110 protein-coding genes, 4 tRNA genes and 3 pseudogenes (2 of these 117 only partly in view) are annotated in these 111295 nt (G+C 61.0%); 73 read left to right on the forward strand and 44 right to left on the reverse strand.

Features of this window, described 5'->3' with window-relative positions; all coding sequences use genetic code 11:
• A protein-coding gene (locus B0D71_RS14190) for a patatin-like phospholipase domain-containing protein (protein WP_103395314.1) crosses the window boundary here: on the reverse strand, positions 1-968 show its 5' portion. The gene continues 112 nt to the left of window position 1, outside the view; 968 of the gene's 1080 nt are visible here — the first part of the coding sequence; its start codon is at positions 966-968; its stop codon lies beyond the left edge, outside the window.
• 151 nt (positions 969-1119) lie between these two features.
• On the opposite strand from B0D71_RS14190, the gene B0D71_RS14195 reads away from it, so the two are divergent.
• The 4 genes from B0D71_RS14195 to B0D71_RS14210 are packed head-to-tail and all read left to right on the forward strand — an operon-like array spanning position 1120 to position 3733.
• Entirely contained in the window at positions 1120-1428 is a 309-nt protein-coding gene (locus B0D71_RS14195; RefSeq protein WP_103395315.1) for a PepSY domain-containing protein, read from the forward strand.
• A complete protein-coding gene (locus B0D71_RS14200) occupies positions 1428-1748 on the forward strand; it encodes a PepSY domain-containing protein (RefSeq protein ID WP_103395316.1) in 321 nt (106 codons plus the stop codon). Before B0D71_RS14195 ends, B0D71_RS14200 begins: the two co-directional genes overlap by 1 nt.
• 3 nt (positions 1749-1751) lie before the next feature.
• Positions 1752-2420, forward strand: coding sequence for a response regulator transcription factor (locus B0D71_RS14205; protein WP_103395317.1), 669 nt, complete (start codon positions 1752-1754; stop codon positions 2418-2420).
• Entirely contained in the window at positions 2417-3733 is a 1317-nt protein-coding gene (locus B0D71_RS14210) for a sensor histidine kinase (protein ID WP_103395318.1), read from the forward strand. The genes B0D71_RS14205 and B0D71_RS14210 overlap by 4 nt, the downstream gene beginning before the upstream one ends.
• A gap of 139 nt (positions 3734-3872) precedes the next feature.
• Here the strand turns inward: B0D71_RS14210 and B0D71_RS14215 are convergent, their stop codons facing one another.
• The 3 genes and pseudogenes from B0D71_RS14215 to B0D71_RS32375 form a co-directional block, all read right to left on the reverse strand.
• Positions 3873-5549: an MFS transporter gene (locus B0D71_RS14215; RefSeq protein ID WP_103395319.1), complete on the reverse strand. Its 1677-nt coding sequence runs from the start codon at positions 5547-5549 to the stop codon at positions 3873-3875.
• A 315-nt stretch (positions 5550-5864) separates the two neighbouring features.
• On the reverse strand, positions 5865-6620 hold the full coding sequence (locus B0D71_RS32370) for a methyl-accepting chemotaxis protein (RefSeq protein WP_371917229.1): 756 nt from the start codon (positions 6618-6620) through the stop codon (positions 5865-5867).
• A 102-nt stretch (positions 6621-6722) separates the two neighbouring features.
• Positions 6723-8012: pseudogene (locus B0D71_RS32375) on the reverse strand (methyl-accepting chemotaxis protein); the annotation flags it as partial.
• Between the two features lie 380 nt (positions 8013-8392).
• On the opposite strand from B0D71_RS32375, the gene B0D71_RS14225 reads away from it, so the two are divergent.
• The 4 genes and pseudogenes from B0D71_RS14225 (at position 8393) to B0D71_RS14235 (ending at position 11896) form a co-directional block, all read left to right on the forward strand.
• Positions 8393-9709, forward strand: a complete 1317-nt coding sequence (locus B0D71_RS14225) for a Na+/H+ antiporter family protein (protein WP_103395321.1) — start codon at positions 8393-8395, stop codon at positions 9707-9709.
• A gap of 104 nt (positions 9710-9813) precedes the next feature.
• Positions 9814-10632 (forward strand): annotated as a pseudogene (locus tag B0D71_RS32380) (cache domain-containing protein); the annotation flags it as partial.
• A gap of 102 nt (positions 10633-10734) precedes the next feature.
• On the forward strand, positions 10735-11490 hold the full coding sequence (locus tag B0D71_RS32385; RefSeq protein ID WP_411741536.1) for a methyl-accepting chemotaxis protein: 756 nt from the start codon (positions 10735-10737) through the stop codon (positions 11488-11490).
• Between the two features lie 241 nt (positions 11491-11731).
• Positions 11732-11896, forward strand: coding sequence for a metallothionein (locus B0D71_RS14235; protein ID WP_103395323.1), 165 nt, complete (start codon positions 11732-11734; stop codon positions 11894-11896).
• A gap of 24 nt (positions 11897-11920) precedes the next feature.
• On the opposite strand, the gene B0D71_RS14240 is transcribed toward B0D71_RS14235, so the two are convergent.
• Entirely contained in the window at positions 11921-12199 is a 279-nt protein-coding gene (locus B0D71_RS14240) for a hypothetical protein (protein WP_103395324.1), read from the reverse strand.
• Positions 12200-12233: 34 nt separating this feature from the next.
• A complete protein-coding gene (locus B0D71_RS14245; RefSeq protein ID WP_056722497.1) occupies positions 12234-12461 on the reverse strand; it encodes a DUF6555 family protein in 228 nt (75 codons plus the stop codon).
• A 146-nt stretch (positions 12462-12607) separates the two neighbouring features.
• Between B0D71_RS14245 and B0D71_RS14250 the strand changes: the two genes are divergently transcribed.
• The 5 genes from B0D71_RS14250 to mnmH all read left to right on the forward strand — a co-directional run bounded on the left by B0D71_RS14250 (position 12608) and on the right by mnmH (position 16877).
• Entirely contained in the window at positions 12608-13387 is a 780-nt protein-coding gene (locus B0D71_RS14250) for an AraC family transcriptional regulator (RefSeq protein WP_103395325.1), read from the forward strand.
• 105 nt (positions 13388-13492) lie between these two features.
• Entirely contained in the window at positions 13493-13666 is a 174-nt protein-coding gene (locus tag B0D71_RS14255; protein ID WP_103395326.1) for a DUF1427 family protein, read from the forward strand.
• Positions 13667-13694: 28 nt separating this feature from the next.
• Positions 13695-14651, forward strand: coding sequence for a quinone oxidoreductase family protein (locus B0D71_RS14260; RefSeq protein ID WP_103395327.1), 957 nt, complete (start codon positions 13695-13697; stop codon positions 14649-14651).
• A gap of 88 nt (positions 14652-14739) precedes the next feature.
• Positions 14740-15774, forward strand: coding sequence for a selenide, water dikinase SelD (gene selD, locus B0D71_RS14265; protein ID WP_103395328.1), 1035 nt, complete (start codon positions 14740-14742; stop codon positions 15772-15774).
• Positions 15774-16877 carry a tRNA 2-selenouridine(34) synthase MnmH gene (gene mnmH / locus B0D71_RS14270; protein ID WP_103395329.1) on the forward strand — a complete coding sequence of 368 codons (1104 nt, stop codon included), beginning with the start codon at positions 15774-15776 and terminating at the stop codon, positions 16875-16877. The genes selD and mnmH overlap by 1 nt, the downstream gene beginning before the upstream one ends.
• 135 nt (positions 16878-17012) lie before the next feature.
• On the opposite strand, the gene B0D71_RS14275 is transcribed toward mnmH, so the two are convergent.
• Positions 17013-17684: a histidine phosphatase family protein gene (locus tag B0D71_RS14275; RefSeq protein WP_103395330.1), complete on the reverse strand. Its 672-nt coding sequence runs from the start codon at positions 17682-17684 to the stop codon at positions 17013-17015.
• A gap of 368 nt (positions 17685-18052) precedes the next feature.
• On the opposite strand from B0D71_RS14275, the gene B0D71_RS14280 reads away from it, so the two are divergent.
• Both B0D71_RS14280 and hemB read left to right on the forward strand, forming a co-directional pair.
• Positions 18053-18763 (forward strand): glutathione S-transferase family protein, encoded by a 711-nt coding sequence (locus tag B0D71_RS14280; protein WP_103395331.1) that lies wholly within the window; start codon positions 18053-18055, stop codon positions 18761-18763.
• 241 nt (positions 18764-19004) lie between these two features.
• Positions 19005-19979: a porphobilinogen synthase gene (hemB, locus tag B0D71_RS14285; RefSeq protein WP_103395332.1), complete on the forward strand. Its 975-nt coding sequence runs from the start codon at positions 19005-19007 to the stop codon at positions 19977-19979.
• 133 nt (positions 19980-20112) lie between these two features.
• On the opposite strand, the gene B0D71_RS14290 is transcribed toward hemB, so the two are convergent.
• Together B0D71_RS14290 and B0D71_RS14295 are read right to left on the reverse strand one after the other, a co-directional pair.
• Positions 20113-21648: an FAD-dependent oxidoreductase gene (locus B0D71_RS14290; protein WP_103395333.1), complete on the reverse strand. Its 1536-nt coding sequence runs from the start codon at positions 21646-21648 to the stop codon at positions 20113-20115.
• A 182-nt stretch (positions 21649-21830) separates the two neighbouring features.
• Positions 21831-24041 carry a TonB-dependent receptor gene (locus tag B0D71_RS14295; protein WP_103395334.1) on the reverse strand — a complete coding sequence of 737 codons (2211 nt, stop codon included), beginning with the start codon at positions 24039-24041 and terminating at the stop codon, positions 21831-21833.
• A 282-nt stretch (positions 24042-24323) separates the two neighbouring features.
• Here B0D71_RS14295 and B0D71_RS14300 point away from each other — a divergent pair, with 282 nt between their 5' ends.
• On the forward strand, positions 24324-25418 hold the full coding sequence (locus B0D71_RS14300; RefSeq protein WP_103395335.1) for a DUF1615 domain-containing protein: 1095 nt from the start codon (positions 24324-24326) through the stop codon (positions 25416-25418).
• A gap of 23 nt (positions 25419-25441) precedes the next feature.
• On the opposite strand, the gene B0D71_RS32100 is transcribed toward B0D71_RS14300, so the two are convergent.
• Both B0D71_RS32100 and B0D71_RS14305 read right to left on the reverse strand, forming a co-directional pair.
• Entirely contained in the window at positions 25442-25567 is a 126-nt protein-coding gene (locus tag B0D71_RS32100) for a hypothetical protein (protein ID WP_276310356.1), read from the reverse strand.
• Positions 25568-25836: 269 nt separating this feature from the next.
• Positions 25837-26277 carry a phage infection protein gene (locus tag B0D71_RS14305; protein WP_103395336.1) on the reverse strand — a complete coding sequence of 147 codons (441 nt, stop codon included), beginning with the start codon at positions 26275-26277 and terminating at the stop codon, positions 25837-25839.
• Positions 26278-26539: 262 nt separating this feature from the next.
• Here B0D71_RS14305 and B0D71_RS14310 point away from each other — a divergent pair, with 262 nt between their 5' ends.
• Positions 26540-27163 (forward strand): glutathione S-transferase, encoded by a 624-nt coding sequence (locus B0D71_RS14310; protein WP_103395337.1) that lies wholly within the window; start codon positions 26540-26542, stop codon positions 27161-27163.
• A 70-nt stretch (positions 27164-27233) separates the two neighbouring features.
• On the opposite strand, the gene B0D71_RS14315 is transcribed toward B0D71_RS14310, so the two are convergent.
• Positions 27234-27674 carry a CBS domain-containing protein gene (locus B0D71_RS14315; RefSeq protein WP_103395338.1) on the reverse strand — a complete coding sequence of 147 codons (441 nt, stop codon included), beginning with the start codon at positions 27672-27674 and terminating at the stop codon, positions 27234-27236.
• Between the two features lie 318 nt (positions 27675-27992).
• Here B0D71_RS14315 and B0D71_RS14325 point away from each other — a divergent pair, with 318 nt between their 5' ends.
• Positions 27993-30353: a DNA polymerase II gene (locus B0D71_RS14325; RefSeq protein WP_165798719.1), complete on the forward strand. Its 2361-nt coding sequence runs from the start codon at positions 27993-27995 to the stop codon at positions 30351-30353.
• Here B0D71_RS14325 and B0D71_RS14330 read toward each other — a convergent pair.
• Entirely contained in the window at positions 30318-30788 is a 471-nt protein-coding gene (locus B0D71_RS14330) for a DUF1810 domain-containing protein (RefSeq protein ID WP_103395341.1), read from the reverse strand. The genes B0D71_RS14325 and B0D71_RS14330 overlap by 36 nt on opposite strands.
• A 29-nt stretch (positions 30789-30817) precedes the next feature.
• Entirely contained in the window at positions 30818-31639 is an 822-nt protein-coding gene (locus B0D71_RS14335) for an aldo/keto reductase (protein ID WP_103395342.1), read from the reverse strand.
• Positions 31640-31858: 219 nt separating this feature from the next.
• Between B0D71_RS14335 and B0D71_RS14340 the strand changes: the two genes are divergently transcribed.
• Both B0D71_RS14340 and B0D71_RS14345 read left to right on the forward strand, forming a co-directional pair.
• Positions 31859-32608 carry a hypothetical protein gene (locus B0D71_RS14340; protein ID WP_103395343.1) on the forward strand — a complete coding sequence of 250 codons (750 nt, stop codon included), beginning with the start codon at positions 31859-31861 and terminating at the stop codon, positions 32606-32608.
• 199 nt (positions 32609-32807) lie between these two features.
• Complete coding sequence (locus B0D71_RS14345; protein ID WP_103395747.1) at positions 32808-33593, forward strand: sulfite exporter TauE/SafE family protein; 786 nt, start codon at positions 32808-32810, stop codon at positions 33591-33593.
• A gap of 20 nt (positions 33594-33613) precedes the next feature.
• Here the strand turns inward: B0D71_RS14345 and B0D71_RS14350 are convergent.
• Positions 33614-33721, reverse strand: a pseudogene (locus tag B0D71_RS14350) (VOC family protein); the annotation flags it as partial.
• Positions 33722-33892: 171 nt separating this feature from the next.
• Between B0D71_RS14350 and B0D71_RS14355 the strand changes: the two are divergent.
• Complete coding sequence (locus B0D71_RS14355) at positions 33893-34447, forward strand: DUF4174 domain-containing protein (protein ID WP_103395344.1); 555 nt, start codon at positions 33893-33895, stop codon at positions 34445-34447.
• Between the two features lie 68 nt (positions 34448-34515).
• On the opposite strand, the gene ampC is transcribed toward B0D71_RS14355, so the two are convergent.
• The 3 genes from ampC to B0D71_RS14370 all read right to left on the reverse strand — a co-directional run bounded on the left by ampC (position 34516) and on the right by B0D71_RS14370 (position 38501).
• Complete coding sequence (gene ampC / locus B0D71_RS14360; RefSeq protein ID WP_103395345.1) at positions 34516-35655, reverse strand: class C beta-lactamase; 1140 nt, start codon at positions 35653-35655, stop codon at positions 34516-34518.
• 130 nt (positions 35656-35785) lie between these two features.
• Positions 35786-37129 carry a glucarate dehydratase gene (gene gudD, locus B0D71_RS14365; RefSeq protein WP_103395346.1) on the reverse strand — a complete coding sequence of 448 codons (1344 nt, stop codon included), beginning with the start codon at positions 37127-37129 and terminating at the stop codon, positions 35786-35788.
• 25 nt (positions 37130-37154) lie between these two features.
• Positions 37155-38501, reverse strand: a complete 1347-nt coding sequence (locus B0D71_RS14370) for an MFS transporter (protein ID WP_103395347.1) — start codon at positions 38499-38501, stop codon at positions 37155-37157.
• A 280-nt stretch (positions 38502-38781) separates the two neighbouring features.
• Between B0D71_RS14370 and B0D71_RS14375 the strand changes: the two genes are divergently transcribed.
• Positions 38782-39492, forward strand: a complete 711-nt coding sequence (locus tag B0D71_RS14375) for a FadR/GntR family transcriptional regulator (RefSeq protein WP_103395348.1) — start codon at positions 38782-38784, stop codon at positions 39490-39492.
• A gap of 115 nt (positions 39493-39607) precedes the next feature.
• Here the strand turns inward: B0D71_RS14375 and B0D71_RS14380 are convergent, their stop codons facing one another.
• The gene (locus tag B0D71_RS14380; RefSeq protein ID WP_103395349.1) at positions 39608-40519 is read right to left on the reverse strand and encodes a DMT family transporter; all 912 of its coding nucleotides are present in this window, start codon (positions 40517-40519) and stop codon (positions 39608-39610) included.
• Between the two features lie 96 nt (positions 40520-40615).
• On the opposite strand from B0D71_RS14380, the gene B0D71_RS14385 reads away from it, so the two are divergent.
• Positions 40616-41479, forward strand: a complete 864-nt coding sequence (locus tag B0D71_RS14385) for a LysR family transcriptional regulator (protein ID WP_103395350.1) — start codon at positions 40616-40618, stop codon at positions 41477-41479.
• A 102-nt stretch (positions 41480-41581) separates the two neighbouring features.
• On the opposite strand, the gene trhP is transcribed toward B0D71_RS14385, so the two are convergent.
• On the reverse strand, positions 41582-42907 hold the full coding sequence (trhP, locus tag B0D71_RS14390; RefSeq protein WP_103395351.1) for a prephenate-dependent tRNA uridine(34) hydroxylase TrhP: 1326 nt from the start codon (positions 42905-42907) through the stop codon (positions 41582-41584).
• Between the two features lie 164 nt (positions 42908-43071).
• Between trhP and B0D71_RS14395 the strand changes: the two genes are divergently transcribed.
• Positions 43072-44133 carry an AI-2E family transporter gene (locus B0D71_RS14395; protein ID WP_103395352.1) on the forward strand — a complete coding sequence of 354 codons (1062 nt, stop codon included), beginning with the start codon at positions 43072-43074 and terminating at the stop codon, positions 44131-44133.
• Here the strand turns inward: B0D71_RS14395 and B0D71_RS14400 are convergent.
• The 3 genes from B0D71_RS14400 to B0D71_RS14410 form a co-directional block, all read right to left on the reverse strand.
• Positions 44130-44321: a hypothetical protein gene (locus B0D71_RS14400; RefSeq protein ID WP_103395353.1), complete on the reverse strand. Its 192-nt coding sequence runs from the start codon at positions 44319-44321 to the stop codon at positions 44130-44132. The two genes, B0D71_RS14395 and B0D71_RS14400, sit on opposite strands and share 4 nt — an antisense overlap.
• Before the next feature lie 115 nt (positions 44322-44436).
• Positions 44437-44631, reverse strand: a complete 195-nt coding sequence (locus B0D71_RS14405; protein ID WP_008052996.1) for a hypothetical protein — start codon at positions 44629-44631, stop codon at positions 44437-44439.
• 650 nt (positions 44632-45281) lie between these two features.
• The gene (locus tag B0D71_RS14410) at positions 45282-45647 is read right to left on the reverse strand and encodes a hypothetical protein (RefSeq protein ID WP_103395354.1); all 366 of its coding nucleotides are present in this window, start codon (positions 45645-45647) and stop codon (positions 45282-45284) included.
• A gap of 246 nt (positions 45648-45893) precedes the next feature.
• Here B0D71_RS14410 and B0D71_RS14415 point away from each other — a divergent pair, with 246 nt between their 5' ends.
• Positions 45894-46712 (forward strand): shikimate 5-dehydrogenase, encoded by an 819-nt coding sequence (locus B0D71_RS14415; protein ID WP_103395355.1) that lies wholly within the window; start codon positions 45894-45896, stop codon positions 46710-46712.
• A gap of 9 nt (positions 46713-46721) precedes the next feature.
• Positions 46722-47240 (forward strand): cupin domain-containing protein, encoded by a 519-nt coding sequence (locus B0D71_RS14420; protein WP_103395356.1) that lies wholly within the window; start codon positions 46722-46724, stop codon positions 47238-47240.
• Positions 47241-47397: 157 nt separating this feature from the next.
• Here the strand turns inward: B0D71_RS14420 and B0D71_RS14425 are convergent, their stop codons facing one another.
• Positions 47398-48042 carry a YceH family protein gene (locus tag B0D71_RS14425; RefSeq protein ID WP_103395357.1) on the reverse strand — a complete coding sequence of 215 codons (645 nt, stop codon included), beginning with the start codon at positions 48040-48042 and terminating at the stop codon, positions 47398-47400.
• A gap of 172 nt (positions 48043-48214) precedes the next feature.
• Between B0D71_RS14425 and B0D71_RS14430 the strand changes: the two genes are divergently transcribed.
• Genes B0D71_RS14430 through B0D71_RS14460 form a run of 7 tightly spaced genes read left to right on the forward strand, consistent with a single transcriptional unit; the run spans position 48215 to position 53889 of the window.
• A complete protein-coding gene (locus B0D71_RS14430) occupies positions 48215-49387 on the forward strand; it encodes an acyl-CoA dehydrogenase family protein (RefSeq protein ID WP_103395358.1) in 1173 nt (390 codons plus the stop codon).
• Positions 49384-50577: an acyl-CoA dehydrogenase family protein gene (locus B0D71_RS14435; RefSeq protein ID WP_103395359.1), complete on the forward strand. Its 1194-nt coding sequence runs from the start codon at positions 49384-49386 to the stop codon at positions 50575-50577. The genes B0D71_RS14430 and B0D71_RS14435 overlap by 4 nt, the downstream gene beginning before the upstream one ends.
• Positions 50578-50590: 13 nt before the next feature.
• On the forward strand, positions 50591-51373 hold the full coding sequence (locus B0D71_RS14440; RefSeq protein WP_103395360.1) for an SDR family oxidoreductase: 783 nt from the start codon (positions 50591-50593) through the stop codon (positions 51371-51373).
• 2 nt (positions 51374-51375) lie between these two features.
• Positions 51376-51834, forward strand: coding sequence for a MaoC family dehydratase (locus tag B0D71_RS14445; protein ID WP_103395361.1), 459 nt, complete (start codon positions 51376-51378; stop codon positions 51832-51834).
• Between the two features lie 31 nt (positions 51835-51865).
• Complete coding sequence (locus B0D71_RS14450; protein ID WP_103395362.1) at positions 51866-53068, forward strand: acetyl-CoA C-acyltransferase; 1203 nt, start codon at positions 51866-51868, stop codon at positions 53066-53068.
• Positions 53069-53458: a steroid Delta-isomerase gene (locus B0D71_RS14455; RefSeq protein WP_103395363.1), complete on the forward strand. Its 390-nt coding sequence runs from the start codon at positions 53069-53071 to the stop codon at positions 53456-53458.
• The gene (locus B0D71_RS14460; RefSeq protein ID WP_103395364.1) at positions 53455-53889 is read left to right on the forward strand and encodes a nuclear transport factor 2 family protein; all 435 of its coding nucleotides are present in this window, start codon (positions 53455-53457) and stop codon (positions 53887-53889) included. Before B0D71_RS14455 ends, B0D71_RS14460 begins: the two co-directional genes overlap by 4 nt.
• A gap of 49 nt (positions 53890-53938) precedes the next feature.
• Here the strand turns inward: B0D71_RS14460 and B0D71_RS14465 are convergent, their stop codons facing one another.
• Both B0D71_RS14465 and B0D71_RS14470 read right to left on the reverse strand, forming a co-directional pair.
• Positions 53939-54433 (reverse strand): SRPBCC family protein, encoded by a 495-nt coding sequence (locus B0D71_RS14465; RefSeq protein ID WP_103395365.1) that lies wholly within the window; start codon positions 54431-54433, stop codon positions 53939-53941.
• 13 nt (positions 54434-54446) lie between these two features.
• Positions 54447-55223 (reverse strand): SDR family oxidoreductase, encoded by a 777-nt coding sequence (locus tag B0D71_RS14470; protein WP_103395366.1) that lies wholly within the window; start codon positions 55221-55223, stop codon positions 54447-54449.
• A 274-nt stretch (positions 55224-55497) separates the two neighbouring features.
• On the opposite strand from B0D71_RS14470, the gene B0D71_RS14475 reads away from it, so the two are divergent.
• From B0D71_RS14475 to dmpG, 4 genes are read left to right on the forward strand one after another with little or no spacing between them, the layout of a single operon-like run.
• Complete coding sequence (locus B0D71_RS14475; protein ID WP_103395367.1) at positions 55498-56340, forward strand: alpha/beta fold hydrolase; 843 nt, start codon at positions 55498-55500, stop codon at positions 56338-56340.
• Complete coding sequence (locus tag B0D71_RS14480) at positions 56337-57128, forward strand: fumarylacetoacetate hydrolase family protein (RefSeq protein WP_103395368.1); 792 nt, start codon at positions 56337-56339, stop codon at positions 57126-57128. Before B0D71_RS14475 ends, B0D71_RS14480 begins: the two co-directional genes overlap by 4 nt.
• A gap of 18 nt (positions 57129-57146) precedes the next feature.
• On the forward strand, positions 57147-58055 hold the full coding sequence (locus B0D71_RS14485; RefSeq protein ID WP_056722416.1) for an acetaldehyde dehydrogenase (acetylating): 909 nt from the start codon (positions 57147-57149) through the stop codon (positions 58053-58055).
• A 13-nt stretch (positions 58056-58068) separates the two neighbouring features.
• Positions 58069-59103, forward strand: coding sequence for a 4-hydroxy-2-oxovalerate aldolase (gene dmpG / locus B0D71_RS14490; protein ID WP_103395369.1), 1035 nt, complete (start codon positions 58069-58071; stop codon positions 59101-59103).
• Between the two features lie 65 nt (positions 59104-59168).
• Here the strand turns inward: dmpG and B0D71_RS31465 are convergent, their stop codons facing one another.
• The 4 genes from B0D71_RS31465 to B0D71_RS14505 all read right to left on the reverse strand — a co-directional run bounded on the left by B0D71_RS31465 (position 59169) and on the right by B0D71_RS14505 (position 62611).
• Entirely contained in the window at positions 59169-59336 is a 168-nt protein-coding gene (locus tag B0D71_RS31465; RefSeq protein ID WP_165798720.1) for a hypothetical protein, read from the reverse strand.
• Positions 59337-59666: 330 nt separating this feature from the next.
• Positions 59667-60215, reverse strand: coding sequence for an ADP compounds hydrolase NudE (gene nudE / locus B0D71_RS14495; protein ID WP_103395370.1), 549 nt, complete (start codon positions 60213-60215; stop codon positions 59667-59669).
• Positions 60216-60302: 87 nt separating this feature from the next.
• Positions 60303-61433: a helix-turn-helix transcriptional regulator gene (locus tag B0D71_RS14500; protein ID WP_103395371.1), complete on the reverse strand. Its 1131-nt coding sequence runs from the start codon at positions 61431-61433 to the stop codon at positions 60303-60305.
• 134 nt (positions 61434-61567) lie between these two features.
• Positions 61568-62611: a 3-ketosteroid-9-alpha-monooxygenase, oxygenase component gene (locus B0D71_RS14505; protein ID WP_103395372.1), complete on the reverse strand. Its 1044-nt coding sequence runs from the start codon at positions 62609-62611 to the stop codon at positions 61568-61570.
• A 146-nt stretch (positions 62612-62757) separates the two neighbouring features.
• Between B0D71_RS14505 and B0D71_RS14510 the strand changes: the two genes are divergently transcribed.
• The 3 genes from B0D71_RS14510 to B0D71_RS14520 are packed head-to-tail and all read left to right on the forward strand — an operon-like array spanning position 62758 to position 65622.
• Positions 62758-63597, forward strand: a complete 840-nt coding sequence (locus tag B0D71_RS14510) for an SDR family NAD(P)-dependent oxidoreductase (protein ID WP_103395373.1) — start codon at positions 62758-62760, stop codon at positions 63595-63597.
• On the forward strand, positions 63584-64510 hold the full coding sequence (locus B0D71_RS14515) for an alpha/beta hydrolase (protein ID WP_103395374.1): 927 nt from the start codon (positions 63584-63586) through the stop codon (positions 64508-64510). The genes B0D71_RS14510 and B0D71_RS14515 overlap by 14 nt, the downstream gene beginning before the upstream one ends.
• Entirely contained in the window at positions 64507-65622 is a 1116-nt protein-coding gene (locus B0D71_RS14520) for a 3,4-dihydroxy-2-butanone-4-phosphate synthase (RefSeq protein ID WP_103395375.1), read from the forward strand. The genes B0D71_RS14515 and B0D71_RS14520 overlap by 4 nt, the downstream gene beginning before the upstream one ends.
• Positions 65623-65814: 192 nt before the next feature.
• Here B0D71_RS14520 and surE read toward each other — a convergent pair whose 3' ends face one another.
• From surE to B0D71_RS14535, 3 genes are all read right to left on the reverse strand, one after another.
• A complete protein-coding gene (gene surE, locus B0D71_RS14525) occupies positions 65815-66792 on the reverse strand; it encodes a 5'/3'-nucleotidase SurE (RefSeq protein WP_103395376.1) in 978 nt (325 codons plus the stop codon).
• Between the two features lie 79 nt (positions 66793-66871).
• Positions 66872-68251 carry a DUF1329 domain-containing protein gene (locus tag B0D71_RS14530; protein ID WP_103395377.1) on the reverse strand — a complete coding sequence of 460 codons (1380 nt, stop codon included), beginning with the start codon at positions 68249-68251 and terminating at the stop codon, positions 66872-66874.
• A gap of 23 nt (positions 68252-68274) precedes the next feature.
• Positions 68275-69852 (reverse strand): DUF1302 domain-containing protein, encoded by a 1578-nt coding sequence (locus B0D71_RS14535; protein ID WP_103395378.1) that lies wholly within the window; start codon positions 69850-69852, stop codon positions 68275-68277.
• 357 nt (positions 69853-70209) lie between these two features.
• Here B0D71_RS14535 and B0D71_RS14540 point away from each other — a divergent pair, with 357 nt between their 5' ends.
• Together B0D71_RS14540 and B0D71_RS14545 are read left to right on the forward strand one after the other, a co-directional pair.
• Positions 70210-71952: an FAD-dependent oxidoreductase gene (locus tag B0D71_RS14540; RefSeq protein ID WP_103395379.1), complete on the forward strand. Its 1743-nt coding sequence runs from the start codon at positions 70210-70212 to the stop codon at positions 71950-71952.
• Complete coding sequence (locus B0D71_RS14545) at positions 71949-72827, forward strand: SDR family NAD(P)-dependent oxidoreductase (protein ID WP_103395380.1); 879 nt, start codon at positions 71949-71951, stop codon at positions 72825-72827. The genes B0D71_RS14540 and B0D71_RS14545 overlap by 4 nt, the downstream gene beginning before the upstream one ends.
• A 205-nt stretch (positions 72828-73032) precedes the next feature.
• On the opposite strand, the gene B0D71_RS14550 is transcribed toward B0D71_RS14545, so the two are convergent.
• From B0D71_RS14550 to B0D71_RS14575, 6 genes are all read right to left on the reverse strand, one after another.
• A complete protein-coding gene (locus B0D71_RS14550; protein WP_103395381.1) occupies positions 73033-74613 on the reverse strand; it encodes a FadD3 family acyl-CoA ligase in 1581 nt (526 codons plus the stop codon).
• Positions 74614-74685: 72 nt separating this feature from the next.
• Complete coding sequence (locus tag B0D71_RS14555; RefSeq protein WP_103395382.1) at positions 74686-75432, reverse strand: SDR family NAD(P)-dependent oxidoreductase; 747 nt, start codon at positions 75430-75432, stop codon at positions 74686-74688.
• A gap of 165 nt (positions 75433-75597) precedes the next feature.
• Entirely contained in the window at positions 75598-76680 is a 1083-nt protein-coding gene (locus tag B0D71_RS14560) for a ferredoxin--NADP reductase (protein ID WP_103395383.1), read from the reverse strand.
• A 13-nt stretch (positions 76681-76693) separates the two neighbouring features.
• Positions 76694-77449, reverse strand: a complete 756-nt coding sequence (locus B0D71_RS14565; RefSeq protein WP_085725856.1) for a glucose 1-dehydrogenase — start codon at positions 77447-77449, stop codon at positions 76694-76696.
• Entirely contained in the window at positions 77437-79116 is a 1680-nt protein-coding gene (locus tag B0D71_RS14570; RefSeq protein WP_103395384.1) for an FAD-binding protein, read from the reverse strand. The genes B0D71_RS14565 and B0D71_RS14570 overlap by 13 nt, the downstream gene beginning before the upstream one ends.
• Positions 79117-79123: 7 nt before the next feature.
• Positions 79124-79639, reverse strand: coding sequence for a flavin reductase family protein (locus tag B0D71_RS14575; RefSeq protein ID WP_103395385.1), 516 nt, complete (start codon positions 79637-79639; stop codon positions 79124-79126).
• 343 nt (positions 79640-79982) lie between these two features.
• On the opposite strand from B0D71_RS14575, the gene B0D71_RS14580 reads away from it, so the two are divergent.
• The 15 genes from B0D71_RS14580 (at position 79983) to B0D71_RS14650 (ending at position 94724) form a co-directional block, all read left to right on the forward strand.
• Positions 79983-81167, forward strand: a complete 1185-nt coding sequence (locus B0D71_RS14580; RefSeq protein ID WP_103395386.1) for an acyl-CoA dehydrogenase family protein — start codon at positions 79983-79985, stop codon at positions 81165-81167.
• Positions 81168-81291: 124 nt separating this feature from the next.
• Positions 81292-82416: an LLM class flavin-dependent oxidoreductase gene (locus B0D71_RS14585; protein WP_103395387.1), complete on the forward strand. Its 1125-nt coding sequence runs from the start codon at positions 81292-81294 to the stop codon at positions 82414-82416.
• Positions 82417-82857: 441 nt separating this feature from the next.
• A complete protein-coding gene (locus B0D71_RS14590) occupies positions 82858-83358 on the forward strand; it encodes a DUF4822 domain-containing protein (protein ID WP_103395388.1) in 501 nt (166 codons plus the stop codon).
• Between the two features lie 107 nt (positions 83359-83465).
• Positions 83466-83906: a hypothetical protein gene (locus B0D71_RS14595; protein ID WP_103395389.1), complete on the forward strand. Its 441-nt coding sequence runs from the start codon at positions 83466-83468 to the stop codon at positions 83904-83906.
• 238 nt (positions 83907-84144) lie between these two features.
• Entirely contained in the window at positions 84145-85041 is an 897-nt protein-coding gene (locus B0D71_RS14600) for a VOC family protein (RefSeq protein ID WP_103395390.1), read from the forward strand.
• Positions 85042-85052: 11 nt separating this feature from the next.
• Positions 85053-85934 carry a CoA transferase subunit A gene (locus tag B0D71_RS14605; protein ID WP_103395391.1) on the forward strand — a complete coding sequence of 294 codons (882 nt, stop codon included), beginning with the start codon at positions 85053-85055 and terminating at the stop codon, positions 85932-85934.
• 11 nt (positions 85935-85945) lie between these two features.
• Positions 85946-86734 carry a CoA-transferase subunit beta gene (locus B0D71_RS14610; RefSeq protein ID WP_103395392.1) on the forward strand — a complete coding sequence of 263 codons (789 nt, stop codon included), beginning with the start codon at positions 85946-85948 and terminating at the stop codon, positions 86732-86734.
• Positions 86735-86757: 23 nt separating this feature from the next.
• On the forward strand, positions 86758-87630 hold the full coding sequence (locus tag B0D71_RS14615; RefSeq protein ID WP_103395393.1) for an enoyl-CoA hydratase: 873 nt from the start codon (positions 86758-86760) through the stop codon (positions 87628-87630).
• Positions 87631-87632: 2 nt separating this feature from the next.
• Complete coding sequence (locus B0D71_RS14620; protein ID WP_103395394.1) at positions 87633-88700, forward strand: NAD(P)H-dependent flavin oxidoreductase; 1068 nt, start codon at positions 87633-87635, stop codon at positions 88698-88700.
• Positions 88701-88729: 29 nt separating this feature from the next.
• Entirely contained in the window at positions 88730-89485 is a 756-nt protein-coding gene (locus B0D71_RS14625) for an enoyl-CoA hydratase family protein (protein WP_103395395.1), read from the forward strand.
• A 10-nt stretch (positions 89486-89495) separates the two neighbouring features.
• Complete coding sequence (locus B0D71_RS14630) at positions 89496-90662, forward strand: acyl-CoA dehydrogenase family protein (protein ID WP_103395396.1); 1167 nt, start codon at positions 89496-89498, stop codon at positions 90660-90662.
• Between the two features lie 10 nt (positions 90663-90672).
• Positions 90673-91728, forward strand: a complete 1056-nt coding sequence (locus B0D71_RS14635; RefSeq protein ID WP_103395397.1) for an acyl-CoA dehydrogenase family protein — start codon at positions 90673-90675, stop codon at positions 91726-91728.
• A 168-nt stretch (positions 91729-91896) separates the two neighbouring features.
• A complete protein-coding gene (locus tag B0D71_RS14640) occupies positions 91897-93045 on the forward strand; it encodes an acetyl-CoA C-acetyltransferase (protein ID WP_103395398.1) in 1149 nt (382 codons plus the stop codon).
• A gap of 161 nt (positions 93046-93206) precedes the next feature.
• A complete protein-coding gene (locus B0D71_RS14645; protein WP_103395399.1) occupies positions 93207-94082 on the forward strand; it encodes an SDR family oxidoreductase in 876 nt (291 codons plus the stop codon).
• A 132-nt stretch (positions 94083-94214) separates the two neighbouring features.
• Positions 94215-94724, forward strand: a complete 510-nt coding sequence (locus B0D71_RS14650) for a DUF1993 domain-containing protein (protein WP_103395400.1) — start codon at positions 94215-94217, stop codon at positions 94722-94724.
• 192 nt (positions 94725-94916) lie between these two features.
• On the opposite strand, the gene sstT is transcribed toward B0D71_RS14650, so the two are convergent.
• Positions 94917-96149, reverse strand: coding sequence for a serine/threonine transporter SstT (sstT, locus tag B0D71_RS14655; protein WP_103395401.1), 1233 nt, complete (start codon positions 96147-96149; stop codon positions 94917-94919).
• Positions 96150-96454: 305 nt separating this feature from the next.
• Between sstT and B0D71_RS14660 the strand changes: the two genes are divergently transcribed.
• A complete protein-coding gene (locus B0D71_RS14660) occupies positions 96455-97609 on the forward strand; it encodes an MFS transporter (protein ID WP_103395402.1) in 1155 nt (384 codons plus the stop codon).
• 4 nt (positions 97610-97613) lie between these two features.
• Here the strand turns inward: B0D71_RS14660 and nhaR are convergent, their stop codons facing one another.
• The gene (nhaR, locus tag B0D71_RS14665; protein WP_103395403.1) at positions 97614-98513 is read right to left on the reverse strand and encodes a transcriptional activator NhaR; all 900 of its coding nucleotides are present in this window, start codon (positions 98511-98513) and stop codon (positions 97614-97616) included.
• Between the two features lie 135 nt (positions 98514-98648).
• Here nhaR and B0D71_RS14670 point away from each other — a divergent pair, with 135 nt between their 5' ends.
• Positions 98649-98885, forward strand: coding sequence for a hypothetical protein (locus B0D71_RS14670; protein ID WP_103395404.1), 237 nt, complete (start codon positions 98649-98651; stop codon positions 98883-98885).
• A gap of 29 nt (positions 98886-98914) precedes the next feature.
• Positions 98915-99664: a TerC family protein gene (locus B0D71_RS14675; protein ID WP_103395405.1), complete on the forward strand. Its 750-nt coding sequence runs from the start codon at positions 98915-98917 to the stop codon at positions 99662-99664.
• Positions 99665-99743: 79 nt separating this feature from the next.
• Here the strand turns inward: B0D71_RS14675 and B0D71_RS31470 are convergent, their stop codons facing one another.
• Positions 99744-99911: a hypothetical protein gene (locus B0D71_RS31470; RefSeq protein WP_165798721.1), complete on the reverse strand. Its 168-nt coding sequence runs from the start codon at positions 99909-99911 to the stop codon at positions 99744-99746.
• Between the two features lie 179 nt (positions 99912-100090).
• On the opposite strand from B0D71_RS31470, the gene B0D71_RS14680 reads away from it, so the two are divergent.
• The 3 genes from B0D71_RS14680 (at position 100091) to B0D71_RS14690 (ending at position 101356) form a co-directional block, all read left to right on the forward strand.
• A complete protein-coding gene (locus B0D71_RS14680; protein ID WP_103395406.1) occupies positions 100091-100825 on the forward strand; it encodes a peptidase C39 family protein in 735 nt (244 codons plus the stop codon).
• A gap of 91 nt (positions 100826-100916) precedes the next feature.
• A complete protein-coding gene (locus tag B0D71_RS14685) occupies positions 100917-101123 on the forward strand; it encodes a DUF6021 family protein (protein ID WP_015094297.1) in 207 nt (68 codons plus the stop codon).
• A 17-nt stretch (positions 101124-101140) separates the two neighbouring features.
• Complete coding sequence (locus B0D71_RS14690; RefSeq protein WP_103395407.1) at positions 101141-101356, forward strand: hypothetical protein; 216 nt, start codon at positions 101141-101143, stop codon at positions 101354-101356.
• A 57-nt stretch (positions 101357-101413) separates the two neighbouring features.
• Here B0D71_RS14690 and pbpG read toward each other — a convergent pair whose 3' ends face one another.
• Positions 101414-102352, reverse strand: a complete 939-nt coding sequence (gene pbpG, locus B0D71_RS14695; protein WP_103395408.1) for a D-alanyl-D-alanine endopeptidase — start codon at positions 102350-102352, stop codon at positions 101414-101416.
• Positions 102353-102591: 239 nt separating this feature from the next.
• Positions 102592-103446, reverse strand: coding sequence for a bifunctional methylenetetrahydrofolate dehydrogenase/methenyltetrahydrofolate cyclohydrolase FolD (gene folD / locus B0D71_RS14700; protein WP_103395409.1), 855 nt, complete (start codon positions 103444-103446; stop codon positions 102592-102594).
• A 274-nt stretch (positions 103447-103720) separates the two neighbouring features.
• Here folD and B0D71_RS14705 point away from each other — a divergent pair.
• The 10 genes from B0D71_RS14705 to B0D71_RS14750 all read left to right on the forward strand — a co-directional run.
• Positions 103721-103797 (forward strand) — tRNA-Arg (locus B0D71_RS14705).
• 32 nt (positions 103798-103829) lie between these two features.
• A tRNA-His gene (locus tag B0D71_RS14710) sits at positions 103830-103905 on the forward strand.
• A 56-nt stretch (positions 103906-103961) separates the two neighbouring features.
• Positions 103962-104046 (forward strand) — tRNA-Leu (locus tag B0D71_RS14715).
• A gap of 77 nt (positions 104047-104123) precedes the next feature.
• Positions 104124-104199, forward strand: a tRNA-His gene (locus tag B0D71_RS14720).
• Between the two features lie 385 nt (positions 104200-104584).
• Positions 104585-105895 (forward strand): trigger factor, encoded by a 1311-nt coding sequence (gene tig / locus B0D71_RS14725; protein WP_103395410.1) that lies wholly within the window; start codon positions 104585-104587, stop codon positions 105893-105895.
• Between the two features lie 93 nt (positions 105896-105988).
• Positions 105989-106624 carry an ATP-dependent Clp endopeptidase proteolytic subunit ClpP gene (gene clpP / locus B0D71_RS14730; RefSeq protein ID WP_085725884.1) on the forward strand — a complete coding sequence of 212 codons (636 nt, stop codon included), beginning with the start codon at positions 105989-105991 and terminating at the stop codon, positions 106622-106624.
• A 112-nt stretch (positions 106625-106736) separates the two neighbouring features.
• Entirely contained in the window at positions 106737-108020 is a 1284-nt protein-coding gene (gene clpX / locus B0D71_RS14735) for an ATP-dependent Clp protease ATP-binding subunit ClpX (protein ID WP_007982210.1), read from the forward strand.
• Between the two features lie 161 nt (positions 108021-108181).
• A complete protein-coding gene (lon, locus tag B0D71_RS14740; protein ID WP_103395411.1) occupies positions 108182-110578 on the forward strand; it encodes an endopeptidase La in 2397 nt (798 codons plus the stop codon).
• A gap of 149 nt (positions 110579-110727) precedes the next feature.
• Entirely contained in the window at positions 110728-111000 is a 273-nt protein-coding gene (locus tag B0D71_RS14745; protein WP_002552737.1) for an HU family DNA-binding protein, read from the forward strand.
• Between the two features lie 233 nt (positions 111001-111233).
• Positions 111234-111295: the start of a SurA N-terminal domain-containing protein gene (locus B0D71_RS14750; protein ID WP_103395412.1), read on the forward strand. It continues 1810 nt past the right edge of the window; only the first 62 of its 1872 coding nucleotides appear in the window; the start codon lies at positions 111234-111236; the stop codon falls past the right edge of the window.

Below are 111295 nucleotides of genomic sequence, written 5' to 3' on the forward strand. Positions count from 1 at the left end.
GGGGCGTCGCCCATGAAGCGCTTGAAGTCGTTACGGTCAGGCAGTTTGCCGTAGGGCAGGCGCGCCAGATACTCCTTCGACGGCGCCAGCAGCAGCACGTTTTGCAGGCGTGCCGGGCAGGCGCGGCGCCACGGCAGGGTCTTGTCGAACCAGCCGGGAATCACCCGGTCGGTGAAATGCGGGTAAAGCACGATGTCGTTGCCGCTGTAAGGCAGGTCCAGGTGGTAATCCAGCAGGCCGCCGTCGCGGAAAGTGCCGGCGCCGGCACCCGGCAGGTCGCGCACGCCTTGCATCACCATCGGAATCGAGCCCGAAGCCAGCAGGGCCTGGCGCAAATTGCCGGCATTGAGGGCGACGAAGCGCGACGGGAAGTCGTTCAAGGCGTCGACCGGTGGCGCCAGGCGCGGGTCGTGGATGATCAGGCGTTCGAAGTGCCGGGCCAGCCGCGCCCGGCCGCGCAGGTTGTCGGCGATGACCGAGGACAGGCCCAACCCCAGGCGACCGCGATGATCGTCGGCGAGCAGGCCGTGGCTTTTGACCACCATGATGTTCAGGCGGTAATCGCTGTTGGCCAGGATCGAGGCATCGCGACCGTCGAGCAGGTCATTGAGCATGCGCTGGGAGCTCTGGCTGATCTGCGCCATGGTCACGCCCTTGGCGAAATTCTGCTCGGTGTACAGCTGCCCGAGACGCCGGATGCCCTCGGCGGCGTCCGGCAGGCAGGCGCTGGCGAAGCGCCAGGAACCCACCGATGCACCAATCAGCGAGCGTTCCCGCGGTGCGGCCGGCAGCCACTCGCCGAACAGTGCCAGGTCCAGACCTTGAATCCCCAGCGCCTTCGGTCCACCGGCAGCGCCGGGCAGGGTGCCGACCTCGGTGGCGTTCAGGCCATTGGCGCGGATGTGCGCAAAGGCACGCGGACCGGCCTTGAGGGTCAGGGAAGGGAGTTTGATGTGGATGGCGGTCATTGCGGTCTCGATGTGTGGCCAGCGGAGGAATTATACGCAACCCCTGTAGGAGCTGGCTTGGGGGTGGCAGTGATGGCCATTCAGTTTCAATTAAGTTCATCCGGTTAAGGTGTCGCTCACAGGCAAGACCTGAAGAAATACGGAGCCACCCATGAAAACCCTGACAGCCCTGTTCACCGCGTCCATCATCGGCATGATCGCGAGCTTCGCCCACGCCCGCGAACTTGGCCCGGATGAAGCGCTGAGATTGCGCGACGCTGGTACCATTGTGTCGTTCGAGACCCTCAACGCCAACGCATTGGCCAGGCATCCGGGTTCCACCGTCAATGAATCCGAGCTGGAACAGCATTACGGCAAGTACTTGTACAAGGTAGAGCTGCGCGATCCCCAGGGCATCGACTGGGATCTGGAATTAGACGCTGTCAGCGGGCAGGTTCTCAAGGATCATCAGGATTCGTAATGAAGGTGTTTTTATTCAATCGATGCACCGGCAGCCGGATGGCGCTGGTGCTCCTGGCATTTTGTTCGGTCGTGATGGCCCGCGACCTGGACCAGGATGAAGCGCTGCGCCTGCGTCAGCAGGGCGTGATCCTGCCGCTGGAGCAATTGCTGCAGCAGGCGATGGATCGTTACCCCGGCGCGAAACTGCTGGAAGCCGAGCTCGAAGAGAAGCATGACGTCTACATTTATGAAGTCGAGTTGCTGACCCCTGAAGGCGTGGTTCGCGAGCTGGACATCGACGCCACCACCGGCCGTTTACTCAAAGACAAGGAAGACTGATCCATGCGTTTGCTTCTGGTGGAAGACCATGTGCCCCTGGCCGACGAACTGCTGGCCGGCCTCAACCGCCAGGGTTATGCGGTGGACTGGCTGGCCGATGGTCGCGATGCGGTGCATCAGGGCAGTACCGAACCTTACGACCTGATCATCCTCGATCTCGGTTTGCCAGGCGTGCCGGGGCTTGAGGTGCTGGCGCAATGGCGTGCGGCGGGGCTGGTCACGCCGGTGTTGATCCTGACGGCCCGTGGTTCCTGGGCCGAGCGCATCGAAGGCCTCAAGGCCGGCGCCGACGATTACCTGACCAAACCCTTTCATCCCGAAGAGCTGTTCTTGCGCATCCAGGCGTTGTTGCGCCGCTCCCATGGCCAGGTCAACCAGCCGACGCTCCAGGCCGCCGGGTTGCATCTGGACGAAGGGCGCCAGTGCGTTGTTCGCGAGGGTGCGGACATTCAGCTGACCGCCGCGGAGTTTCGCCTGTTGCGGTATTTCATGCTGCACCCCGAGCAGATCCTCTCCAAAAGCCATCTCGCCGAACACCTCTACGACGGTGAAACCGAACGCGATTCCAATGTGCTGGAGGTCCACGTCAACCACTTGCGCCGCAAGCTTGGCAAAAGTGTGATTGAAACCCGTCGCGGCCAGGGCTACCTGTTCGGCGGGCAAGCCCGGTGAGATCGATCCAGCGTCGCTTGAGCCTGGGCCTGATCAGCGTGATGGTGGTCGTTGGCCTGGTGCTGGCGCAAACCAGCCTGTGGCTGTTCGAAATGGGTTTGCAGCGCTACCTCGAAGCCGGGCTGCGCAATGACAGCGAGAACCTGCTGGCGGCACTGGTGCGCGGGCCGCAGGGTTTGCAACTGGATGAGCGACGTCTGTCGCCAGCCTATCAGCGGCCGTTTTCCGGGCATTATTTTCGCATTGATTTCGCCGACGGCCATTGGCGTTCCCGTTCGTTATGGGATCAGGAACTGCCGGCGCTCGATCAACCCGGCCTGCAGGACAACCTGCAACTGGGGCCGGAAGGGCAACAGTTGCTGGTATTGCGTACGGACTATCGACGTCTGGGACTGCCGATTTCCATCAGCGTCGCCGAGGATTACACGCCAATACGCGAAAGCTTCAGGCGTATGCAGCAGATCGGCTTGGGCCTGGGTTTGACCGGGCTGCTGCTGATTCTATTGCTGCAACGGATCACCGTGCGCCGTGCCTTGCGCCCGCTGGAACAGGCCCGCGAGCAGATTGCGCAGTTGCAACAGGGCCAGCGCTCGCAACTCGATGACCGGGTGCCGGTGGAACTGGAACCCTTGGTGGCGCAGATCAACCATTTGCTGGCCCACACCGAAGACAGCCTCAAGCGCTCACGCAATGCCTTGGGCAACCTCGGTCACGCCTTGAAAACGCCGCTGGCGGTGCTGTTGAGCCTGGCTTCAAGCGAGCAACTGGACGCGCACCCGAAACTGCGCAAAGTCCTCAAGGAGCAACTGGAGCAAGTCCAGCAGCGACTCAATCGCGAACTCAATCGCGCACGGTTGTCCGGCGATGCGTTGCCCGGTGCGTTGTTCGATTGCGATGGCGAACTCCCCGGATTGCTGGCAACCCTGAACATGATCCATGGCGAACACCTGGCGCTGAGCTACCGCGCACCGACCGGCCTGCAATTGCCCTGGGATCGTGAGGACCTGCTGGAACTGTTGGGCAACCTGCTGGATAACGCCTGCAAATGGGCGGATGCCGAGGTTCGCGTGAGTGTGGTCGAAACGGCGGGCGGGTTTGAGCTCAGTGTCGAAGATGACGGCCCGGGCATCCCCGCAGAGCGTCGTGATCAGGTGTTCAGTCGAGGGACGCGGCTGGATGAGCAAACAGAGGGGCATGGCCTGGGGCTGGGGATCGTGCGCGACATCGTCGATAGCTGGGGCGGCAAACTGTCGTTGCTGGACAGCGAGTGGGGCGGGTTGAAGGTGGTCATCGAATTGCCCAAACACAGATAATCGCCGTCCTGTAGGAGCGAGCTTGCTCGCGATGATCGTTAACGATGACGCGCCCTTTCTGATTCACCGCGGCGCCCTTGCGTTCATCGTCGGAACGCCGCCCGGAGCAAGCTCGCTCCTACAGTGATTTGTGTCTACCTCAGGTGTGATGAATCTCCCGATCCTTGGTTTCCGGCATGAAGAAGATGCCCAGCACAGCCGTCATCACCGCGATGACGATCGGATACCACAGCCCGTAGTAGATGTCCCCCGTGGCCGCCACCATGGCGAACGCCACCGTCGGCAGGAAGCCACCGAACCAGCCATTGCCGATGTGATAGGGCAGTGACATCGAGGTGTAGCGGATACGCGCCGGGAACAATTCCACCAGCCAGGCGGCAATCGGGCCGTAGACCATGGTCACGTAGATCACCAGGATGGTCAGGAGCAGCAGCACCATCGGGTAGTTGGTCTTGGCCGGGTCGGCCTTCTCGGGGTAACCGGCGTCCTTGAGGGCGGTGGCGAGGGTGGCGGTAAAGGCGTCGTTTTTCGCCTTGAAGTCGGCGGCCGGGATGCCGGTGCCCTCGAAGCTCTCGATCACTTTCTCGCCAATGCGCACCTGCGCAACAGCGCCCGGCTCGGCGCTCACGTTCTTGTAGGGGATGGCCCTTTTGGCCAACACGGTCTTGGCCAGGTCACAGGAACTGGTGAATTTGGCCTTGCCCACCGGGTCGAACTGGAACGAACACTGGTCGGGATTGGCGATGACCGTGACCGGGTTCTTCTCCTGCGCAATGAACACGTCGGGGTTACCGTATTGGGTCAGCGCATGGAAGATCGGGAAATAGGTCGCGGCCGCTAGAATGCAGCCGGCCATGATGATGCCCTTGCGCCCGATGCGATCGGACAGGCTGCCAAAAATGACGAAGAACGGTGTACCGATCAGCAGCGAGCCGGCAATCAGCAAGTTGGCCGTCTGCGGGTCGATCTTCAGGGTCTGCAGCAGGAAGAACAGCGCATAGAACTGTCCGGTGTACCAGACCACGGCCTGGCCGGCGGTGCCGCCGAGCAGGGCCATGATCACGATCTTGAGGTTGTCCCAGCGAGCGAATGACTCGGTCAGAGGCGCCTTGGAGGCCTTGCCTTCGGCTTTCATTTTCAAGAACACCGGCGACTCGCTCAGTTGCAGGCGGATGTACACCGAGACGATCAGCAACAGGATCGACAGCAGGAACGGAATCCGCCAGCCCCAGGCCTCGAAGGCTTCGGTGCCGAGGACGGTGCGGCAGGTGAGGATCACCAGCAGCGACAGAAACAGGCCGAGTGTCGCAGTCGTCTGAATCCACGAAGTGAAGAAGCCGCGCTTGCCCTTCGGTGCATGTTCGGCCACGTAGGTCGCTGCTCCGCCGTACTCGCCGCCCAAGGCCAGGCCTTGCAGCAGGCGCAGGCTGATCAGGATGACCGGAGCGGCCACGCCGATGCTCGCATAGCCGGGCAGCAAGCCCACCACCGCCGTCGAGACACCCATGATCACGATGGTGATGAGGAACGTATGTTTGCGTCCGATCATGTCGCCCAGCCGACCGAACACGATGGCGCCGAAGGGCCGAACAGCGAAGCCGGCGGCGAAGGCGAGCAGGGCGAAGATGAAGGAAGTCGTCTCGTTGACGCCGGCGAAGAAGTGCTTGGCGATGATCGCCGCGAGGGAGCCGTACAGGTAGAAGTCATACCATTCGAACACGGTGCCCAGGGATGAGGCGAAGATAACCTTGCGTTCCTCCCTCGTGATGCCGCGGTTGGGCGTGCTGCCCGTGGTGGTGTTGTCGATGGCCGCCATGAGTGTTCTCCGTTGTTATTGTTGTAGGCCGGAGCACCTCTCAAATGTTGCCGCACCCTGGCCCTGGGGCTGAAGTCGTCGGACTACGCAAAGCTTGCTTTGAAGTTGACGTTGCTGATTGCTGCGAGGTTCCCTGAAGCATAATCAGGTTCTGCTAGATATCCACTCGCCATCATGCTGGAGGCACACAAACCTGTAGGAGCGAGCTCGCTCGCGAAAATCAACAACGATGACGCGGGGAATCTGATTCTCCGCGGCGCCCTCGGGTTTTTCGCGAGCAAGCTCGCTCCTACAGTTAAAGTTGCAGTTGCGGGTTTAAACGCGGAACTGGTCCATCAAACTCTGCTGCTGGTTCGCCAGGCTGTTGAGCGACTGGCTGACTCGCGCCGATTCATTGGCCTGGCCCGACAGCGACTCAGTCACGTCGCGGATGGTCGCGACGTTGTTGTTGATCTCCTCGGCCACCGCGCTTTGCTCTTCGGCGGCACTGGCGATCTGCATGTTCATGTCGTTGATCACGGTCACCGCGTCGCCGATCTGGCGCAGCGCCGTCACGGCCTGGCCAACCTGCTCGACGCTACCCTGGGCCTGACGATGGCTGTTGTTCATCGAACCCACCACCTCCTGCGTACCGTTTTGCAGTTGTTCGATCACCACACGGGTTTCTTCGACGGATTCCTGGGTGCGCCGCGCCAGGTTGCGCACTTCATCGGCCACCACGGCAAAGCCGCGCCCGGCCTCACCGGCACGGGCCGCTTCGATCGCGGCGTTGAGGGCCAGCAGGTTGGTTTGTTCGGCAATCGCGCGGATCACTTCCAGTACTGTGCCGATCTTCTCGCTGTTGGCTGCCAGGCCTTCGACTTGAACCATCGCCGCGCTCATGTCGGCGGCGAGGTTGTCGATGCTGGTGGTGGTGCGGTCGATCACGGTCAGGCCCTGACGGGTCGCCTGATCGGCATCCCGTGCGGCATGGGCCGCTTGCGCGGCGCTGCGGGCGACGTCCTGGGCGGTGGCGCTCATCTCGTGGGAGGCAGTGGCGACCTGATCCACCTGACGGTATTGCTGCTCCATGCCGGCGCTGGTCTGGGTGGCGATGGCGGACGACTGGTCCGCGGTGCTGCGGGCGTCCTGCACCGAGCGTTTCACTTCGGCAATGATCGGTTGCAGCTTGTCGAGGAAACGGTTGAACCAGCCGGCCAGCTGGCCCAGTTCGTCCTTCTTGTCGTAAGCCAGGCGGCGGGTCAGGTCACCTTCGCCGCTGGCGATGTCTTCGAGCATGTGTGCCACGCCGAGAATCGGTTTGGTCACGCTACGTGCCATCAGCCATACCAGCACCAAGCCCAGCAGCGCGGCGAGTACCCCCAGGCCGAGTTCGACCAGCGTGCCGGCGGTGTTGCTGTCATCGAGTTGCTTTTTCAGGGCTTCGGCGGGGCCGACCAGGACTTTCTCCGGCACGTCGAGCAGCACGCCCCAGGATTTGCCGCCGGGAATCGGCTGGAAGGGTGCCAGTACTTTCAGCTGTTGATTGCTGTGCAGGCTGGCGGTTTTGCTGCTGGCGCCGAGCATGCGCAGCAGTTCGGCACCGCTGGCCTTGTCCACGGCATCCAGGCGCTGGCTGAGTTTGCTGGCGTCCGGGCTGTAGCCGGCGAGCAAACCGGCCGGGCTGATAATGCTGACACTGGTCTGGCCGTCGTAGAGTTTCTTGCTTGCGCCCAGGCTGACCGCTTGCAGGCTGTTGAGGTTGATGTCCACCGACAGCGAGGCGATGACTTTGCCGTTGACCATCAGCGGGAAAACGATGCTGGTCATCAGCACGCTCTGGCCGTCGATCTCATAGAAGTAGGGCTCGATCACGCAGGGCTTGAGCGTGGTGCGCGGGCAGGTAAACCAGGCGTTGGCCGCTTCGCCGCTGGGGCCGGTGCTGGTGTCGGCCATGTCCTTTTCCGGTAGCGCCATCGAGGTCACCTTGCCCGGTGTCGGCTGCGACCAGTAGAGGGCGAAACGGCCCTTGTCGTTGCTGCCCAGTTCGGCCTGGCCGGCGAACAGTTCGTCCTTGCCGTCCAGCCCGTTGGGCTCGAACACCAGGGACAGGCCGAGCAGCTCCGGATTGGCCTGCAGGGCCGACTTGACCTGGCGGGTCAGGTCTTCGCGCAGGTCGAAGGCATCAAGAAAGCGCTTTTCGGCCTGGTCACGCAGGAACAGCACCTGCCGCGAGAAACCGTGGCCGTACTGATAGGCGTCCATGAACTGCTGGCGAATCCCCAGCGCCTGGTTTTCGCCCTGGGACTCGATCCGCGCCTCGGCCGCTTCGGTCAGCATCTCCATGCTCGAGGCTTTCACCAGCGCGGAACTGTGCTCCATGCGATACAGCGAAAGACCCACCAGCAGGGTCACGATGCCCGCCAGGCACAGCCCGGCCAGCAGGGTGATTTTCCATTGGATGGAAAGTTGTCTGAGCGACATGGAGGCGTCCTTATTCGATAAATATCTGAGACTTTGCCCTGTAACGGCCGCGATCGGGTTTTCTTTATTCAAACGTTCAAATAAGACTTGTTACCGCATTTGTGGCGAGGGAGCTTGCTCCCGTTGGGGCGCGAAGCGGCCCTGAAACCTGAGATTTCCGTTCTCCAGACCCACCTCTTGTCCCGGGTCTGCGACTGCTGCGCAGCCGAGCGGGAGCAAGCTCCCTCGCCACAGGGGGGGCAGTCTGAGCTCTACTGCTTTGACACCGCGCCCGGTCTACGGCAAAGTGCGCGCCCTCTAATAAGACCCATTCCTTTTATCCGCTGGCGGCTCACGCAGACTGCCGGACGGACTCTTTTCGCTTGCCCAGAGGTATGACAATGAATGCAGTAATTGCCGCGGTCGGCATCATGCTGGTACTCAGCCTGTCCCGTGTGCATGTGGTGATCGCCCTGATCGTCGGCGCGCTGGTCGGTGGTCTGACCGGCGGCCTGGGTATCGAGGCGACGCTCAAGGCTTTCAACAGCGGCCTCGGTGGCGGGGCGACGGTGGCGTTGTCCTACGCTTTGCTCGGCGCTTTCGCCGTGGCGATTGCCAAGTCCGGCATGGCCCATGCGCTGGCCGACAAGGCCCTGGCGATGGTCGATCGCCAGCACGCCAGCGGCGGTGGCCAGGTCAAATGGCTGCTGATTGGCCTGCTCTGGGTCGTGGCCATCGCCTCGCAGAACATCCTGCCGATCCATATCGCGTTCATTCCGTTGCTGGTGCCACCGCTTCTTTATGTGCTGACCAAGCTGCAATTGGACCGTCGCCTGATCGCCTGCGTCATGACCTTCGGCTTGATCACGCCCTACATGTTCCTGCCGGTGGGCTTCGGCAACATCTTCCTCAATGAGATCCTGCTGGCCAACGTCGCCCGCAGCGGTGTGGACATCAGCGGCATCAATGTGACCCACGCCATGGGCATTCCAGCCCTGGGCATGGTGGCGGGCCTGCTGATCGCGTTTGTCAGCTACCGCAAGAAGCGTGTCTACGACCTGGCAAAGATCGAACAAGTCGAGCAAGTGGCGGTGCAATACAACCCGCTGAGCCTGATGGTCGCCGGTGTGGCCATCGCGGCGGCGTTCATCATTCAGTTGCTGCTGGATTCGATGATTATCGGTGCACTGGTCGGCTTCCTGATTTTCTCGGTGTCGGGCATCGTCAAATGGCGCGACACCGATGACCTGTTCACCGAAGGCATGAAAATGATGGCGATGATCGGCTTCATCATGATCGCAGCCTCGGGGTTCGCCGAAGTGATGAAGGCCACCGGTGAAGTGCAGACGCTGGTCGAGTCGTCGGCGGCGTACATCGATCACAGCAAGGGCATCGGTGCCTTGCTGATGTTGTTGGTGGGGTTGCTGGTGACCATGGGCATCGGCTCGTCGTTCTCCACCGTGCCGATCCTGGCGGCGATCTTCGTGCCGCTGTGCGTGCAACTGGGCTTCAGCCCGTTGGCGATCGTGTGCATCGTCGGCACGGCCGGTGCCTTGGGCGACGCCGGCTCGCCGGCTTCGGACTCGACCCTGGGCCCCACCTCCGGCCTGAACATCGACGGCCAGCACCATCACATCTGGGACACCGTGGTCCCGACCTTCCTGCATTACAACCTGCCACTGCTGGCGTTCGGCTGGGTGGCCGCGATGGTTCTTTGACTTCACTTGTAGGAGCCGGCAAGCCGGCTCCTACAGTTTTGGTTTTTGGTGCCGTTAAAGCTTTTAACCACGCCAACAAAATCAAAAGAGTGAACGTCATGCGCATGAGCCTCAAGGCCAAAGTCCTGTCCCTTGCCGTCCTCCCGGTGCTGCTGTTTGCGCTGGTCATCAGCCTGACCACGCTGTTCATTCTTCAGGATCAGGCGCGCAAGGAAGTCGAGCAGACCCGCGAGCGCCTGCTCAGCGATGCCAAGGCGACCCTGCAAAGCTACGTGGCCGTGGCCATGACCACGATCAAACCGCTTTACGACGCCGCCGCCCCCGGCGATGAGGCGGCGCGGGCCCAGGTGATCAAGCTGCTGTCGAGCATCACCTATGGCAAGGACGGTTACTTCTTCGGCTACGACTCCAACACCGTGCGCCTGTTCAAGGCCAATAGCCCCGAGGGCGTGGGCCAGAGCTTCAAGGACAACCGCGACCCGAACGGTGTCTACGTCAACCGCGACCTGGTGAAGGTGGCGAAGGACGGTACGCACTACCTGCAATACAGCTCGCCCTTGCCCGGCAACACCCAGGTGCTGGTGCCCAAGCTCGGTTACACCGAATACCTGCCGAAATGGGACATGGCGTTCGGTACCTCGGTCAACCTCGATGGCATCGAAGCGCAAGTGGCGGTGGTCGAAACCAAGGTCCAGGAGCGCATGCAAGGCATGGTGCTGAGCATCGTCGGCGTGGCGCTCGTGGTGCTGCTGGTGATCGCCGCTGCCGGGATGTTGCTGGCCAACACCATTCTGCGTCCGCTGCATTTGATGAAAGCCAATCTCGACGACATCGCCGCGGGCGAGGGCGACCTGACCCGTCGCCTGACCATCACCAGCCAGGATGAACTCGGTGAACTGGCCGGCTCGTTCAACCGTTTCGTCGACAAGATCCACGGCCTGGTGCGGCAGATCACCGAAATGACTTCGCAACTGACCGGGCTGGTGAATCAGGTGTCCGACCAGGCCAATCGCTCGGATCAGGCCATGGAACGTCAGCGCCACGAAACCGATCAGGTGGCCACGGCCATCAATGAAATGTCGGCGGCGGCCCAGGAAGTGGCCAAGAGCGCGCAGAACGCCGCGGTGGCAGCCCAGCAGACCGATGAAGAAGGGCAGGCCGCCAAGCGTGTCGTGGCCGGCAGCATCGAGAAAATCCATGCCTTGGTGGACGACATCCGCAGCAGTGGCGTGTCCCTCGACAGCCTGCAAAAAGACGTGTCGTCGATTGTCAGCGTGCTTGGGGTGATCCGCTCGATTGCCGAGCAGACCAACCTGCTGGCGCTCAACGCTGCCATCGAAGCTGCCCGCGCCGGCGAGGCCGGGCGCGGCTTTGCGGTGGTGGCCGATGAAGTGCGGGCGCTGGCCAGCCGCACGCAAATCAGCACCCAGGAAATCCAGGGCATGATCGACCGCTTGCAGGCCGGCACCCAGTCGGCGGTGGAGGCGATGCGTCGTTCCAGCGAGGCCGGCGATGGCACCTCGGCCCAGGCCAACGAGGCGGGGGCTTCGCTGGACACCATGGCTCAGTTGATCGCCACCATCAATTCAATGAACGCGCAGATCGCCAGTGCCGCCGAAGAACAGACCGCCGTGGCCGAAGAGATCAACCGCAGCGTGCATCAGATTGCCGTGGCCGTGGATAACGTCGCCGACGAAACCCAACTCGGCGCACAGACTTCGCGCAGCCTGGCCGACCTCGGTCAGCGCCTGGGCAGTCTGGTGGGGCAGTTCCGTATCTGACAGAACAACTTTTTGTGGCGAGGGGGCTTGCCCCCGTTTGACTGCGCAGCAGTCACAAGCCCGGTCATTGCCATAAGTCAGGAACAACGCAGTTGCCAGGCTTTGGGGTCGCTGCGCAACCCAACGGGGCGGTGCGGCGGTCCGACAAGCTCCCTCGCCACAAAAGATCGCAGCCTGCGGCAGCTCCTACACTTACGGTGTGCATATAAGCACTGGCGACCACACAAGAGGAGTCAGCGCCATGATTGACCGCGAAAGTATCTGCGATTGTCCGAAATGTTCCTGCAAACTCGGTGAACATCCGATTGCTCGCCACGGCAAGCACTACTGCTGTGAAGCCTGCGCCAAGCACCATGAACACGGCGAGGAATGCACCCATAAAGGCTGCAAGTGTGCGCATGGCTGACCGTCGCGAATGAAACAGTGGAGCCTAATCCGGCTCTACTTCCAGCCTGAGGCTGTCATCTTCCAGGCGTTCGCAACGGCGAACGGTGCCCTGCAGGCGTCGCCCTTCGACCCGCACCACCAGGGTCTTGGTTTGCTCTAGATCTTCCGGCAGTGGCGGCGGCACGCGTATGGCGAAGCAAAATGGGTCATTTTCAACCGGCTCCAGTCCGATCCGGCACTCGGCGCTCCTGGTGATGCGGCCCGACAACGTGTTCAGACCGTAGTCCAGTTGTGCAGGGCTGGTGACGGGTGTCGCGGTCATTTTCCTTCCCCCCGAACCTGATGGTTGCCAGAGATTAGTTCGCTGGCCGCCACTTGACGTTTTCCACGCCGAATTTTTCCGCCATCGGCTTGCTGGTCTTTTGCACCTTCTCGCGTCCAAATCGGGGGATTCGCCCCACCCCCGCGTCACAGCTCGCCCAATGCCAGGCTTCTGCGTTATCCATTTTTTCCAATCGGATAATGAATGACTTCGCAGCGCCATGGAGGGTGTACTCGATGACGAATAATTTTGCACTGTTCATAAAGCCCCGGTTCCTCCCTGTTGTACATAGAAGGATCGCGCGCCATCAGGAAAATTCACTCTGATTTTCGTACGGCGGCGGTTGCTGGCGACAAGTCTGGCACCTAGTTACCATGCAGGCTTGCCAATCCCCAATGAACATTGACCATGGCCCTTGCCGCACCGCCTGACCTGAGTGACACCGATGTGCCCGTGCAACCACTGGCCCGCACCTATCCGCGCGGGTTGTACATCGAGCCCCATGAGCACGTCTGGGGCCAGTTGCTGTATGCAATGAGCGGGGTGATGTGGGTCGAGACGCCGCACGAGGCGCTGGTGGTGCCGCCGCAGCGGGCAGTGTGGTTACCACCTGGCGTGCCCCACGGGATTCGCGTGGTGTCTGACCTGCAGATGCGCAATATCTACCTGCGCCCGTCCCTGGCGGCGACTCTGGATGACAGTGTGCAAGTCATTGAGGTCGGTGGCTTGCTGCGCGAACTGATTGTCGGCCTGGTGGAGCAGGGCAACGACGGGCCGCCCGAGTATTACGACGCGCTGGTGGGCCTGGCGCTGCTGGAACTCAAGCGGGCCAGGCGTTCGCTGCTGAAAATCCCGCTGCCGGACGATTCCGACCGACGGCTGATGAACCTGTGCCAGGCGGTCATGTCCGCGCCCTCGCTGGATATTCCGTTCGAACAGCATGCAGAAACCGCCGGTGCCAGCGTGCGGACCCTGGCGCGGCTGTTCAAGGACGGTCTGGGCATGGGGTTCGCCGAGTGGCGGCGTCAGGTGCAACTGGCGACGGCGGTGGCCGAGCTGATCCAGGGCGTACCGGTCAGCGCGATTGCCCGGGACCTGGGCTATTCGCCGAGCAGCTTCAGTGACATGTTTCGTCGTGAACTGGGTGTTGCCCCCTCGCAGTTTCCCGCGGCACAACGCCAGGACTGAATTCGCCGGCACCCTGCTTTGGCCGAAATTCAGAAGTACTTGGCCGATGCTCAAAGGCGTCGCCCTCTAGACTCAGCGCATACCTCAATTGCCCCGGAGTCTGCGATGAACCTCCTCCTGTCACTGGTCATCGGTCTGGGCGTCGGACTGCTCTACGGCGCCCTGGATTTTCGTTCCCCCGCACCCCCGGCCATCGCGCTGGTGGGCCTGCTCGGCATGCTCGCCGGCGAAAAGCTCTGGCCGATGGGCCGAGCGCTGGTGGCTGGCTGGATCTCCTGAACCCTTTTTTGACTCGACGGATACGCCCATGAAAGCTCTGCAATTCGATAAAACCGGTGATCTCTCGGCCCTGCGCTACGTCGAGGTGCCTACGCCGGTGCCCGGCGCCGATGAAGTGTTGGTCGAGATCAAGGCCGCGGGCCTCAACCCCAGCGATGTGAAGAACGTGCTGGGACGCTTTCCCTACACCACCTTGCCGCGGATTCCCGGGCGTGATTTTGCCGGTGTGGTCGTCACCGGCCCGCAGGCGCTGATCGGCCAGGAGGTTTGGGGGACGGGGCGGGAACTGGGCTTTTTCGCCGACGGGTCCCACGCGCAGTTCGTCAAGCTGCCGGCCAATGGCGTAGCGCTCAAACCCACGCACCTGAGCTTCGCCCAGGCCGCCAGCCTCGGCGTGCCGTACACCACGGCGTGGGATGCGCTGGAGCGCAGCCTGGTGACGGCCGAAACCCGGTTGCTGGTCATCGGTGGCGGGGCGGTCGGCAGTGCCGCGCTGGCCCTGGCCAAGGTGCGCGGTGCCCGGGTGCTGGCGGCCGCGCGGCGTGCCGAGCAGGTCAAGGACTTGCAGGATCAGGGCTACCAGACCCTGCAACTGGATAAACCCGAAGACCTTGGGGCTCAGGTCAACGCCGTGTATGCCGGCGGTGCCGACGTGATTTTCGACACCACCGGGTTCTGGCTGCCGGCCTCCGTGCCTGCCCTGGCCGCGTTCGGCCGCATCGCGATCATTGCAGCGCCCGTGGACGGTCATGTGCAGTTACCGGCCCTGGCGTTGTATCGCAAGGGGGGCTCGGTGGTGGGCATCAACTCGTTGCTGTATGGAGTGCAGGCGTGTGCGGCGATGCTCGAGCAGTTCGGCCGGTACTTCGATCAGGACCTGTTGCCGTTGCCGCAGGGCTTGTTCGAGTCGCCATTGGCCCAAGGGCTGGAGCGTTACGCCGAAGTGAATCAGGGCAGTGGCGAGAAGGTGATTCTGCTGCCATAACTGCGATCAGCAGGCTCGCTCCCACAAGGTCCGTGGCACAGGCCTCGCTCTGCTAGAATCGGCCCCATTGACCCAATGAGGTGCCCCTATGAGCGAGCCGATTCGCCTGACCCAATACAGCCACGGCGCTGGATGCGGCTGCAAGATTTCCCCTCAGGTGCTGGAAGTGATCCTGGCTGGCAGCGGGGCGCAGAACCTTGACCCGAAACTCTGGGTCGGCAACGCCTCGCGTGACGACGCGGCGGTGTATGCCATCGACGAGGAACGTGGTGTGGTCTCGACCACGGACTTTTTCATGCCGATCGTCGACGATCCCTTCGATTTCGGCCGAATTGCCGCCACCAATGCCATCAGCGACATCTACGCCATGGGCGGCGATCCATTGATGGCGATTGCGATTCTGGGTTGGCCGGTGAACGTGCTGGCCCCGGAAATTGCCCGGGAAGTGATCCGCGGCGGCCGTTCGGTATGTGACGCGGCGGGCATCCCGCTGGCCGGTGGACACTCCATCGACGCGCCAGAGCCGATCTTTGGCCTGGCCGTCACCGGTCTGGTGGAGAAGCGCCACATGAAGCGCAACGATACCGCCACCGCCGGTTGCCTGCTCTATCTCACCAAGCCCTTGGGTATCGGCATCCTTACGACGGCCGAGAAAAAGGGCAAGTTGCGCAATGCCGACATCGGCCTGGCCCGGGACTGGATGTGCACCCTGAACAAACCCGGCAGTCGCTTCGGCAAGCTCGATGGCGTGACCGCGATGACCGACGTCACCGGTTTCGGCCTGCTCGGGCACCTGGTGGAAATGGCCGACGGCAGCCAGCTCACCGCACGTATCGAATATGACCGCGTCCCGCGCCTGCCGGGCGTCGAGTATTACCTGGAACAGGGCTGTGTACCGGGCGGGACGCTGCGCAATTTCGACAGCTACGCCAGCAAGCTCGGACGCCTTCAGGAGCTGCACAAACGCGTGCTCTGCGACCCGCAGACCAGCGGTGGCCTGCTGATTGCCGTGACGCCCGAGGGCAACGAGCAGTTTCTTGCCGTGGCCGCCGAACTGGGCCTGAGCCTGGAACCGATCGGTGAACTGGTTGAGCGACAGAGCAACGCGGTCGAGGTGTTTTGATGTCTGTCGATTACACCGATTACCGCGACATTTTTATCAACGACCGGCCGATGATGGACGCCCGCGCGCCGGTCGAATTCACCAAGGGCTCGTTCCCTGGCGTGATCAACCTGCCGTTGATGAATGACCATGAACGCCAGCGGGTCGGCACCTGCTACAAGCAGCACGGCCAGCAAGCGGCCATCGTGCTCGGGCATCAACTGGTGTCGGGCGCGGTCAAGGCCGAACGCATCCAGGCCTGGGCCGATTTCGCCCGGGCGCATCCCGATGGCTATCTGTATTGTTTTCGCGGCGGCCTGCGCTCGCAGATTGTCCAGCAATGGCTCAAGGACGAGGCTGGCATCGATTATCCGCGGGTGGGCGGTGGCTACAAGGCCATGCGTACCTTCCTGTTGGATACCCTCGATCAGGCGGTTGCCCAGTGCGATTTCGTCCTGTTGGGCGGGATGACCGGCACCGGCAAGACCGAGGTGCTCACGCAACTGAACAATGCCGTGGACCTTGAAGGTCATGCCAACCACCGCGGCTCCAGTTTCGGCAAGCGCGCCACGGGCCAACCCTCGAATATCGATTTCGAAAACCGCTTGGCGGTGGACGTGCTGAAAAAACGCGCCTGGGGCATCGAGCAGTTCGTACTGGAAGACGAAAGCCGCGCGGTGGGCAGTTGTGCGCTGCCGTTGCCGCTGTACCAGGGCATGCAGCAGTTTCCGATGGTCTGGCTGGAAGACAGCCTGGAAGGTCGGGTCGAGCGGATCCTGCGCGATTACGTGGTGGACCTGTGCGCCGAATTCATCGACGTGCATGGCGAGGAGGGCTTTGCGCTGTTTTCCGAGCGCTTGCTGGCGAGCCTGAACAATGTGCAGAAACGCCTGGGTGGCGAACGTCATCGGCGCATGTTGATGTTGATGGAGGAAGCGTTGGCGGAGCAGGCCCGCAGTGGCGCGGTGGATCTGCACCGGGGCTGGATCGATGGCTTGCTGCGCGAGTATTACGATCCGATGTACGCGTTCCAGCGGGAGAAGAAAGGCGCACGGATCGAGTTTGCGGGGGAGCGGGGGGCGGTTCTCGAGTATCTGCGTGAGCGAGTGAATCAACGTAAGTGATGTCGGTTTTACTGGCCCCATGGCGAGCAAGCTCGCACACATTGGATTTGCAGTGTGATCACGAACGCATGAGCACCACTGAACCCTGTGGGAGCGAGCTTGCTCGCGATGGGGCCTGATCAGACATGGCAGGTATCAGGTCGGGCAGGTTTCAGCGCCGTTATCCAGGCCCTGCTTGTACACATGGCTCTGCAAGCTGGCCTTGCCGTTGTGCCAGGTCAGGGTCAGTACATACAGCGAATCGTAGTCGCTGGACTCCCAGTCTTCGGTGATCTTCATTTTCTTGCCCGTGGCGTCGCCGGCGACCTTGTTGATCAGTTCTGGCAGGTAACCGTGGGACCAGGCGGTGTAGATGACCGAGTTGTGATACTTGTCGTGGAGCAGTTCATCGGCAAGGTCACTGGTGTCATTGGCGGAAAAATTGATGTTCACCGGCAGGCCGAGCTTGATGGCGCTGGGGCTGATGGTCATCAGGGGGCGGATGTAGCTGTAGGAATTGTCGAACTCGCCTTCCTCGACGTTACGGGTCGGGTTCGCCGCAAACACATAGTTGGCCTTGCCGAACTTTTCCGGCAGCAGCGTGGCCAGGTCGATGGCGCGGTTGAGTCCCTGGCAATTGAGCTGGCCCAGGCCACCGTCGGGTTTTTCCCCGTGGCGCAGGAACACCAGCGTCTGGGTGCCATCCATCGGTTGGGCGCGACTCAGGCCGGATTCCAGCAACAGGAACACCGCGCTGACCAGCAGCAAGGCGGGCAATAGCAGGTAAGTGCGATGTTTAAAACGTTTGGCAATGTTGAACAAGGTCATGAATAAAAGGTTCTTCAGCGCAATTCGGTTAAGGCTGACAAACCTTTACACCACGATTTTCCTGCATCGGGTGTTTTCCATGTCGTTGAAACCGGTCCGTTCTAAAAGCGGTGCTGCTCAGAGTCCTCTGAGCCCGTTTGGTTCGATTCCGGTCGAGAGCGCAGCAATGTACCGGTAACCTTCAACGGGTTGCAGTGAAGGTTATCGACAGGATGTTGCGGATTTATGGACAGGTTACACGTGATGGTGTTGAAACCGTCGCGATCTCTTTTGATCTCCTCTATCAGTGAGATTGATGGTTCCAAGGGGTCGCTGAGCCGATATCTCCATTATGATCGTCACTCTCAATGTCTTCGTGGATCCAGCCCATGACCGATCTGTCCGCATTCCCCATCACCCGCAAATGGCCTGCCCAATACCCTGAGTGGATTCAGCTGTACTCCTTGCCGACCCCCAACGGCGTCAAGGTCTCGATCATGCTCGAAGAGATCGGCCTGCCGTATGAACCGCACCGGGTTGGCTTCGACACCAACGACCAGATGTCCCCGGAATTTCTTTCCCTCAATCCCAACAACAAGATACCGGCGATCCTCGATCCCCACGGTCCGGACGACCAGCCGCTGGCGCTGTTCGAGTCGGGAGCGATCCTGATCTACCTGGCCGACAAGAGCGGGCAACTGCTGGCCCAGGAATCGGCGGCGCGCTACGAAACGATTCAGTGGCTGATGTTCCAGATGGGCGGTATCGGTCCGATGTTCGGCCAGCTCGGCTTCTTCAATAAGTTCGCTGGCAAGGACTACGAAGACAAGCGTCCCCGTGACCGCTACGTCGAGGAGAGCAAACGCCTGCTCAAGGTGCTCGACGGCCGGCTCGAAGGGCGGGACTGGATCATGGGCGAGCGCTACACCATCGCCGACATCGCCACTTTCCCGTGGGTGCGCAACCTGATCGGCTTCTATGAAGCTGGCGATCTGGTGGGCATCCAGAATTTCCCTAACGTCACGCGGGTGCTGGAACGCTTCCTGGCACGGCCGGCGGTGGTGCGCGGGTTGCAGATTCCGAGTGCGGTCACTGGCTGAAATCATCCCCTGTAGGAGCTGGCTTGCCAGCGAAAGCGGTGGGTCAGTCACTATAAATGCTGCCTGACACTACGCCATCGCTGGCAAGCCAGCTCCTACAGGGGGGGATGTTGTATGTAGGGATTGTTGCCCAGCCTGCAAGAGTTTGTTGATCACCCAGGGTTTGTACCCCGCGCCGCACAGGGCATAAGCTTCGCTTCCCTACGATTTTCGTCTTGTCCTCTGAATTTCAGGAATACCCATGTCCAGTCAGTTCCCCGAAGCACGCCCACGCCGTCTGCGCCGCAATGCGAGCCTGCGCAGCCTGTTCCAGGAGACCGAGTTCAGCCTGAACGACCTGGTGCTGCCGATTTTCGTCGAAGAAGAAATCGACGACTTCGTGCCGATCAAAAGCATGCCCGGCGTGATGCGCATTCCCGAGTCGAAGTTGGCCGGCGAGATCGAGCGCTATGCCCGTGCCGGGATCAAGTCGGTGATGACCTTCGGCGTGTCCCATCATCTGGACAGCAACGGCAGCGACACCTGGCGCGAGGACGGCCTGGTCTCGCGCATGTCGCGCATCGCCAAGGACGCAGTGCCAGAAATGATCGTGATGTCCGACACCTGTTTTTGCGAGTACACCGACCACGGCCATTGCGGCGTGCTGCACAACCATGAAGTCGACAACGACCAGACCCTGATCAACCTCGGCAGGCAAGCCGTCGCGGCGGCCCGTGCCGGAGCCGATGTGATCGCCCCGTCGGCGGCCATGGACGGGCAGGTCCAGGCGATTCGCCGGGCCCTCGATGACGCCGGGTTTACCCAGACGGCGATCATGGCCTATTCGACCAAATTCGCCTCGGCGCTCTATGGCCCGTTCCGCGAGGCGGGCGGCAGTGCGCTCAAGGGCGACCGTAAAAGCTACCAGATGAACCCGATGAACCGCCGCGAAGCCGTGCGCGAATCGTTGCTCGACGAACAGGAAGGCGCCGATGCGTTGATGGTCAAGCCGGCCGGTGCGTACCTGGACATCATCCGCGACATTCGCGAAGCCTCGCGCCTGCCGCTGTCGGCTTATCAGGTGAGCGGTGAGTACGCGATGATCAAGTTCGCCGCCCAGGCCGGGGCCATCGATGAAGACCGCGTGGTGCGCGAGAGCCTGGGGGCGATCAAGCGTGCCGGGGCAGACCTGATCTTTACCTATTTTGCGATGGATCTGGCACTGGCCGGGATCTGAGGACCACCGCATTACCCTGTAGGAGCGAGCCTGCTCGCGAAAAACGCAAGGGCAACGCGATTACTCAGACAATGCGCGTTATCGTTTACGACCATCGCGAGCAGGCTCGCTCCTACAGGGGATCTGTGTTGAGTCAGGACGCGCCAAAAAACGACCGGATCCCGTGATCGCGGAAGTACCGTTCAATCACTTTCGGGTCTGAGCACGTCTCGGCGATCGCTACATAGGTATCGGGGCGCAACAGATAAAAGCCATTGCGCCCCAGGCCCGCCACTTCGAACGCCGGTCGCCAGTCGAACACATGCAGCGGCAGATGGTGCTCCTGGCACCAGGCGATCATCTCGTCACTGGTGTCGCCATAGACATGCACCTGCCAGGTCAGGCATTTCAGCGATTCAAAGTTATCCCCCTCACCGTCATGGGCCCAGGGCAGGCGATCACCGCCATGCACATGCCCGGCAACGCCTGTGCTCAGCGGCATTCCACGATAATTCAGGGTGATCTGCGAGACCGTGCGAAACAGGAACTGGCGGGAGGTTTCGAACGAGGTCATTTTCGGTATCAAGAACGGGGCCAGGCGTGTACGCAGCAGATCGGCAATCGGCCCGTCGGCGGTGACGAAAGTGAAGACCCGGTCGGTGGTGGCCACCAGTTTGCGGGCGAAGGCGATGCGCTCGGTTTCATAGGTGTCGAGCAGTCCGCCCTCGGCAGCGCCACTCAATACGGCCGCGAGTTTCCAGGCCAGGTTGATGGCATCGCCAATCCCGGTGTTCATGCCCTGGCCGCCCGCCGGACTGTGGACGTGGGCAGCATCGCCCAGCAAAAACGCCCGGCCGTTGCGAAAGTGATCCGCCACCCGGTGATGCACGCGGTAAGTCGAAAACCAGTTCAGTTGCTCGATCTTCACGTTCATGTGCTCGATGGCCCGCCTGCTGACGTCCTCGAAGCGCAGGGTCTCGGCGTTTTCGGCGCGCTCGTCGCGCACGGTGCCGATCAAGCGCGCGCGACCGCTGCCGGCCAGCGGGAATACGGCGAGGAAATCCGCCTCGTCGAGATCCACATGCAGTTCGCCGTTGAAGGTCGGGCCGCTGCCCTGCACGTCGGCGACGTAGAAAATCTGCTGGTAAGTGCCGCCGGGAAATCCGGTATCCAGGGTCTTGCGTACAACCGACCGCGCTCCGTCGCACCCGGCCAGGTAACAGGCCTGACAGATTTCCTGCTGGCCGTCGGGCAGATGCAGCGTGGCCGTGATGCCGTCTGCGGTTTGCTCGAAGCCTGCCAGTTCGGTGTTGCGTTCCACCGAGATACCGAAGGCTTCCAGGCGCTCGATCAGCAGCCGTTCGTGTTCGTCCTGCGGGAAAATTTCGAGGAACGAGTAGGGTGTCAGCCCTTCGCCAACCTGGCTCAGTGGCAAGTGCGCCACAGGTTCGCCCTTGACCCAGAAGTTGGCGGCCGCCACCCGATGGCCGTTTTGCACAACCGCGTCGGCAAGCCCGAGCTGGCGATACAGCTCGAGCGTCCGCGCCTGGACGGCCAGCGCCCGGGACGTGGTGCCCGGAGCCGAGGCCTTGTCGACAATCCGCACGCGCACGCCCAGTTTGCTCAGCCACAACGCCAGAACCAGCCCGGTCGGGCCGGCGCCGATGATCAACACGTCGCTTCTGTGCATGATCCTGTCCTTCTCGCTGGGTAGAACAAGTATGGACGACTCGGCCCTGTAGGAGCGAGCTTGCTCGCGATGGACGAATGGGCGCCGCGTTAATCCTGAATGTACGCGTTATCGTTAACGTCCATCGCGAGCAAGCTCGCTCCTACAGGTACAGGTACAGGTACAGGGCAGGGGGATCTCAATCAGAAGTCGATGGTCCCTGACAACTTCGCCGTGCGCGGTTCGCCCTGGGTCAGGTAACCACCCTGGGCCGATTCCCAGTAACTCTTGTTGGCGACGTTTTCGACCCCGAAGCGCACGGTCACGTCCTTTTCCTGGACCTTGAATGCATAGCGAGCGCCAGCGTCGAAGCGGTTCCAGGCCGGCAGGCTGAGGTTGTTCGCTGCGTCGGCGTATTGGCCGCCGGTGCGCAACATCCGTCCGTTCAGGGCTACGCCAGGCAGGCCCGGTACGTCCCAATCCAGGCTGGCATTGAACTGGAAGCTCGGTACGCCGATGGCTCGATTGCCGTCGTTGAGGCCGCCCTGGGTTTTCTTCAGTTCGGTGTCCATCACGGTTACACCGCTGAGCAAGCGCAGGCCGTCGATGGGTTCGCCGAACACATTGAGTTCCACGCCTTTGTTGACCTGTTCACCGTCATGAATGAACACGGCGGTGGTGTCGTCGATGACTTGGGTGTAGCCGTCAGCCGGTTGTTCGATGCGATACACACCCAGGGTCGCACCATAGGTGCCCATGTCGACTTTGACACCGGCTTCGACCTGTTTGGAGCGCGCCGGTGCAAACACCTCATTGCCGTTGACCACGACCCGGTTGCCAGAGGTAGTCGGAGCCGTCGGCCCTTGGGCCAGACCCTCGATACGGTTGGCATAGAACGACACGTGGTCCCACGGCTTGAACACGATGCCGTACACCGGCGTCGTGATCGACTTGTCGTAGTTGGACGTGCGGTTCTGGGTGTTGTAGTCGTACCCTTGAACGACCAGCTGTTGACGGCGCACGCCCAGGGTGACCAGCAGGCGATCATCGATAAAGCCCAGGGTGTCGGACACGGCGGCGCTGCGCATGAAGGTTTTGCCGGTGATGCCCGGATCGCCCAGGTCGCCGCCGGAGAAGCCGCCCGCTGGCGCCGGAACGTCAATCGGGTGGTAGATGTTGTTCGGGTACTGGGTCAGATCGAAATCGAAGGCGTTGCGCTGTTGCGTCCAGATTCCAGCCAGGCCGACGTTGAGTTTATGGGTCACCGGGCCAGTGGTGAAGCGGCCATTGAGGCCGGTCATGGCACTGGTGTTGTCTTCATCGTGGGGAATGAACGAACCGCTGGTTACCGAGCTGCCATCGTTGCCTACCAGGGTGGTGGAATCGTAGTTGCCGACTTCGCGGGTGTGCTTGGCGCCTGCAGCGGCGTAGGCGGTCCAGCTGTCGTTCAGGTCGTATTCGGCGCGCAGCATGCCGAAGGTGTCTTCGATCTCGCTGAAGCCCCACTTCTGTGCGTAGTTGGTGTCGGCAGAGGGCGCATCCGGGATGTGCGTGGCGTCGCCAAGGTTGACCGAGCTGCGGCCACCGTTGACGCGTTCCTTCGAATAGACGAAATCGCCGGACAGGCGTAGCGCATCGCCGCGGTAATCGAGGCCAAGGGCGAACAGTTTGGAGCGCTGGTTCTCGTCGTCGATAGCGGTGTCGCCTTCGCGTTGGGACAGGTTAAGGCGAGCGCCGAAGCGGTTGTCCTCGCCAAAGCGCTGACCGATGTCCAGGTGTTCGCCGATGCGCCCGTCGTCGCTGATGTCGGTGGTGAACCGTCGCAGCGGCACGTCACCCGCGCGCTTGGGTTGCAGGTTGACGCCGCCGCCGATGCCGGAACCGGTCGGGGTTACACCGTTGATGAAGGCGTTCGGGCCTTTGAAGACTTCCACGCGCTCCAGGGCATCGGTGGAAATGATCTGCCGCGGCAGGATGCCGTACAGTCCGTTAAAGGAAATATCATCGCCGTTCAGGGGCAGGCCGCGAATCATGAAGGTCTGGGCCTGATTGGAAAAACCGGAAGCCTGACGCACCGATGAATCGTTGAGCAGCACATCGCCGACGGTTTCGGCTTGCTGGTCGCGGATCAACTCTTCGGTGTAGGACGTCATGGTGAACGGAACGTCCATGATGTCCTGGTTGCCCAGGATACCCAGTTGACCACCACGGGCGACCTGGCCGCCGGCGTATACCGGGGGCAGGTCGTAGGGCGTCGGGGCCTGAGCGTTGACATTGACATCGCCGAGCACCAGGGGTTTGCCCTGGCTCTCGGTTGTTTCGGGCGTTGCGGCATGGGCCGTCAAGGACAAGGCGCAAAACAGGGCGAGTAGCGTCGGACGAAAAGGCACACGGAGTCTGGCTGGAGTGGTCATGTTTCGTTCCTGGGCGGCACGCGGCCGATTGGGAAAAGGGGGCGGCGCGGGAACTCCTTGCGCAAATGCGACTCCAGGAGCAAATGGTAGTTGTTCTCAGTAACGTTTCGCAATGCGTTTTTGTGCAAGGTACGCAGGCATTTTCTGCACGTGCAGATGTCGGATAACGGGGCTTCAGGGCCGTTTCAGCGGCAAATAAAGGCAAGTGGTGGTTACGGTCATAGCCTGTGCCATGCCGTTGCTCGTATGGTTAAGCCGGACCAATGGACTAGATGGAACGACATGCAAGCCAATCGATTGATCTCAAGCATCGCCGCTTTGTTGGTACTGGCCGGTTGCGGCAGCCAACGGACCCAGGAACCGGCGGCGCGCAATCCGGCCCAAGTGAGGGCCGAGATTGTGCGTTTGCTGCCGGCGAAAGCGGCCGATCCCCAGGGTTGGGCCACGGATATCCAGGTGGCGTTCACCGCGCAAGATATCTCGCCGACCACGCAAAACCTCTGCTCGGTGCTGGCCGTGACCGAGCAGGAGTCGACCTTTCAGGTCGATCCGAGCGTACCGGGGCTGGGCAAGATCGCCCGCGACGAGATCGACCGTCGTGCCGCCAGGGCTCACATTCCCGGTCTGCTGGTCAGCGGTGCGCTAAAGCTCGATTCGCCCAACGGCAAAAGCTACAGCGACCGCCTGAATGCCGCGCGCAGTGAAAAGGAACTGAGCGCCATTTTCGACGACTTCATCGGCATGGTTCCGATGGGCAAGACCCTGTTCGGTGGCTTCAACCCGGTGCATACCGGCGGGCCGATGCAGGTCAGCATTGATTTTGCCGAGCAGCAGGCCAAGGGTTATCCGTACCCGGTGCAGGGTTCCATTCGACATGAGGTGTTCACCCGGCGCGGCGGCATGTATTTCGGCATTGCGCATCTGCTTGGGTATCCGGTGAGCTACCCGCAGCCGCTCTACCGTTTTGCGGACTTCAACGCGGGTTGGTACGCCAGTCGCAACGCCGCGTTTCAGAACGCGGTGAGCCGGGCTTCCGGTATCTCGTTGGCGCTGGATGGTGACCTGGTGCGCTACGGATCGATCATGCCCGGCAGCACGGAACTGGCCGTGCGTACCCTCGGCAAGCAACTGGACATGCGCAATCCGACGATCCGCGAGCAACTGGAAGAGGGCAATACCCTGGCGTTCGAAAACAGCAAACTCTATCGACGGGTTTTCGAACTGGCTGAAAAGGCCGAGGGCCGACCGTTACCCCGGGAGGTGTTGCCCGGGATCGTGCTGCAAAGTCCGAAAATCACCCGAAAACTCACCACCGCGTGGTTCGCCAAACGGGTCGATGAACGTTATCAACGCTGCATGGCCCGGGCAGGAAAGTAATCGCGGCGGGGAAAAAAGCTTCATCACGGATTGCCGGGAAAACTGTAGGAGCCGGCTTGCTGGCGATGGACTGTAGGAGCCAGCTTGCTGGCGATGGACTCAAGTGCGCCGTGTTTATCCAGTTCACGCGCGTTATCGTTAACGACCATCGCCAGCAAGCTGGCTCCTACAAGGGACCGCGACCTAATCGAAATGATGTGAACGCCAAACTGTAGGAGCCGGCTTGCTGGCGATGGACTCAAGTGCGCCGCGTTTATTCAGTTCACACGCGTTATCGTTAACGACCATCGCCAGCAAGCTGGCTCCTACAAGGGACCGTGCCCACGCTGAAAATAACCAGTGAAAGCCCCCAAAAAAGCATAAAAAACCCGGCGGGTGAGGCCGGGTTTTCATTGAGTCCTGCGGTCAAGCACTGCATTCAGACAGCGCGGCTTTCGATCAGACGATCCGAACCGCCTTCAGCGACGCGGTTTTGCAGGAGCTTGTCGGAGCCACCTTCAGCGACACGGTTTTGCAGGAGCTTGTCGGAACCGCCTTCAGCGACGCGGTTTTGCAGGAGCTTGTCGGAACCGCCTTCAGCGACGCGGTTTTGCAGGAGCTTGTCAGAACCGCCTTCAGCGACACGGTTTTGCAGGAGCTTGTCGGAGCCGCCTTCAGCGACGCGGTTTTGCAGGAGCTTGTCAGAACCACCTTCGGCAACACGTTTTTCCAGCAGGCGATCCGAACCACCTTCGGCCACACGACTTTCAATCAGACGATCCGAGCCGCCTTCAGCGACCACAGGTTGAGCAGAGGTAGCAGCGAAAGCGTTAACTGCGAAAACCGAGAAAGCGATGCTGAGGAGGGTTTGGCGTTTCATGATGGTGTGCTCCGGGGGTGTTTATTGGTTGGTATGGAGCAGATGTTACGCCGGGGATTTTTTATGAGAACTTCATTGCGGTGATGGTGAACATCGACGGCAGTGATAGGACCGATGCCATACCCCTTGTGAGCTTGATGGTGCGATCGTCGGATGGTCGCTGTGGGGCAGGTGGCGGCTTCTACACTGGATAGCTGGCGTGTTTCTCTGCCGAGGCGGTTGATGAGGCACTGCGGCGATCGCGGTGTGTAAGGAGACGATTATGTACCAGCTCTACGGCCATCAGAACTCCGGGGCCGCGGCCATCGAGGCCGCCCTTGAACTCTGTGATATTCCTTATCGCTTCATCGATGTCGAAACGTCCGCGGAGGCGGCCCTGGCACTGGAGAAGCTCAACCCGCTCAAACAGATTCCGACCCTGCAGCTGCCTGATGGTGGCGTCTTGACCGAGAGCGCGGCGATCCTGATTCACCTCGGGCTGAGCTTTCCCGCATCGGGATTGTTGCCGTCCGACCCGGCCGAGCGGGCCCAGGCCATTCGCGGCATGGCGTACATCGTCAGCAATTGCTATGCGGCCATCGGCATCATGGATTACCCCGAGCGCTGGCTGGCCGAGGCGGACGAGTCATCCAGGCAGAACCTCATGGATGGCGCCCGTCGGCGCCTGCACTGGAGTTGGGAGGTGTTTGCCGATCAATTCTCGGGCGAGCTCTATCTGGGCAGCGAAAAACCGGGGGCGCTGGACGTGCTGGCGGCGGTGATCTCGCGATGGGCGGGCAGTCGGGAGCATTTGCGCAATGCGCGGCCGGGTTTTTTCGCCTGGCTGGAACGCATCGACCGCCACCCGGCGCTGGCACCGGTGTTCGCCCGGCATTGGCCGGCCTGAAAACACAGCTTACCCTGTGGGAGCGAGCTTGCTCGCTCCCACAGGTTTTCGGGTGAATGTTGTGCCCGACTTACTCCCCGCGAATGTACTGCTCCAGCTGCTTGATCAGCTCCGCCTGTTCGGCAATGGCTTCCTTGACCAGGTCACCGATCGACAGCAGGCCGATCAGTTTGCCGCCTTCGACCACCGGCAAGTGGCGCAGGCGTCTATCGGACATGATGCCCAGGCAGGTATCCACGGTTTGATGGGTGTCGACGGTAATCACCGGCGACACCATGATGTCGCGCACCGGCGTGCCCACCGAAGAGCGGCCGTGCAGCACCAGTTTGCGTGCATAGTCCCGTTCGCTGATGATGCCCAGCACTTCATCATTGTCCACCACCAGCAAGGCGCCGACGTTTTTCTCGGCCATCTTCATCAGCGCTTCGAGCACCATGTGATCGGGTTTGATCTGGTGCACTTCCTGATTCTTCTGATCTTTGAGCTTGAGCAGTTGGGCGACGGTTTTCATGGTGGTTACTCGGGTGTTGTCGTTGTTCTTGAAGAATCGTAGACGCAAGCCTTCAGGGCAAGGGCGAAAGCGGCAGATAACACGCAAAAAACGTCATTCGGCGGTTTTTCTTTGGCAATCCCCACATTTCCGGCCAGGACCCTACCTGTGGGAGCGAGCCTGCTCGCGAAAGCGGACTGTCAGCCAACAAGGATGTTGAATGTGCTGGCCCCTTCGCGAGCAGGCTCGCTCCCACAAGGGGGGGCTGCCTGATAGGCCTGCTATCCCTGCTGATGACAGGTAGAATCCCCCTCTGAATAAACGTTGAGGTTTACAGTGGTGGATCTACAGCAGGGCTTCGTCCTGACCCGGCATTGGCGCGATACCCCGGCCGGTACGGAAGTCGAGTTCTGGCTGGCGACCGACAGCGGTCCCCGGCGTATCCGCCTGCCCCGCCAACCGTCGGTGGCGTTCATCCCTGCCGAGCAGCGTCAGGCGGCCGAAAGCGTTTTGCACGACGAGAAGAACGTCGAGCTCAGGCCCTTGGCCCTGCTGGATTTCGAACATCGCCCGGTCCTCGGTCTTTACTGCCAGCAACACGGCCAGTTGATGCGCCTGGAAACCGCGCTGCGCCGGGCCGGTGTCGAGGTGTTCGAAGCTGACGTGCGCCCACCGGAACGCTACATGATGGAGCGCTTCATCACCGCACCGGTGCGCTTCAGTGGCACCCAAAATGCCGAGGGCCTGCTGCTCGACGCGCAGATGAAAGCCGATCCCGACTACCGGCCGAGCCTGAAACTGGTGTCCCTGGACATCGAGACCACCGCCCAGGGCGAGTTGTATTCCATCGCCCTGGAAGGTTGCGGCGAGCGTCAGGTGTACATGCTCGGTCCGCCCAATGGCGACGATAGCCTGGTGGATTTTCAGCTCGAATACTGCGATTCGCGGACCCTGTTGCTGAAAAAACTCAATGACTGGTTTGCCCGGTTCGACCCCGACGCGATCATCGGCTGGAACGTCGTGCAGTTCGACTTGCGGGTGCTTCACGAACACGCCCGGCGCCTGGCGGTGCCGTTGAAACTGGGGCGTGGCGGCGAGGAAATGCAGTGGCGCGAACACGGCAGCGGCAACCATTACTTCGCGTCAGCCGCTGGTCGCCTGATCATCGACGGTATCGAGGCCCTGCGCTCGGCGACCTGGAGTTTCCCCTCGTTCAGCCTGGAAAACGTCGCGCAAACCCTGCTCGGCGAGGGCAAGTCGATCGACAACCCGTACCAGCGCATGGACGAAATCAACCGCATGTTCGCCGAGGACAAACCGGCGCTGGCCACATACAACCTCAAGGATTGCGAACTGGTCACGCGGATCTTCGCCAAAACGCAGTTGCTGACCTTCCTGCTGGAGCGGGCCAGCGTCACCGGTTTGCCGGCCGATCGCATGGGCGGTTCGGTGGCGGCCTTCACTCACTTGTACATGCCGCTGATGCACCGTCAGGGTTTCGTTGCGCCTAACCTCGGTGGCAAGCCGCCCCAGGCCAGCCCCGGCGGTTTTGTCATGGATTCGCAACCGGGACTGTACGAATCGGTGCTGGTGCTCGACTACAAAAGCCTCTATCCGTCGATCATCCGCACCTTCCTGATCGACCCCGTGGGGCTGATTGAAGGGCTCAAGCACCCGGACGACAGCGAGTCGGTGCCGGGTTTTCGCGGCGCGCGCTTTTCGCGCACCCGGCATTGCCTGCCCTCCATCGTCGCCCGGGTGGCCGAAGGCCGGGAAACCGCCAAGCGCGAACACAACGCGCCGCTGTCCCAGGCGCTGAAAATCATCATGAACGCGTTCTACGGCGTGCTCGGCTCCAGCGGATGTCGCTTCTTCGACACGCGCCTGGCTTCGTCCATCACCTTGCGCGGCCACGAAATCATGCTGCGCACCCGCCAGTTGATCGAGGCCCAGGGCCATGCGGTGATTTATGGCGACACCGATTCGACCTTCGTCTGGCTGCGTCGCGCCCATGGCCAGCAGGAGGCGGCGCAGATTGGTCACGCGCTGGTTGCGCACGTCAATCAGTGGTGGCGCGAGCACGTGCAGCAGGAGTACGGCTTGCAGAGCGTTCTCGAGTTGCAGTTCGAGACCCACTACAAGCGCTTTTTGATGCCGACCATTCGTGGTGCCGAAGAAGGCAGTAAAAAGCGTTATGCCGGGCTGGTCACCCGTGACGATGGCAGCGACGAGATGGTCTACAAAGGCCTGGAAACCGTACGCACCGACTGGTCGCTGCTGGCCCGGCAATTCCAGCAAGAGCTGTATTCTCGGATCTTCCTGCGCAAGCCCTATCAGGATTATGTGCGTGACTACGTGCGCAAAACCCTGGCCGGTGAGTTCGATGACCGGCTGATCTACCGCAAGCGCCTGCGCCGCACGCTCGATGACTATCAACGTAACGTGCCGCCCCATGTGCGCGCGGCGCGCCTGGCCGACGAGTACAACGACCGCCAGGGCCGCCCGCGGCAATACCAGAACGGCGGCTGGATCAGCTATGTGATCACCGTTGCTGGCCCTGAGCCGCTGGAAGTGCGCAGCGCGCCCATCGATTACGACCACTACATCACCCGGCAGCTGCAACCGGTGGCGGACGCGATACTGCCCTTTGTCGTCGACGACTTCTCAACCCTGATTGGTGGGCAACTGGGCCTGTTTTGAGTCCAGCAGCGACAAGGTCCAGTCATCCAGGATGCCATGGAAGTATTGGTTCAGGGCTTGCTGGAAAAGGCTGTCAGCGTCGGCGACCTGGGCAAACAGGGTCATCGAGGAATGAAACTTCAGGTCGTCGGGATGACCGAAAATCCCGGCCACCGAGCGCTCCCTGATGTTCAGCACTTCCTGGGTGCAGGTGCGTAGCCGGGCGCCCAGCAACGGGTGCTCAAGGTAGGCCAGGGCTTCCTCCCGCGAGCGGATGGCAAAGCGGCGCGACATCTCGCTGCCGCCAAGCCCGGAAAACTGCGGAAAAATGAACCACATCCAGTGACTGCGCTTGTGCCCGTTGTTCAGCTCGGTTTGAACCCGGTCGAACACCGGGTCCTGAGCCTCGAGAAAACGTTGCAGGTTGAACGGGTCCAGGTGGTCGGTGCTTCTCATGGCGAAGCTCTCTGACAGACTGCGGTGGTTCAGACCATGGCCAGCCGCTGCTTGCGTTGTGGCGCGTGAAACGCTTGGTCCAGCGCCTCCAGATCCCCGGCGTCGAGCTGCAATCGGGCAGCTTGGGCATTTAGCCGTATATGCTCGGGACGGACCGCCTTGGGGATAGCGATCACGCCGTCCTGACGCAGAATCCAAGCCAGCGCGACTTGTGCCGGCGTCATGTCGTGTCGGGCGGCCACCTGTTTGAGCGTGGCATTGGCGAGCATTTTTCCACCCTGGCCGATCGGGCAGTAAGCCATGACCGGTAGCCGCTGCTGTTGGCTCCAGGGCAATAAATCAAATTCTATGCCGCGCTGCTCCAGATTGTAGAGCACCTGATTGGTGGCGCAGGCGGGGGCATCCAGTTCCTGCAGGTCGTCGAGGTCGAAATTGGACACCCCCCAACGGCCAATCTTGCCGGCTTCGCGCAGGCGTTCGAAGGCGTCTACGGTTTCTTCCAGGGGGTACTGGCCGCGCCAATGCAGCAGATACAGATCGATGTAATCGGTGCCCAGCCTGCGCAGGCTTCGCTCGCACGCCTGGGCAATACCCTGGCGGCTGGCGTTGTGCGGGTACACCTTGCTGACCAGAAACACGCTGTCGCGCTGGCCGGCGATGGCATCGCGGACCACTTCCTCGGCACCGCCTTCGGCGTACATTTCAGCGGTGTCGATCAGGGTCATGCCCAGTTCGATGCCCAGGCGCAGTGCCGCGACTTCTTCGGTGTGCCGTGAGCGGTCTTCACCCATCTGCCAGGTCCCCTGGCCGATAACCGGGACCCGGGTGCCAGCCAATTCAAGCGTGCGCATGCAAACCTCCTTCATGAATGCCGATGGTTATTTCAGTGGGCAGCAGAATAGTCCATCGGTTCCCCCGCAGGGCTTGCCGCGGGCTGCGATCCTTAGGGCTGCACCTTGCCGGTGATCGATTGCTCTGCGCCGAGACTGCACTTTTTCGAAATGTCCGGCTCTATCCATGGCAGCCTGCGGCGATCCCCACCGTCGGCCCATGCCCAAGTCAAAGAACCCATGGCTCGAGTTTCACTTGCGATCAACACAATAATCCGTCGTCAATGCCTGCTGCTGGCCGGTCTGTCGATGTTTTTCGTCACCGGGTGCAGCCAGCAGCAGGGCGGCGACATCTTCACCCAGATGCGCGAAGGCAATCCTCGGGAGTTCCTGCAAACCAGTGTCGACCGTATGGCCACCCTGACCATGCGCGACAACCTCGACAGCCTTTACCTGCTGATGAGCAAGCTCTACCTGCGCAACCCCGACGAGCTGAAAAAATCCGGTTTCCTCGATGCTCGCACGGCCGGCAAGCAAGTGCGCATGGCCATCGAACAACAGCAGCCGTTACCGACCCTGGGTGGCAAAAAGGACCTGGCGGCCTTGCGATTCGCCATGAGCCCGGAATTTCTCGGTGATCGGGTCGGAGCGTTCATCTATGCCATCGGCAGCATGCTGGTGACCGCCCACGGCAACCGTACCGAGTTCTACATGACCGATGCGATCAACCCGGTATTCGTCAGCAACGCCGCGCGCAACATCGAGATCGCTACCTGGATCCTCGGCCAGCGGCAGAACAAAGAGGGCCAGCCCTTGTTGTTCTCCAACGAAATCTCGGAGGAGGGCAGCAACCTGAGTTTCGCCGTCGAGTTCGGCAAGATCGTCGCCCGGCTGGACCTGTTGACCCAGATGCTCGACGAACGCTACCGGCGCATCGGCCTGAATTATGCGCAGAGTTTGCTGTTCCTGAATTTCCTGCCGGTGCAGTGAATCCAGCAGATAACCCTGTAGGAGCGAGCTTGCTCGCGATAGCGGTTTATCAGCTGACATGGATGTCGACCGACACTCGGTCATCGCGAGTAAGCTCGCTCCTACAGGAATAAAGATAGATCGCATCGATATAACTGGTTATATGAAATATCGCTATGCTGCGGGCCAGATTTCCCCTGCGATCGTTGTGGACGTATTCATGGATTTAATGAACATCGGGTTGGTCGTGGCCGGGTTGGTGGTTGGCTTCATTGTCGGCATGACTGGCGTCGGTGGCGGGTCGCTCATGACCCCTATCCTGCTGTGGTTCGGCATCAATCCGGCGACGGCGGTCGGTACCGACCTGCTGTACGCCGCCATCACCAAATCCAGCGGTGTACTGGTGCACCGCAAGAACAACAACATCGACTGGGCGATTACCGGTTGGCTGACCCTTGGCAGCGTGCCGGCGGTGGCACTGACGTTGTGGTTCCTGAGCAGCTTGCACTCCAGCCCCGATGCGATGAACGCGATCATCAAGCAGGCCCTCGGCTTTGTGTTGTTTGCCACGGCGCTGGCGATTCTGTTCAAGAAACGTCTGCTGGATTTCGCCCACAAACGTGCCGGCGGCAACTACAACCCCAGCGGGTCGCGCCTCAATGTCCTGACGGTCATCACTGGCCTGGTCCTCGGCACCATGGTCGCGCTGACGTCCATCGGTGCCGGTGCACTGGGCACCGTGGCTCTGTTCATTCTCTATCCGATGCTGCCAACCCGCCGCCTGGTAGGCACCGAAATCGCCCACGCCGTGCCGCTGACCCTGGTCGCAGGTCTTGGCCATGCCAGCATGGGCAACATGGACTGGCATGTATTGGGTTACTTGCTGGTGGGCTCGTTGCCGGGGATTTACCTGGGCAGCCACCTGACCGGGCGCATCTCCGACGAAGTGCTGCGCCCTTGCCTGGCGACCATGCTGTTGTTGATCGGTTACAAGCTGGCGTTCTGATCCAGGCCGCCACGCCAGCTTCATTCGCGGGTGAATATTTCCAGCAGATGCCCGTCCGGGTCATCGAAATACACCCGCCGTCCTCCCGCGTAATCATTGACCTCCCTCGGACGCTGTTTGCCCGGGTCCTCACGACGGACCAAGCGGGTTGTCATGAGTCTTCAGATTAGCCCAGGCTGTTGCGCAATGACCGCCCTGACCTAAGCTTGGGACAAGGCGAGAAATATTTGCGGTACGTCACCCGGAACGATCGCCGCGATGCGCAATCATTAGAGCGTGGATATCAAAAGGAGATGCGCATGCTCATCAGGTCACTGACCCTGGCTACTTTGCTGGCGATTGCCGGCACCTCGTTCGCCGCTGATGGCGACTCACCGCTGGACATGGACAAGGGCAGGGCCCGACCTCTGATCGTCATCGCTCCGAGTACTGTTGATCCGGCTTGGGTCAGCCTGAAAAAGTCGCTGGATGAGCCAGCCAATCGCAAGGGTTTCACCGACCGCAACATGGTGCTCTACACCGTGCTCAGCCTGATGGGCCAGCGCGATGGCAAGGACCTCGGTCCACAAGACACAGCGGCACTGATCCGCTCGCTCAAGCTGGGTGCCGGCGCCAAGACCAAGGTGATTCTGGTCGGCAAGGACGGCGAGAAGAAGCTGGAGCAGTCGGACACTTTCAAGCTCGACGAGATTTTCAGCGCTGTCGATCAGCTGCCGGCGGCCGAGAAAGAATTCACCGCGACAGTGGCCGCTCCCGTTACGACTCAAGCCGAACCGGCTGCCAAAGGCACCAAGCCCGCAAAAAACAGCAAACCGGCCAAGCCCGCGAAGCCGCCTGAAATGCCGGATGATTGATCCTCAATCTTGTGGCGGTGGAAGGCTTTTCTGTGGGAGCAAGCTCGCTCCCACAGATGGATTAGCCATTATTGGGAAAGGGCGCTCAAAATCCGATGAGCAATCCTGACTCGCTGCGCATTCGGATAATTCTTGTTGGCCAGCATCACAATGCCGATGCCCTTCGATGGCACGTACGCCACATAAGCACCAAAGCCACCGGTTGAGCCTGTCTTGTTGATCAGTACGTTCTGCGGCTGCACTTGCGGCGGGTTCAGCCATTGGACCTTGTGCGCCTGCATGGCCATCGGCGTGGAGTTGCCGTCCAGCAAGCGATCCAGGGTGATCGGGTAGCGATACATCTCCCAGCCCAGGCCTTGGGTCATATCGCCAACGGTGTAGTAACCGCTATGAGTCAAGGCGATGGCTTGCTGCAAAGGCTTTTCCAGAGACGCCGGTTTCATGTTGGCTTCAACATAGCCCAACAAGTCCGCCGCGCTGGTTTTCACGCCGTACGCCTCGGAATCCAGCGCTCCCGGCCCGACCCGCACGGGTTTGTCATCCTTGTTGTAGCCCTGGGCGTACAGCGCCATCTGGTCCTGCGGCACATGCACGTAGGTGTGCTTGAGGCCCAGTTTTGGCAGCAGGGTTTTCTCCATCAGGTCATCAAACGGCTGGCCCAGGCTTTGAGCGGCGAGGTAGCCGAACAAGCCGAGGCTGGGGTTGGAATACAATCGGTGGCTGCCGGGGGCGTAGAGCGGTTTCCATTGTTTGTAGTAGCCGAGCATTTTGTCGGCCGAATCAGATTCAGCCGGGAATTGCAGGGGCAGGCCGCCAGCGCTGTAGGTGCCCAGTTGCAGCACGCTGATGTGGTCGAACGCACTGCCGCGCAAGGCCGGCAGGACCTGGCTGGCCTTGTCCGACAGTGACAGCTTGCCCGTGGCCTGGGCGTAGGCGGCGAGGGTGGCGGTGAAGGTTTTGCTGACGGAGCCGATCTCGAACAGGGTGTCTTGCGTGACAGGGCTGCCGGTTTCTGTCGAGGCGACGCCATAGTTGAAGTAATGCGCCTGGCCGTTGACGGTGACCGCCACGGCCATGCCGTGAATGCCCTCGGCTTGCATCACCGGTTGTACAGCGGCGTTCACCACTGTCTCGATTTGATCCTGTGCCACGCACTGGCCCGCGGCGAATATCGCTATGCAAGCGGCGATGGTTTTCAGCCTGTCCATGTTGGTTTCATCCGTCGTTGATTCAGTTGCGCGCCATTTTAGGGGGTTAAGCGCCATGCTCCGAGCGCTTTTTAGAATCGGCCGCCAACAGGCGGCCACGCGCAACCTTTGATTCAACGCACTTGCCGATTCAACGCACCAGGCACGGCCGCTTGTTATCGAACTTCCAGCCGGGAATCAGGAACTGCATCGCCACGCTGTCATCCCGCGCGCCCAAGCCCATGCCTTTGTATAGCTCGTGGGCCTTGGCGACTTGATCCATGTCCAGTTCGACCCCCAGCCCCGGTTTCTGCGGTACCTGCACGCAGCCGTCGACGATTTGCAGCGGGGCCTTGGTCAGGCGCTGGCCGTCCTGCCAGATCCAGTGGGTGTCGATGGCTGTGATCTCGCCCGGCGCGGCCGCCGCGACATGGGTAAACATGGCCAGGGAAATGTCGAAGTGGTTGTTGGAGTGCGAACCCCAGGTCAGGCCCCATTCGTGGCACATCTGCGCCACGCGCACCGAGCCTTGCAGGGTCCAGAAGTGTGGGTCGGCCAGGGGAATGTCGACCGATTGCAACTGGATCGCATGACCCATCTCGCGCCAGTCGGTGGCGATCATGTTGGTCGCGGTCTTCAGGCCCGTGGCCCGGCGGAATTCGGCCATGACTTCACGTCCCGAGTAACCGTTTTCCGCCCCGCACGGGTCTTCTGCATAGGCCAGGACGTGGTGCTGATCGCGGCACAGGCGGATGGCTTCTTTCAGTGACCAGGCACCGTTGGGATCAAGGGTGATGCGTGCATCGGGGAAGCGTTCGGCGAGGGCCGTGACCGCTTCGATTTCGGCATCGCCACTGAGCACGCCGCCCTTGAGTTTGAAATCCTTGAAACCGTAACGGGCATGGGCCGCCTCGGCCAGGCGCACCACACCTTCGGCGGTCATGGCTTGCTCATGCCGCACGCGGAACCAGTCGTTGTCGGCGTCGGGCTCGCTGCGGTAGGCGAGGCCGGTTTCGTTGCGATCACCGACATAAAACAGATAGCCGAGCATCTTCACTTCATCGCGCTGCTGGCCTTCGCCGAGCAGGGCGGCCACCGGCACGTCCAGGTGCTGGCCGAGCAAGTCGAGCAAGGCGGCTTCCAGGCCGGTGACGGCGTGGATGGTGATGCGCAGGTCGAAGGTCTGCAAGCCGCGGCCACCGGCATCGCGGTCGGCGAAGGTCTGGCGCACCTGATTGAGAATTTTTTGATAGGTGCCAATCGGGCTGCCGACCACCAGGCTGCGTGCGTCTTCGAGGGTCTGGCGAATCCGCTCGCCCCCCGGTACTTCACCGACGCCGGTGTGGCCGGCGTTGTCCTTGAGGATCACGATATTGCGGGTGAAAAACGGTCCGTGGGCGCCGCTGAGGTTGAGCAGCATGCCATCGTGGCCGGCGACCGGAACCACTTGCATGCTGGTGATGATCGGGGCTTTTGCAGTGTCTTGTGCGTTCATTTTCCAATCCTTAAAAAAGCGCAATTCAGGCGTGGTTGGGCGAGGGTTTGCCCAGCGCCACGGCGGGTGCGGGTTTCGGTGTGTTGCGAGCGGCGAAGACGATGATGGCGGCGATGATCGAGGTCGCGGCCAGGCCGTACAGCCCGCCCTGAATCGAACCGGTGTTTGCTTCGAGCAGGCCGAAGGTGGTCGGTGCAACGAAGCCACCGAGGTTGCCCACCGAGTTGATCAGCGCGATGACGCCAGCCGCGATTCGCGCATCCAGGTAGGCCTGGGGAATCGGCCAGAACAGCGACGAGGCTGATTTGAAGCCCAGCGCGGCAAAGCAGATCGCAACGAAGGCGAAGACCGGCCCGCCAGTGGTGGACATGAACATCCCGGCGGCCGCAATCAGCAGCGCGGCGGCGACCCAGGCCTGCTGGTGTTTCCATTTGGCGGACAGGGACGCAAAGGCGTACATGCCGACAATCGACAGCAACCATGGAATCGAGTTGAACAGCCCGACCTGGACGTCGCTCAGGTCGCCCATCTTTTTGATGATGCTCGGCAGCCAGAAGGTCGCGGCGTAGATGGTCAGTTGGATAAAGAAGTAGATCAGGCAGAACAGGATGATCTGGCGGTCCTTGAGCAACTTGCCCAGTGACGGCTTGATCGGCGTCGCCGCTTCCCGGGCCAGTTGTTCATCGTCGATGGCCTTGACCAGCGCGTCCTGCTCTTCGCGGCTCAGCCATTTGGCGTCGTGGGGTTTGGAGTCCAGCCAGAACCAGACAAACACGCACAAACCCACCGAAAACATGCCCTCGATGAAGTACATCCATTGCCAGCCGTGCAGGCCCAGCCCTTCGATTTGCAGGAGCAACCCGGACAGCGGGCCTGAAATCAACGACGCGATCGCCGAACCACTGAGGAAGATGGCAATCGCCTTGCCACGCTCCAAGCCGGGCAACCAGCGGGTGAAGTAGTAGATCACCCCGGGGAAAAACCCGGCTTCGGCCACGCCCAGCAGAAAACGCAGGATGTAGAAGTGGGTTTCGTTCTGGATGAACGCCATGCCCGCGGCGACCAGGCCCCAGGTCAGCATGATGCGGGTCAGCCAGATACGCGCGCCGACTTTTTGCAGAAGGATGTTGGAGGGCACCTCGAACAGCGCGTAACCGATGAAGAACAGCCCGGCACCCAGGCCGTAGGCGGCAGCGCCAATACCCAGGTCGTGTTCCATATGGGCTCGGACGAAACCGATGTTCACGCGATCAATGTAATTGACGATGAACATGATGACGAACAGCGGCAAGACGTGGCGTTTGACTTTGGTGATGGCGGACTTCAGCGCTGAATTGGCGTCGTCGTGCATCCCGGAGATGGATGTATTCACTGCGTTTTCTCCCACTCGTTATTTTTATGCGGGGTGAAGCTGGGGGCTGCTTTGTTGATAGACATCATACAACTAGATTTTTTCATCCTGCAACCCTGGTAATCCAACAAAATGGCGCTTATGCAGAGGGTTTTTATTCTGGTGGCGGTGCTGGTTAGCGTGTTTCGTGACCAGAAATAGGCTTTTTGTTGAGTGTTGTCATACAAGTTGAGCGAGATTTCTCAAGATTCCCGCCTGGCGCGGTGCTACGATTCGATAGCCCTGATTTGCGGACACCCTCATGCAAGAAGACCTCGAAATACCTGCTCGCAAGCGCAGCCATAACCTGGCCCATGACCTGGTGGAGAAGCTGACCCAGCGCATCCTGCTCGGCCAGATGTTGCCCGGTGACAAGTTGCCGTCGGAAAACACCATCGTTCAGGAGCACGGGGTCAGTCGCACGGTGGTGCGTGAGGCGATCTCGAAGTTGCAGGCCTCGGGGCTGGTGGAAACCCGCCATGGCATCGGCACGTTTGTGATCGAGCGTGCTCCGGAGCAAGGGCTGCGGCTGAATGTCGATACGGCGTTGGGTGTGCGCAGCATTCTGGAGTTGCGCATGGGCCTGGAAACCCAGGCGGCCGCGCTGGCGGCAACGCGCCGCAGCGATCTGCAACTGGCGCAAATGCGTGAAGCGCTGGATGACTATCAAAGCCTGCTGGCCAACAACGACAGCTGTGTCGAAGCGGACCGGCGTTTTCATCTGTTGATTGCCGAGGCCACCGGCAACCTGTGCTTCACCGAGATCATGCAGCACCTGGGCCACGCCATGATCCCGCGCACCCGGGTCAATGCCGCCGAGCGTGGCGCAGTGGACTTGAGCAAGCTTGGCCAGTTGGCCAACCTGGAGCACGAGGCGATCCTCAATGCCATCAAGCGCCAGGACCCGGACGCGGCGCGGGCGGCGATGTGGCTGCACCTGACTAACAGTCGCGACCGGTTTTCGCCCAGTTGATGGTCAGGCTCCCACAGGGTTACCGGGTGTACGCAACATCTACGGGTATCCAAAAAATCATTGTGGGAGCGAGCTTGCTCGCGATAGCGCCAGGCCTGACAGCGAAAAACCTGAATCAGACCCTGACAGCCTGAACAACCACAGCCCGCCGCTCCAGATTCAACGCCAGCACACTCGCCAACACCACCAGCCCGCCGACCACGATCATCAGCGTCGGCCGCTCGCCAAGCGCATAAGACGCAATCACCATCGCCGTCGGCGGTGTCAGGTACAACGTCATCGTCGCCCGGCTCAAGTCCACATGCGCCAGCACATAGGCCCAGGCCAGGTACGCGAGGGCGCTGGGGAAAATCCCCAGGGCGATCACCGCGAACTGCACGTGCATCGGCGCAAGGGCGACCTGGTCCGCAAGGCCAGGCAAGTAGACCAACAACAGCACCGTCCCGGACCACACGGTGTAGCAGACCAGCGTCAGTCCGTCGTAACGCCCGGTGTGGTGCTTTTGCAGGGCAAAGTAGAGGCTCCAGGACACCGCCGCCAACAGGATCAGCAAACCGTGGGCGTCGATGCTGCCCAGACCGTGATCACCGGCCACCACAATCAGCACGCCAAACAAACCGAGCAGCACGCAACCCCAGCGCCACAGGCTCACTCGATCCTTGAACACGAAGCGCGCAATCAGCGTGCTGAACAGTGGCGTGGTCTGGGCCAGGACGCTTGAAGCGCCAGCGCTGACACCCTGCTGCCCGAAGTTGATCGCCACGTGGTGCAGGCTTACGGCAAAGAAACCCAGGCCGAACATCAGCGGCAGATCGCGCAGGCTCGGCAGGCGTATGCCTTTGAATATCGCGACCACGGCCATGAACACCGAGGCCAGCAGGAAGCGCAGGAGCGCCAGGTGCACGGGGTCGTAGGCCTGCAAGCCGATATGGATGCCGGTCGGGGAATAGCCCCAGCACGCCACGACAAACGCCATGGCCAGGATGATTTTCCAGGGTGAAACGGGGGAGGGTGTGAGCGGCTTCATGGCGGTGCACCTGTGGGCGGATGCACCGAGTATCAGAAAGCGCATCGTTCGCCACAACTGACTTATAATGCGCCAATCATTCACTTATGGTGATGTATGGAGCTGGCACAGATTCGCATGTTCAAGACCGTGGCCGACGTCGGCAGCATCGCCCGCGCGGCCGAAGTGCTGCATTGCGTGCCATCGAACATCACGGCCCGCATCAAGGCCCTTGAGGCTGAACTGGGTGTCGCGCTGTTTCTGCGTGAGGGGCGAGGGCTGCGCATCAGCCCGTCGGGGCAGACCTTCCTGGCCTACGCCTCGAAAATCCTTGCCCTCACGGCCGAAGCCAAGCGCGCGGTCGACCCTTCGGCAGAGCCCTCCGGCCCGTTGCGCATCGGGGCCATCGAGTCCTCGGCCACCGGGCGCTTGCCGCGCCTGCTGGCGAAATTTCACAAGCGTTTTCCGCAGGTGGCGCTGGAGCTCACCACCGGCACCTGGGCTCAATTGCTCGATGACACGCTCAATCACAAGCTCGACGGTGCAATCGTTGCGGTCGACGTCGAACGTTCGCACCTCAAGCGCACGCCGATGTACCGCGAAGAGTTGCTGTTGATCGCCTCAACCTCCCTCGGACCGCTGCATGAAGTGGCGGACCTGCATGACAAGACGATGTTCCTTTGGCCCCAGGGATGTCCGTACCGGGCGGCGATGGAGCATTGGTTATTGCGCAATGGGCTGGCGTTGCCGATTGTCAGCCTGGCCAGCTATGGCGCGATTGTCGGTTGCGTCAGCGCTGGGGCCGGGGTGGCGCTGGTGACAAAAGGGGTATTCGATCAATACGCCAAGGGCGCCGGGTGCGTGGCGTTTGAGTTTCCCGAACTGACGGCCATCGAGAGCCTGTTTTACTGGCACGAAAACGCCGGGGTCCACCCGGCGCGAGAGGCGTTTGTGGCGATGCTCCACGAAGAATTTGCCTGACGCAGAACCTGTAGGAGCTGGCTTGCCAGCGATAGCGATCGACCAGTCACTACAATGTCGACTGGTAGACCGCAATCGCTGGCAAGCCAACTCCTACAGGGGTTACGGCATGTTGATATCTCGCATTAGCAGGCCAAAACCTAAATCCACCGCATCCGGTATCGGCAAGTACACGGTGTGCCCATCCCCCGGTGCAACGTCGATCGCTTCGCCCTTGGCGTTTTGCAACTGATGCAGGTCGAAGTGGAAGTTGCCCTTGGGCGTCATCAGTTCCATGTGATCGCCCAGGCCGAAACGGTTTTTCACCTTGATCTCGGCCAGGCGATCCCGGCGCTGTCCCGTCAGTTCACCGACAAACTGCTGGCGCTCCGACACCGAGCTGCCGTTCTGGTAGTTCTGGTATTCGTCATGCACATGCCGGCGCAGAAAACCTTCGGTGTAGCCGCGCTGGGCGAGGGATTCCAGGTCGGTCATCAGGCCACGGTCGAAGGCGCGGCCCGCCACCGCGTCGTCGATGGCGCGGCGATATACCTGCGTGGTGCGCGCGCAGTAAAAGTGCGACTTGGTCCGGCCTTCGATTTTCAGCGAGTGCACGCCCATGCGGGTCAGACGCTCGACGTGCTGCACGGCGCGCAGGTCCTTGGCGTTCATGATGTAAGTGCCGTGTTCGTCTTCGAAGGCCGGCATCTGTTCGCCGGGTCGATTGGCTTCCTGCAACAGGAACACCTGCCCGGTGGGCGCGCCGATACCCAGGGTCGGTTCTGGCTCGAATGTCTGCACGATCTCGCCAAGCTGGTTTTCCGTGGCCGGTTGCGCCGAATATTTCCAGCGACAGGCATTGGTGCAACTGCCCTGATTGGCATCGCGCTTGTTCATATAGCCTGACAGCAGGCAGCGCCCGGAATAGGCCATGCACAAAGCGCCGTGCACGAACACCTCCAGTTCCATGGCGGGCACTTGCTCGTGGATCTCTGCGATTTCTTCCAGCGACAACTCCCGCGACAGGATGATCCGGCTCAGGCCTTGCTGCTGCCAGAACTCGACACTCGCCCAGTTCACCGTGTTGGCCTGCACCGAAAGATGAATCGGCATCTGCGGGTAGTGCCGGCGCACCAACATGATCAGGCCGGGGTCGGACATGATCAACGCATCCGGGGCCATGGCGATCACCGGTTCAAGGTCCTTGAGGAAGGTCTTGAGTTTGGCGTTGTGCGGCGCGATGTTCACCACCACGTAAAAGCGCTTGCCCAAGGCCTGGGCTTCGCGAATGCCGAGGGCCAGGTTGGCGTGGTCGAATTCGTTGTTGCGCACCCGCAGGCTGTAGCGCGGCTGCCCGGCGTACACGGCATCGGCGCCGTAGGCGAAGGCATAACGCATGTTTTTCAGGGTGCCGGCGGGGGCGAGCAGTTCTGGCGCGGTGAGGTTCATGGCGGTGTCGGTCGCAAAAGCCGCACAGGGTAAATGCCCTGTGGCGAAGGTTTATTGACCTGGATCTATGCCTGATCAACAAAGCGATGGCACTCGCGCGAGCTGTAGCGGACTAAACATCAGGGCGGAAGTTTTTCGTCCTGGCTGCCTGGCGCGGATCAAACATGAACGAATCGACCCTACAAGACAAATCGCTGACGATTTTGCTGGTGCTGGTGAGCGCCGCCTTCATCTGGATCTTGCTGCCATTTTACGGCGCGGTGTTTTGGGCGGTGATCCTTGGCATCCTCTTTGCGCCGCTGCAGAGCCGGCTGCAACTGAAGTTCGGCTGGCAACGCAACCTCACGTCGCTGTGCACATTGAGCATTTGCCTGGTGATTGCGATTCTGCCGGTGATCATCATCAGCGCCTTGCTGGTTCAGGAGGGCGCGATGCTGTACAAAAACATCGAGAGCGGCGAACTGGACATTGCCGGGTACGTGTCGCAGTTCAAGCACAGCCTGCCGCCGTATTTCCAGCACCTGCTGGATCGCTTTGGCATGGGCGAGTTGAACGGGCTACGGGAGAAAATCGTCAAAAGCGCGATGACCGGCGGGCAGGAGTTGGCGGCGCAGGCCTTCATTTTTGGCCAGGGTACGTTCGAGTTTATCGTCAGCTTTTTCATCATGCTGTACCTGCTGTTCTTCTTCCTGCGCGACGGCGCGGAACTGGCGCGCAAGGTGCGTGCGGCGGTGCCATTGCAGGAACAGCAGAAGCGTCGTTTGCAGCTCAAGTTCAATCGTGTGGTGCGGGCCACGGTAAAGGGCAACCTGCTGCTAGCCATCACCCAAGGCGCACTGGGCGGTCTGATGTTCTGGTTTCTGGACATTCACAGCGTATTGCTCTGGGCGGTGTTGATGGCGTTTCTGTCGCTGCTGCCGGCGGTGGGGGCGGGAATAGTCTGGGTGCCGGTGGCGGTGTTTTTCCTGCTTACCGGGGCGATCTGGCAAGGCGTGGTGTTGGGACTGTTCGGGGTGTTCGTGATCGGGCTGGTGGACAACCTGCTCAGGCCAATGCTGGTGGGCAAGGACACCCGGATGCCGGATTACATGATCCTGGTCTCGACCCTCGGCGGCCTGGCGATTTTCGGGCTGAACGGCTTTGTCATCGGCCCGTTGATCGCGGCCCTGTTCATGTCGAGCTGGGCCATTTTCATTGAAGCCAAGCCGCGGGTGCAGCTGCCTTAGGCGCTGAGCCTGCCGGACTGGCCGCTGCCGATTCGTTGCGACAGCGCCTGGGCGGCAGGCAGCGAAGTGAGCGGGCCGCTGATCTGCACGCCGTCCTGCACCAGATACCAGCAGGCGAGCATGCCCAGCTCTCTGAGCTGTGGGGGGACGGCGCTACCGATAACGGACATGATCTGAACCTTGGACATGATAAGTACCTCCATCAATCTGTGGAGCTACTTTAAGGTCCGGGTGCCGTGACGGGTAATTAACGCTCTCAATAGTGGTCATTGATGCCAGTGGGGGCAAACTACCGTTGGTCGGTCAGCTGACCACCTGATCGAGCATATGAACCACTTCCTGCTCGTTGAGCAGGCCCTTGCGCACCAGGCTTTGCGTCAGCAGCGAAAGAAACTTGGCGCTGCGATGACCTTCCAGGTGCTTGAGTTCGGTCAGTGCGTTGTAGACCTTGCTGGAGGTGCACAGACCGACGATGCGGTGCGGGTTTTGCGTTGGCATGTGGTCGTCCTTGTTGTTATCAATCTGTTTTCGACGGACAGCAGCGAGCTTGCGCAACTGTCATGACAAAAATATGACCGTTTTTCGCCGCACGGCTGAAAAACTGTCGAGTCCATCTTGCCCATTTCCACCGCGCGCACTGTCCCGATAGCGACCTTGGCGAGATTTATCCAGACCATCGCCGACGAACGGGCATAAAAAAAGTTCTTCATGCAATCCCTTGTAGGAGCCAGCTTGCTGGCGATGGTCGTTAACGATAACGCGTGCGAACCGGATAAACGCGGCGCACTTGAGTCCATCGCCGGCAAGCCGGCTCCTACAGGTATTGCGTGTTTCGACCGGGACGCGGTGTCCTGTAGGAGCTGGCTTGCCAGCGATGGTCGTTAACGATAACGCGTGCGAACCGGATAAACGCGGCGCACTCGAGTCCATCGCCGGCAAGCCGGCTCCTACAGGTATTGCGTGTTTCGACCGGGACGCGGTGTCCTGTAGGAGCTGGCTTGCCAGCGATGGTCGTTAACGATAACGCGTGCGAACCGGATAAACGCGGCGCACTTGAGTCCATCGCCGGCAAGCCGGCTCCTACAGTTTCCTGGGAATCTGTGAAGTACAAAAAAGCCCCGCTGATTCAGCGGGGCTATATGAGTTCGTTACCAGCGACCGTAGTGAGGGCCGTAGTAGCCGCGTGGCGGGCCGTAGTAACCACGGGGTGGTCCGTAGTAAACCGGAGCCGGGCGGTAGTAGATCGGTTGTTGCACGTAGACCGGGGCCGGCTGGTAGTAGACCGGAGGCGGTGGTGCGTAATAAACCGGAGGGGGTGCTGCGTAGACCGGTTGCGGTGCGACATAGACCGGGCGATTGGCGTTGATCAGGGCCGAGCCGACAATGGCAGTACCGACGATCGCGCCAAACACCGCTGGGCCCTGCCAGTAATTACCACCACCATGGGCTTGCGCCTGTCCTGCGATAGCGAGGGCGCCGATCAGCAAGGCTACTGTGGGGATTTTACGGATCATGATAGTTCCTCGGTTCTTCAGCCCGGCGCTTGTGTCTGCAATAGACCCAAGGATTGTCGCGGGGATACTTCTAAGACAGCGTTTTTCTGAAAATCGGCACGGCCGTTGGGTAAATTTTGTGTAAGGTCTGTACCGACTTTCTTACCGACCTGTGTAAGCCCATGTAATCAAGCTTATATGATCGAACAGAACCCGATGGGGGGCTAATCCCGTCCATCCGAAAAGTGCATTTGAAGGAGCTTTCCCATGCAGATGAACCCCAACAAAGACACCCAGCTGTGCATGTCCCTTTCAGGGCGCCCCGGGAACTTTGGTCTGCGTTTTCACAATCATCTGTATGAACAACTGGGCCTGAATTTTTACTACAAGGCCTTTGCCAGCCAGGATCTGACGGGCGCCGTTGCCGGCATTCGTGCCCTGCGGATTCGTGGCTGTGGCGTGTCGATGCCGTTCAAGGAAGCCTGCATTGCCCTGGTCGATGAACTCGACGCCTCTGCCGCCGCCATTCAATCGATCAACACCATCGTCAACACCGAGGGGCATCTCAAGGCCTATAACACCGATTACATCGCCGTTGCCCAGTTGTTGGAAAAACACCAGGTGCCCAGGGACTCGACCTTTGCCTTGCGTGGCAGCGGCGGCATGGCCAAGGCCGTGGCGAGCGCCTTGCGCGATGGCGGCTATGAGAACGGCCTGATCGTGGCCCGCAACGAGCGCGCCGGACAGGCGCTGGCGCAGTCGTTGGGGTATGAGTGGCAGCCGGAGCTGGGGAATCGTCGTCCGCAGATGCTCGTCAACGTCACGCCGATCGGCATGACGGGTGGACCGGAGGCCGATCAACTGGCCTTTGAACCTGACGTGATCGAAAAAGCAGGAACTGTGTTCGATGTGGTGGCGATTCCCTCGGAAACACCATTGATCGTGCGTGCTCGTGCCGAAGGTAAACGGGTCATCACCGGGCTGGAAGTGATCGCGATCCAGGCACTGGAGCAATTTGTGCTCTATACCGGAGTGCGGCCAACGGATGAGCAATTCCACAAGGCAGTGGCGTTTGCCCGCAGCTAGGAGGTGTCCATGCATCCCCCCATTCTCAATGTGAACTCGGTCGAGCTTGAACCGCTGCCCGAAGCGTTTGCACCGACCGGTGAAACCGCCGGTCGCTATCAACAGCGTCAGGCCCGTGTCGGTCAGCAACTGGGGGCGAAAAAGCTGGGTTATCGCCTGTATGTACTGGAGCCGGGCATGCGCGGCAGCCCGTTCCATAGTCATCGGGTCAATGAAGAGATGTTCTATGTCGTGGCCGGGGAAGGGGAGGTCCGCTTGGGATCCGAGCGCTTTCCAATCCGCGCCGGTGATGTGATCGCCTGTCCACCTGGCGGGCCTGAAAAGGCCCATCAGATCATCAACACCAGCAACGGCGAGTTGCGCTACCTGGCCGTCAGCACCCAGCAATCGCCGGAGATCTGTGAATACCCGGATTCCGGCAAATATGCCGTGATGGATGACTTCAAGGTCGATGCCGAGGGAAATGCCTCGGGATTTGTTGCGGTGGCCCGCCAAGCCGATGGGGTGGATTACTGGGACGGCGAGTAGCGGTACAGGATGGCGGTTACTTTGTGGCGAGGGGGCTTGCCCCCGTTGGACTGCGCAGCAGTCCCATTTTTTGGGGCCGCTTCGCGACCCAACGGGGGCAAGCCCCCTCGCCACATAAGCTCGCGCCTACAGGTTTTGTGTCAGGCAAACATCCAGGCTATTCGAGCCGGGCCAGCCTTTCTTCCAGTGCCGCAATCCGTGCTTCCAGCTCTTCGATGCGTTCTACCGAAACCCCGCTGCTGCCGCGTTCGGACGGGTTTTGCCGCGCGGCCATGATCGCCTCGATATCCGCCGGGTCGCCCAAGGCGTGGGTATAGCGGTCTTCGCGCTGGCCGGCCTGACGCGGTATCAGCACGGCCAAACCCCGGGCAATCAGGCGTTCGAGCTGATGCACCACCTGTTCGGCGTCTTCGAATTCATGCATGCGGCCGCTGCGGGTCAGCAGTTCATTGACGGTCTGCGGGCCGCGCAAAAACATCAGCCCGATCAGAATCACCTGCGCCGGCACCAGTTCCAGGGCCTTGTCGACCTTGTGTTCCCAGCGGTCGGCACGGCTGCCCATCACCAGCCTGGTGAAGCCGCGTCCTTCGAGGGCGCGCAGGCTCTGGCCGACCTGGCCAGGCGTCAGGTTCATCACCGGCTCTCGGCTGGTTTTCTGGTTACAGGCAATCACCAGGGCATTGAGGGTCAGGGGATAGGTTTCCGGGCTGGTGGCCTGTTTCTCGATCAACGAACCCAGAATGCGGATTTCCGTACTGTTGAGCCGCGGTTCGTCGAAAGTCGTCTCTTGCTCAGTGCTCATGGTTCTGCATCCTTAGCCGATTCATGTTTTTCACTTGCGTAGACGCACTTTGACATCGCCCGTTCGGACTAGGCAAGGCTAACGATTCTGCCGCGTCCGGGCGGCGCCAAACTTCATGCTCAAAGGGGTGTTGCGCCACGCGCGCCCCGCCAAACGAGCAGAAGGCGCCGCGATGGAGTTTGCATTCAGCGACGAACAGGAAATGATCCGCGAGTCGGCCGAGGGCTTCCTCGCCGATGTCTCGGATTCTGCCGCCGTGCGCGCGGCAATGGTCAGTGAACGGGGTTTTGACGAAGCCCTCTGGCAGCGTCTGTGCCAGGAAATGTACTGGCCAGCCATTCATATCCCCGAAACCTACGGCGGCCTGGGCCTCGGCTTTGTCGAGCTGACGATCCTGCTGGAACAGATGGGCCGGCGTTTGCTGTGCTCGCCGTTTTTCGCCACCGCCTGCATGGCCACGCCTGCACTGTTGCTGGCCGCCAATGATGAACAGAAGCAGCGCTGGTTGCCGTCGATCGCCGACGGCAGTGTGACCGCGACCCTGGCGTTCAGCAGTGCCAATGGCTGGTCCGCCGACGACGTCCAGGCAACGGTGGTGGCCGAGGGCGATGGCTTTGTCCTCGACGGCACCCTCAAGCATGTGCTCGACGGCCATGGTGCCGACCTGTTGATCATTGCCGCACGACAACCCGCAACCGCTGGCGAAAAGGGCATCAGCCTATTTGCCGTGAACGCGGAGCGGGCCGGCATCGAACGGCAAATGCTGCCGACCATGGACCAGACCCGGCGCCAGGCGCGGATCCAGCTCAAGGGCCTGTACCTTGAAGCCGACTGCCTGCTGGGTGAATTCGGCAACGGCTGGACGCACCTTGAGCGGGTCCTGCAACTGGCCTGCATCGGCCTGGCCGCCGAGCAGACCGGCGGTGCGCAGCAGGTGCTCGACCTCAGCGTGGCCTACATGCAGGAGCGCCAGCAGTTCGGTCGCCCGATTGCCAGTTTCCAGGCCCTCAAACACCGCGCCGCCGACATGATGCTGCAAGTCGAATGCGCGCGTTCGGCCAGTTATTACGCCGCGTGCGTGGCCCAGGAAGTCCTCGACCCCCAGGGTGATCCGCAGGTCGCGGCCGAACTACCGCTGGCGGCGGCGCTGGCCAAGGCGCAGTGCTCTGAAACCTACTTCTGCTGTGCATCCGAGTCGATCCAGTTGCACGGCGGCGTCGGATTCACCTGGGAATACGACCCGCACCTCTACTTCAAGCGCGCCCGCGCCAGCGAAAGCTTCCTCGGGTTACCGGCCTGGCATCGCGAGCGCATTGCCGCGGTGATTCTTGGAGAGCAGCCATGAAAATCAGTTTCAGTGAGCAGGACGAACGCTTCCGTCAGGAAGTCGCCGACTGGATGAGCGCCAACCTTTGCGGTGAGTTCGAGGCCTTGCGTTTTCGCGGTGGTCCGGGCGACGAGCACATGTTTCCCGAGGAGCGCAAAGCCTGGGAACGCAAACTCGCCGAGGGCGGCTGGACCTGCGTCGGCTGGGCGCCGGAGCATGGTGGGCGTGGCCTTTCGATCACCCAGCAAGTGATTTTTCACGAGGAATATGCCCGCGCTGGCGGCCCTGGCCGCATGGGCCATATCGGCGAAGGGCTGGCGGGGCCGACCATTGCCGCGTTCGGCACGCTCGAACAGCAACAGCGCTTTTTGCCGGGGATCGTCAGCGGTACGTCGTTCTGGTGTCAGGGCTATTCAGAGCCGGGCGCCGGTTCCGACTTGGCCAACGTCAAGACCCGCGCAACGCTGGATGAGGCGACCGGCCAATGGCTGATCAACGGGCAAAAAGTCTGGACCTCCCTGGCCCACGAATCGGATTGGTGCTTTGTCATCGCCCGCACCGAACCGGGCAGCGTCGGCCATCGCGGCCTGTCGTTCCTGCTGGTGCCGATGGCCCAGACGGAAATCACCGTGCGGCCCATCGAACAACTGACCGGCACCTCGGAATTCAACGAAGTGTTCTTCGACGATGCCCGCACTGACGCCGCCAACATCATCGGCGCGCCGGGCGAAGGCTGGAAGATCGCCATGGCGCTGCTCGGTTTCGAGCGAGGTGTCTCGACGCTCGGCCAGCAGATGCAGTTTCAGAACGAGCTCAACGAAATCATCGCCATCGCCAAGTCCAATGGCGCGGACCGTGACCCGATCCTGCGTCAGCGCCTGGCCGAAGCCTGGAGCGGGCTGCGGATCATGCGCTACAACTCGCTGCGCATGCTCTCGGGTAACCAGGACGGTTCGCTTCGCAAGGAGGCAACCATCTACAAATTGTTCTGGTCGACCTGGCACGCCAGCCTCGGCAAGTTGGCGATGGACGTCCTCGGCGCCGAGGCGGAATTGCTCGAAGCCGCGCCCTACCAACTGACCCGATTGCAGTCGCTGTACCTGTTCAGTCGCGCCGACACCCTGTACGGCGGCAGCAACGAAATCCAGCGCAACATCATCGCCGAGCGTGCCCTGGGCATGCCCAAAGAGCCGCGTCCGCGCGCCTGAAAGGAGAGAGTTCATGTCTGTACCTCAATATGTTGAAGGTCGCGGTCTGTTGCGCGGCAAGTCGGTGCTGATCACCGCGGCGGCGGGTGCCGGGATCGGTTTTTCCGCCGCCGTGCGTGCTGCCGAGGAAGGTTGTCGCGCGTTGATGATCAGCGACATCCATGAAGGCCGATTGGCCGAGGCGGTGCTGAAAGTCCGCGAAACCACCGGGCTGCAACAGGTGTTCGGCCAGGTCTGCAACGTCGCCGATGAAGCCCAGGTACAGCAATTGATCGCTTGCGCCGAGCGTGACCTGCAAGGCGTCGATGTGCTGATCAACAACGCCGGCCTCGGCGGCTCGCGCTTGCTGGTGGACATGGCCGACGAGGAGTGGAATCGAGTCATCGACGTGACGCTCACCGGCACCATGCGCATGACCCGCGCCATGCTGCCGAAAATGATGGAGCGGCGTGCCGGGGTCATCGTCAACAACGCCTCAGTGCTGGGCTGGCGTGCGCAGAAAGAACAGGCGCACTACGCCGCCGCCAAGGCCGGGGTGATGGCGCTGACCCGCTGCGCAGCGGTCGAGGCCGCCGACTACGGCATCCGCATCAACGCGGTCAGCCCGAGCATTGCCCTGCACGATTTCCTGCGCAAATCCGCGCCCCAGGCGGTGCTCGATCAACTGGCCGCCAACGAAGCTTTCGGTCGCGCCGCCGAAGTCTGGGAAGTGGCCAACGTGATGATGTTCCTGGCCAGCGACTACAGCTCCTACATGACCGGCGAAGTGTTGTCGGTGTCCAGCCAGAGGGCGTGACCATGCCACGTATTTTTGACACGCCGATGGCCTTGTTCGACGCCGTGGGCGAATCACTCGGCGTCAGCGACTGGCTGCTCCTGGAACAGGACCGCATCGACCAGTTCGCCGACGCCACCGGCGATCACCAGTGGATTCACGTCGATCCGCTCAAGGCCGCCAGCGGCCCGTTTGGCGCCTGCATTGCCCATGGCTACCTGAGCCTGTCGCTGGTCAATCTGTTCCTGCCGCAGATCGTCGAAGTCCGTGGCCTGGCCATGGGCGTCAATTACGGCTGTGAGCGGGTGCGCTTCCCCTCGGTGGTGCGTGTCGGTTCGCGAGTGCGCGGCAGTGCGCAATTGACCGCGGTCGAGGAAGTGAAGGGCGGCGTGCAAGCGACCATCCGCGTCAGCGTCGAAATCGATGGCGAGGAACGTCCCGGCTGTGTGGTCGACACCATCAGCCGTTACTACCCCGCCTAAGCCTGTCAGCAGAATTTTCGAGGAACTGAACATGAAAGAAGCCGTCATCGTTTCGACCGCCCGTACTCCGATCGGCAAGGCCTTTCGCGGTGCCTTCAATGACACCGAAGCCCCGCAACTGGGCGGCCACGTGGTGCGCGAAGCCGTGCGCCGCGCCGGTATCGAGCCAGGTGAAGTGGACGACGTGATCATTGGCGCCGCCGCACAGCAGGGCACCCAGTCCTATAACTTGGGTCGCCTGTGCGCGATTGCCGGCGGCTTGCCGGCATCGGTTGCCGGGATGGCCGTCGAGCGCCAGTGCTCGTCGGGCCTGATGAGTATCGCCATGGCCGCCAAAGGCATCATGTGCGACGAAATCGACATCGCCGTGGCCGGTGGCCTGGAGTCGATTTCCTTGGTGCAGAACAAGCACAAGAACCTCTATCGCAACCAGTCCGGGCTGGTGCTCGACCTCGATCCGCACGCCTACATCCCGATGATCGAAACCGCCGAGATCGTCTCCGCACGCTATGGCATCTCCCGCGACGAGCAGGACGAGTACAGCTACCAGAGCCAGCTGCGTACCGCACAGGCCCAGAGCGCCGGGCGCTTCGACCGCGAACTGGCGCCGCTGACCAGCCGCAAGGCACTGTTCGACAAGGCCACCGGTGAAACCAGTTTTGAGTCCGTCACCTTGCTGCGCGACGAGTGCAACCGTATCGACACCACCCTCGAGAGCTTGAAGGCGTTGGAGCCGGTATGGCCGGGTGGTCAGTGGAGCGAAAAGGGGCGGTTCATCACCGCCGGCAATGCCTCGCAGTTGTCCGATGGTGCGTCGGCTTCGGTATTGATGAGCGCGAAAATGGCCGAGAAACGTGGCCTGGAACCCCTGGGGATCTATCGCGGCATGGCGGTCGCCGGCTGCAACTCCGACGAGATGGGCATCGGCCCGATCTACGCGATTCCCAAGTTGCTCAAGCGCCACGGCCTGACCATGGATCACATCGGCCTCTGGGAGTTGAACGAAGCGTTCGCCTGTCAGGTGCTGTACTGCCGCGACACCCTGGGCATTCCGGCCGAGCGTCTGAACGTCAACGGCGGGGCGATTTCCATCGGCCATCCATTCGGCATGTCCGGGGCGCGCATGGTCGGCCATGCGCTGGTCGAAGGTCAGCGTCGCGGCTTGCGTTACGTCGTGGTGAGCATGTGCATCGGTGGCGGCATGGGCGCGGCAGCCTTGTTCGAGGTGGTCTGAATGATCAGCGCACAACAAATCCAGGCGACCATGGGGCGTTATGTGGAACTGGTGGATGCCGGCGACATCGAAGGCATCCTCGCGCTCTACGCTAACGATGCCACCGTTGAAGACCCGGTCGGCCACGCGCCATTGCAGGGTATCGACGCCATCGCGCGCTTTTACCGTGAAGGGTTGGGGGCGATGAAGGTCTCCGCGACCCAGACCGGGCCGGTGCGCGCGACGCTCAACGGTTGCGGCGCGATGCCGTTTCGGGTCGACATGGAGTGGGGCGGGCAACCGTGCTCGCTGCATGTGATCGACGTGATGGAGTTCAACGCCGACGGCCAGATTCGCTCGATGAAAGCCTTCTGGAGTGAGGTCAACGTGACGGCGCGAGGTGAAGTATGAGTCTGGAGCAGCGAATCGCCCGGCTGGAAGCCCTTGAAGAGATCCGCCAGCTCAAGCATCGCTACCTCAATGCCTGCGATCTCAAGCAGGTCGAGGTGATTGCCGACTGCTTTGCCGACGGTGAAGTGCTGATCGATTACGGTCCGTTGGGGATTTTTCGTGAGCGCGACAGTTTTGTCGCGCTGTACCGCGAACTGGCCTGTCATGAGCGGGTGATCGACCTGCATCACGGCGCCAATCCCGAAATCGAGGTCCTGAACGAGAATCAGGCCCAGGGTCGTTGGGCCCTGTGGTATTTCAACCTGGACGGCGAGAGCGGGGCGACGCGGCAGCTGGGTGGGTTCTATCAGGACCGTTACCAGCGTATCGCCGGGCAATGGAAGATTGTCAGCACCTGCTTCCGCGCTCACTCGGAAGTGGCGCGCTCCTGAAGAGCGCCGCAATCCCTGTAGGAGCTGGCTTGCCAGCGATGACGGTGTGTCAGGCAACATTGATGTTGGATGTGCTGACAGCCATATCCGGATTCTGCGTGCGGCCGGTTTCGTAGAAGGCCTTGAGGTTCTCGGCGATCTGCTGCACGACCTTGTTGAAGGCCTTGGCCAGCAACTTTTCAAACAGCCTGCCACCGCGCAGGCTGTAACTCATTTGCAGGGTGATGCGGGTCGCGTTGCCTTCGGCTTGCAAGGCATAACTGAAACTCGCCTCGCGAAACGGAAAGGGCGAGTCATTGCTGCCCTTGTGCAACCGCAGCACGAACCCCGTGCCTTCCCGCCACTGCACCACACTTTCATCCAGATACTGACCGCCCTTGCGCAACACCCGGCGGCTGGCGCCGACGCCTTCGTGATCGCCGGGATGAAACTGGCAACCGGTCAACCCCGGCACATAGTGCGGGGCGAGGCTCAGGTCGCGCAGTTTGGCCCAGGCTGCTTGTGGCGTGAGGTTCAGCAATACGCTGTGGCTGGCTACGGGCATGTCGAAAGTCCTCTTATGAATGGGATTGGGCCGCGTCGAGAAACGCCGGACGCTCACCCGCGCCATGCACTGCGATATCCGCGCCGCTGACGTAACGGGCCAGCTTCGAGGCCAGGTACAGGCAGGTGTCGCCAATGTCTTGCGGGGTGGCCAGGCGTTGCAGCGGAATGGTCGCCGCCACCCGGGCAATGCCCGCGTCGTCACCATAATGCATGGCTGCCTGCTCGGTGAGAATCAGCCCGGCGGTCACGGCGTTGACCCGCACCTTCGGCGCCCATTCCACCGCCAGCGATGTGGTCAGGTTCAACAGCCCGGCCTTGGCTGCGCCATAAGCGGCGGTGCCGGGGGAAGGGCGGGTGGCGCTGACGCTGCAGATGTTGATGATCGCACCGCCATCGGCCTGGGCCTGCATCACCTGGTTGGCTTGCTGGCACAGGTTCAGTGGCGCGATCAGGTTCAGACGGATGATCGCTTCGCTGAAACGCGGCGAGGCCGTTGCGGCATCGGCATTCGGCGAGCCACCGGCGTTGTTGACCAGCACGTCGAGGCGACCGAAGCGCTCGACGATCTGTGCGATCAGGCCTGCGGATTGCTCGACATCGCGCAGGTCACAGGCCAGGAACAACGCTTCGCGCCCGCCGCTGGCAGGCAAGGTCTGCGGGGCTTCGCGACCGCAGATCACCACCTCGGCGCCGCATTCGAGAAAGCGCTGGCTGATGCCGCGACCCACACCTTTGCCACCGCCGGTGACCAGTACCACTTTGCCGCGAAAGTCCATCGGATCAAGCATGGGGATTCTCTTTTTCGTCGCTCGGGAATGCCGTCGATGCTAGGTCGGCCGTCTTGGCAGGCCTACGTCCGATGAGACTAGAAACGGTGTAGGAGCGAGCTTGCTCGCGATGGACGTCAACGATAACGCGTAAAACCTGATACCCCGCGCTGTCCTGGCCTCCATCGCGAGCAAGCTCGCTCCTACAGGTGGGGGGGTAGTCCTGTTGGACGATGTTGATGGCCCAGGCCCTCGGAATAATTCGAGCTACAACAACAGGCCGGGAGGACACCTTATGGGCGCTTCAGCGCAAGGGCACTTCGTTACGCTGCCGGATGGTTTGCAGCTGCGCTATGTGGATATAAGCGGGAAGGATGGCGGCAACGGCGAACCCGTGATTTTCATCCATGGCAGCGGGCCGGGCGCCAGCGGTCACAGCAACTTCAAGCAGAACTACCCTGCGTTCGCCGAGGCCGGTTACCGGGTTATCGTTCCCGACTTGCCGGGCTACGGCGCTTCGGACAAGCCCGAGACCCTCTACACCCTGGATTTCTTCGTTGCCGCGCTGAACGGTCTGCTCGACGCCCTGGACATTCAGCGCTGCGTGCTGGTCGGCAACTCCCTGGGCGGCGCGATCGCGATCAAACTGGCCCTCGACCAACCGCAACGTATCAGTCGTCTGGTGCTGATGGCGCCCGGTGGCCTGATGGAGAAAGAACAGTATTACCTGCAAATGGAAGGCATCCAGAAAATGGGCGCGGCCTTCGCCAAAGGTGAACTGAACGACGCGGCAGGCATGCGTCGCCTGCTGGCCCTGCAACTGTTCGACGAAAGCCTGATCAGCGACGAAACGGTCAACGAGCGCGTGGCGGTGGTGCAACAGCAACCGGTGTGCGTGCTGTCGACCATGCAGGTGCCGAACATGACCACGCGTCTGGGCGAGCTGCAGTGTCCGATCCTCGGTTTCTGGGGCATGAACGACAAGTTCTGCCCGTCCTCCGGGGCCCAGACCATGCTCGATAACTGCTCCGGCATCCGCTTCGTGATGCTCAGCGAGTGCGGGCATTGGGTCCAGGTCGAGCACCGTGACTTTTTCAACCGCCAGTGCCTGGCATTTTTTCAGGAGGCCCGCGGATGAGCGTGCAATTGCGCCGTGAGTTCGGCGAAGAGCTTTATCAGGCGCTGCTCAGCGGCTCCACCCTGGCGCCGCTGACCGAGCGCTGGCCGTCGATCAGCATCGAAGACGCCTATCACATTTCCCTGTACGCCATTGAGCGTCGGGTGGCGGCCGGTGACCAGATCGTCGGCAAGAAAATCGGCGTCACCTCGGCGGCAGTGCAGCAGATGCTCAACGTGCATCAGCCGGATTTCGGCTTCATCACGCGGCAGATGTCGTTCGATGACGACGCGCAGATTTCCCTGTCCGCCAACAAACTGATCCAGCCCCGCGCCGAGGGCGAGATCGCCTTCAAGCTCAAGCATGATCTGGTCGGCCCAGGCATCACCGAAGCCGACGTGCTGGACGCCACCGAATACGTGATGCCGTGCTTCGAGATCGTCGACTCGCGGATTCACGATTGGCGCATCCGCATCCAGGACACCGTGGCCGACAACGCCTCCTGTGGTGTGTTCGTGTTGGGCGACAGCAAGGTCGATCCCCGTGAACTGGACCTGCCGAACTTGCGCATGCGCGTGTTCAAGAACGGAGAGCCGCTGAGTGAAGGCCTGGGTTCGGCAGTGCAGGGCAACCCGTTGACGGCCGTGGCCTGGCTGGCCAACACCCTGGGCGCTTTCGGCATTCCGTTCAAGGCCGGGGAAATCATCCTCTCCGGCTCCCTGGTACCGCTGGAACCGGCCCGTGCCGGCGACCTTTTTTCGCTGACTATCGATGGCCTGGGCAGTGCCCGGGTGTCTTTCTGCGCCTGACTTTTGGAGTTTGACCCCATGAGCAAAAAACTCAGAGCGGCCATTATCGGCCCGGGTAACATCGGCACCGATCTGCTGATGAAAATGTGCCGATCGCAATGGATCGAGCCGGTGTGGATGGTGGGTGTCGACCCCGAATCCGAAGGCCTGAAACGTGCTCGGGAAATGGGCATCAAAACCACCGCCGGTGGTGTCGATGGCTTGTTGCCGCACGTGCTCGACGATGACATTCGCATCGCCTTCGACGCCACCTCGGCTTACGTACACGCGGAAAACAGCCGCAAGCTCAACGAGCTCGGGGTGATCATGATCGATCTCACGCCGGCGGCCATCGGCCCGTACTGCGTGCCGCCGGTCAACCTCAAGGAGCACGCGTCGAGCCTGGCGATGAACGTCAATATGGTCACTTGCGGTGGCCAGGCAACCATCCCGATGGTGGCGGCGGTGTCTCGGGTGCAACCGGTGAGCTACGGCGAGATCGTCGCGACGGTGTCCTCCGGTTCGGTCGGCCCGGGCACGCGGCAGAACATCGATGAATTCACCCGCACCACCGCCGGTGCGGTGGAGAAGATCGGCGGCGCTCGACGCGGCAAGGCGATCATCGTGATCAACCCGGCCGAGCCGCCGCTGATGATGCGCGACACCATCCATTGCCTGACCGATGACGAGCCGAACCAGGACGCGATCCGCACCTCGGTGCTGGAGATGGTCCGCGAGGTGCAGCGCTATGTGCCCGGCTACAAGCTGATCAACGGGCCGGTGTTCGACGGGCGCAAGGTGTCGATCTTCATCGAGGTCGAAGGCCTCGGCGATTTCCTGCCCAAGTCCGCCGGCAACCTCGACATCATGACCGCCGCCGGTTTGCGCACGGCCGAGATGTTCGCCGAAGAAGCCCACAAGGGCACCCTGCAACTGCCCGTCCGTTGAGTGGAGAATCCCGATGAATTTGCAAGGTAAGAGCGTCCGTCTGCACGACATGAGCCTGCGCGACGGCATGCACGCCAAACAGCACCAGATCAGTATCGAACAAATGGTCTCGGTGGCCACCGGCCTCGATGCGGCCGGCGTGCCGCTGATCGAAATCACCCATGGCGATGGCCTCGGCGGGGCGTCGCTTAACTACGGTTTCCCGGCCCACAGCGACGAGGAATATTTCGCCGCAGTGATCCCGAAGATGAAGCAGGCCAAGGTCTCGGCCCTGTTGTTGCCGGGGATCGGCACCCTCGATCACCTGAAAATGGCCCATGAGCATGGCGTCTCGACCATTCGCGTGGCTACGCACTGCACCGAGGCGGACGTGTCCGGCCAGCATATCGGCATGTCAGCGAAGATGGGCCTGGACACCGTCGGCTTCCTGATGATGGCGCACATGGTCAGCCCGGAGAAACTGCTGGAGCAGGCGCGCCTGATGGAAAGCTACGGCGCCAATTGCATCTACTGCACCGACTCGGCCGGCTACATGCTGCCCGATGAAGTGACGCAAAAGATCGGTGCCCTGCGCGCCGGGTTGAATGCCGGGACTGAAGTCGGTTTCCACGGTCATCACAACATGGGCATGGCCATCGCCAACTCACTGGCGGCCATCGAGGCCGGTGCTGCGCGGATCGACGGCTCGGTGGCAGGCCTTGGCGCGGGAGCGGGCAACACGCCGCTGGAAGTGTTCGTCGCGGTGCTGGAGCGCATGGGCGTCAACAGTGGTGTCGACCTGTACAAGATCATGGACGTCGCCGAGGACCTGGTGGTGCCGATGATGGACCAGCCGATCCGCCTGGATCGTGATGCCCTGACGCTGGGTTATGCCGGGGTCTACAGCTCGTTCCTGCTGTTCGCCAAACGGGCTGAGCAGAAGTACGGCATTGCTGCCCGTGAGCTGCTGGTGGAGTTGGGGCGGCGTGGCACGGTGGGTGGTCAGGAAGACATGATCGAAGACCTGGCGTTAACCTTGTCGCGGGCGCGGGGCGTGTTGCCGACCTGATTATCGCGGCCATAAAAAAACCACCGATGATTCGGTGGTTTTTTTATGGCCGGTGGAAACCGTGCTCAAGGCAGCAGATTGCGCACCACTGGCGGATAACAATTGATCGCCGTGCTCGAACAGCTGAAGTAGGCCGTGCTCGGTCGGTAGGCTTCGTTCTTGAACAGTTGGCACAGACTGGTGGAAGCACCGGCACAGAGGATGATGAACAGAGCACAAGTAGATTTGCGCATGATGAGTCTCGACACGGTTTTATTGTTGTAGAGACAGGTTATGGCGGCGGCGCGGGAGTGGCTTCGTCCGAATGGACTAGGTGATCGATTTGAAGCTGTCCCGCCCCCTGTAGGAGCTGGCTTGCCAGCGATGGCGGCATGTCAGGCAACATTGATGTTGGGTGTGCCGGCCTCATCGCAGGCAAGCCAGCTCCCACCCGGGATTTGTGCCTGGCGCCAGTCCCCTGTAGGAGCGAGCTTGCTCGCGATGGCGGCATGTCAGGCAACATTGATGTTGGCTGTGCCGGCCTCTTCGCGAGCAAGCCCGCTCCCACAGGATTCTACGGTGTGTCAAACGCGCCGGGCGAGGGCACCCATGGCCATGAACAGTGCGGCAATCGCCCGTGCTTCATGCAGTTCGCCACGGGCTACCAGTTCGGGGATTTGCGCCAGGGGGACACGCAGGCACTCCAGGGGTTCGGGTTCGTCACCCTCCAGTTGGCAGGGGGTCAGTTGTTCGGCCAGTACCACCCGGTAGCGGTGGCACAGGTGCCCAGGTGCCAGGGTCAGTTCGCCCAGTTCGGTGAGGCGTTCGGCGCGCATGCCGACTTCTTCGCTCAGTTCGCGCTGCGCCGCCTGCAAGTAGTCTTCATCGGGCTCCGCGCCGCCCTTGGGCAGGCCGAGTATGGTTTTTTCCACACCGACCGCGTATTCGCGCACCAGCAACACGTGCTGTGGATCGGGCATCGCCACCAGCATCACCGAGCGATAACCGGTGCCGCGCAGGCGTTCATAGACCCGCTGCTGGCCGTTGCTGAATTGCAGGTGCAGGGCTTCGATCTGAAAGTGGCCACTTTGCGCCAGCAGTTCAGTCTTTAGGATGGTTGGGCAGTTGCGCATGGGGCAGTCCCCTGTTTGGGATAAGGACACTGTGCGCTGTACAACGGGGGCCGCCATCGTCCGAGCGGACGAGGGCGGCATTGACGGCTAGCCGAGGGTCGCCACGCTGCGCAGGATCAGGCGCACCAGCATGGTCTGGCGAGTCACGCCGGTCTTGGAGAAGGTCGAACGCAGGTGTGCCCGCGAGGTGTTGCGGCTGATGCCCAGCTCTTCCGACGCTTCGTCGAGGGTCAGGCCGTTGGCCAGCAGCATCGCCAGCTGGGTTTCCGCCGGGGTGAAGTCGAACAGCGCGCGAACGATCTCCTGCGGCGCGGTCGACTGTTGTTCCGGGTCGCTGATGAAAATCACCACGGTGGGGCACTGCTTGCCTTCGCTCCAGTCGGTCAATGGCACCGAGCGCACGATGATCCCCAGGTCCGCTTTACCGGACGGCCGCTGCACGCGCAGGGCTTCGACCACCGACGGGTTGCTGCTCTTTTGCGACAGCAGCGACTGCTTGACCAGTCGACGGAACTCCTGGGTATCGCGCGCCGTACCGACCTGCAGGCCATCGTTGACCAGTTTGATGCCGTCCTTTTCCTGGATCAGCCGGTCGGCGACCTGGTTGGTCTGCAGCACCTTGCCAGACTCATCGAGGATGATCGTGCCGACCGCCATCTGGTTCACGGCGCCGGCGTACAGGTTGCGCTCGGCTTCGATGCGGTTGAGCTGCATGTGGATCTTGATCGAACGTTCCAGGTGCGCAATGAAGTGCGTGAGCATGGCCTTTTCTTCATTGCCGAAAGGCTTGTCGTCACGTCCGCGACTGATGCGAATGCGGCACTGGGCGCCGTCGACTGTATTGATGTCGGCACCGAGGATGTGGAACACGTCCACAGGTTCAAGGAAATTCTTGTAGAACTCGGAGTTCTGCCAGTCGTCGTTGGAGACGAACTCGGCGAGGGTCACGACCTGGCGGTTGGGCAGGTCGACAAACGGGTCGAGGCTGAAAAAGTGCTTGTTGTACGACGCGGTCGCCTCGGTCGAGGTGCCGGTGGTGTTGACCATCAGGCCGTCCACGTGGGCGCTGGGCGGACGCAGGATGAAGGTCACGTACTTGCTGTTCAGATGCACATTGAGCTGATTGAGAAAAGTAGCCCAGGGAATGTTTTCCAGCGGACCCTGATAGAGGTTGCCGATCAAATCACTGAACGTATCGAGGGTGAGGCTCTGCTGCATAGGAAAAACCGTTTTTATTTTTAGCGTTGGCGGTGGCCGAGAATAAGCGCCGATATCGACTCCTTGCAACGCTCGGGCTCAGGGCCTGACGGGCGGCTGCCGGTCAGGCCCGGGGCGGGCGAAAAGTCGCGACTTCAGACCGTTTCGCCGGCGCGCACGACAAACTTCTTGTGGTCCTTTACGTCCGCCGATAGCGCCTCGACGTCGGTGTAGAACTGTTCGTACCAGCGGCGCAACTGGTAGACCGGACCGTCGCCGTCACACAGCAGCGGGTTGTCGACGCGGGTTTTGCTGTGCCAGATGGCCACGTCTTCGTAGAAGGCTGCCTGCGCCTGTTGCACGTAGGCCTGGGCCATCGCCTGGTTCTGCTCTTCGCTGAGCCCCGGGATCTTCTTCACCAGCACACCGTAGCGCAGGGTGAACCTGTCGAGGTCGATCGGCACGTGGCAGTTGAGCAGGATCGAATGGATCGGCTGACCGTTCATGGCACCGGTCATTTCGGTGATCTGGTAGGCCGGGCCGTAGTAGGTGGCGACCGTGGTCAGCACGCTGTCACCCGACAGGCGCTCGCTGCGAGCGCGCATGATCTGCGTGGCCAGATGGCCTTCGAAGACGTTGCTGAACTCATCGATCGGCGCGCCGTGCACGGTATCGAAGTGCGCCATGTCGGCGACGTTGTCGATCAGTTCGCGGCAGTTTGTATCGATCTGCAGTTCGGCAACTTCCCAGGCCGCCCACTCGTCACTGAAGCAGGCGTCGATGCGCGGGATGCGCTGTTCCGGCAGTGGCGGGTTGCCTTCAGGGTCGTTCCAGACGAACAGCAGCTGGTTCTCCTCCATGATCGGCCAGCTTTTGATTTTGGCCCTTGGCGGGATGCGTTTGGCATAAGGGATGTCATCGCACACGCCATCGGCGCCCCAGCGCCAGGCGTGGAACGGACAGCGGATAGAGTTGCCTTCGACGCAACCGGTGCTCAAGTCGGCGCCCATGTGCGGGCAGTAGCCATCCAGGATGTGCAGTTCGCCGTCTTCACCCTGGAACGCCACCAGACGGGTGCCGAACACCTCCAGGCGATGGGCCTTGCCGTCGCGGTATTGCGCGGCCAGGCCCAGGCAGTGCCAGCCACGGGCATAGCGGGCTTCCAGCAGTTTGGCTTCGATGCGGTGCAGGGTACTCATCTTATTATTCTCCCAAGGGATCACGGGGTTGGCGCATGTAAGGGATTCTGCCGGCCCTGTAAAAGCGGGCATCGTCTGAATGGACGATGGCTGCTTTAAGTAGGCCCGCTCTACTGGCGCCATTGGACCCATGGCAGGAGTAGGCGATGAGTAATGAACAAGGGCCGGTAGCGGTGATTACCGGGGCCGCCAGTGGTATTGGCCGAGGCCTGGCCGAACACGCGGCGACGCTGGGCATGCGCCTGGTGCTGGCGGATCGGGATGCAGCGGGCCTGCAAGCCCTCTGTGATCAATTGCAGGCCAGCGGTGTGCAGGCGATTGCTTGCGTCACCGATGTCGGTGATGTGACACAGGTCGAGCGCTTGCGAGACCAAGCTGTCGAGCACTTTGGCGGGGTCGACCTGCTGTTCAACAACGCTGGCGTGATGCAGACCGGTTTCAGCTGGGAAATCACCGAGGCGCAATGGCAGCGCATGCTGGACGTCAACCTCAACGGCGTGATCAACGGCATTCGCAGCTTTGTACCGCTGTTGCTCAGTCAGGGCCGGACAGCCCATGTGATCAACACCGCGTCCCTTGCGGGTTTGGTCAGTAGCCCGTTGATGGCACCGTACAACGTGACCAAACAGGCCGTGGTCGCGCTCTCGGAAACCTTGCATTACGAACTCGCCATGCTCGGTGCACCAGTGTCGGTTTCGGTGCTGTGCCCGGGGCCGGTGGCCAGTGAAATCATGGCGTCGAACCAGGTGGTGGACACCGCCGGCTCCGATTTCAGTCAATTGCTCGACAGCACCATTCGCCAGGGCATGACCCCGGCGGAACTGGCCGCGCAGGTGTTTGACGCCGTTGCGCAAAAACGCTTCTGGATCCTGCCCCACAAGGGTTTCAAGCCAGCCTTTGAGCGCCGGGTACAAAGCATCCTGGGCGAGACCAATCCGCAGTTTCAAATGGCCGATGTAGAGGACGATGCCCATGCCGCTCGATAAGCAGATCGCTGGGGTTCTCCAGCAGTTTCGCGACATCCCGGAACCTGATTTCAGCCAGGTGGATGCTGCTCAGTACCGGCAGTTCTCCGACAACCTGATGCCGGCCATCCCCGGCGATCCGATGAGCGAGGTTCGCGAGCTGAAAGTGGCCGGCGCGGACGGTGATCTGGATGCACGGCTGTACCGGCCATCGGAAGAGCCCAACCTGCCGTTGCTGGTGTTTTTCCATGGCGGCGGGTTTGTCATGGGCAATCTCGATACTCATGACAATCTCTGCCGCTCACTGGCGCGCCAGACCGAGGCGGTGGTGGTGTCTGTCGCCTACCGACTGGCCCCGGAACACCCGTTCCCGGCAGCGCCACTCGATTGTTATGCGGCCACCTGCTGGTTGGTCGAGCACGGGGCTGAACTGCGCGTCGATGGCAGCCGGCTGGCCGTTGCCGGTGACAGTGCCGGGGGCAATCTGGCGCTGGCGGTCAGTCAGTTGGCGGCACAGCGCCAAGGGCCGAAGATCAGTTATCAGTGCCTCTTCTATCCCGTTACCGACGCAGGTTGTGACTCTCAGTCCTTCGAAGACTTTGCCGAGAGCTATCTGCTTTCCGCCGGGATGATGCGCTGGTTCTGGCAGCAATATCTGCAAGACGTCGGGCAGGCGGAGGATCCATTGGCCTCGCCGTTGCGCGCCGAGAGCCTGGCGGGATTGCCGCCAACGACACTGATTACCGCCGAATTCGACCCGTTGCGCGATGAGGGCGAGGCAATGGCCGAGCGCTTGCGCGAGGCGGGTGTGCCTGTGCGGGTACAGCGTTGTGACGGCATGATCCACGGCTTTATCAGCATGGCTGCATTTGTCGAAGGGGCGGCACAGGCCTTGTCCGATGCGGCGGCCGACCTGCGCGGGGCACTCAAATGAGCGGCCTGGCTTTCAACACGGTGCCGCAATTGATCGAGGCCATCGGCATCGGTCAGATGGTGGTGATCACCGACGACGAACACAACGGCGAGGGCTCATTGCTGATGGCCGCCGAACAGGCCGGGGCCGAGGCCGTCACCTTCATGGCGGTGCAGGCACGGGGGCTGATTTGCCTGGCCCTGACCGAGCAGCGCTGCCGCGCACTGGGCCTGGACCTGATGGTGCCCAATTCCCGGGCGCAACATGGCGTGGGTTTTACTCGCTCGATCGAAGCCGCCACCGGAGTGTCCACTGGCATCTCGGCGGCAGACCGGGCGCGGTCGATCCAGGTGGCGGTCGACCCGGCCAGCGGCCCGGCGGACCTGGTGCAACCGGGGCATATCTTCCCGGTGCAGGCCTTGCCCGGTGGCGTGATGCAGCGCGCCGGGCATGTCGAGGCCGCTTGCGACCTGACGCGGCTGGCGGGGCTGCAACCGGCGGCAACCCTGGTGGGCATTCTCAACGAAGACGGCGAACTGGCCCGTGGTGCCGAGTTGCATGAGTTCGCCCGGCGTCACGGCTTGCGAATCGGCACCATTGCCGACCTGATTCACTACCGCATCCTTCACGAAGGCACGATCGAGCGCGGGGGCGAATATCCGTTGCATACCCGCCACGGCGAGTTCCAGGTGACCACCTACCAGGACACCTACCAGGGCTCGTTGCACCTGGCGCTGGTCAAGGGCCGGATCGACAGCAACCAGCCAGTGCTGGTGCGGGTGCAAAGCATCGAGACGTTGCGTGATGTGCTGGGCTGTGAAAGCGAGAGCGGGGCGCAACAGTGGACGCTGGAGCGCTCACTGGCGAGCATCGCCGCCGCCGGTAACGGCGTACTGGTGTTGTTAGCGCAAAAGGAAACCGCCGATGGCGTGCTTGAACAGTTGCGCCAGCGCAGTGGCGGCAAGCAACGTACACCGCAATTTCCGCAACGGACCCTGGGCATCGGTGCGCAGATCTTGCGAGACCAGAACGTACGCAAGATGCGCCTGATGAGCTCGCCGGTGCCGTACAAGGCCGTGTCCGGGTTCGACCTGGAAGTGACCGAGTTTGTGCCGTTTCAACCCTCAAACTAAAGCTAACTACTATCCCGTCGGGAGCGGGCTTTTGTGGCGAGGGGGCTTGCCCCCGTTCGGCTGCGTAGCAGTCGTAAAATCGGCGAATGCGATCTCACTGAAAAAAACGCGAACACTGATTTTAGGAGCGCTGCGCGCCCCAACGGGGGCAAGCCCCCTCGCCACAGGTCAGTGTGTTCCCACAGATTCAGCTTAAGGCTTGATCCCGTCCAACATCTTCTTTGCCTGATCCTGCACCGTATCCGGGGCGGTCATGTTGCCGTCGATCACGGTGATCACCGCGTGGCCCTGCCAGAGTTGATAGGCATCGGCCTTTTGCTGGACTTCGGTCGGTGTCGACGGTGGGGCCAGGTTGACGTGGACCACACCGTCGGCACCGCGTTGCGAGGTGAAGTTCACGCGGTCCCAGTTACCGATCGGGGCGAAACTCACGCCTTTGACCTCATCGGGTTTCAGGGGCGGGTAGTTGAGGTTCAGGCCGCTGACGCCCGGTAGGCCGAGCACGTTCAAATCACACTGATGTTTATTTTTGGCGCAGGCCTGTCTGGCTTCGGTGCCGGCCAGGCTCGCCTGTTCGATCACCTTCACGGCAAAGCGCGCCGTGTCGTCCATGGCACTAAGAGTCTTGCGATAGCCTGCCTGTTGGTCACGGATGATCAGGTCCATGTCGATACCCGTGGACACCGCCACCGCGGGAATCCCCTTGAACATCGCGCGAACGGCGGCGTTGAGGGTGCCGGACATTTGCGTCAACGGGCCGACGTTTTCACCGAAATTGCTGCCGGATACCACCAGGTGCGGCGGCGAATCCTTGAGGATCACGTCGAGGCCGACGTTGACCGCATCCACTGGCGTACCGATAGCAGAGGTCTTGCCGACAGGCGGGGTGTAGCCCTCTGGCGGCCCGACGCAAAATTTGCCCGGCGCCAGTTCGGTCACCGCCAGGGCCTGGCCAGGCACGACCACGCTGGCGGCGCTGATGCCGCTGCTGTCGTTCAACGGCCCGACCAGCGTGACCTTGTGCCCGGCGGCAGTCAGGGCGCGGTACATCGCATCGATGCCGGGCGCGCGGCAGCCATCGTCGTTGGTCAGCAGGATGTTCAACGCATTGGCTTGCATCGACAGGCCAACGCTGGCCATGGCGATGACGCCGGTGAGGAGTTTGTTCATGGGGGAGTCTTCCGTGGGAGGAGCGGATTCTACAAAGCATAACGCCCCGACCGAATAAATCGGTCGGGGCGTCATGGTTTTAGCGGGTGCCGAGTTTGCGCAGGTTGCCAGGGGTGAATTCGTCTTCGGTGAAGGCGGTGGCGTTGAGCTTGGCTGGTTTCTGATCGATCAGCATCCGGTCAACCAGATACGAACCGGCGATCAGGTCGTGATAGATCCCGAGGCGGGCGTGGTAGCGCTGCATCTCGTAGGCATAGATCGAAGTCTGCATGTTGGTGCGCCACAACTGGCCACGGCTGTCGTAGTTGTCGGCCAGGGTCGCGGCCCAGGTGTCTTCATCCAGGTACATCACACGCTTGGCGTACACGTGACGGGCACCTTCCTTGAGGGTCGCTTGCAGCACCCAGACGCGGTGTTTTTCATAGCGCATGTACTGCGGATCGATGTGGCCGGTGGTGGCCAGGATCTGATCGGTGCTCACGCTCGGATCATCGATCTTGTAGTTGTGATAAGGAATGTAGATTTCCTTTTTGCCGACGATGGTCCAGTTGTAGCGGTCCGGCGCACCGTTGAACAAACGGTCTTCGTCGTACACGCGAAAACCTCCCGCGCCGGTCGGCGAGTCGTAGCCCACAGTCGGCGCGCGACGCACACGGCGCTGACCCGGGCTGTACTGCCAGGCCTGGCGCGGGGAGGCGGTCGGGTTGATGAACTCGTGGCCAACGACGATCTCGCCTTTCTTGCGCACCGGTTCCAGCGTGGTGATCAGGAAGTTGGTGAGGATGCCGTTGGAGGTTTCCAGGGTTCTGTCCGGGTTGGACCAGATCGAGAAGATCTTGTAGTTGACCTCTTCGAGCACTCGCTCCTTGTTGGCGTACACCACGGCCTGCCGGTAGTTGGCCTCTTCGGCGGCGGCACGGCCGGCGAGGGTGTGGTTGAACATCAACTCGCTGCCGTTCTTGGGAATAGGGAACGGTGAACCGGCCCAGGCGTTTTTCGTGTCGTTGTTATCGTTGGCCAGCTCAGCGTTGACGGCGTTGTGCTTGACCGCCTCTACCAGTTTCGGATCGACGCGGAAATCACGGTGGCTCGGGTACACCGGGATCTTGAAGGTGTCAGGGTAGCGTTTGAGCAACGCCTTTTGGCCATCGGTGAGGTTGTCGGCGTACTTGTCCATGTTCTTGGCGTCGATCACGAACAGCGGTTTTTCCGCCGCATACGGGTCCGGGTAGGGCGTGCCGGGGCCGTCGAATTTGAGGCCCGGCGGCAGGCCAAGCCATTTGCCGCTCCAGGCCGGAATGCTGCCATCGGCGTTGCCGGCTTTTTCGGCGCCCATCGGGGTCAGGTCCTGGCCCAGGCGGGCGGCTTCTTCGGGGCTGACCTTGGCGTAGGCCAGGCCACTGCCGAGCAGGCCGACGGTCAGCGCGGTGCTCAATAATGTTTGGGTGAATCTGGACATGCTGTGCTCCTCCGATTGGGGAATCAGAACCGGTACTTGAAGTTGAGCGCGACGTTGTCGCGGTCGGCCAACGGGCTGTTGTTGGCGTTGCCGAGATAGGCGTTGTAGCGGGCTTCGACGGTGAAGTTGCCCAGGTAGCGCCACGAACTGCCGATGCTGGCGCGGTCGTCGTGTTGACCAGAGTTGATCGAACCGACCATTGAACTGTCGCCATTGGCTGCAGCGCTATAGGTGATCGGCACCGACATGTCCCAACCGCTGAACACGTCGTTGTAGTCAAAGTTCGCCTGCACCGTGTAGCCCCAGGCATCGCGGTCGTAGACCAGGCTGTCGGTTCCCGGCAGCGCGAAGCCCGGCGCCAGGGTTACCGGCTGCGACTTGTCGTTGCTGACCACGGTGTTGTAGACCAGCTCGCCGGTCAGGCTGGTGTTGTCGGCGAAGGCGGTCGGGCCCAGCACGTAGATCATCGACGTTTGCGCCTGCACGGTCTTGCCACGCACGGGGCTGGAGAAACCGTTGTTGACCATCACCGGTGTACCGTCGCGGTAGCTGACTTCACCGGCCCAGCTGACGTCGCCCAGCACGGTGGCGAAACTCGCGCCGAACAGGTCGATGTTGTCGAAGTAGCGCACCTGGTAGCGGCCCAGGGTCGAGGCGAAGTCCAGTGACGGGGTTTTGTCGTGGTAACGCGAGTAGTAGATGCCGAACTCGGTGTTGTTCAACGACTCGGCGGCGTAGGTGAAAGCCAGACCGTACTGGCCGCTGTCGCTCGGTTTGTCGTCCTTGAGGCGGGTGACGAAACCGGAGGCGTCGTTGAAGCCGCCTTCGTCGATGAAGTCGGTGGTGGAGAAGTAGCTACCCACGCCGAACAGCTCGGTCTTTTCCCACTTGTATTGGTAGTAGGCCTGGATACCCAGGCTTTCGGTCAGGGCGAACTGGGTGAACAGTTGGCCGACCGGCAGCAGGATTTCCTTGACCTCGACACCCGGAGTGGTCGCCTTGGTCGCGTCCACCGGGCTCTGGGCCGCGGAGATACCCGGGTAGAACAGGCTTTCACCCCAGCTCACCACCTGGTTACCCAGGCGCGCGTTGAGGGCGTGGCCGCTCACGTCCCAGGTGCCATAGGCGTAGTAATCGAGCATGCGCAATTCATTGCGATGCTGGTCGATGGTGTCCTGGGAGAAGCGGTCAGGCTGGCTGCAATGACCGCCGGCGAAGCAGTTCGAAGTGCCGGTGGTGTTGTCGTTGTCCTGATCGTAGACGTTGTCGTAGAAGCCGGTCGCCCGGACAAACACGCCGTAGTTGTCTTGCCACTTGATGTTGGCTTCGGTGAGAAAGCCGCTGCGGTTGTTGATCAGGCTGCCTTTGTCGAACGCGTTGTCGCCGTCGTTGCCGTTGGCGTTGGCAGTCAGTTTTTGATCGCGAGCCTCGGTCCGCCAGGCGAGGCTGTACGTCAGTGTGGTGTCCCAGTCGATGCTCAAGTCTTCGCTTGGCTGAAAGCTCATGGCGTTAACGTGAGCGCTTAGTCCGCCAGCCAGCAACAGCAATGCCAGCTGTACGCGAGGGTGCTGTGTTGGTGGGGCGATTATTGTTTTTATCATGTCGTCCTCATGGCCCAGGTCAGACCTGACCGACCTGCATTTCAGGGGGATTGTTGGTGCTGTGGGCGACTATGGAGTCACGACTTGCGCGCAACATCGTCCAAGCGGACTAAGCAATTTGCACGTCTGCAGGAGCCGGCTTGCTGGCGATAGCGTTGTGTCAGATTTCATAAATGTTGATTGATGCGCCGCCATCGCCGGCAAGCCGGCTCCTACAGGGGGTAGTCGTCTTTGCCTTAGTCTTATCGGACGATGAACACCCGGCGCGCGCGGCGAACAATCCCGAGACCGACTGCACCGGGCGAAGATCCGGCGGTGGCGGTTTCTGCCTGATGGGCGCTGAACAAGGGTGATCGCATGAACGCTGCCGGGATCAAATGGGACGAGTGCTGTGATGTGTTGGTGATTGGCTCGGGAGCCGGGGGCATGACCGCTGCGCTGCGCGCCCACGACCTGGGCCTGAATGCGTTGCTGATCGAGAAAAGCGGCGAATATGGCGGCACCTCGGCGGTGTCCGGCGGCGGCATCTGGATCCCCGACAACCATCGAATCAAGGCCCTGGGTGGCAGTGATTCGGCAGCCGAAGCGATTGCCTACATCCGTGCGGTGACCCACGGCGAAATCGACGACGGGCGCATCGAAGCCTACGTCGAGCATGGTCGGGAAATGGTCGAATATCTGGAGAAACACACCCGGGTGCACTTCGAGGCCCAGCCTCGTTACTCCGATTACTACCCGGAAGTCGAAGGCGGAAAACCGGGCTATCGCTCGATGGATCCGCAACCGTTCGATGCCTCCGAACTGGGCGAAGAATTTTTGCGCATGCGCGCACCGTCCCCCGGCACCCTGATGATGGGGCGCATGGCGATGACCATGAAAGAGGCGCAGGTGTTGCTGTGTCGTGGCCCCGGCTGGTTGCGCCTGACCCTGCGGGTGATGTGGCGCTACTGGCGTGATCGCGAGGGCCGGCGCTTGTCCCGTCGCGACCGCTTCCTGACCCTGGGCAATGCCTTGATCGGTGCTTTGCGCTGTTCGCTGCAGGATCGCGGTAAGTCGCTGTGGCTCAACTGTGCGCTGGAAGAATTGATACTGGTTGGCGACCGGGTCGGCGGAGCGCGGGTCAATCGCAACGGCCAGGTGCTCAACGTCAAGGCACGCTACGGCGTGATCATCGCCGCCGGTGGTTTCGAGCGTAACCAGGCGATGCGCGAGCAGTACCTGCCGCAGCCGTCCCAGGCGACCTGGAGTGCCACGCCGCCGAACAATACCGGCGACGGCATTCGTGCCGGCCAGGCCATCGGCGCGCGGACCGCGTTGATGGAGCACAGCTGGTGGGCGCCGACCACTTACGTCAAGGGCGAAGAAAAGCAACGTGCATTGTTTGTCGAACGAACCCTGCCGGGGTGCGTGATGGTCAACGCCGCGGGCGAACGCTTCGTCAATGAAGCGGCACCCTATACCGACATCGTTTACGCGATGTACGCCAACAACCGCGAAGGTGCCGCGAGCGTGCCGTGCTGGATGGTGTTCGACGCCGAATTCCGCCGCAAATACCCGTGCGGCGCCTTGCTGCCGGGTTATGCCCAGCGCGATTGGCAATTGCCCGAACATCTGCGCGACTACTTCCACAAGGCGTCGAGCCTGGAAGAACTGGCGACGAAGATCGGCGTCGACGGCGCCGGACTGGTCCGCACCGTGCAACGCTTCAACGGCATGGCCGTGCAGGGCGTCGACGAGGATTTCCACAAGGGCGAATCGCTATTCGACCGCTACTACGGCGACCCGAACGTGCAACCCAATCCTTGCCTGGCGCCATTGCTAAAAGGACCGTTCTACGCGGTGCGCATCGATGCCGGGGACATCGGCACCAAGGGTGGCCTGCTGACCGACGTGCACGCCCGCGTGCTGCACGAGGACGGGCAACCGATCAATGGCCTGTATGCCATCGGCAACAGCGCCGCCTCAATGATGGGCCGCACCTATCCGGGCGCCGGGTCGACCATCGGTCCGGCCATGACCTTCGGTTACCTGGCCGCCAATCACATCAAGCGCCAGAGCGAAACCGCTTCGGCGAAAACCTTGTTCGGGAGTGTTGAATGAATCAGCCACGTCAACAAATCGCTGTCGTTACTGGCGCCAGTCGCGGAGTGGGGCAAGGCATTGCCCTGGCCCTTGGGGCGGCGGGCATGACGGTGTATGTCACCGGTCGTGCCCCGGCACAAGGTGGGTCGAATTTGTACGGCCATGCCTTGAGTGGTTCGCTGGAGGACACCGCCGCCGCGATCACCGCCGCCGGTGGGCGCGGTATCGCGGTGGTCTGTGATCACGCCGATGACGCGCAAGTCCAGGCACTGTTTGCGAAGGTCGAAGAGGAGTGCGGGCATCTGGATCTGCTGGTGAACAACGCAGCGTTCATCCATGACCAATTGATCGAACCGGGGCCGTTCTGGGCCAAACCGCTGGAACTGGTGCGCATTCTCGACGTCGGTCTGCGCTCGGCCTACATCGCCAGTTACTACGCAGCGCCGCTGTTGTTGAAAAGTGCACAAGGCCTGATTTGCTTCACTTCATCATTCGGCGCCGGCTGTTACATGCACGGCCCGGCGTACGGCGCGCAAAAGGCTGGGGTCGACAAGTTGGCGGCCGACATGGCGATCGATTTCGAAGGGCAGGGTGTGGCGGCGTTGTCGCTGTGGCTCGGCCCGCAACTGACCGAACGCACGAAGATTGCCGGCGAGCAGCATGGCGAGCAGTACCAGGCGTTCCTGGCCCACGCCGAAACCCCGCAATTCAACGGGCGGGTGATTCATGCCTTGCTCAATGATCCGCAGTTGATGGCGTTGTCCGGGCTGACCCTGATCACCGCCGAAATCGCCCCCGGCTACGGGATCAGCGAAGCCGAAGGTCGCCAGCCACCGTCCCACCGCGCCATGCTGGGCGACCCGCGCCAGCAGCATCCGGCGCGGGTCGTCTGACTCGTCGACAAAACTCAAAGCCCTGTGGGAGCGAGCAAGCTCGCTCCCACAGGTGATCTGTGTCGGGCGCGAAACTTGTGTACACCCTCGAACACTGTAGGAGCGAGCCTGCTCGCGATGGTCGTTAACGATAACGCGTGTTCACTGACTAAACGCTGCGCTCTTGAGTCCATCGCGAGCAAGCTCGCTCCTACAGGGGGGGCGTTTAGTCGGTGGGCTGCAATGCCCACTCGCGCAACACATTCTTGGTCACTTTTCCCGCCGCATTGATCGGCATCTTCTGCAGCACCTGCACCCGGCGTGGCACCTTGTAGTTGGCCATCTGCTCGCGGCACCAGGCGAGGAAGCGTGCCTGCTCGATCTCGATGCCGGGCGCGGGCAGCAGGAAGGCCATCGCCACTTCTCCCATGCGCTCATCGGGAATACCGATCACCGCTGCCTGGGCCACACCCGGATAGGTCAGCAGGCATTGTTCGATCTCCGCCGGGTAAACATTGAAGCCGCCGGTGATGAACATGTCCTTGAGGCGATCGGTGATGCGCAGGTAACCCTGTTCATCGAGCATGCCGATGTCGCCGGTGTGCAACCAGCCGTCGGCGTCGAGTATTTCCTGGCTGGCTTCGGGGTTGTTGAGATAACCCTGCATCAGGTTGTAGCCGCGAATCTGCACTTCGCCGGGGATGTTGGCCGGCTGGCTGCGACCGCCGTTGCCGACACAACGCACTTCTACGCCAGGCATGGCCCGGCCACTGGTGTTGGCGACCCGTTCAGCCGAATCGCCGGAGCGGCAGATCGTGGCGAAACCGCAGACTTCCGTCAGGCCATACGCGGTGACGATGGTGGCGAAGCCCAGTTCGTCGCGCATGCGGTGGATCATCTCCACCGGAATCGCCGCCGCCCCGGTCACGGCCACGCGCAAAGAACTCAGGTCGAATTCGTTGCGTTGCGGATGGGCCAGCAACGACTGATACAACGTCGGTGGCCCGGGCAACACGGTAATGCGTTCGCGCTGCACACATTCGAGCACGGCCTGCACGTCGAACACCTGCTGCGGCAGGATGGTGCAGCCGCGCATCAGCGCCGCGAGCCAGCCGGCCTTGTAGCCGAAGGAATGGAAGAACGGATTGACGATCAGGTAGCGATCGCTCTCGCGCAAACCGACGATATCGCTCCAGTCGCGCACGATGCGCAGGTTCTGGCCGTGGCTGGTCATCACGCCTTTGGGTTTGCCAGTGGTGCCGGAGGTGAACAACACGTCGGACAAGGCCTGCGGGCCAACGCTTTGCTCTCGGGTGCGCAAGGCCAGGTGCGGCACGTCGGCCGCCAGATCCATGAACCGCTCCCACGCCAGGGTGCCCGCATTGGCGCCGCGCACGCTGACAATGTGGCGCAGCTCAGGCAAGTCTTCCGAGGCCAGCATCCCGGGGTAGTCCGCGCCGAGGAATTCGCCAATGGCAAACAGCACGCAGGTGCCGCTCTCGCGCAGGATGTAGCCGGCCTCGCTGCCCTTCATCCGGGTGTTGAGCGGTACCAGGGCCGCGCCGACACTTTGCAGGGCGCCAGCGGCAACGATCCATTCCCACACGTTGGGCGCCCAGATTGCCACGCGGTCTCCGACCTGTACGTCGAGGGCCAGGAGCGCGCGGGCAGCCTGGCGGCGCAATTGGTCGAGTTGTCGGTAGCTGATGGTATGGCCCGCGTCCTCGATGGCCGGGCGGTCGCCGTAGGCCTGGGCAGCGTTGGCGAACAGTTGAGCAATGGTCAATGCGGTGGCGACAGGCGGCATGGGGCCTCCCCGGTTAGAAGACAAGTACGAAAAAGGGAGTAGGCCGGGCAGGGCGCCCGGCCGGATCGTGAATTACTGGGCGGGCGGGGCGAAACGGCGGCCGGCGGAGAAACCGCCGTCCACGGCGATCATCTGGCCGCTGACAAAGGACGCTTCGTCGGACGCCAGGAACAGCGCGACGTTGGCCACTTCTTCCGGTTGCCCGGAACGGCTGAGCATGTGCTGCGAGGCGAAAAACGCGTGGAACGCGTCATTGTCACGGACCATGCTGGTCATCGGCGTTTCGATCAGGCCCGGGCACAGGCCGTTGACGCGAATGTTGGCGTAGCCGTAGTCGATGGCCATCGAGCGGGTCAGCTGGTTGATGCCACCCTTGGACACGTTGTAGGCCACGTTGCCATCGCAGCCTTGCAGGCCGAAGATCGAACCGACGTTGATGATCGAACCACCGCGCTGCTCAACCATCGACGCCAGCGCGTATTTGCTGGTGAGCATGCTGCCGGTCAGGTTGATGTCCATCACCCGTTGCCAGTTGGCGGTGGTGGTCTGGGTCACGCTGCCCTGATCGGCGACGCCGGCGGCGTTAACCAGTACATCGATGCGCCCGAAGCGGCTGATGACTTCTTGCATGACCTGCTGGACCTGCGCTTCGTCGCGCACGTCGAGGGTCATGAACAGGCCGGGGAAGTCCGCCGGTGCGCTGCCGATGTCCAGCCCGACGACTTGCGCGCCTTCGGCCGCGAAACGGCGCACGCAGGCCAGACCGATCCCCGAAGCGCCGCCGGTGACCACCGCGACCTTATTCTGCAAACGAGCCATAACTGCACCTCTTTATTGTTGTGGGCTAATGCTGTGGCCGAGTCTAACCGCAGACCGGGCCCGAGTGATCGTCCAATGGGACTAAGGCCAATATTGGTCGGTCAGCGGAAACCTGTGGCGAGGGGGCAAGCCCCCTCGCCACAGGTACAGTGTTTATCCTGAGCATCAATCCGGGAATTTCAGGCGTACTTTCGCCCCGGTCGGGCGGCTCTGGCAGGCCAGGGTCCAGCCGTCGGTCAGTTCCTTGGGCGTCAACACATCATTGCGCGCCAACTGGACTTCACCTTCCTTGACCACGCACATGCAGGCCCCGCAGAAACCTTCTTCACAGGATGACGGCACGTCCAGGCCGGCAGCCTTGCAACTTTGCAGCAGGGTGTCACCCGGCTGGCAGGCAATTTCGTGTTGCTGGCCATCGAGTTCGACAATCAGCGCTTCGCACTGCGAACCCATCGCGGCCTCGCGGGCGAGAGCTTCTTCGGCCAACAGTTCGTCGGGGTCCGGCGGCGAGACGAAGCGTTCGACATGAATCCGCTCGGCCGCTTCACCCAGCGCCAACAGCGTGCGCTCCACGGTGTCCATGAACGGGCCCGGCCCGCAGATGAAGTAGTCGCCGCCGGCCGATCCGCGCAGCAGATGACGGACCTGATGGTCCGTCAGGAACCCCTGCACCGAATCGAGGACGTGCACCACGTGCAGTTGATCAGGATGCGCCTTGATCAACCGGCACAGCTCGTCCTTGAAAATCACCGACGCTTCATCGCGGTTGGCGTAGATCAATTTGACCGGCCGCCGGCTGCTGTGCAGCACCGACTTGAGAATGGAGAACACCGGGGTGATGCCCGAGCCACCGCCGAACAAGACCAAGGGCTTTTCGGTGTCCGCCTGCGGGTCCAGGCAGAAAAGCCCGGCCGGTGGCAGGACCTCCAGCCAGTCGCCGACCTGGACTTCGTTCATCCAGTTCGACACCCGGCCACCGTCGACCCGTTTTACCGTGACCTTGGGCAGTGCGTCCGCGAGGGGCGAGCTGGCCATGGAATAGCAACGGGTCAACAGTTTGCCGGCGAAGGGCACGCGAAAACTCAGGAACTGGCCCGGTTTGTAGCGAAAGCGCTCACGCAGGTTTGGCGGTACGTCCAGCACCAGCGAGCGCGCGTCAGCGGTCTCGTCGATCACCGCGCACACTTGCAATGAGACGCTTCCCGTCGTCGATTCAGCCGGGGTCAGGTTCTGTTGTTGCGTGCCCATATTCACCTCGGCCTCAGAGCCCGCTGATCAGTTGGGCGTTGTCGACGCGGATCTCGGCACCGTTGACGAATCGCGACTCGTCGGTGGCGAGGAACAGCACCACATTGGCAATGTCCCGTGGCGCGGCCATACGGTTCATCGGGTCCTGATCGAGGGCTTCCTGCGGGATTGGCTGACCCCCGGCCAGGGCCTGGGTCATCGGTGTGTTCACGCCATCGGGGTGCACGCTGTTGCAGCGGATGCGGTAGCCCTGTTGCTTGCAGTGCAAGGCGATGGAACGGGTCATCGCCGCCACCGCGCCTTTGGAAGCCGAGTAAGCGCAGAACATCGGCATGGCGCCCAACGCCGCGACCGACGACATGTTGATGATCGAGCCGCCACCGGTTTCCTTCATGGCCTGGATCGCGTACTTGCAGCCGAGGAAGTAGCCTTCGCCGTTGATCTTCTGCACCTTCTGCCACAGCTCCAGCGTGGTGTCTTCGATACTGCCCAGGGCCAGGATCGCGGCGTTGTTGACCAGTACATCGAGGCGGCCGAAGTGTTCGACAGTGGTTTTGATCACGTGTTGCCAGTCGCTTTCGCTGGCGATGTCGTGGCGGATGAACAGCGCATTGGCGCCGATTTCCGCAGCGGCCTGGCGACCGGCCTCCTCATTGAGGTCGGTCAGTACCACTTTGGCGCCTTCGCGGGCCAGCAGCAGGGCGTCTTCGCGACCGATGCCGCTGGCGGCGCCGGTGATGATGCAGACTTTGCCTTCTACACGTTGCATTGTTGTTCTCCTGATCGTGCGGTTTGAAGTGCGAATTGGTCGGCCACGTGGGCAGCAGCCCGGCGACCGGAATAAATGCAATCGGCCAGGGACAGGCCGGAGACATACAGATTGGAAGCGACCCCGACCGCAGTGCGGCCAGCGCTGTAGAGACCGTTTATTGGCTGGCCGGCGTGGTCCAGCACCCGACCGCTGGCCTCGCAGACCTTCAGCCCGCCCAAGGTGATGACCGGGCAGGGAAAGAGTTTGCTGTCGAAGGACAGGTCGAGGGCGTACCACGGCCCCTGATCGAGATCGGCGAGCATCGCCGCGGACTTGCCGTACTCGTCGGCAACCTCGCCTCGTGCCGCGCGGCTATAGCGCTCGACACTCTGGCGCAGCAGTTCCGGCGGCAGATTGCAGCGCTTGGCCAACCCGGCCAGGCTGGTGCTGCGTTTGGCGTTGAACACCAGGTTGAGCAGCACCGGCAGGCGCTGGAAATTCCACACCTTGCCCGGGCCGACCTGACGCAACGCTTCACCTACCAGCGCACGATTGAGTACCAGGATGGCGCGGCCGTCCTGCTCTTCGACCATGGCGTGGCCGAGGGTCGCGCCGTAGATTTCTTCGTTGGCGTAACGCTGTCCGCGGGCATTGACGATCAACCCGCGGGCCCAGGCCAGTGGCGGGTTGATGAAGCGCCAGGCGCTGACCTTGTCCATCCGCGCCACGCTGCCGCCGGCACTCTGGCCCAGGGCGATGCCGCTGCCATTGCATCCGGTGGCGCCCAGCGGCAGACCGGCCAGGTACTGCGGCGCGTGCTGGCGCACCAGCTCGCGATTGAAGATAAATCCACCGCTGCTCAACAGCACCGCCTGTTCGGCGCGAATCAACTGCCGAATGGCGCTGCTTTGTTCGATGCGCCGCTGACGGACGCGCAAGCGGTCGGCCAACGCCGGAGCGTACATATGAATGGCAGCGGCCCAGCGCGACAGGCGCGCATGTTGTTTGGCGGCGCGGCTACCGGAGGGTAGTTGCCAGGCTTCGACGCCGATGACCTTGTCGTCGAGGTCGAGCACCAGCCGCCGCACTTCGCACTGGCTGCGCAGGCGTGCACCGTGACGCAGGGCGCTGGCCTTGAGCGGTGCGAACAGGCTCGCGCCGGACATGCCCGGGCCTTTGGTGCGATGGCCGCGAGGTGCCGGTTTGGCGCTGGCGGCATAGGCCGGTACGGCTTCGTTGCCGGAGTAATAGAGGTAGTACTGGTCACTCGGGTACGAGGTTTTATGCGGCGGCACGCTGGCTTCGAACGCGGCGCCTTGTCGCTCCAGCCAGGCCAGTTGCTCTCGGCTGTCTTCGCAGAACGCCCGCAATGTCTCGTGGCTGACGGCTTCGCCGACTTCCTGGCGCAGGTAATTGAACATGGCGTCGCTGCTGTCTTCATAACCAGCCTGACGCTGATACGGCGTACCACCGCCGGCATAGACCACGCCACCGCTGAGTGCCGTAGCGCCGCCACCTTCGAAGCGATCCAGCGCGAGCACAGACAGGCCACGAGTGCTGGCCTCGATGGCGGCACAGGCGCCGGCTCCGCCAAACCCGACGATCAGCAAGTCGCAGCGGTCATCCCATGGCAACTGGTCGGCGCTGTTCACTCGCAACGCCGTCAACCCGTTCAGGTTGTTCATGTTCAGCTCAGCCTGCAGCCGCTAAGGAGGGTGCTGGTTTGGCGGTGGTGGTGTAGCTGCCGTCGAGGTAGACCAGCGGGGTGATGGCTTCAGTGGTGTGGATTTGCAGGATGCGACCGATGAACACGGTGTGGGTGCCGTAGCTGAAGTGGCCGTCCTGACGGCAGAGGATCGCCGACTGTGCGTCACCCAGGTAAGGGATTCCGCCGGGGCTGGTGAGCCAGTTGCCACGGTCGAATCGCGCTTCGCCCTTGATCGCGCCGCTGCACAGGTTGGCCAGGTCCTGTTGTTCGACGCCGAGGATGTTCACGCAGAAGTCCGCGCCGGTCGCCAGTGCGGCGTGGGGCGAGGCGGTCTTGTTGACGCAGATCAGCAGTGACGGTGGCTCGGTGCTCAGGGAGTCGACGGCTGTGGCGGCCATGGCAAAGCGTTCGGAGCCGTTGCTGGTGCTGATAATGGTGACGGACTTGGCCAGGCGGCGCATGGCCTGGAGCATGTCGGCTTTGAGGTTGGCGTCGTTCATCGCACTGGGCCTTTTTGTTGGTTGGGGAGTGCGATGGATTCTTGCTCTGGCTCTTGTCTGGGGCATCGTCCGAGGGGACTAGGCCTTGGCGGCCTCTGGGCCGACCAGGCTGCCGGGTTGATTGAGTACATATTCGTTGCTGCGGTAACGGCGGCTTATGGTTTCGCCCTTACGGCCATCCCTTTCAGATACCCCCCCTGATACCTGTTCCCCAATCCCACATGGTCCGTTTGAGGGATGTCCCCTGCGTTGCGCATTGTTTGAATGCCAGTGTAGGGGCGCTACACCCGCCCCGTTGCACGCGCGCCCCGGCGGATGGGGTGAACAAAGGAGAACAATAAAAATGCTCAACCAAGACCTGATTCGCCAGCGTCTGAGCCAACGTGCCCGCGAGTTGGTGCCGATCCTGCGTGAGCGCGCCCTGAACGCCGCGCAAGCTGGCCAGTTGCCTGAAGAAACCCTGAAGGATTTCCAGGACGCCGGGTTCTTTCGCATCCTCCAGCCGTCGCGCTGGGAAGGCTATGAGCTGGAGCCCAAGGATTTCTTCGACGTACAGATGACCCTGGCCGAGGGCTGCATGTCCTCGGCCTGGGTGCTGGGGGTGGTGGCGATCCACAACTGGCAACTGGCGCTGTTCGACGACCGCGCGGCCCAGGATGTCTGGGGTAGCGATTCCAGCGTGCTGATCTCTTCTTCCTACATGCCGGTGGGCAAGGTCGAGCGGGTCGACGGTGGCTTCAAGTTGAGCGGACGCTGGGGTTTTTCTTCCGGCAGCAAGCATTGCGACTGGGCGTTCCTCGGTGCGCTGGTGCCGCCGGCAGAGGCGGGCGGGGCGCCGGATTACCGGACGTTCCTGGTGCCGCGCAGCGACTATCAGATTCTCGACAACTGGAACGTCATGGGCCTGGAAGCCACTGGCTCCCACGACATTCTGGTGGAAAACGCCTTCGTTCCCGAGTACCGCACCCATCGCGCGTTCGACGGCTTCATGCAGAACAGTCCGGGCAACGCGGTGAACACCGCACCGTTGTTCCGTTTGCCGTTCGGGCAGATTTTCGTGCGTGCCGTTTCGTCGTCCGCCATCGGTGCCCTGCAAGGCGCGGTGGATCAATTTGTCGAGCACAACCGCGCGCGGGTCGGGGTCAATGACGGTCGCAAAATGGTCCAGGACCCGGCTGCGCAATCGGCGCTGGCCAATGCAATGGTCTGCGTCGATGAGTGCAAGACCGTGTTGCATCGCAACTTCTCCCTGATGCTGGAGCGCGCGCAAAAAGGCGAGCCGTTGAGCATGCCCGAGCGGGTGAAGATGCGTTACGACTCAGCACTGGTGGCCGACAAGTGCGCCAAGGCCGCGGGTGACCTGATGTTCAACAGCGGCGCCTCGACGATCTTCCGCAGCCATCCGATCAACCGTGCGTTCCGCGATATCCACACCGGTCGCGCCCACGTTGCCAACAGTCCGGCCAAGTACGCCTGGAACCTTGGCGGCGTGAGCATGGGGCAGGACAGCAGCGATTTTTTCCTCTGACGCTTCCCTACAAACCGGCTAGTCCGTTTGCGTGATTCGAGCGCCCCGTCGATGCACGAGCATTGACGGTAAGGCGAAGGTCTACGGCGCCGACTGCGCATCCAAATAAGCACAAGGATCAACCATGAAATTTTCCCTGATTTACGAAGCCCAGACGGTGGACTCCAGCCGCGAAGGCGACCGCAAGATTTTTGAAGACACCGTTGAGCAGGCTGTGCTCGCCGACAAGCTCGGCTTCGACACCTTCTGGTGCGTGGAACACACCGCGCTGAGCAACTACTCGCACATGTCCGCGCCGGAAACCATGCTGGCTTTCGTGGCCGGTAAAACCGAGCGCATCGGCATCGGCCACGGCGTGGTCTGCCTGCCTCCGGCGATGAACCACCCGGTTAAGGTCGCTGAGCGCATCGCCACCCTCGACCTGTTGTCCAAGGGCCGTGTGCACTTTGGCGTGGGCAAGGGCGGCACCCAGCAGGAAGCCGGCACTTTCGGCTACGACCTGGCGACCTTGCAGCCGCAAATCGACGAGATGATGTACCTGATCCCGAAGATGTTCGTGCAGGACGAAATCGAGCACAACGGCGACTTCGTGCAGATCCCGAAACGTCCGATCCATCCAAAGCCGTATCAGGACCCGCACCCGCCGATGTACCTGGCGTGCACCAACACCGAGTCGCTGAAAAATGCCGGTGGCCGTGGCATGGGCGCTCTGGTGCTGGGCTTCGGTGGCCCGGAAGAAATCGCCAAGAAGGTTGAGGTGTATCACTCGGCCTACGACAACCGCGATGAGAAGAAGCAAGTGGGCTTCCGCCCTAACCGCCACATCGCCGCGTTGTGCCCGGCCATCGTGCTGGACGACAACGCAGAGGCACGCCGCATCGGTATCCGTGGCCAGCGTTATTTCATGGAATCCCTGGGCTACTGGTACGGCGGTGGCGAGCGTCCAGACCCGGAGAAGTGGAAGGACGACACCTTCGTCGACGGCAACGGCCAGAGCGTGATCAAGTCGCGCTTCGCCTCCGAAGAAGTCAGCGTCGACTTCTCCGACCCGACCATGGCCATGATGAACCCGAACCACGCCTACGGCACCGTCGAGGATTGCATCGGCTACGTGCAACGCCTGATCGATGCCGGCGCCGACGAAATCCTGTTCATCTGCCAGATGGGCACCGTGCCGCAGTGGGCGCAGCTGGAGACCTTGAAAAACATTGGTGAGAAGGTGATTCCGCACTTCCGCAAATCCAAGTGATTGGTACGCCCCTGTAGGAGCCGGCTTGCTGGCGAAAGCTGCGACTCGGTGTGCCTGACGTACCGCCATCGCTGGCAAGCCAGCTCCTACAGGGCTGCCAGTGGGACAAGCAAGGCGATTTTCAGGCCTGGCACGGACGCCAGGCCAACTTTCCAACGGGTCCCCAAGGCCCGTTTTTTTATGCCTGCCGATTTCTCCCCGGTCGATTGACCTGTGTATAGCCGTCACCCCTTGTTTAACTTCGAGAAAATCGCGGTCAGCGATAATTCCTACGGGGGATTCCGAACCTTCTTGAAAATGTCTGCGGCAATTGTTGCAAATATATGCCAGGTATTGTTAGTGGCTGATATCGGTCCTATATTCCATCCGCTGATCGCAGTGATCAATTTCCACGACAACAAAAAACAAGCGTCACCTCTAAACTCATCGAGGAATTATTCCATGCGAAAATGCAACTCAATGTTTATAGGTTTACTCTTCGCCGGATTACTCAGTCCACTTGCCAGCCATGGAAAGCAGATGGAGGCTAAGTCTGATATTCAAGCATTGGCCTCATCGCCTCAATGGCTGACAACCAAGGTTTATATAGAGGGAGCCCCTGAAGTAGATGTGAAGGAAAAGTATCCGGGTGTTGTCGGGATTTCAATGTGGGATCCCGGCCGCAATCGTTATGAGTTTTTCTATACCGATACCGGGTTATCAAAGTATGACAATGGTGGTGGCGGTTACTTCCTTGTCACCGGTGACAAAACAACACATATCCTGGTGCCTGATCAAGGAGCGGTCAGGACTGTGGTCAGAAGGCTGGAAAAATTGGATAACGAAGAGTTCACCTATTCACGAGAGGTGCCTCGCGACATGGTCGATGCCAATGCGCCTGTCCGGATTTATGTGGTCCATGCGCCCTACAAAGGCCCTCTGAAGACCTCGATGTCGCACTAAAAACTTCCTGCAGTATTTTATCAGTTCATTGTTTCGATATACCAAGGCGTCGACTTTATTGATGCTGTCCTGAAATAACATCCGTAGAAAATAAAAAAAGGCACAACATGATTATTGAATTCAGACCGCTATTAATGTCTATGTTACTGCTGGCTGGAATGTACTCGGCTGGCGCCAATGCACAGCCGGCAACGCCTTCGATCTCAAAAGAAGCTGTCGCCACGCCAGATAATGCACTCATGCTGACTGTTTTCCTGAAGCACGATCAGTCACGCCCATTAGGAGAGTTGAAAGCGCAACTCGCCAAACAGGAATTTTACAAGGTGTTCCCTCCTGCCGGGGTGGAGGTTGTCAGCTGGAATATAACCATGGGCATAGGACAGGTCATCGTTCTGCGCTTGCCTGCGTCGCGTCTCGCAGCGGTAAATCTCGCACTCGAGAACACCGCGTGGGGAAGTTACCGGACAGAATTCTTTCCTACCTATGATTTCAAAGAAATAGCTCTGGCAGAGCAAAACAAAGTGCGAGAAGCCAGATCTAGCCAGTAACTACAGAGCAGATGTGCAGGGTCTCGAGCGCGTAGGATTTACTTCAGATCCGAACACAATCGCACTCTCCTCAAACGGGCCATTTATGGCCCGTTTTTTTATGTCCCACCATTCCTTTCCGCTAGTCCCATTGGACGATGTTGCCCCTCCCCGAACCCGTTTGAATAGGCCCTACATAAAGTCTCCCCCGGCAGTCGCCGAAGGGCGGCACCGCCTGAGAAAAACGAGGAGTGCATCCATGGATATCCGCGGTCTGGGTTACGTCACCCTGTTATCCAGCGACCTGGCGCAATGGCGTCACTACGCAAGCCAGGTGCTGGGCATGATGGTCATCGGCAGCGATGACGACGAGCACCTGTACCTGAAGATGGACGAGCGCCACTACCGCATCCTGGTGCAGAAGAACGCCGTGAACGGCTTCGGTGCCTGCGGCTGGGAAGTCGCTGGCAAGGCGGCGCTGGAGCAGGCGGTCAGCGAGTTGCAACAGGCTGACGTGCAAGTGACCCGTGGTACTGCGGCCGAGGCCGAGTTGCGCAAGGTCCAGGAGCTGGTGCACTTCAGCGACCCGGATGGCAATCGCCACGAAATTTTCTGGGGCCCGTTGCAGGACTTCGCCCGTTTCGTTTCACCGGTGGGCGTCAAGGGTTTCGTCACCAATGACCTCGGCATGGGCCACGTCGTACTGCCAGCCCCGGCCTTCGAACGCTGCCGCGACTTCTACGAACAGGTGATGGGTTTCGGCCTGTCGGACCTGATGAAAGTCCGCTTCAGCCCGGACCCGGCCGAGCCGCAAAAGCGTATTCACTTCCTGCACTGCAACAATGGCCGCCACCACTCGTTGGCGATTTTCGAGTGCCCGATGCCCCACGGCTGCGTGCACATGATGGTCGAGGTAAACGCGCTGGACGAAGTCGGTCGCGCCTTGGACCGCGTCCACGCCAACGGCGTGAAGCTGTCGGCCACCCTTGGCCAGCACACCAACGACCAGATGATTTCTTTCTATATCAAGACCCCGTCCGGGTTTGACCTGGAGTACGGCTGCGATGGCCTGGTGGTCGACTGGGACCGCCACACACCGTTCGAAAGCACCGTGGTCAGCCACTGGGGCCACGACTTCAGTGTCGGTCGCCAATGAGGAACAAGACGATGGACAAGCAAATGACCACCGCCGAGATCGTCGGCCAACTGCGTGACGGCATGACCATCGGTATCGGTGGCTGGGGCCCTCGCCGCAAGCCGATGGCGCTGGTGCGCGAGATTCTGCGCTCGGACCTCAAGGAGCTAACTGTTGTTGCATACGGTGGTGCGGACGTGGGCATGCTCTGCGCCGCCGGCAAGATCAAGAAACTGGTGTTCGCCTTCGTTTCCCTGGATTTCATTCCGCTGGAGCCTTACTTCCGCAAGGCGCGCCAGGAAGCGGCACTGGAAGTGATGGAGATTGACGAAGGCATGTTGCTGCTCGGTCTGCGGGCGGCGGCGATGAATGTGCCGTTCATTCCGACGGCGGTGGGCCTGGGCACTGACGTGCTGCGCCATAACCGCCAGATCAAGTTGATCGCCTCGCCCTATGCCGATGGCAAGGATTGGGTCGCCATGCCGGCACTCAAGCTCGACGCGGCGCTGGTGCATGTCGACCGTGCCGACAAACGCGGCGTGTGCCAGATCAGCGGTCCGGATCACTACATGGACGACCTGTTCGTACGCGCCGCGACCCACAGCTACGTGACCTGCGATGAACTGGTCGACAGCGAGTATTTCCATCAGGACAGCGCCCACGCCCACCAAGTGTTCTGGGAACGCAACCTGACCACCGCCGTGGCCCACGTGCCGGGCGGGGCGCACCCGTCGTCCTGTGCGCCGCTGTACGGTTTCGACGTCGCGCACTTCAAGGCCTACAACGCCACGGTGCAGGCGGCCGATGGCTGGGAGGGCTACATGCGCGAGTACGTCGACTGCACCCACGAACAGTATCTGGACAAGGTTGGCGGCCTGGCTGCGATCCGTGAACTGCCGTTGCCGATTTTCTAAGGAGCCTTCCGATGAGCACTACTGATTTCAGCCTCGCTGAGTTGATGATCTGCGCGGCCTCCGAAGCCTGGCGCGAAGACGGCGAAGTATTGGCCTCCGGCATCGGCGTGATTCCGCGTCTGGCGGCATCGCTGGCCATGCTGACCAGCAACCCGCAGCTGCTGATGACCGACTCCGAAGCCTACATGGTCGCCGAACCGGTGCCCTTGGGTGCGCGCAAAGGCTATGAACCCAAGCGCGATAGCTGGATGGGTTTCTCGCGAATTTTCGATAACGTCTGGGGCGGCAAGCGCCACGCACTGGTCGGCCCGACCCAGATCGACCGTTACGGTCAGGCGAACATTTCCTGCATCGGCGACTACGCCAAGCCCAAGGCGCAGATGCTGGGTGTGCGCGGTTTCCCCGGCAACTCGATCAGCCACGCCAACTCGTTTTGCGTGCCGAGCCACAACCGCCGGGTGTTCGTCGAAGGCGAGGTCGATATGGTCGCCTCGGTCGGCTACAACCCGGCCCGTCTGGCGCGAGGCTGGTCGTTGGACGATATCGATATCCGCCTGATCATCACCGATCTCTGCGTGCTGGATCTCCAGGGTCCGCAACGACAAATGCGCATCCGTTCGTTGCACCCCGGCGTGACGGCGGCGCAGGTCCAGGACAACACCGGGTTCGAGCTGCATGTACCGGACGACTGCCCGACCACCGCGGCCCCGACGGTCGAGCAATTGCAACTGATCCAGCGTCTGGACCCGCACAACCTGCGCGCCCTGCAACTCAAAGACAACCCGCCAGGCCAACGCTGAGCAACGCGTTGCGGAGAAAAGTGATGGCTGAAAATAACGATAAAGACCCGGCCGACGTGGTGCTTTACGAAGTGCAAGGCGCGGTGGCCCTGGTCACCATGAACCGCCCCGAGTACCACAACGCGCAGAACTCGCAGATGACTTACGCGCTAGACGCGGCGTTTCGCCGGGCCTGCGATGACGATGAAGTGAAGGTCATTGTATTGCGTGGCGCCGGCAAGCATTTCTCCGCCGGGCACGACATCGGCACCCCGGGCCGCGACGTCGACAAGAGCTTCGATCGCGCCAGCTTGTGGTACGACCATGTGAACAAACCGGGCGGTGAGTTTCTCTATGCCCGCGAGCAGGAAGTCTATCTGGGCATGTGCCGTCGCTGGCGCGAGATGCCCAAGCCGACCATCGCCATGGTCCAGGGCGCGTGCATTGCCGGCGGGTTGATGCTGGCCTGGGTCTGCGACCTGATCGTCGCCAGCGAGGATGCCTACTTCGCCGATCCTGTGGTGCGCATGGGCATTCCCGGGGTCGAGTATTTCGCCCACGTGCATGAACTCAATCCGCGCATCGCCAAGGAGTTTCTGTTCCTCGGCGAGCGCATGCCGGCACCGCGTGCCTATCAGATGGGCATGCTCAATCGGGTGGTTGCTCGCGACGAGCTGGAACAACAGACCCTCGACATCGCCGGGCGCATCGCGCAGATGCCGCGCCTGGGCCTGCAACTGAGCAAGCAAGCGGTGAACAACGCCGAAGACTTGATGGGCAAGCGCGCGACCATGGACATGGTGTTCGGCCTGCATCACTTTGCCCATGCCCACAATGAACTGGTGTCCGGTGACCGTCTCGGCGGCTACGACGCCAAGGCCATGGCCAGTTCGCAACGTAAAACGGGCGGGGCGTGAGCATGGCGATCTCGTTGAATACCCGTTTGACACAACTGCTCGGGTGCCGTTATCCGATCATCCAGACCGCCATGGGCTGGGTCGCCGACCCGAAACTGGTGGCGGCCACGGGCAACGCCGGTGGTTTCGGTTTTCTCGCCGGGGCGACCATCGAACCGCAGCAGATGGAAGCGGCGATTATCGAAACCCGGCGCCTGACGGATCAGCCGTTTGGGGTGAACTTCCACATGTACCAGGCCAATGCCAGCGAGATTGTCGAGCTGGTGTTGCGCCACAAAGTCCGGGCGGTCAGCTACAGCCGTTCGCCGGGCAAGCAGATGATCAGTCGCCTGAAGGACGCCGGCGTGGTGTGCATTCCCACGGTGGGTGCGCTCAAGCATGCGCAGAAAGCCGTGGAAATGGGCGCCGATGCAGTGACCGTGCAGGGCGGCGAGGGCGGGGGGCACACCGGTTCTGTGCCGACCTCGTTGCTGCTCGATCAAGTGGTGAACGCAGTCTCGGTGCCCGTGGTGGCGGCGGGCGGTTTCAAGGACGGCAAGGGGCTGGTTTCGGCCCTGGCCTACGGCGCCGAAGGCATCGCCATGGGCACGCGGTTCCTGATGTGCGCCGACAGTCCGGTACCCCAGGCGACCCTGGCGCGCTACCTGGCGGTCAAGGACCCGGCGGCGATCATCATCAGCCGCGCCATCGACGGCATGCCGCAACGGATGATCCGCAACGAATTGCTCAACCAGCTGGAAAACAGCGGCGGCCTCAAGCGCCTGTTGCTGGCGTTGCAAAGTGGCCTGGCGTATCGCCGCCACACCGGCATGAGCCTGACGCAACTGCTGACCAGCGCGCTGAAGATGCGCGGCAGCGGTGAGCTGACCGCCGCGCAAAGCATCATGGCCGCCAACGCGCCGATGGTGATCCAGAAAGCCATGGTCGACGGGCAACCGGCTGCGGGCGTCTTGCCCGCCGGGCAGATCGCCGCATCCATCGACAGCTTGCCCAGTTGCGCCCAATTGATCGAACAGATCGTCCTCGACGCCGAAGCGCGCCTGGGCGAGCTGTGCCGGCGTGTGTCGTAAGGGGCCATGCATTGTGAAGGAAAGAAACCATGAAACCATTTAGCGTCAGCATCGAACACGGCATTGCCGAACTGGTCTTCGACCGACCGCCGGTCAACGCCTTCAACAACCAGGGCTGGGCCGATATCGCCAGCGAGATCGAGGGCCTGGGCCGCAACAGCGACGTGCGGGTGATCGTGATCCGTGCCGAAGGACGTGGCTTCTGCGCGGGGGTCGACATCAAGGAACTGGCCGCCGACGGCAACCTGATCGTCGCGGTGAACAAGGGTAACTACGACAGCTTCAAGGCGATCCACCGCAACCCGAATCCGGTGATCGTGGCCGTGCACGGCTTCGTGCTGGGCGGCGGCATCGGCATCTGCGGCGCCGCCGACATCATTGTCGCGTCCGAGTGCGCCACCTTCGGCGTGCCGGAAGTGGATCGCGGGGCCATGGGCGGCGGCGCGCACTTGCAGCGGCTGTTCCCGGTGCAAAAGGTCCGCCACATGTACTTCACCGGCGAAGCCATCGACGCCGCCGAAGCGTACCGCCTGGGCGCGGTGGAGCGGGTGGTCAAGCGCGAAGACTTGCGTGACGCCGCGTTGCAGATCGCCCGCACCATCGCCGCCAAGAGCCCGGGCATGATCAGCCTGGCCAAGGAAGCGTTGACCGGTATCGAAGACGGCAATCTGGAAGACAAATACCGCTGGGAGCAGGGCTTCACCCTCGAAGCCTACCGCTCACTGGACTCTCAGGAAGCACGCGACTCGTTCGTCGAGAAACGCGATGCCCGATTCAACGGCTGAAGGCATATCCATGGACCTGACCTATACCCCGGCCCAGCAGGCCTTTCGCTTTGATGCGCGGACCTGGCTGGCGGCCAATGTACCGAGTGAACCGCTGCAATCGTTCGACACCGAACAGGGCTTTGCCCAGCACCGCGCCTGGGAAGCCAAACTCAACGAAGGCCGTTGGGGCATGGTCACCTGGCCGACTGAACTTGGCGGCCGTGGCTGCGACCTGATCGAGTGGCTGATTTTCGAAGAGGAATACTACCGTTCCGGCGCACCTGCTCGGGTCAACCAAAACGGCATTTTCCTGCTCGGCCCGACCCTGATGGAGTACGGCAGCGAAGAACAAAAGGCCCGGTTTCTGCCGCGCATGGCCACAGGCGAAGACATCTGGGCCCAGGCCTGGTCCGAGCCGGGCGCCGGCTCCGACATGGCGGCGATCCGCTCCAAGGCTGAACGGGTGGGCGACCACTACGTGATCAACGGCCAGAAGACCTGGTCGACCCGCGCGGTGTGGGCCGATTGGGCGTTCGGTATTTTCCGTACCGACGCGCAGTCCCAGCGTCATCACGGACTGACCTTCATCCTGCTGCCGCTGGACACACCGGGGATCACCGTACGGCCGATTCCGCAACTCAACGGCTTGCCGGGCTTTGCCGAGATTTTCTTCGACGACGTCAAGGTGCCGGTGGAAAACGCTCTCGGTGGCGAAGGCATGGGCTGGCACGTAGCGATGTCCACCGCCGGTTTCGAGCGCGGTTTGTTGCTGCGTTCACCGGCGCGCTTCCAGGAAACCGCCAAGCGCCTGGTGCAGCTGTACCTGGCCAACCGCGAGCAGGCCGACCGCGACCCGGCCATCGGCGAGGCGGTGATGCGCGCCTGGCTCGATGCCGAGGCCTACACCCTGAGCACTTACATGACCGCTTCGCAACTGGTGCAGGGCGGCAAGATCGGGCCGGAATCGTCGACCAACAAGATCTTCTGGTCCGAACTCGACCAGCGCATGCACGACACCGCCATGAGCATTCTCGGATTGCGTGGCGAGCTGCTGCCAGATGCCCCCGCCGCCGGTGACGTCGGCCATTGGCTGGAAGGTTTCCTGTTTGCCCAGGCCGGGCCGATCTACGCCGGCACCAACGAGATCCAGCGCAACATCATTGCCGAACGCATGCTCGGCATGCCGCGAGCCTGAGGAATAGACCATGGACTTTAGTTTCAGCCGCGACCAACTGCTGTTTCAGGACAACGTCCGCAGCTTTCTGATCAACGAGGTCACCCCGGAACGTATTCGCGAACTGTGGCAGAGCGACAGCGGGCGCAGTGAACAACTCTGGGCGCAACTGGTGGAGTTGGGCCTGACCGCGCTGACCGTGCCCGAGGCGCAGGACGGCATGGGCATGAATGAGCTGGACTTCGTGCTGATCGCTCAGGAGTGCGGTTACGCCGGACTGCCCGAACCGCTGGTGGACACCATGCTGGTCGGCGTGCCGTTGCTCGCAGCCCTCGATAAGCAACATGCAACGCTCCAGCAATACTGGTTGTCGCGGGTCGCCGAGGGCAGTGCGCGGCTGGCGGTTGCCGAGCCGGGCAACCCGCTGGTCAGCGATGCCCATGTCGCCGACTTGCTGTTGTTGGCCAATGGCGATGAGGTGCATGCGCTGGAGCGTGATGCCGTGCGCCTGACCCGCAACGAGTCGGTCGATCCGAGCCGCCAGTTGTTCCAGGTCGAGTGGACGCCAACGCCCGCCACCTGTGTCGCCAGCGGCGAACAAGGCCGGGGTTTGTGGGTGGCCGCCTGCAACCGTGGCGCCCTCGCCAGTGCCGCGCAATTGTTGGGGCTGGCCAAGCGCATGGTCGACCTGGCGGTGGACTACACCTTCGAGCGCAAACAATTCGGCAAACCGGTCGGCTCGTTCCAGGCGGTCAAGCACTTGATGGCCAACGTTGCGGTGCAGATCGAGTTCGCCAAAGGCCCGCTCTACCGGGCCGCTTATGCGGTGGCTGAGCAGCAACCGGGGCAGGACGTGCTGGTGTCCCACGCCAAACTGGCAACGGCGGAAGCGGCGATGCTCGCGGCGAAGAACACCATCCAGGCCCACGGCGCGATGGGTTACACCTGGGAAGTCGATTTGCATCTGTTCATGAAGCGCGCCTGGGCGCTGGACAAGGTTTGGGGCGATCGCGGCCATCACAAAGAGCGGATTCGCGCGGCGTTGTTTGAAGGCAACCCAGAGCTGGGTGCGGGCAGTACGTTTTAACCCGTCAGTAAGGGCGACTACACCCCTGTGGGAGCGAGCTTGCTCGCGATGAGGCCGGCACATCCAACATCGATGTTGACTGACACTGCGCCATCGCGAGCAAGCTCGCTCCCACAGGTTTTTCGGCGCCCTCAATACCAGATTTCAACTTTTACACCGAGGTAGACCATGCCTGAAGCTTATATCGTCGACGCCCTGCGCACGCCCACCGGGCGGCGCAAGGGTGGTCTGAGCCAGATCCACGCCGCCGACCTGGGCGCCCACGTATTGCGTGCACTGGTCGAGCGTAACGACATTCCCGACGAGGATTACGACGATGTGATCTTCGGTTGCGTCGACACCATCGGCCCGCTGGCCGGTGACATCGCTCGCACCAGCTGGCTGGCGGCCGGCCTGTCGCAATCGGTGCCGGGCACCACCATCGATCGCCAGTGCGGTTCGTCCCAGCAAGCGGTGCACTTCGCCGCCCAGGCGGTGATGAGTGGCACCCAGGATGTGGTGATCGCCGGTGGCGTGCAGACCATGACCCAAATCCCGATTTCCTCGGCGATGATCGCTGCCGAGCCGTTGGGCTTCACCGATCCGTTCAGTGGCTCCGAAGGCTGGGTGCGGCGCTATGGCGCGCAACCGCCGACCCAGTTCCGTTCGGCGCAGATGATCGCGGAAAAATGGGACCTGTCCCGGGCACAGCTTGAAGCCTACTCCCTGGAGTCCCATCGACGTGCCTTGCAGGCCATCGAGCAAGGTCGCTTCAACCGCGAGATCGTGCCGTTGGCCGGTGTGCTGCATGACGAAACCCCGCGCCAGACCAGCCTGGAAAAAATGGCCGAGCTGGAATTTTTGTTCGGCTGCGACCGGGTGACCGCCGCGGTGTCGAGTCAGACCTGCGACGCGGCCAGCGCGATGCTGATCGTCTCGGAGGCGGCGCTCAAGCGTTATGGCCTGACGCCACGGGCACGCATCCACCACCTGAGCGTGCGCGCCGAAGACCCGATCTGGATGCTTACCGCACCGATCCCGGCCACCGCCTACGCGCTCAAGCGCGCCGGCATGAAGCTCGAAGACATCGACCGCGTGGAGATCAACGAGGCCTTCGCTTCGGTGGCCATGGCCTGGTTGAAAGAGACGGGTTACCCCCATGAACAGACCAACGTCAACGGCGGCGCGATCGCCCTCGGCCATCCGCTGGGCGCCACCGGCACCCGCTTGATGTGCAGCCTGCTGCATGAGCTGGAACGCAGCGGCGGTCGCTTCGGCATGCAGACCATGTGCGAAGGCGGTGGTCAGGCCAACGTGACGATCATCGAACGTTTGTAACCCAGGATGCCACCGATCCTGTAGGAGCGAGCTTGCTCGCGATGGTCGTTAACGAATACGCGGGGTTTCTGGATAACCGCGTCGTTCTTGAGTCCATCGCGAGCAGGCTCGCTCCTACAGGGGATTGTGTCGACCCGTGATGAATTTGAAGGAAGTAGAACATGAAAATCTGTGAAAACCGCGTCGTGATCATCACCGGTGCCGGCGGTGGCCTGGGCCGCGCCTACGCGCTGGCTTTCGCCGCCGAAGGCGCGAAAGTGGTGGTCAACGACATCAACCGCGAAGCAGCACTGGCGGTGGTCGGTGAGATCCTCGGTCAGGGTGGCAGTGCCGTGGCCAACAGCGACGACATCACCCGCTATGACTCGGCAGGGCTGATCGTGCGCCAGGCCATCGAAACCTTCGGCGACCTGAACGTGGTGGTCAACAACGCTGGCATCTGCCGCGACCGCATGTTCGCCAGCCTCAGCGAATCCGACTGGGACGCCGTGGTGGCCGTGCACCTCAAGGGCCACTTCTGCATTTCCAGCCATGCCGTGAAGTACTGGCGTGAGCAGGCCAAGGGCGGCGCGAAGGTTGATGCACGGATCATCAACACCAGTTCCGGCGCCGGTTTGCAGGGCTCCATTGGCCAGTCCAACTACGCGGCGGCCAAGGGCGGTATTGCTTCGCTGACGCTGGTGCAGGCTGCTGAACTGCGCCGCTACGGGATCACTGTCAACGCCTTGGCGCCGGCCGCGCGCACCGGCATGACCGAGCAGGTGTTCGCCGACACCATGAAAAAGCCGGAAGAGGGTTTCGATTACTTCGCCCCGGAAAACGTCGCACCGCTGGTGGTGTGGCTCGGCTCCGAGGCGTCCGCCGAGGTGACCGGGCAGATGTTCGAAGTCGAGGGCGGCAAGTTGTCGATTGCCGACGGTTGGCGCCGTGGTCCGCAACTGGATCGCCAGGGTCGCTGGGCGGTGGGCGAGATGGGCGAGGCCGTTGCGCAACTGCTGACGCAAGCGGTTCCGGCGGCCAAAGTGTACGGAAGCTGAAAAAGTCCGGCCTCGGGAGGGCGGCGCGCGGCTATAATCGGCCCACGCTCCAAAGCCGATCACCTGTGGGAGCGAGCAAGCTCGCTCCCACAGGTGGACGGCGTTTCCCTCCGTCACCACACGAGACCTGCCATGACCATTTCCCTGTACGACGCTTCCGTGCCTGTTTTCCAGCAAATGCTCAACGCCCTGAGCGATGTACTGAAAAAGGCCGAGGCTCACGCCACCGAAAAAAACATCGACCCTAACGCCTTCCTGCAAGCGCGCCTGTTCCCGGACATGTTCCCGCTGGTGCGTCAGGTGCAGATCGCCGTTGATTTCAGCAAGGGCGTTAGCGGCCGTCTGGCCGAAGTCGAACTGCCGAAGTACGACGACACGGAAACCACCTTCGCCGATCTGCAAGCACTGATTGCCAAGGCCCTGGCCTTCATCGGCAGCATTACGCCTGCGCAGATCAACGGCAAGGAAGGCATCGAGATCGTCACCCGTCCGGGCACGCCTAAAGAGAAGCGTTTCAGCGGCCAGTCGTACCTGCTGACCTACGGCCTGCCGCAGTTCTTCTTCCACGTCACCACCACTTACGCACTGCTGCGTCACAATGGCGTGGAAGTGGGCAAGCGCGACTACATGGGCGCGTTCTAAACCGTCCAGGTACAAAAAAGCCCGCCAAGGTTTGCGCCTTGGCGGGCTTTTTCATACATGACTCATGCAGTGCAGACCTTTGTAGCAGCGAGCTTGCTCGGGAAGAACCCAAGCGCAACGCGTTAATCCAGAAAGAACGCGTTATCGTTAACGTCCATCGCGAGCGAGCTCGCTCCTACAGTAGGGGGAGTGTCAGGCCAGACGTTCTGCTTTTGCCTCTTCACCCAGGCAAGCCGCCGCGGTGAACAGCACGTCGGTGGAGGAGTTCAGTGCAGTCTCCGCCGAATCCTGCAACACACCAATGATGAAACCGACCGCCACCACCTGCATGGCGATTTCGCTCGGGATGCCGAACAGGCTGCACGCCAGTGGAATCAGCAACAGCGAACCACCGGCCACACCCGAAGCACCGCAGGCGCAGATCGCCGCGACGACGCTCAGGAGGATCGCGGTGGGAATGTCCACGGCGATGCCTAGCGTGTGCACCGCTGCCAAGGTCAGTACGGTGATGGTGATCGCCGCGCCGGCCATGTTGATGGTCGCGCCCAGCGGGATCGATACGGAGTAGGTGTCTTCGTGCAGGCCCAGGCGCTTGCTCAACTCCAGATTGACCGGAATGTTAGCCGCCGAGCTGCGGGTGAAGAATGCGGTGATGCCGCTTTCGCGCAGGCAGGTGAGCACCAGCGGGTACGGGTTGCGACGCAGTTTCCAGAACACGATGAGCGGGTTCATCACCAACGCCACGAACACCATGCAACCGAGCAGTATAGCCAGCAGGTGCGCGTAGCCGATCAGTGCGCCGAAACCGGAAGTGGCCAGGGTCGAAGCCACCAGGCCGAAGATGCCCAGCGGGGCGAAGCTGATCACCAGACGCACGATCACCGTCACGCCGTTGGACAGGTCGCCCAGCACTTCACGGGTGGTGTCGCCGGCGTGACGAATGGCGATGCCCATGCCGATGGCCCAGGCCAGAATGCCGATGAAATTGGCGTTCATCAGGGCGCTGACCGGATTATCGACCACGCTCAGCAACAGGCTTTGCAACACTTCGCCAATCCCGCCTGGCGCTGTGACCGCGACGTCCTGGGTCGACAGCACGAGGCTCGACGGGAACATCATGCTGGCAACCACCGCGACCACGGCGGCGGCGAATGTGCCCAGCAGATACAGAAACAGAATCGGCCGGATGTGGGTTTCCTGACCGTGCTTGTGGTTGGCGATGGAGGCCATGACCAGCACGAACACCAGAATCGGCGCGACCGCTTTCAGTGCGGAGACAAACACTTTGCCGATGAACGCTGTGGATTTCGCCGCGTCAGGGGCAAGCAGGGCCAGGGCAATACCGGCAATCAGGCCGATCACGATTTGTGTGACCAGGCTCAAGCGTTTCAGGCGTTGCAATAGAGAAGGGGATGAAGCAGTCATAAAACGGCATCTCTGATTTTTTAGGTGCAGGGTTTCGCAGGTGCAAAGCTACAAACAGGGCAGGCCGCAGGCAGGAAACCGAGAAGGAAACACAGGGTGTACGTTTTTCAGGGCGCGGACTTTATCACAGCGCAGGCACGATCTTTCAGACCTGTGACGAACTGCCACCATGGCATTCAACGAGATAGGCAGGTTCGTGCAACCGCGCGCGGAAACACTCTGTTAAGATTCGCCATCCTCATTTTCATGTCTGCCAGTGGGCCTTCGGGCTATCGCTGGTGTCGTCGTTTTTTCTGGAGTTCTGCATGCTGTTGCCCATTCTTCTGTTGTCTGCCGCCGGATTCACGGTGCTGACCACGGAATTCATCATCGTCGGCCTGTTACCGGCCATCGCCCGGGACCTGGACGTCAGCATCCCGCAGGCCGGTTTGCTGGTGACCTTGTTCGCCTTCACCGTGGCCGCGTTCGGGCCGTTCCTGACGGCGTACTTCGCCCGCTTCGAACGGCGCAAGCTGTTCATCTCGGTGCTGATCATGTTTGGCCTGGCCAACACGGTGGCGGCGCTGGCGCCGAACATCTGGGTGATGGCGTTTGCCCGGTTGATTCCGGCGCTGGGGCTGCCGGTGTTCTGGGCGCTGGCCAGTGAGACGGCGGTGGACATCGTCGGGCCGGATTACGCCGGGCGCGCCATCGCCAAGATCGGCTTCGGCATCGTCTGCGCCACGGTGTTCGGCATTCCGGTGGGCACGCTGATTTCCGATGCGTTCGGCTGGCGCAGTGCCTTTGCGATTTTGGCGGTCATCGCCTTTGCCAAGGCGTTGCTGCTGTTTATCTACCTGCCGAAAACCAATCTGCACCAGCATCAGGTGAGCTTGCGGTCACAATTCAAGATCCTGCGCAGCCCGCTGATGCTCGGTCACGTGCTGCTGTCGGTGGTTGTGTTCAGCGGCATGTTCACGGCTTATACCTACCTGGCCGACATTCTCGAACGCCTGGCCGGTTTCAACGGCACGGTGGTTGGCTGGTGTCTGATGGGCTTCGGCGCGGTCGGGCTGATCGGCAACTCCCTGGGTGGCCGGGCGGTGGATCGTCATCCGCTGATGGCGTCGATGATGTTCTGTGCGTTCATGATTGCCGGCCTGGTGGCGCTGGTGCCGAACATTCATTCGCCGGTCGGCCTGGCGGCGGCTATGGGCATCTGGGGCGTGACCCAGGCGGCGTTGTTCCTGGTCAGCCATGTGCGCCTGATGAAAGCCGCGCCCGAAGCGCCGGCGTTCGCCGCGTCGCTGAACATCGCCGGGGCCAACCTCGGTATCGGCCTGGGCGCGATGATTGGGGGGCGGGTGATCGACAGCGTCGGCCTGCAAGGCCTTGGCTTCGCCGCGGCGGCGTTTATCCTCGCCTCGATCCTGCTGGCGATTGCGCTGATGACCTTCAAACCTCGGGAAGTCTGCGCCTGAGGCGTTAAAACGCGGTAAACAGCTCGCGTCGGGCACCTTCGGTAATGGCGACAATGCCGGGGTGCTTGACCTTGCGCTCCACTGAGATGGCATAGAACGACTCGCTCACGGCGTCGGTCTGGCCGATCACTTCCACGCCATATTGGCGTTGCACTTCATCGGCAATCACGCTCGGGCCGATGAATATTCCGCTACCGGATTGGCCGAAGGCCTGCATCAGTGCGCTGTCGTCGAATTCGCCGACGATCTGCGGCTGGATCTGCTGCTCGGCAAACCAGCGCTGCAAGCGGCTGCGTATCACGGTTTCCGGGCCGGGAATCAGCAGTGGCGCACCGTGCAGATTGCGCGGGAAGTCATGTCCATAACGTGCCGCGAGCTCAGGGGTGGCGAAAAAGCTAATCCCGCACTCACCGAGTTTCTGGCTGTAGCCCTTGATGTCCAGGTGCGACGGCATCGGGCTGTCGGATATCACCAGGTCCAGGCGCTGGATCGCCAAGTCGGCCAACAAACGTTCGAGCTTGTCTTCGCGACACGTGATGCGCAGCGGTTCGCTCAGCTCCATGGTCGGTGCGATCAGGCGATAGACGATGGATTTGGGCACCACGTCGGCTACCCCTACGCGAAACAGGATCTGCTGTTCATTGGGTTGTGCCCGCAGCATGAGTTCCAGTTCGCCCCCCAACTGAAACATTTGCTCGGCATAGGGCAACGCCTGGCGTCCGGCCTCGGTCAGTTCGAGTTGCCGTCCGACGCGCCGAAACAACTCGATACCAAAGGTCTGTTCCAGTAATGAAATCTGCCCGCTGATGGTTTGCGGCGTGAGGTTCAGTTGCTCGCAAGCGCGCACGATGCTGCCGGTCTTGGCCACCACCCAGAAGTAATGCAATTGCCGATAGTTGAGCATGGCGATCTACAGTTCGTAAAAACCGAAGTATAGCCGCTGAAAATACGAATTTTCCTGAAGTATTCACTTCCCTAGAATGCATCGCTATCAACGGGCCATCGTTCAGGTCCCGTTCGTTCTATCGAGGAATGCATCATGAAGCTGAAAACCACGGCACTGCTAATCACGTCTTTACTGGTACTGGCCGGTTGCGACCAGGCCGAGAAAAGCGCGCAGCAGTTGATGGGCAAGGCTGCCGAAAGCGCCAAACAGGCGATTGACGATACTCACAAGGCCGCCGAACAAGCGCTCAGCGATGCCACCGGCAGTAGCAAAAAAGAATCATCGGAAAAAGATGCGGAAAAATCCGAATCTTCCTCCCAGGAAATCTAAACCGCATTACAACGAGTCAGGACTGACCCATGGATTACCTTTTACAACTTGCCGCCAGCCCCACCGCCTGGGTCGCCCTGGCCACCCTGGTGGTGATGGAAATCGTGCTCGGCATCGATAACCTGATCTTCATCTCGATCCTGACCAACAAGCTGCCCGAGCAGCACCGGCAGAAGGCGCGACGTATCGGTATCGGCATGGCGCTGATCCTGCGACTGGGCCTGTTGAGCACCATCGCGTTCATTGTTCAGTTGACGGCTCCAGTGATCGAGATTCTCGGCCACGCGTTCTCCTGGAAGGACATGATCCTGATCGCTGGTGGCTTGTTCCTGTTGTGGAAGGCGACCACCGAGATCCATCACAGCATGGACCCGGCCCCGGATGATCCGACGTCGAAGACATCCACCGTGACCTTGGGCTTTGCTGCGGCGATTGGTCAGATTCTGATGCTGGACATGGTGTTCTCCATCGACAGTATCATCACCGCAGTCGGCATGACCGAGCACTTGCCGATCATGATCATCGCGGTGGTGGTGTCGGTGCTGGTGATGTTGTTCGCGGCTGATCCGCTGGCGAAGTTCATCAACGACAACCCGACGGTGGTGATGCTTGCCCTGGGCTTCCTGATCATGATCGGCATGACACTGATCGCCGAAGGCTTCGGCGCCCACGTACCGAAAGGCTACGTCTATGCGGCCATGGCTTTCTCGGCTTCGATCGAGGTGCTCAACATGATGTCCCGCCGGTCCAGGGAGAAGCGCTTAGCCACTGAAGCTTAAGCGTCGCTGCAAAGAAACGGCCGCCTGAACTCCCAGAGTACAGGCGGCCGTTTTTGTTGGTGTCGGGTAAGCGTGTTGGTCAGTGGGCGTTGGCGTGTTGACTTGGCGACTTGTCCTCTTGCGGTGCAGGTGCTGGCTGAACAGGGTGGTGGTGGCGGCGAGTAATGCGCAGCACGCCCCACAGCATGGCGGCGGCTACCGCCAGCCATCCGCAAATCAACATCGCAATGATCATGGTCAGGCTCATCTGTGCCTCCTCTTTGCCCTGCTGCGGGCACACACGCTTCGCTGTCGTCTCTCTAGGGGACAGTCTAGCCGTTGCTGTATTTCAGGCTATTGACCGAAAGTCGGCAGACACCAACCAGTTTGCTCTATCGAACGTACTGGACTGCCGTTTAAAGCTATACCGTAGCGGCGCGGCGCCCTATGATCGACGACCAAGCCGGGAATGGGATTGCCTGGCGTCTGAACCTGAACAAGAGAGAGATGATGGTGCGGGTATTTTCTCGAATTTTGTCGACCCTGCTGATCGCCGGTTGCGTGGCAAGCCTGGCGGGCTGTGCCGGGAGCGTGGCGCCCGAGATCAAGCGTTTACCGGAGCGTGTCGAACTCAGCGGCCGATTCTACCGGGGCGATGCCAATCAAAGCGGGCCCCAGGTACTGGCCAGCATGCTGTCCCAGCAGGGCATCGTGATCACCCCGGGTTTGCTCGACAAGCCCTTGCATTTGCCGGGGGGCGAAGCTCAGTTGCAACAGAACATGCAGAACCTGGCCCGCGAGTACGGGATGGTCGTTTATCCCCTCGACAGCAACCTTGCGGCTTTGTTGACGCAAGTCGCCGCCGGTTATCCGGTGATGGTGCGCTTTACCGAGGGCTCGGCCATGTGGGCCGAACCGCGTTACGCCATCCTGGCCGGCTACAACCGCCAGAAACAGACGGTCCTGTTGCGCGCCGGAATGAATCGCCGCGAACTGATGAGTTTCAGTTCCTTCGAGTCCGCGTTCAAGGATGCCGGTGGTTGGGCCGTGCTGATCCAGAATCCGACGCAAATCCCGGCCAATGTCGATCAGCAGCGTTGGCTCAAGGCCGCCAACGATCTGGCTCAGGCCGGCCAGGAGCAAGCGGCTGCGAAGGCTAAAAAAGCCTTGGCCGCACACTAAGTCCGTTGGTCACCCGGCGGGCACCATCGCTCGCCGCCAGCCTCTGATCTTCAAGGGCCCGGAACATTCGGGCCGAGATCAGGAGGCACCCATGGCTCATTCCACTACGCCCGTCGGTCCGCACTCGTCTGAACATTCGTCCGGCGATGAACTGGGTTTCGATCCAGATTCTCCAGACCTTGCCGATCCACAGGTCGACCCGATCGGGCCCGCCAAGGCACCGAGGGATGTGAAACCGGGTGACAACCCCAAGGCTCCGGCCAAGCCCTACGATCCACTGGGTGATCTGAAACCCTAGGTCCAATGGAGGTGCGTATGTCTACCGATTCCAGTTTTGACGACAAACGTCCGGAAACTGTCCCCACAACCCCCGAGCAAAGCACTGATCCGGTGATGGATCCGGACAGCCCGTTGAGGGACCCTCTGGCGCGGCCAACGGTGGTGCCCACTGAGCAGCCGAAGGGTTGGAGAGATCCGAGTACCGGTGACGGGATACCAGACGATGACCAGATGCCGCTGCCGAACGATTGAATCTCAGGCGAAAAAAAGCCCCGAATGATCGGGGCTTTTTCGTGCATGGCCGTTTTGTTATTTCGAGGCTTCAACCACGCCGCTTTGGCGTTGCTTGAGGTTCTTGTCTGCCTTGTACTGCAAGGCTACGGAAGGCACGTCCGCGCTCTTTCCGCTCTCTACCCAATTACGCATGCGCGTGGCATCGGCGAAGTGGGTGTACTTGCCGTAGGCGTCAAGGATCACCAGGGCAACCGGGCGGTTAGCCATCCGGGTCACCAACACCAGGCAGTGACCGGCTTCGTTGGTGAAACCGGTTTTCGTCAGTTGAATGTCCCAGTCTGGCTTGCGGACCAAATGGTCGGTGTTGCGAAAGCCCAGGCTGTAGTTGGGTTTACGGAACGAGACGGTTTTTTCCTTGGTTGTGCTCAGCTCGGTCAGAAGCGGGTACTTGTGCGCGGCGATCAACAGCTTGCTCAGGTCGCGAGCGGTCGACACGTTGCGCGGGGAGAGACCGGTCGGCTCGACGAAATGCGTGTTGGTCATGCCCAGTGCCCGGGCCTTGGCGTTCATTGCAGCTATGAACGCGGCATAGCCGCCCGGATAGTGGTGCGCCAGAGTCGCGGCGGCGCGGTTTTCCGAGGACATCAGGGCAATCAGCAGCATTTCCCGGCGCGGCAGTTCACTCCGGAGCTTGACCCGGGAGAACACGCCTTTCATTTCCGGTGTGTCGCTGATGTTGACGTCGATGTATTCGTCCATGTTCTGCCGAGATTCAACCACTACCAGGCCAGTCATCAATTTGCTGACGGAAGCGATCGGCACCACTACGTCAGGATTGCTGGCATAGATGACTTTGTTGGTCTGCATATCCAGCAGTAAAGAGCTGCCGGAAGCGAGTTTGAGTGTCTTCGTATCTCGCGGCGCTGCGGTGGTTTCGCCAGCGCTGGCGAAGGGCGTGATGAAAGTCCCTGTAATTACTAAAAATAGGCTCAGGATGGAAAGACGGATTTTCACGCTGGCAGACTCATAAAGGGTGTTGATAAGCCGTTTTGTAACGGGCTGTTTCCTGAAAAGCGCGACATTCTGGAGTATGGCTGAATAACTGTCGATGGTTGTTCAAGTAACAGGTGAAAGTCCTGAGAAACATGAAAAAAAAGTCATTTTCCGGCGGGCGGTCTGTGTTTCTCGCAGGCAAAAAAAACCCCGCCAGGGCGGGGTTCCTTATCACGCTGTGACGGTGTCCGCGTTGAAACTCAGCTGTGCAGGGTTTCGGCGGCGTACAGGGTGTTTTCCAGCAGGCAGGCACGGGTCATCGGGCCTACGCCGCCCGGTACCGGAGTGATCCAGCCGGCGCGGGGCAGGGCGGTTTCGTAGATAACATCACCGACCAGCTTGCCGTCGTCCTGACGGTTGATGCCGACATCAATCACGATCGCGCCTTCCTTGATCCATTCGCCCTTGACCAGGCCCGGCTTGCCGGCGGCGACGACGACCAGGTCCGCACGGCCGACATGGCCGGCCAGGTCCTTGGTAAAACGGTGGGTGACGGTCACGGTGCAACCGGCCAGCAGCAATTCCATGGCCATCGGGCGGCCAACAATATTGGATGCACCGACAACCACGGCATCCATCCCGTAAAGATCGGCCCCGGTGCTTTCCAGCAGGGTCATGATGCCTTTGGGGGTGCATGGGCGCAGCAGCGGAATGCGCTGAGCCAGGCGACCGACGTTATAAGGATGGAAACCGTCGACGTCTTTATCCGGGCGAATGCGCTCCAGCAGTTTGGAAGCGTCCAGGTGTTCAGGTAGCGGAAGCTGAAGCAGAACACCGTCGATTGCGGGATCGTCGTTCAAGCGATCGATCAGTTCGGTCAGCGCTTCTTGAGTGGTTTCGGAAGGCAGGTCGTAAGCTTGGGATAGAAAGCCGACCTCTTCACAGTCTTTACGCTTGTGCGAGACATAAACCTGAGAGGCAGGATCGCTGCCGACCAGGATCACCGCAAGGCCGGGCGTGCGCAGGCCTTGCTGGCGACGCTCGGTGACACGTTGGGCGATCTGCTGGCGCAGGCTGGCGGCGATCGATTTGCCGTCGATTAGTTGTGCAGTCATTGCGCGTGATTAACCATCGAGAGGGGAAAAAAAGAGAACGCATTCTCGCATGTCATGCGGTGAGGGCAAAGGCGCTTGGTCTGCAAATTCCCCTAACTCCTTTAATTAAATGAATTTTTTTTAAAAATGATTTGACGACCTTCAGGGGGCTCTATACTATTCGTCGCACTTGTCGGGCACAGCCTAGCACTGGTTAAGAAGGTTGAGCGGAATTACGGTTCTGCGAGACTGGAAAGCACTTAGTTTGTAGTCCTCCAAGGTTACAACTAACAAGGCGCCCGTAGCTCAGCTGGATAGAGCATCCGCCTTCTAAGCGGATGGTCGCAGGTTCGAGTCCTGCCGGGTGCGCCATTAGGCAGCTTTGGCACAAGTAGCGCGATATGGTGGGCGTAGCTCAGTTGGTAGAGCACGGGATTGTGACTCCCGTTGTCGTGGGTTCGATCCCCATCGTCCACCCCATATTTCGAAAGGCGCCGGATTAACAGTCTGGCGCCTTTGCTTTAAAAGCTTCATCCGCGGATGTGGTGGAATTGGTAGACACACTGGATTTAGGTTCCAGCGCCGCGAGGCGTAAGAGTTCGAGTCTCTTCATCCGCACCAAATAAAGCTTCACTCAGGTTATTGGCCTGGCTGGAGCTTCATAAAGAAGTTGTTTGGCTTCTTTAACAGGCAATATGGTGGGCGTAGCTCAGTTGGTAGAGCACGGGATTGTGACTCCCGTTGTCGTGGGTTCGATCCCCATCGTCCACCCCATATTTCGAAAGGCGCCAGATTGAAAAGTCTGGCGCCTTTTTTGTTTCAGCGACCGCAGGTTCCGGGTCGCAGGGGTAGGGCGTTTCGTCGTATTTATGTTTCTCGATGATGCCGTCCTGTCCGCCGGCCTTGCTTGCGAGATCGGCTGTCAGGGAGATGATTGGCGACCTCTTCTATATACGAAGGGTTGGCGCAGAGCCCTGGCGTGATTGGTTGTATTTGCCATCGGGGCGAGGTGCATTCGTGCATTCGCACCTATAAATTGCCCGCTGCTTTTTTACCCGTTTTCAGTAGGGTGACTTCTTGAGTTTGACCCACTAGAATGCATGCCCTTGATTCTGGGGTCGGAAACGGCCGGCTAACGTCTGTGCAACGAGGAATATCCATGCAAGTTTCTGTTGAAAATACTACTGCTCTTGAGCGCCGCATGAGCGTCACCGTGCCGGCTGAGCGCATCGAGAGCCAGGTCAACAAGCGTCTGCAGCAGACCGCCCAAAAGGCCAAGATTGCTGGCTTCCGTCCAGGCAAAGTGCCAATGAGCGAAATCAAGCGCCGTTTCGGTGCTGACGCTCGCCAGGAAGCTGTAGGCGATGTGATCCAGTCTTCCTTCTATGAAGCTGTGGTTGAGCAGAAGCTGAACCCGGCTGGTTCGCCGTCGATCGAGCCTAAATCCCTGGAAGCGGGCAAGGACCTGGAATACGTAGCCGTATTCGAAGTGTTCCCAGAGTTCACCGTTGCCGGCTTCGACGGTATCACCGTTGAGCGCCTGAGCGCTGACGTGGCTGATGCCGATCTGGACAAGATGCTGGAAATCCTGCGCAAGCAGAACACCCGTTTCGAAGTGGCTGATCGCGCTGCCCAGAACGAAGATCAGTTGAACATCGACTTCGTCGGCAAGGTTGACGGTGAAGTGTTCGCTGGCGGTTCCGCCAAGGGTACTCAGCTGGTTCTGGGTTCCGGCCGCATGATCCCTGGTTTCGAAGATGGCCTGGTTGGCGCTAAAGCCGGTGAAGAGCGCGTTCTGAACCTGACTTTCCCAGAGGACTATCAGAACCTGGACCTGGCTGGCAAAACCGCCGAGTTCACCGTGACCGTCAACACTGTTTCCGAGCCAAAGCTGCCAGAACTGACCGAAGAATTCTTCGCTCAATTCGGCATCAAGGAAACCGGTCTGGAAGGCTTCCGCGCTGAAGTTCGCAAGAACATGGAGCGCGAGTTGCGTCAGGCGATCAAGTCCAAGGTCAAGAATCAGGTAATGGATGGTCTGCTGGCCACCAACCCGATCGAAGTGCCAAAAGCTCTGCTGTCCAACGAAGTTGATCGTCTGCGCGTGCAGGCTGTTCAGCAGTTCGGCGGCAACATCAAGCCTGACCAACTGCCGGCCGAGCTGTTCGAAGAGCAAGCCAAGCGTCGCGTAGTACTGGGTCTGATCGTGGCTGAAGTGGTCAAGCAATTCGACCTGAAGCCTGACGAAGCCCGCGTTCGCGAGATGATTCAGGAAATGGCTTCGGCCTACCAGGAGCCTGAGCAAGTTGTGTCCTGGTACTACAAAAACGACCAGCAACTGAACGAAGTTCGTTCGGTTGTGCTGGAAGAGCAAGTTGTGGATACTGTTCTGCAGAAAGCTAGCGTGACCGACAAATCGGTCTCTTACGAAGAAGCGGTCAAGCCGGTAGAAGCACCACAAGCCGACTGATCACTTTTGCGGTAAGAAGCAAACACCATAAGCCAGCCTTCGTGCTGGCTTATGCGTATTCAAGACATAACTATTTGGGAGTGACTGCAGAGCATGTTCCGTAATTCGTATATTCAGCAGAACTCAGATATCCAGGCCGCAGGTGGCCTGGTCCCGATGGTTGTCGAGCAGTCCGCTCGTGGCGAGCGCGCCTACGACATCTACTCGCGCCTGCTCAAGGAGCGAGTGATCTTTCTGGTTGGTCCGGTAGAGGACTACATGGCCAACCTGATCTGTGCGCAACTGCTGTTCCTTGAAGCGGAAAACCCGGACAAGGACATCCATCTCTATATCAACTCCCCGGGCGGTTCGGTGACGGCGGGCATGTCGATCTACGACACCATGCAGTTCATCAAACCCAACGTGTCGACCACCTGTATCGGTCAGGCGTGCAGCATGGGCGCATTCCTGCTGACGGCTGGTGCCCAAGGCAAGCGTTACTGCCTGCCTAACTCGCGTGTGATGATTCACCAGCCGCTGGGCGGTTTCCAGGGGCAGGCGTCGGATATCGAAATCCATGCCAAGGAAATCCTCTTCATCCGTGAGCGTCTCAACACGCTGATGGCCAAGCACAGCGGGCGCACTCTTGAAGAAATCGAGCGTGACACCAACCGCGACAATTTCATGAGTGCGGACGCCGCGCGTGAGTACGGGTTGATCGACGAAGTGATCAGCCAGCGCCCTGTTTAAAATAAGCAGCTCAAAATAGGGTTGGTCGGCGGGTCCGATCACCAGCGGGCTTGAAAAAGCCCGCAATAGCCTTCATCTTGTGTTGCAAGCCTATCGGATTTGGATCGAACGAATGACTGACACCCGCAACGGCGAGGACAACGGCAAGCTGCTCTATTGCTCCTTCTGTGGCAAAAGCCAGCATGAAGTACGCAAATTGATTGCCGGCCCCTCGGTCTTTATCTGCGACGAGTGCGTCGACCTGTGCAACGACATCATCCGCGAGGAGGTGCAGGAAGCACAGGCCGAAAGCAGCGCGCATAAATTGCCTTCGCCTAAAGAAATCAGCGGCATCCTTGACCAGTATGTGATTGGTCAGGAGCGTGCGAAAAAGGTTCTGGCCGTAGCGGTGTACAACCACTACAAGCGCCTTAACCAGCGCGACAAAAAGAATGACGACGTCGAACTCGGCAAGAGCAACATTTTGCTGATCGGCCCGACAGGCTCGGGTAAGACCCTGCTTGCCGAAACACTGGCCCGCTTGTTGAACGTTCCATTCACCATCGCTGACGCAACCACCCTCACCGAGGCGGGTTACGTGGGTGAAGATGTCGAGAACATCATTCAGAAGCTGCTGCAGAAATGCGATTACGACGTAGAAAAAGCCCAGATGGGCATTGTCTATATCGATGAAATCGACAAGATTTCGCGCAAGTCTGACAACCCGTCGATCACCCGGGATGTTTCCGGTGAAGGCGTGCAGCAGGCCTTGCTCAAGTTGATCGAAGGCACGGTCGCTTCCGTTCCGCCTCAAGGTGGCCGCAAGCATCCGCAGCAGGAATTCCTGCAGGTCGACACCCGTAACATCCTGTTCATCTGCGGTGGTGCGTTCTCTGGTCTGGAAAAGGTTATTCAAAACCGTTCCACCAAGGGCGGCATCGGCTTCAACGCGGAAGTACGCAGCAAGGAAGAAGGCAAGAAAGTCGGTGAATCCCTGCGTGAAGTCGAGCCTGACGATTTGGTCAAGTTTGGTCTGATCCCGGAATTCGTCGGTCGTCTGCCAGTCCTCGCGACGCTGGACGAGCTTGACGAGGCTGCGTTGATGCAGATCCTCACCGAGCCGAAAAATGCTCTGACCAAGCAGTATGCCAAGCTGTTCGAGATGGAAGGCGTTGATCTGGAATTCCGTTCCGACGCTCTGAAGTCGGTCGCCAAGCGTGCCCTGGAGCGTAAAACCGGTGCCCGTGGCCTGCGTTCGATTCTCGAAGGTGTATTGCTCGACACTATGTATGAAATCCCCTCTCAATCGGAGGTGAGTAAAGTAGTGATCGATGAAAGCGTGATAGAAGGCAAGTCCAAGCCACTGTATATCTACGAAAACAGTGAGCCGACCGCCAAGGCCGCGCCAGACGCTTAAGCGTCACGCAGCTTGAACAAAGAAGGGGCCTTCGGGCCCCTTTTCTTTTAGTGCGTTTTAACACTGTCTTTGCGCTTGTTTTTTTTGAAGGCAGCCCCCATCTTGGTTTCAAGCTTACTTCCATCTGTTTACGGCCTTACGGCCGCCGTAGAGGCGAAATCATGAAGACAACCATCGAATTGCCTCTCCTGCCATTGCGTGATGTAGTTGTGTATCCGCACATGGTTATCCCGCTGTTCGTGGGGCGCGAGAAATCCATCGAAGCCCTCGAGGCTGCGATGACGGGCGACAAGCAGATTTTACTGCTGGCCCAGAGAAACCCGGCTGACGACGATCCCGGTGAAGACGCCCTGTATCGCGTTGGTACAATTGCCACTGTTCTGCAACTGCTCAAGCTGCCTGACGGAACGGTCAAGGTTCTGGTCGAAGGCGAGCAGCGGGGCGCCGTGGAGCGCTTCAGCGAAGTGGACGGCCACTGCCGTGCCGAAGTCTCCCTGATCGACGAAGTCGACGCGCCGGAGCGCGAGTCGGAAGTATTCGTTCGCAGCTTGCTGTCTCAGTTCGAGCAATACGTGCAGTTGGGCAAGAAAGTCCCGGCTGAAGTCCTGTCGTCGCTCAACAGCATCGATGAGCCAGGTCGCCTGGTGGACACCATGGCCGCGCACATGGCCCTGAAGATCGAACAGAAACAGGAAATCCTTGAAATCATCGATTTGTCGGCCCGGGTCGAGCACGTCCTCGCGTTGCTGGATGCCGAGATCGATCTGCTGCAAGTTGAAAAGCGCATTCGCGGCCGTGTCAAAAAGCAAATGGAGCGCAGTCAGCGCGAGTACTACTTGAATGAGCAGATGAAGGCCATTCAGAAAGAGCTCGGCGACAGCGACGAAGGTCACAATGAAGTCGAAGACCTGAAAAAGCGTATCGATGCCGCTGGTCTGCCAAAAGACGCGCTGGCCAAGGCGACAGCCGAACTGAACAAGCTCAAGCAAATGTCGCCGATGTCCGCGGAAGCGACTGTGGTGCGTTCGTACATCGACTGGCTGGTTCAGGTGCCGTGGAAGGCCCAGAGCAAAGTGCGCCTGGATCTGGCGCGAGCAGAAGATATTCTGGATGCAGACCACTACGGCTTGGAAGAAGTCAAAGAGCGCATCCTCGAATACCTCGCCGTGCAAAAACGCGTGAAGAAAATTCGGGGGCCGGTGTTGTGCCTGGTCGGTCCTCCAGGGGTGGGTAAAACGTCCCTGGCTGAGTCGATTGCTCACGCCACCAACCGCAAGTTCGTGCGCATGGCCCTCGGTGGCGTGCGTGATGAAGCGGAAATTCGTGGTCATCGCCGTACTTACATCGGTTCGATGCCAGGAAGATTGATTCAAAAGATGACAAAAGTGGGTGTTCGCAATCCGCTGTTCCTGCTCGATGAAATCGACAAAATGGGCAGCGACATGCGCGGTGATCCGGCATCGGCGTTGCTGGAAGTGCTCGATCCCGAGCAGAACCACAACTTCAACGATCACTATCTGGAAGTCGATTACGACCTGTCCGATGTGATGTTCCTGTGCACCTCGAACTCGATGAACATCCCGCCTGCGTTGCTGGACCGGATGGAAGTGATCCGTCTGCCGGGTTACACCGAAGACGAGAAGATCAACATCGCCGTCAAATACCTTTCGCCAAAGCAGATCACGGCCAACGGCCTGAAGAAAGGCGAGCTGGAATTTGACGCAGAGGCGATCCGCGACATCATCCGCTACTACACCCGTGAAGCCGGTGTGCGTGGGCTGGAGCGTCAGATTGCCAAGGTTTGCCGCAAGGCTGTCAAGGAGCATGCGCTGGAAAAACGCTTCTCGGTGAAGGTCACCGCAGACATGCTGGAGCACTTCCTGGGCGTGCGCAAATTCCGCTACGGGCTGGCCGAGCAGCAGGATCAGATCGGTCAGGTGACCGGGCTGGCGTGGACTCAGGTGGGCGGCGAGCTGCTGACCATTGAAGCCGCTGTGGTGCCGGGCAAGGGCCAGTTGATCAAGACCGGTTCCCTGGGTGACGTGATGGTCGAGTCGATCACCGCTGCCTTGACCGTAGTTCGTAGCCGGGCGAAAAGCCTGGGCATTCCCCTGGACTTCCATGAGAAGCGCGACACGCATATCCATATGCCGGAAGGGGCGACCCCGAAAGATGGTCCTAGCGCCGGTGTGGGCATGTGCACGGCCCTGGTTTCGGCATTGACCGGCATTCCGGTACGCGCGGATGTGGCCATGACCGGTGAAATCACTTTGCGTGGTCAGGTACTGGCGATCGGCGGTTTGAAAGAAAAACTGCTCGCAGCACACCGTGGCGGAATCAAGACGGTGATCATTCCTGAAGAGAATGTGCGCGATCTCAAAGAGATTCCGGACAATATCAAGCAGGATCTACAGATTAAACCGGTTAAATGGATTGACGAGGTCCTGCAAATTGCGTTGCAATACGCGCCGGAGCCCTTGCCGGACGTGGCTCCGGAGATAGTCGCGAAGGATGAGAAACGCGACGCAGATTCTAAGGAAAGAATTAGCACGCATTAGTACGTATTTGCCTGGGGGGCTTTCTTGACAGCTTTTTAGAGCCCTTGTTATAAAGCGGCTCTTAAGTGTCTGTAGGCCATTCAGCACTCGTTTTTGCTTTCATCAAAAAAACTTAGAATCATACTCAAATAGATATAAGGGGACTTAGAGTGAACAAGTCGGAACTGATTGATGCTATCGCTGCATCCGCTGATATCCCGAAAGCTGCTGCTGGCCGTGCGCTGGACGCTGTAATCGAATCCGTCACTGGCGCTCTCAAGGCTGGCGACTCTGTTGTTCTGGTTGGTTTCGGTACTTTCTCCGTAACTGATCGCCCAGCTCGCATTGGTCGTAACCCACAGACCGGTAAGACGCTGGAAATCGCAGCAGCCAAAAAACCAGGTTTCAAAGCCGGTAAAGCACTGAAAGAAGCTGTCAACTAAGTTCGATTCAGGTTTTTACCCATCCGGGTCGGGGTCATGCCTGACTTGGCAGCGGAGCGGCAGTCCTGACTGCAGGTCGCCGGTTCAAGACACCGAGGGTCGCCAGTTCGAACCCTCGATCCGCTCCGCCAGTTACGAGAAGGCGCATCCTCGGATGCGCCTTTCTTCTATCCGGATTCTACCCACGCTCCACGGTTGCCTAATTTTGAAGTTCAACCGTTTCTGGGGGACGCATGCTGCAGAATATCAGGGACAATTCACAAGGCTGGATTGCCAAGACTATTATCGGGGTCAT

Source organism: Pseudomonas laurylsulfativorans, assembly GCF_002906155.1.
Classification (GTDB): Bacteria; Pseudomonadota; Gammaproteobacteria; order Pseudomonadales; family Pseudomonadaceae; genus Aquipseudomonas; species Aquipseudomonas laurylsulfativorans.

Bases quoted from the DNA above. Each gene is read 5' to 3' on its own strand.
- B0D71_RS14345 (WP_103395747.1), top strand. From the start codon at position 32,808: ATGGATTTAATGAACATCGGGTTGGTCGTGGCCGGGTTGGTGGTTGGC.
- B0D71_RS14610 (WP_103395392.1), top strand. From the start codon at position 85,946: ATGAGCACTACTGATTTCAGCCTCGCTGAGTTGATGATCTGCGCGGCC.
- gudD (WP_103395346.1), bottom strand. From the start codon at position 37,129: ATGAACGCACAAGACACTGCAAAAGCCCCGATCATCACCAGCATGCAA.
- B0D71_RS14250 (WP_103395325.1), top strand. From the start codon at position 12,608: ATGGCCCTTGCCGCACCGCCTGACCTGAGTGACACCGATGTGCCCGTG.
- dmpG (WP_103395369.1), top strand. From the start codon at position 58,069: ATGAATTTGCAAGGTAAGAGCGTCCGTCTGCACGACATGAGCCTGCGC.
- B0D71_RS14445 (WP_103395361.1), top strand. From the start codon at position 51,376: ATGCCACGTATTTTTGACACGCCGATGGCCTTGTTCGACGCCGTGGGC.
- B0D71_RS14205 (WP_103395317.1), top strand. From the start codon at position 1,752: ATGCGTTTGCTTCTGGTGGAAGACCATGTGCCCCTGGCCGACGAACTG.
- B0D71_RS14335 (WP_103395342.1), bottom strand. From the start codon at position 31,639: ATGCGCACGCTTGAATTGGCTGGCACCCGGGTCCCGGTTATCGGCCAG.
- B0D71_RS14485 (WP_056722416.1), top strand. From the start codon at position 57,147: ATGAGCAAAAAACTCAGAGCGGCCATTATCGGCCCGGGTAACATCGGC.
- B0D71_RS14465 (WP_103395365.1), bottom strand. From the start codon at position 54,433: ATGCCCGTAGCCAGCCACAGCGTATTGCTGAACCTCACGCCACAAGCA.
- B0D71_RS14555 (WP_103395382.1), bottom strand. From the start codon at position 75,432: ATGGCTCGTTTGCAGAATAAGGTCGCGGTGGTCACCGGCGGCGCTTCG.
- nudE (WP_103395370.1), bottom strand. From the start codon at position 60,215: ATGCGCAACTGCCCAACCATCCTAAAGACTGAACTGCTGGCGCAAAGT.
- B0D71_RS14515 (WP_103395374.1), top strand. From the start codon at position 63,584: ATGCCGCTCGATAAGCAGATCGCTGGGGTTCTCCAGCAGTTTCGCGAC.
- B0D71_RS14460 (WP_103395364.1), top strand. From the start codon at position 53,455: ATGAGTCTGGAGCAGCGAATCGCCCGGCTGGAAGCCCTTGAAGAGATC.
- tig (WP_103395410.1), top strand. From the start codon at position 104,585: ATGCAAGTTTCTGTTGAAAATACTACTGCTCTTGAGCGCCGCATGAGC.
- B0D71_RS14560 (WP_103395383.1), bottom strand. From the start codon at position 76,680: ATGGGCACGCAACAACAGAACCTGACCCCGGCTGAATCGACGACGGGA.
- B0D71_RS14575 (WP_103395385.1), bottom strand. From the start codon at position 79,639: ATGAACGACGCCAACCTCAAAGCCGACATGCTCCAGGCCATGCGCCGC.
- B0D71_RS14590 (WP_103395388.1), top strand. From the start codon at position 82,858: ATGCGAAAATGCAACTCAATGTTTATAGGTTTACTCTTCGCCGGATTA.
- B0D71_RS14690 (WP_103395407.1), top strand. From the start codon at position 101,141: ATGTCTACCGATTCCAGTTTTGACGACAAACGTCCGGAAACTGTCCCC.
- B0D71_RS32100 (WP_276310356.1), bottom strand. From the start codon at position 25,567: ATGGTCGTTAACGATAACGCGCGTGAACTGGATAAACACGGCGCACTT.
- B0D71_RS14685 (WP_015094297.1), top strand. From the start codon at position 100,917: ATGGCTCATTCCACTACGCCCGTCGGTCCGCACTCGTCTGAACATTCG.
- B0D71_RS14280 (WP_103395331.1), top strand. From the start codon at position 18,053: ATGACCGATCTGTCCGCATTCCCCATCACCCGCAAATGGCCTGCCCAA.
- B0D71_RS14410 (WP_103395354.1), bottom strand. From the start codon at position 45,647: ATGATCCGTAAAATCCCCACAGTAGCCTTGCTGATCGGCGCCCTCGCT.
- B0D71_RS14385 (WP_103395350.1), top strand. From the start codon at position 40,616: ATGGAGCTGGCACAGATTCGCATGTTCAAGACCGTGGCCGACGTCGGC.
- B0D71_RS14510 (WP_103395373.1), top strand. From the start codon at position 62,758: ATGAGTAATGAACAAGGGCCGGTAGCGGTGATTACCGGGGCCGCCAGT.
- B0D71_RS14245 (WP_056722497.1), bottom strand. From the start codon at position 12,461: ATGAACAGTGCAAAATTATTCGTCATCGAGTACACCCTCCATGGCGCT.
- B0D71_RS14570 (WP_103395384.1), bottom strand. From the start codon at position 79,116: ATGAACAACCTGAACGGGTTGACGGCGTTGCGAGTGAACAGCGCCGAC.
- B0D71_RS14295 (WP_103395334.1), bottom strand. From the start codon at position 24,041: ATGACCACTCCAGCCAGACTCCGTGTGCCTTTTCGTCCGACGCTACTC.
- B0D71_RS14200 (WP_103395316.1), top strand. From the start codon at position 1,428: ATGAAGGTGTTTTTATTCAATCGATGCACCGGCAGCCGGATGGCGCTG.
- B0D71_RS14315 (WP_103395338.1), bottom strand. From the start codon at position 27,674: ATGAAAACCGTCGCCCAACTGCTCAAGCTCAAAGATCAGAAGAATCAG.
- B0D71_RS14585 (WP_103395387.1), top strand. From the start codon at position 81,292: ATGAAATTTTCCCTGATTTACGAAGCCCAGACGGTGGACTCCAGCCGC.
- B0D71_RS14545 (WP_103395380.1), top strand. From the start codon at position 71,949: ATGAATCAGCCACGTCAACAAATCGCTGTCGTTACTGGCGCCAGTCGC.
- B0D71_RS14630 (WP_103395396.1), top strand. From the start codon at position 89,496: ATGGACCTGACCTATACCCCGGCCCAGCAGGCCTTTCGCTTTGATGCG.
- B0D71_RS14600 (WP_103395390.1), top strand. From the start codon at position 84,145: ATGGATATCCGCGGTCTGGGTTACGTCACCCTGTTATCCAGCGACCTG.
- hemB (WP_103395332.1), top strand. From the start codon at position 19,005: ATGTCCAGTCAGTTCCCCGAAGCACGCCCACGCCGTCTGCGCCGCAAT.
- trhP (WP_103395351.1), bottom strand. From the start codon at position 42,907: ATGAACCTCACCGCGCCAGAACTGCTCGCCCCCGCCGGCACCCTGAAA.
- B0D71_RS14305 (WP_103395336.1), bottom strand. From the start codon at position 26,277: ATGAAACGCCAAACCCTCCTCAGCATCGCTTTCTCGGTTTTCGCAGTT.
- B0D71_RS14480 (WP_103395368.1), top strand. From the start codon at position 56,337: ATGAGCGTGCAATTGCGCCGTGAGTTCGGCGAAGAGCTTTATCAGGCG.
- B0D71_RS14645 (WP_103395399.1), top strand. From the start codon at position 93,207: ATGAAAATCTGTGAAAACCGCGTCGTGATCATCACCGGTGCCGGCGGT.
- B0D71_RS14420 (WP_103395356.1), top strand. From the start codon at position 46,722: ATGCATCCCCCCATTCTCAATGTGAACTCGGTCGAGCTTGAACCGCTG.
- sstT (WP_103395401.1), bottom strand. From the start codon at position 96,149: ATGACTGCTTCATCCCCTTCTCTATTGCAACGCCTGAAACGCTTGAGC.
- B0D71_RS14500 (WP_103395371.1), bottom strand. From the start codon at position 61,433: ATGCAGCAGAGCCTCACCCTCGATACGTTCAGTGATTTGATCGGCAAC.
- B0D71_RS14435 (WP_103395359.1), top strand. From the start codon at position 49,384: ATGAAAATCAGTTTCAGTGAGCAGGACGAACGCTTCCGTCAGGAAGTC.
- B0D71_RS14565 (WP_085725856.1), bottom strand. From the start codon at position 77,449: ATGCAACGTGTAGAAGGCAAAGTCTGCATCATCACCGGCGCCGCCAGC.
- B0D71_RS14580 (WP_103395386.1), top strand. From the start codon at position 79,983: ATGCTCAACCAAGACCTGATTCGCCAGCGTCTGAGCCAACGTGCCCGC.
- B0D71_RS14660 (WP_103395402.1), top strand. From the start codon at position 96,455: ATGCTGTTGCCCATTCTTCTGTTGTCTGCCGCCGGATTCACGGTGCTG.
- B0D71_RS14675 (WP_103395405.1), top strand. From the start codon at position 98,915: ATGGATTACCTTTTACAACTTGCCGCCAGCCCCACCGCCTGGGTCGCC.
- B0D71_RS14260 (WP_103395327.1), top strand. From the start codon at position 13,695: ATGAAAGCTCTGCAATTCGATAAAACCGGTGATCTCTCGGCCCTGCGC.
- B0D71_RS14240 (WP_103395324.1), bottom strand. From the start codon at position 12,199: ATGACCGCGACACCCGTCACCAGCCCTGCACAACTGGACTACGGTCTG.
- nhaR (WP_103395403.1), bottom strand. From the start codon at position 98,513: ATGCTCAACTATCGGCAATTGCATTACTTCTGGGTGGTGGCCAAGACC.
- B0D71_RS14355 (WP_103395344.1), top strand. From the start codon at position 33,893: ATGCTCATCAGGTCACTGACCCTGGCTACTTTGCTGGCGATTGCCGGC.
- mnmH (WP_103395329.1), top strand. From the start codon at position 15,774: ATGTCTGTCGATTACACCGATTACCGCGACATTTTTATCAACGACCGG.
- B0D71_RS14300 (WP_103395335.1), top strand. From the start codon at position 24,324: ATGCAAGCCAATCGATTGATCTCAAGCATCGCCGCTTTGTTGGTACTG.
- clpX (WP_007982210.1), top strand. From the start codon at position 106,737: ATGACTGACACCCGCAACGGCGAGGACAACGGCAAGCTGCTCTATTGC.
- B0D71_RS14450 (WP_103395362.1), top strand. From the start codon at position 51,866: ATGAAAGAAGCCGTCATCGTTTCGACCGCCCGTACTCCGATCGGCAAG.
- B0D71_RS14330 (WP_103395341.1), bottom strand. From the start codon at position 30,788: ATGAGAAGCACCGACCACCTGGACCCGTTCAACCTGCAACGTTTTCTC.
- surE (WP_103395376.1), bottom strand. From the start codon at position 66,792: ATGAACAAACTCCTCACCGGCGTCATCGCCATGGCCAGCGTTGGCCTG.
- ampC (WP_103395345.1), bottom strand. From the start codon at position 35,655: ATGGACAGGCTGAAAACCATCGCCGCTTGCATAGCGATATTCGCCGCG.
- B0D71_RS14640 (WP_103395398.1), top strand. From the start codon at position 91,897: ATGCCTGAAGCTTATATCGTCGACGCCCTGCGCACGCCCACCGGGCGG.
- B0D71_RS14475 (WP_103395367.1), top strand. From the start codon at position 55,498: ATGGGCGCTTCAGCGCAAGGGCACTTCGTTACGCTGCCGGATGGTTTG.
- B0D71_RS14430 (WP_103395358.1), top strand. From the start codon at position 48,215: ATGGAGTTTGCATTCAGCGACGAACAGGAAATGATCCGCGAGTCGGCC.
- B0D71_RS14595 (WP_103395389.1), top strand. From the start codon at position 83,466: ATGATTATTGAATTCAGACCGCTATTAATGTCTATGTTACTGCTGGCT.
- B0D71_RS14375 (WP_103395348.1), top strand. From the start codon at position 38,782: ATGCAAGAAGACCTCGAAATACCTGCTCGCAAGCGCAGCCATAACCTG.
- B0D71_RS14405 (WP_008052996.1), bottom strand. From the start codon at position 44,631: ATGCCAACGCAAAACCCGCACCGCATCGTCGGTCTGTGCACCTCCAGC.
- B0D71_RS14290 (WP_103395333.1), bottom strand. From the start codon at position 21,648: ATGCACAGAAGCGACGTGTTGATCATCGGCGCCGGCCCGACCGGGCTG.
- B0D71_RS14195 (WP_103395315.1), top strand. From the start codon at position 1,120: ATGAAAACCCTGACAGCCCTGTTCACCGCGTCCATCATCGGCATGATC.
- B0D71_RS32370 (WP_371917229.1), bottom strand. From the start codon at position 6,620: ATGGAGCAGCAATACCGTCAGGTGGATCAGGTCGCCACTGCCTCCCAC.
- B0D71_RS14440 (WP_103395360.1), top strand. From the start codon at position 50,591: ATGTCTGTACCTCAATATGTTGAAGGTCGCGGTCTGTTGCGCGGCAAG.
- B0D71_RS14650 (WP_103395400.1), top strand. From the start codon at position 94,215: ATGACCATTTCCCTGTACGACGCTTCCGTGCCTGTTTTCCAGCAAATG.
- B0D71_RS14680 (WP_103395406.1), top strand. From the start codon at position 100,091: ATGATCGACGACCAAGCCGGGAATGGGATTGCCTGGCGTCTGAACCTG.
- selD (WP_103395328.1), top strand. From the start codon at position 14,740: ATGAGCGAGCCGATTCGCCTGACCCAATACAGCCACGGCGCTGGATGC.
- clpP (WP_085725884.1), top strand. From the start codon at position 105,989: ATGTTCCGTAATTCGTATATTCAGCAGAACTCAGATATCCAGGCCGCA.
- B0D71_RS14505 (WP_103395372.1), bottom strand. From the start codon at position 62,611: ATGAGTACCCTGCACCGCATCGAAGCCAAACTGCTGGAAGCCCGCTAT.
- B0D71_RS14395 (WP_103395352.1), top strand. From the start codon at position 43,072: ATGAACGAATCGACCCTACAAGACAAATCGCTGACGATTTTGCTGGTG.
- B0D71_RS14550 (WP_103395381.1), bottom strand. From the start codon at position 74,613: ATGCCGCCTGTCGCCACCGCATTGACCATTGCTCAACTGTTCGCCAAC.
- B0D71_RS32385 (WP_411741536.1), top strand. From the start codon at position 10,735: ATGGAACGTCAGCGCCACGAAACCGATCAGGTGGCCACGGCCATCAAT.
- B0D71_RS14535 (WP_103395378.1), bottom strand. From the start codon at position 69,852: ATGATAAAAACAATAATCGCCCCACCAACACAGCACCCTCGCGTACAG.
- B0D71_RS14235 (WP_103395323.1), top strand. From the start codon at position 11,732: ATGATTGACCGCGAAAGTATCTGCGATTGTCCGAAATGTTCCTGCAAA.
- B0D71_RS14275 (WP_103395330.1), bottom strand. From the start codon at position 17,684: ATGACCTTGTTCAACATTGCCAAACGTTTTAAACATCGCACTTACCTG.
- B0D71_RS31465 (WP_165798720.1), bottom strand. From the start codon at position 59,336: ATGCGCAAATCTACTTGTGCTCTGTTCATCATCCTCTGTGCCGGTGCT.
- B0D71_RS31470 (WP_165798721.1), bottom strand. From the start codon at position 99,911: ATGAGCCTGACCATGATCATTGCGATGTTGATTTGCGGATGGCTGGCG.
- B0D71_RS14540 (WP_103395379.1), top strand. From the start codon at position 70,210: ATGAACGCTGCCGGGATCAAATGGGACGAGTGCTGTGATGTGTTGGTG.
- B0D71_RS14215 (WP_103395319.1), bottom strand. From the start codon at position 5,549: ATGGCGGCCATCGACAACACCACCACGGGCAGCACGCCCAACCGCGGC.
- lon (WP_103395411.1), top strand. From the start codon at position 108,182: ATGAAGACAACCATCGAATTGCCTCTCCTGCCATTGCGTGATGTAGTT.
- B0D71_RS14470 (WP_103395366.1), bottom strand. From the start codon at position 55,223: ATGCTTGATCCGATGGACTTTCGCGGCAAAGTGGTACTGGTCACCGGC.
- B0D71_RS14520 (WP_103395375.1), top strand. From the start codon at position 64,507: ATGAGCGGCCTGGCTTTCAACACGGTGCCGCAATTGATCGAGGCCATC.
- B0D71_RS14380 (WP_103395349.1), bottom strand. From the start codon at position 40,519: ATGAAGCCGCTCACACCCTCCCCCGTTTCACCCTGGAAAATCATCCTG.
- B0D71_RS14425 (WP_103395357.1), bottom strand. From the start codon at position 48,042: ATGAGCACTGAGCAAGAGACGACTTTCGACGAACCGCGGCTCAACAGT.
- B0D71_RS14415 (WP_103395355.1), top strand. From the start codon at position 45,894: ATGCAGATGAACCCCAACAAAGACACCCAGCTGTGCATGTCCCTTTCA.
- B0D71_RS14620 (WP_103395394.1), top strand. From the start codon at position 87,633: ATGGCGATCTCGTTGAATACCCGTTTGACACAACTGCTCGGGTGCCGT.
- B0D71_RS14310 (WP_103395337.1), top strand. From the start codon at position 26,540: ATGTACCAGCTCTACGGCCATCAGAACTCCGGGGCCGCGGCCATCGAG.
- B0D71_RS14635 (WP_103395397.1), top strand. From the start codon at position 90,673: ATGGACTTTAGTTTCAGCCGCGACCAACTGCTGTTTCAGGACAACGTC.
- B0D71_RS14255 (WP_103395326.1), top strand. From the start codon at position 13,493: ATGAACCTCCTCCTGTCACTGGTCATCGGTCTGGGCGTCGGACTGCTC.
- B0D71_RS14615 (WP_103395393.1), top strand. From the start codon at position 86,758: ATGGCTGAAAATAACGATAAAGACCCGGCCGACGTGGTGCTTTACGAA.
- B0D71_RS14225 (WP_103395321.1), top strand. From the start codon at position 8,393: ATGAATGCAGTAATTGCCGCGGTCGGCATCATGCTGGTACTCAGCCTG.
- B0D71_RS14605 (WP_103395391.1), top strand. From the start codon at position 85,053: ATGGACAAGCAAATGACCACCGCCGAGATCGTCGGCCAACTGCGTGAC.
- B0D71_RS14530 (WP_103395377.1), bottom strand. From the start codon at position 68,251: ATGTCCAGATTCACCCAAACATTATTGAGCACCGCGCTGACCGTCGGC.
- B0D71_RS14340 (WP_103395343.1), top strand. From the start codon at position 31,859: ATGGCTCGAGTTTCACTTGCGATCAACACAATAATCCGTCGTCAATGC.
- B0D71_RS14625 (WP_103395395.1), top strand. From the start codon at position 88,730: ATGAAACCATTTAGCGTCAGCATCGAACACGGCATTGCCGAACTGGTC.
- B0D71_RS14455 (WP_103395363.1), top strand. From the start codon at position 53,069: ATGATCAGCGCACAACAAATCCAGGCGACCATGGGGCGTTATGTGGAA.
- folD (WP_103395409.1), bottom strand. From the start codon at position 103,446: ATGACTGCACAACTAATCGACGGCAAATCGATCGCCGCCAGCCTGCGC.
- B0D71_RS14400 (WP_103395353.1), bottom strand. From the start codon at position 44,321: ATGTCCAAGGTTCAGATCATGTCCGTTATCGGTAGCGCCGTCCCCCCA.
- B0D71_RS14670 (WP_103395404.1), top strand. From the start codon at position 98,649: ATGAAGCTGAAAACCACGGCACTGCTAATCACGTCTTTACTGGTACTG.